The sequence below is a fragment of the Streptomyces sp. CA-243310 genome (assembly GCF_050936775.1).
GTDB lineage: Bacteria > Actinomycetota > Actinomycetes > Streptomycetales > Streptomycetaceae > Streptomyces.
This window is the reverse complement of sequence record NZ_JBNJMF010000001.1, coordinates 1071960-1181681: the sequence shown is the minus strand read 5'-3', so window position 1 is coordinate 1181681 and position 109722 is coordinate 1071960. Positions and strand designations below refer to the sequence as shown.

At 71.9% G+C, this 109722-nt stretch carries 112 protein-coding genes, 1 pseudogene and 1 riboswitch (2 of these 114 running past the window's edge); of the genes and pseudogenes, 50 read left to right on the top strand and 63 right to left on the bottom strand.

Annotated elements, in window-relative coordinates; genetic code table 11:
* Both ACQEVM_RS05655 and ACQEVM_RS05650 read left to right on the top strand, forming a co-directional pair.
* A protein-coding gene (locus ACQEVM_RS05655) for a pyridoxal phosphate-dependent aminotransferase (protein ID WP_433075684.1) crosses the window boundary here: on the top strand, window positions 1–71 show its final stretch. It extends 1141 nt beyond the left edge of the window; 71 of the gene's 1212 nt are visible here — the last part of the coding sequence; its start codon lies beyond the left edge, outside the window; it ends in the stop codon at window positions 69–71.
* A 113-nt stretch (window positions 72–184) separates the two neighbouring features.
* Window positions 185–580: a hypothetical protein gene (locus tag ACQEVM_RS05650; protein WP_433075682.1), complete on the top strand. Its 396-nt coding sequence runs from the start codon at window positions 185–187 to the stop codon at window positions 578–580.
* A gap of 84 nt (window positions 581–664) precedes the next feature.
* Here ACQEVM_RS05650 and ACQEVM_RS05645 read toward each other — a convergent pair whose 3' ends face one another.
* Together ACQEVM_RS05645 and ACQEVM_RS05640 are read right to left on the bottom strand one after the other, a co-directional pair.
* The gene (locus ACQEVM_RS05645; RefSeq protein ID WP_433075680.1) at window positions 665–1111 is read right to left on the bottom strand and encodes a hypothetical protein; all 447 of its coding nucleotides are present in this window, start codon (window positions 1109–1111) and stop codon (window positions 665–667) included.
* A 286-nt stretch (window positions 1112–1397) separates the two neighbouring features.
* Complete coding sequence (locus ACQEVM_RS05640) at window positions 1398–3230, bottom strand: phosphoenolpyruvate carboxykinase (GTP) (protein ID WP_053682158.1); 1833 nt, start codon at window positions 3228–3230, stop codon at window positions 1398–1400.
* 218 nt (window positions 3231–3448) lie between these two features.
* Between ACQEVM_RS05640 and trhA the strand changes: the two genes are divergently transcribed.
* Complete coding sequence (gene trhA, locus ACQEVM_RS05635; protein ID WP_351384017.1) at window positions 3449–4180, top strand: PAQR family membrane homeostasis protein TrhA; 732 nt, start codon at window positions 3449–3451, stop codon at window positions 4178–4180.
* A 70-nt stretch (window positions 4181–4250) separates the two neighbouring features.
* Here the strand turns inward: trhA and ACQEVM_RS05630 are convergent, their stop codons facing one another.
* From ACQEVM_RS05630 to ACQEVM_RS05615, 4 genes are all read right to left on the bottom strand, one after another.
* The gene (locus ACQEVM_RS05630) at window positions 4251–6308 is read right to left on the bottom strand and encodes a thioredoxin domain-containing protein (RefSeq protein WP_433075677.1); all 2058 of its coding nucleotides are present in this window, start codon (window positions 6306–6308) and stop codon (window positions 4251–4253) included.
* Between the two features lie 69 nt (window positions 6309–6377).
* The gene (locus tag ACQEVM_RS05625) at window positions 6378–6773 is read right to left on the bottom strand and encodes a hypothetical protein (protein ID WP_433075675.1); all 396 of its coding nucleotides are present in this window, start codon (window positions 6771–6773) and stop codon (window positions 6378–6380) included.
* On the bottom strand, window positions 6742–6912 hold the full coding sequence (locus ACQEVM_RS05620; RefSeq protein WP_433075673.1) for a hypothetical protein: 171 nt from the start codon (window positions 6910–6912) through the stop codon (window positions 6742–6744). The genes ACQEVM_RS05625 and ACQEVM_RS05620 overlap by 32 nt, the downstream gene beginning before the upstream one ends.
* Window positions 6913–7080: 168 nt before the next feature.
* A complete protein-coding gene (locus tag ACQEVM_RS05615) occupies window positions 7081–7950 on the bottom strand; it encodes a DUF4344 domain-containing metallopeptidase (RefSeq protein ID WP_433075671.1) in 870 nt (289 codons plus the stop codon).
* 220 nt (window positions 7951–8170) lie between these two features.
* On the opposite strand from ACQEVM_RS05615, the gene ACQEVM_RS05610 reads away from it, so the two are divergent.
* Window positions 8171–11446 (top strand): tetratricopeptide repeat protein, encoded by a 3276-nt coding sequence (locus tag ACQEVM_RS05610; protein WP_433075669.1) that lies wholly within the window; start codon window positions 8171–8173, stop codon window positions 11444–11446.
* 171 nt (window positions 11447–11617) lie between these two features.
* On the opposite strand, the gene ACQEVM_RS05605 is transcribed toward ACQEVM_RS05610, so the two are convergent.
* The gene (locus ACQEVM_RS05605) at window positions 11618–11848 is read right to left on the bottom strand and encodes a hypothetical protein (RefSeq protein ID WP_433075667.1); all 231 of its coding nucleotides are present in this window, start codon (window positions 11846–11848) and stop codon (window positions 11618–11620) included.
* A gap of 2 nt (window positions 11849–11850) precedes the next feature.
* Window positions 11851–12732, bottom strand: coding sequence for a mycothiol conjugate amidase Mca (mca, locus tag ACQEVM_RS05600; protein ID WP_433075665.1), 882 nt, complete (start codon window positions 12730–12732; stop codon window positions 11851–11853).
* Between the two features lie 324 nt (window positions 12733–13056).
* Here mca and ACQEVM_RS05595 point away from each other — a divergent pair, with 324 nt between their 5' ends.
* From ACQEVM_RS05595 to ACQEVM_RS05585, 3 genes are all read left to right on the top strand, one after another.
* The gene (locus ACQEVM_RS05595; RefSeq protein ID WP_433075663.1) at window positions 13057–13470 is read left to right on the top strand and encodes a DUF4307 domain-containing protein; all 414 of its coding nucleotides are present in this window, start codon (window positions 13057–13059) and stop codon (window positions 13468–13470) included.
* A gap of 314 nt (window positions 13471–13784) precedes the next feature.
* The gene (greA, locus tag ACQEVM_RS05590) at window positions 13785–14282 is read left to right on the top strand and encodes a transcription elongation factor GreA (protein WP_053682166.1); all 498 of its coding nucleotides are present in this window, start codon (window positions 13785–13787) and stop codon (window positions 14280–14282) included.
* A gap of 350 nt (window positions 14283–14632) precedes the next feature.
* Window positions 14633–15028 carry a hypothetical protein gene (locus tag ACQEVM_RS05585; RefSeq protein WP_433075661.1) on the top strand — a complete coding sequence of 132 codons (396 nt, stop codon included), beginning with the start codon at window positions 14633–14635 and terminating at the stop codon, window positions 15026–15028.
* A gap of 21 nt (window positions 15029–15049) precedes the next feature.
* On the opposite strand, the gene ACQEVM_RS05580 is transcribed toward ACQEVM_RS05585, so the two are convergent.
* The 3 genes from ACQEVM_RS05580 to ilvA form a co-directional block, all read right to left on the bottom strand.
* Window positions 15050–15862, bottom strand: coding sequence for an ABC transporter permease (locus ACQEVM_RS05580; RefSeq protein WP_433075659.1), 813 nt, complete (start codon window positions 15860–15862; stop codon window positions 15050–15052).
* Window positions 15859–16890: an ATP-binding cassette domain-containing protein gene (locus tag ACQEVM_RS05575; RefSeq protein WP_433075657.1), complete on the bottom strand. Its 1032-nt coding sequence runs from the start codon at window positions 16888–16890 to the stop codon at window positions 15859–15861. The genes ACQEVM_RS05580 and ACQEVM_RS05575 overlap by 4 nt, the downstream gene beginning before the upstream one ends.
* A 270-nt stretch (window positions 16891–17160) precedes the next feature.
* Window positions 17161–18393: a threonine ammonia-lyase gene (gene ilvA, locus ACQEVM_RS05570; protein WP_433075655.1), complete on the bottom strand. Its 1233-nt coding sequence runs from the start codon at window positions 18391–18393 to the stop codon at window positions 17161–17163.
* Window positions 18394–18683: 290 nt separating this feature from the next.
* Between ilvA and ACQEVM_RS05565 the strand changes: the two genes are divergently transcribed.
* From ACQEVM_RS05565 to ACQEVM_RS05555, 3 genes are all read left to right on the top strand, one after another.
* Entirely contained in the window at window positions 18684–19205 is a 522-nt protein-coding gene (locus tag ACQEVM_RS05565) for a MarR family winged helix-turn-helix transcriptional regulator (protein ID WP_267802403.1), read from the top strand.
* 104 nt (window positions 19206–19309) lie between these two features.
* Entirely contained in the window at window positions 19310–19762 is a 453-nt protein-coding gene (locus tag ACQEVM_RS05560; protein WP_433075652.1) for a sigma factor-like helix-turn-helix DNA-binding protein, read from the top strand.
* Window positions 19759–20013 (top strand): hypothetical protein, encoded by a 255-nt coding sequence (locus ACQEVM_RS05555; RefSeq protein WP_234350237.1) that lies wholly within the window; start codon window positions 19759–19761, stop codon window positions 20011–20013. Before ACQEVM_RS05560 ends, ACQEVM_RS05555 begins: the two co-directional genes overlap by 4 nt.
* 36 nt (window positions 20014–20049) lie before the next feature.
* Here the strand turns inward: ACQEVM_RS05555 and ACQEVM_RS05550 are convergent, their stop codons facing one another.
* A complete protein-coding gene (locus ACQEVM_RS05550; protein ID WP_433075650.1) occupies window positions 20050–21204 on the bottom strand; it encodes a cystathionine gamma-synthase in 1155 nt (384 codons plus the stop codon).
* 109 nt (window positions 21205–21313) lie between these two features.
* Here ACQEVM_RS05550 and ACQEVM_RS05545 point away from each other — a divergent pair, with 109 nt between their 5' ends.
* Together ACQEVM_RS05545 and msrA are read left to right on the top strand one after the other, a co-directional pair.
* Complete coding sequence (locus tag ACQEVM_RS05545; RefSeq protein ID WP_433075648.1) at window positions 21314–22420, top strand: hypothetical protein; 1107 nt, start codon at window positions 21314–21316, stop codon at window positions 22418–22420.
* Window positions 22421–22515: 95 nt separating this feature from the next.
* Entirely contained in the window at window positions 22516–23190 is a 675-nt protein-coding gene (msrA, locus tag ACQEVM_RS05540; RefSeq protein WP_433075646.1) for a peptide-methionine (S)-S-oxide reductase MsrA, read from the top strand.
* Between the two features lie 111 nt (window positions 23191–23301).
* On the opposite strand, the gene ACQEVM_RS05535 is transcribed toward msrA, so the two are convergent.
* Window positions 23302–24348, bottom strand: a complete 1047-nt coding sequence (locus ACQEVM_RS05535) for an NAD(P)-dependent alcohol dehydrogenase (RefSeq protein ID WP_433075644.1) — start codon at window positions 24346–24348, stop codon at window positions 23302–23304.
* A 149-nt stretch (window positions 24349–24497) separates the two neighbouring features.
* On the opposite strand from ACQEVM_RS05535, the gene ACQEVM_RS05530 reads away from it, so the two are divergent.
* Entirely contained in the window at window positions 24498–25379 is an 882-nt protein-coding gene (locus ACQEVM_RS05530; protein WP_433075642.1) for a helix-turn-helix domain-containing protein, read from the top strand.
* Between the two features lie 46 nt (window positions 25380–25425).
* Here the strand turns inward: ACQEVM_RS05530 and ACQEVM_RS05525 are convergent, their stop codons facing one another.
* The 3 genes from ACQEVM_RS05525 to ACQEVM_RS05515 all read right to left on the bottom strand — a co-directional run bounded on the left by ACQEVM_RS05525 (window position 25426) and on the right by ACQEVM_RS05515 (window position 28378).
* Complete coding sequence (locus ACQEVM_RS05525) at window positions 25426–26379, bottom strand: GNAT family N-acetyltransferase (protein ID WP_433075640.1); 954 nt, start codon at window positions 26377–26379, stop codon at window positions 25426–25428.
* A 233-nt stretch (window positions 26380–26612) separates the two neighbouring features.
* Window positions 26613–27887, bottom strand: coding sequence for a L,D-transpeptidase (locus ACQEVM_RS05520; protein WP_433075638.1), 1275 nt, complete (start codon window positions 27885–27887; stop codon window positions 26613–26615).
* A gap of 146 nt (window positions 27888–28033) precedes the next feature.
* Complete coding sequence (locus ACQEVM_RS05515) at window positions 28034–28378, bottom strand: hypothetical protein (protein WP_433075636.1); 345 nt, start codon at window positions 28376–28378, stop codon at window positions 28034–28036.
* A 107-nt stretch (window positions 28379–28485) separates the two neighbouring features.
* On the opposite strand from ACQEVM_RS05515, the gene ACQEVM_RS05510 reads away from it, so the two are divergent.
* Window positions 28486–28800, top strand: a complete 315-nt coding sequence (locus ACQEVM_RS05510; protein ID WP_433075634.1) for a hypothetical protein — start codon at window positions 28486–28488, stop codon at window positions 28798–28800.
* Between the two features lie 182 nt (window positions 28801–28982).
* Here the strand turns inward: ACQEVM_RS05510 and hutH are convergent, their stop codons facing one another.
* The 5 genes from hutH to ACQEVM_RS05485 form a co-directional block, all read right to left on the bottom strand.
* A complete protein-coding gene (gene hutH / locus ACQEVM_RS05505; protein ID WP_433079826.1) occupies window positions 28983–30524 on the bottom strand; it encodes a histidine ammonia-lyase in 1542 nt (513 codons plus the stop codon).
* Between the two features lie 118 nt (window positions 30525–30642).
* The gene (locus tag ACQEVM_RS05500; RefSeq protein WP_433075632.1) at window positions 30643–31755 is read right to left on the bottom strand and encodes a diguanylate cyclase domain-containing protein; all 1113 of its coding nucleotides are present in this window, start codon (window positions 31753–31755) and stop codon (window positions 30643–30645) included.
* 293 nt (window positions 31756–32048) lie between these two features.
* Window positions 32049–32837 carry an enoyl-CoA hydratase/isomerase family protein gene (locus ACQEVM_RS05495; RefSeq protein WP_433075630.1) on the bottom strand — a complete coding sequence of 263 codons (789 nt, stop codon included), beginning with the start codon at window positions 32835–32837 and terminating at the stop codon, window positions 32049–32051.
* 25 nt (window positions 32838–32862) lie between these two features.
* On the bottom strand, window positions 32863–34029 hold the full coding sequence (locus ACQEVM_RS05490; protein ID WP_433075628.1) for an adenylate/guanylate cyclase domain-containing protein: 1167 nt from the start codon (window positions 34027–34029) through the stop codon (window positions 32863–32865).
* Between the two features lie 206 nt (window positions 34030–34235).
* A complete protein-coding gene (locus tag ACQEVM_RS05485) occupies window positions 34236–35114 on the bottom strand; it encodes a biotin--[acetyl-CoA-carboxylase] ligase (protein ID WP_433075625.1) in 879 nt (292 codons plus the stop codon).
* A gap of 131 nt (window positions 35115–35245) precedes the next feature.
* Between ACQEVM_RS05485 and ACQEVM_RS05480 the strand changes: the two genes are divergently transcribed.
* From ACQEVM_RS05480 to ACQEVM_RS05465, 4 genes are all read left to right on the top strand, one after another.
* Window positions 35246–36838: an acyl-CoA carboxylase subunit beta gene (locus tag ACQEVM_RS05480; protein ID WP_433075622.1), complete on the top strand. Its 1593-nt coding sequence runs from the start codon at window positions 35246–35248 to the stop codon at window positions 36836–36838.
* Between the two features lie 17 nt (window positions 36839–36855).
* Window positions 36856–37065 carry an acyl-CoA carboxylase subunit epsilon gene (locus ACQEVM_RS05475; RefSeq protein WP_053682188.1) on the top strand — a complete coding sequence of 70 codons (210 nt, stop codon included), beginning with the start codon at window positions 36856–36858 and terminating at the stop codon, window positions 37063–37065.
* Between the two features lie 108 nt (window positions 37066–37173).
* Window positions 37174–37308 (top strand): morphogenic membrane protein MmpB, encoded by a 135-nt coding sequence (mmpB, locus tag ACQEVM_RS05470; RefSeq protein WP_267802421.1) that lies wholly within the window; start codon window positions 37174–37176, stop codon window positions 37306–37308.
* Window positions 37309–37341: 33 nt separating this feature from the next.
* A complete protein-coding gene (locus ACQEVM_RS05465) occupies window positions 37342–37959 on the top strand; it encodes a Maf family protein (RefSeq protein ID WP_433075617.1) in 618 nt (205 codons plus the stop codon).
* On the opposite strand, the gene ACQEVM_RS05460 is transcribed toward ACQEVM_RS05465, so the two are convergent.
* Window positions 37940–38422, bottom strand: a complete 483-nt coding sequence (locus tag ACQEVM_RS05460) for a hypothetical protein (protein ID WP_433075615.1) — start codon at window positions 38420–38422, stop codon at window positions 37940–37942. The two genes, ACQEVM_RS05465 and ACQEVM_RS05460, sit on opposite strands and share 20 nt — an antisense overlap.
* A 378-nt stretch (window positions 38423–38800) precedes the next feature.
* Here ACQEVM_RS05460 and ACQEVM_RS05455 point away from each other — a divergent pair, with 378 nt between their 5' ends.
* The gene (locus ACQEVM_RS05455; RefSeq protein WP_433075612.1) at window positions 38801–40561 is read left to right on the top strand and encodes an acetyl/propionyl/methylcrotonyl-CoA carboxylase subunit alpha; all 1761 of its coding nucleotides are present in this window, start codon (window positions 38801–38803) and stop codon (window positions 40559–40561) included.
* Window positions 40562–40670: 109 nt separating this feature from the next.
* On the opposite strand, the gene ACQEVM_RS05450 is transcribed toward ACQEVM_RS05455, so the two are convergent.
* On the bottom strand, window positions 40671–41585 hold the full coding sequence (locus ACQEVM_RS05450; protein ID WP_433079824.1) for a DeoR/GlpR family DNA-binding transcription regulator: 915 nt from the start codon (window positions 41583–41585) through the stop codon (window positions 40671–40673).
* Window positions 41586–41796: 211 nt separating this feature from the next.
* Window positions 41797–43236, bottom strand: coding sequence for an NAD(P)H-quinone dehydrogenase (locus ACQEVM_RS05445; protein ID WP_266949450.1), 1440 nt, complete (start codon window positions 43234–43236; stop codon window positions 41797–41799).
* Window positions 43237–43411: 175 nt separating this feature from the next.
* Here ACQEVM_RS05445 and ACQEVM_RS05440 point away from each other — a divergent pair, with 175 nt between their 5' ends.
* The 3 genes from ACQEVM_RS05440 to ACQEVM_RS05430 all read left to right on the top strand — a co-directional run bounded on the left by ACQEVM_RS05440 (window position 43412) and on the right by ACQEVM_RS05430 (window position 46456).
* Window positions 43412–43849 carry a gamma-glutamylcyclotransferase gene (locus ACQEVM_RS05440; protein ID WP_433075608.1) on the top strand — a complete coding sequence of 146 codons (438 nt, stop codon included), beginning with the start codon at window positions 43412–43414 and terminating at the stop codon, window positions 43847–43849.
* A gap of 106 nt (window positions 43850–43955) precedes the next feature.
* The gene (locus ACQEVM_RS05435) at window positions 43956–44762 is read left to right on the top strand and encodes a purine-nucleoside phosphorylase (RefSeq protein ID WP_266949447.1); all 807 of its coding nucleotides are present in this window, start codon (window positions 43956–43958) and stop codon (window positions 44760–44762) included.
* A gap of 44 nt (window positions 44763–44806) precedes the next feature.
* The gene (locus tag ACQEVM_RS05430) at window positions 44807–46456 is read left to right on the top strand and encodes a phospho-sugar mutase (RefSeq protein WP_433075605.1); all 1650 of its coding nucleotides are present in this window, start codon (window positions 44807–44809) and stop codon (window positions 46454–46456) included.
* 109 nt (window positions 46457–46565) lie between these two features.
* Here ACQEVM_RS05430 and ACQEVM_RS05425 read toward each other — a convergent pair whose 3' ends face one another.
* The 3 genes from ACQEVM_RS05425 to afsQ1 are packed head-to-tail and all read right to left on the bottom strand — an operon-like array spanning window position 46566 to window position 49352.
* Window positions 46566–47207: a hypothetical protein gene (locus tag ACQEVM_RS05425; protein WP_433075602.1), complete on the bottom strand. Its 642-nt coding sequence runs from the start codon at window positions 47205–47207 to the stop codon at window positions 46566–46568.
* Window positions 47191–48621, bottom strand: coding sequence for an ATP-binding protein (locus tag ACQEVM_RS05420; protein WP_433079822.1), 1431 nt, complete (start codon window positions 48619–48621; stop codon window positions 47191–47193). The genes ACQEVM_RS05425 and ACQEVM_RS05420 overlap by 17 nt, the downstream gene beginning before the upstream one ends.
* A gap of 53 nt (window positions 48622–48674) precedes the next feature.
* The gene (gene afsQ1, locus ACQEVM_RS05415) at window positions 48675–49352 is read right to left on the bottom strand and encodes a two-component system response regulator AfsQ1 (RefSeq protein ID WP_180291024.1); all 678 of its coding nucleotides are present in this window, start codon (window positions 49350–49352) and stop codon (window positions 48675–48677) included.
* 171 nt (window positions 49353–49523) lie between these two features.
* Here afsQ1 and ACQEVM_RS05410 point away from each other — a divergent pair, with 171 nt between their 5' ends.
* A complete protein-coding gene (locus tag ACQEVM_RS05410) occupies window positions 49524–50216 on the top strand; it encodes a SigE family RNA polymerase sigma factor (RefSeq protein ID WP_267802793.1) in 693 nt (230 codons plus the stop codon).
* 158 nt (window positions 50217–50374) lie between these two features.
* On the opposite strand, the gene ACQEVM_RS05405 is transcribed toward ACQEVM_RS05410, so the two are convergent.
* On the bottom strand, window positions 50375–51007 hold the full coding sequence (locus tag ACQEVM_RS05405; RefSeq protein WP_433075597.1) for a uridine kinase family protein: 633 nt from the start codon (window positions 51005–51007) through the stop codon (window positions 50375–50377).
* A gap of 150 nt (window positions 51008–51157) precedes the next feature.
* Between ACQEVM_RS05405 and ACQEVM_RS05400 the strand changes: the two genes are divergently transcribed.
* Window positions 51158–51523: a hypothetical protein gene (locus ACQEVM_RS05400; RefSeq protein ID WP_053682717.1), complete on the top strand. Its 366-nt coding sequence runs from the start codon at window positions 51158–51160 to the stop codon at window positions 51521–51523.
* A 62-nt stretch (window positions 51524–51585) separates the two neighbouring features.
* On the opposite strand, the gene ACQEVM_RS05395 is transcribed toward ACQEVM_RS05400, so the two are convergent.
* The 3 genes from ACQEVM_RS05395 to deoC are packed head-to-tail and all read right to left on the bottom strand — an operon-like array spanning window position 51586 to window position 54894.
* Window positions 51586–52497, bottom strand: coding sequence for an aldehyde dehydrogenase family protein (locus ACQEVM_RS05395; protein ID WP_433075593.1), 912 nt, complete (start codon window positions 52495–52497; stop codon window positions 51586–51588).
* Window positions 52490–53926: an aldehyde dehydrogenase family protein gene (locus ACQEVM_RS05390; RefSeq protein WP_433075590.1), complete on the bottom strand. Its 1437-nt coding sequence runs from the start codon at window positions 53924–53926 to the stop codon at window positions 52490–52492. The genes ACQEVM_RS05395 and ACQEVM_RS05390 overlap by 8 nt, the downstream gene beginning before the upstream one ends.
* 5 nt (window positions 53927–53931) lie before the next feature.
* Window positions 53932–54894, bottom strand: a complete 963-nt coding sequence (gene deoC / locus ACQEVM_RS05385) for a deoxyribose-phosphate aldolase (protein ID WP_267802810.1) — start codon at window positions 54892–54894, stop codon at window positions 53932–53934.
* 255 nt (window positions 54895–55149) lie between these two features.
* On the opposite strand from deoC, the gene ACQEVM_RS05380 reads away from it, so the two are divergent.
* The 5 genes from ACQEVM_RS05380 (at window position 55150) to ACQEVM_RS05360 (ending at window position 58169) form a co-directional block, all read left to right on the top strand.
* On the top strand, window positions 55150–55881 hold the full coding sequence (locus tag ACQEVM_RS05380) for a hypothetical protein (protein ID WP_433075587.1): 732 nt from the start codon (window positions 55150–55152) through the stop codon (window positions 55879–55881).
* Between the two features lie 114 nt (window positions 55882–55995).
* Entirely contained in the window at window positions 55996–56637 is a 642-nt protein-coding gene (locus ACQEVM_RS05375; protein ID WP_433075584.1) for a class F sortase, read from the top strand.
* Between the two features lie 25 nt (window positions 56638–56662).
* Window positions 56663–57298 (top strand): PH domain-containing protein, encoded by a 636-nt coding sequence (locus ACQEVM_RS05370; RefSeq protein WP_433075581.1) that lies wholly within the window; start codon window positions 56663–56665, stop codon window positions 57296–57298.
* A 64-nt stretch (window positions 57299–57362) separates the two neighbouring features.
* Window positions 57363–57917 carry a VanZ family protein gene (locus tag ACQEVM_RS05365; protein WP_433075578.1) on the top strand — a complete coding sequence of 185 codons (555 nt, stop codon included), beginning with the start codon at window positions 57363–57365 and terminating at the stop codon, window positions 57915–57917.
* 39 nt (window positions 57918–57956) lie between these two features.
* Complete coding sequence (locus ACQEVM_RS05360; protein WP_433075575.1) at window positions 57957–58169, top strand: PspC domain-containing protein; 213 nt, start codon at window positions 57957–57959, stop codon at window positions 58167–58169.
* A gap of 18 nt (window positions 58170–58187) precedes the next feature.
* Here the strand turns inward: ACQEVM_RS05360 and ACQEVM_RS05355 are convergent, their stop codons facing one another.
* From ACQEVM_RS05355 to ACQEVM_RS05345, 3 genes are all read right to left on the bottom strand, one after another.
* A complete protein-coding gene (locus ACQEVM_RS05355) occupies window positions 58188–58958 on the bottom strand; it encodes a hypothetical protein (RefSeq protein WP_433075572.1) in 771 nt (256 codons plus the stop codon).
* A gap of 128 nt (window positions 58959–59086) precedes the next feature.
* Window positions 59087–59362 (bottom strand): hypothetical protein, encoded by a 276-nt coding sequence (locus ACQEVM_RS05350; RefSeq protein ID WP_433075569.1) that lies wholly within the window; start codon window positions 59360–59362, stop codon window positions 59087–59089.
* 139 nt (window positions 59363–59501) lie between these two features.
* Entirely contained in the window at window positions 59502–60650 is a 1149-nt protein-coding gene (locus ACQEVM_RS05345; RefSeq protein ID WP_433075566.1) for an adenosine deaminase, read from the bottom strand.
* 114 nt (window positions 60651–60764) lie between these two features.
* Here ACQEVM_RS05345 and ACQEVM_RS05340 point away from each other — a divergent pair, with 114 nt between their 5' ends.
* A complete protein-coding gene (locus ACQEVM_RS05340; RefSeq protein WP_433075563.1) occupies window positions 60765–61484 on the top strand; it encodes an alpha/beta hydrolase in 720 nt (239 codons plus the stop codon).
* A 45-nt stretch (window positions 61485–61529) separates the two neighbouring features.
* On the opposite strand, the gene ACQEVM_RS05335 is transcribed toward ACQEVM_RS05340, so the two are convergent.
* Window positions 61530–62324, bottom strand: a complete 795-nt coding sequence (locus tag ACQEVM_RS05335) for an ATP-grasp domain-containing protein (protein ID WP_433079819.1) — start codon at window positions 62322–62324, stop codon at window positions 61530–61532.
* Window positions 62325–62411: 87 nt separating this feature from the next.
* Window positions 62412–62768 carry a hypothetical protein gene (locus ACQEVM_RS05330; RefSeq protein ID WP_433075560.1) on the bottom strand — a complete coding sequence of 119 codons (357 nt, stop codon included), beginning with the start codon at window positions 62766–62768 and terminating at the stop codon, window positions 62412–62414.
* A gap of 161 nt (window positions 62769–62929) precedes the next feature.
* On the opposite strand from ACQEVM_RS05330, the gene ACQEVM_RS05325 reads away from it, so the two are divergent.
* Entirely contained in the window at window positions 62930–63928 is a 999-nt protein-coding gene (locus ACQEVM_RS05325; RefSeq protein WP_433075557.1) for a LuxR C-terminal-related transcriptional regulator, read from the top strand.
* A gap of 63 nt (window positions 63929–63991) precedes the next feature.
* Here ACQEVM_RS05325 and ACQEVM_RS05320 read toward each other — a convergent pair whose 3' ends face one another.
* On the bottom strand, window positions 63992–64930 hold the full coding sequence (locus ACQEVM_RS05320; protein ID WP_433075554.1) for a LysR family transcriptional regulator: 939 nt from the start codon (window positions 64928–64930) through the stop codon (window positions 63992–63994).
* Window positions 64931–65028: 98 nt separating this feature from the next.
* On the opposite strand from ACQEVM_RS05320, the gene ACQEVM_RS05315 reads away from it, so the two are divergent.
* On the top strand, window positions 65029–66318 hold the full coding sequence (locus ACQEVM_RS05315; protein ID WP_433075551.1) for an MFS transporter: 1290 nt from the start codon (window positions 65029–65031) through the stop codon (window positions 66316–66318).
* A 166-nt stretch (window positions 66319–66484) separates the two neighbouring features.
* Entirely contained in the window at window positions 66485–67483 is a 999-nt protein-coding gene (locus tag ACQEVM_RS05310) for a sigma-70 family RNA polymerase sigma factor (RefSeq protein ID WP_433075548.1), read from the top strand.
* Here ACQEVM_RS05310 and ACQEVM_RS05305 read toward each other — a convergent pair.
* The 12 genes and pseudogenes from ACQEVM_RS05305 to ACQEVM_RS05250 form a co-directional block, all read right to left on the bottom strand.
* On the bottom strand, window positions 67379–67729 hold the full coding sequence (locus ACQEVM_RS05305; protein ID WP_433075545.1) for an STAS domain-containing protein: 351 nt from the start codon (window positions 67727–67729) through the stop codon (window positions 67379–67381). The genes ACQEVM_RS05310 and ACQEVM_RS05305 overlap by 105 nt on opposite strands.
* Window positions 67730–67869: 140 nt before the next feature.
* Window positions 67870–69147: a thymidine phosphorylase gene (locus ACQEVM_RS05300; RefSeq protein WP_351379916.1), complete on the bottom strand. Its 1278-nt coding sequence runs from the start codon at window positions 69145–69147 to the stop codon at window positions 67870–67872.
* 132 nt (window positions 69148–69279) lie between these two features.
* Window positions 69280–69678, bottom strand: coding sequence for a cytidine deaminase (locus ACQEVM_RS05295; protein WP_078999525.1), 399 nt, complete (start codon window positions 69676–69678; stop codon window positions 69280–69282).
* Window positions 69675–70940, bottom strand: coding sequence for an ABC transporter permease (locus ACQEVM_RS05290; protein ID WP_433075540.1), 1266 nt, complete (start codon window positions 70938–70940; stop codon window positions 69675–69677). Before ACQEVM_RS05290 ends, ACQEVM_RS05295 begins: the two co-directional genes overlap by 4 nt.
* Window positions 70937–72052, bottom strand: a complete 1116-nt coding sequence (locus ACQEVM_RS05285) for an ABC transporter permease (RefSeq protein ID WP_433075537.1) — start codon at window positions 72050–72052, stop codon at window positions 70937–70939. The genes ACQEVM_RS05290 and ACQEVM_RS05285 overlap by 4 nt, the downstream gene beginning before the upstream one ends.
* On the bottom strand, window positions 72049–73788 hold the full coding sequence (locus ACQEVM_RS05280; RefSeq protein ID WP_433075534.1) for an ABC transporter ATP-binding protein: 1740 nt from the start codon (window positions 73786–73788) through the stop codon (window positions 72049–72051). The genes ACQEVM_RS05285 and ACQEVM_RS05280 overlap by 4 nt, the downstream gene beginning before the upstream one ends.
* Before the next feature lie 143 nt (window positions 73789–73931).
* On the bottom strand, window positions 73932–74999 hold the full coding sequence (locus tag ACQEVM_RS05275; protein ID WP_433075531.1) for a BMP family lipoprotein: 1068 nt from the start codon (window positions 74997–74999) through the stop codon (window positions 73932–73934).
* Window positions 75000–75282: 283 nt separating this feature from the next.
* A complete protein-coding gene (locus ACQEVM_RS05270; protein ID WP_433079817.1) occupies window positions 75283–76551 on the bottom strand; it encodes an amidohydrolase in 1269 nt (422 codons plus the stop codon).
* A gap of 137 nt (window positions 76552–76688) precedes the next feature.
* Complete coding sequence (locus ACQEVM_RS05265) at window positions 76689–77912, bottom strand: hypothetical protein (RefSeq protein WP_433075528.1); 1224 nt, start codon at window positions 77910–77912, stop codon at window positions 76689–76691.
* A gap of 73 nt (window positions 77913–77985) precedes the next feature.
* The gene (locus ACQEVM_RS05260) at window positions 77986–78894 is read right to left on the bottom strand and encodes an N-acetylneuraminate synthase family protein (protein ID WP_433079815.1); all 909 of its coding nucleotides are present in this window, start codon (window positions 78892–78894) and stop codon (window positions 77986–77988) included.
* A 432-nt stretch (window positions 78895–79326) separates the two neighbouring features.
* A pseudogene (locus tag ACQEVM_RS05255) lies at window positions 79327–79686 on the bottom strand (cytidylyltransferase domain-containing protein); the annotation flags it as partial.
* Between the two features lie 56 nt (window positions 79687–79742).
* Complete coding sequence (locus tag ACQEVM_RS05250) at window positions 79743–81161, bottom strand: DUF6716 putative glycosyltransferase (RefSeq protein ID WP_433075525.1); 1419 nt, start codon at window positions 81159–81161, stop codon at window positions 79743–79745.
* Between the two features lie 155 nt (window positions 81162–81316).
* Here ACQEVM_RS05250 and ACQEVM_RS05245 point away from each other — a divergent pair, with 155 nt between their 5' ends.
* Entirely contained in the window at window positions 81317–82291 is a 975-nt protein-coding gene (locus tag ACQEVM_RS05245; protein ID WP_433075522.1) for a glycosyltransferase family 2 protein, read from the top strand.
* Complete coding sequence (locus ACQEVM_RS05240) at window positions 82288–83616, top strand: polysialyltransferase family glycosyltransferase (RefSeq protein WP_433075519.1); 1329 nt, start codon at window positions 82288–82290, stop codon at window positions 83614–83616. Before ACQEVM_RS05245 ends, ACQEVM_RS05240 begins: the two co-directional genes overlap by 4 nt.
* A gap of 39 nt (window positions 83617–83655) precedes the next feature.
* Here the strand turns inward: ACQEVM_RS05240 and leuE are convergent, their stop codons facing one another.
* The gene (gene leuE / locus ACQEVM_RS05235) at window positions 83656–84300 is read right to left on the bottom strand and encodes a leucine efflux protein LeuE (RefSeq protein WP_351379930.1); all 645 of its coding nucleotides are present in this window, start codon (window positions 84298–84300) and stop codon (window positions 83656–83658) included.
* 281 nt (window positions 84301–84581) lie between these two features.
* Window positions 84582–84848: a hypothetical protein gene (locus ACQEVM_RS05230; protein ID WP_433075516.1), complete on the bottom strand. Its 267-nt coding sequence runs from the start codon at window positions 84846–84848 to the stop codon at window positions 84582–84584.
* On the opposite strand from ACQEVM_RS05230, the gene ACQEVM_RS05225 reads away from it, so the two are divergent.
* Window positions 84847–85467 (top strand): L,D-transpeptidase family protein, encoded by a 621-nt coding sequence (locus ACQEVM_RS05225; protein WP_433075513.1) that lies wholly within the window; start codon window positions 84847–84849, stop codon window positions 85465–85467. The genes ACQEVM_RS05230 and ACQEVM_RS05225 overlap by 2 nt on opposite strands.
* A 200-nt stretch (window positions 85468–85667) precedes the next feature.
* Here the strand turns inward: ACQEVM_RS05225 and ACQEVM_RS05220 are convergent, their stop codons facing one another.
* Both ACQEVM_RS05220 and ACQEVM_RS05215 read right to left on the bottom strand, forming a co-directional pair.
* The gene (locus ACQEVM_RS05220; RefSeq protein WP_433075510.1) at window positions 85668–86687 is read right to left on the bottom strand and encodes a hypothetical protein; all 1020 of its coding nucleotides are present in this window, start codon (window positions 86685–86687) and stop codon (window positions 85668–85670) included.
* Window positions 86687–87442 (bottom strand): RNA polymerase sigma factor, encoded by a 756-nt coding sequence (locus ACQEVM_RS05215; protein ID WP_433079813.1) that lies wholly within the window; start codon window positions 87440–87442, stop codon window positions 86687–86689. The genes ACQEVM_RS05220 and ACQEVM_RS05215 overlap by 1 nt, the downstream gene beginning before the upstream one ends.
* Before the next feature lie 329 nt (window positions 87443–87771).
* On the opposite strand from ACQEVM_RS05215, the gene ACQEVM_RS05210 reads away from it, so the two are divergent.
* The 10 genes from ACQEVM_RS05210 (at window position 87772) to ACQEVM_RS05165 (ending at window position 95151) form a co-directional block, all read left to right on the top strand.
* Window positions 87772–88398, top strand: coding sequence for a 2-oxo-4-hydroxy-4-carboxy-5-ureidoimidazoline decarboxylase (locus tag ACQEVM_RS05210; protein WP_433075508.1), 627 nt, complete (start codon window positions 87772–87774; stop codon window positions 88396–88398).
* Window positions 88399–88550: 152 nt separating this feature from the next.
* A complete protein-coding gene (gene sdhC / locus ACQEVM_RS05205) occupies window positions 88551–88931 on the top strand; it encodes a succinate dehydrogenase, cytochrome b556 subunit (protein ID WP_433075505.1) in 381 nt (126 codons plus the stop codon).
* A gap of 5 nt (window positions 88932–88936) precedes the next feature.
* Window positions 88937–89419, top strand: coding sequence for a succinate dehydrogenase hydrophobic membrane anchor subunit (locus tag ACQEVM_RS05200; protein ID WP_433075502.1), 483 nt, complete (start codon window positions 88937–88939; stop codon window positions 89417–89419).
* Between the two features lie 23 nt (window positions 89420–89442).
* Window positions 89443–91197, top strand: a complete 1755-nt coding sequence (gene sdhA, locus ACQEVM_RS05195) for a succinate dehydrogenase flavoprotein subunit (protein ID WP_433075499.1) — start codon at window positions 89443–89445, stop codon at window positions 91195–91197.
* On the top strand, window positions 91197–91964 hold the full coding sequence (locus ACQEVM_RS05190; RefSeq protein WP_053682828.1) for a succinate dehydrogenase iron-sulfur subunit: 768 nt from the start codon (window positions 91197–91199) through the stop codon (window positions 91962–91964). Before sdhA ends, ACQEVM_RS05190 begins: the two co-directional genes overlap by 1 nt.
* A gap of 124 nt (window positions 91965–92088) precedes the next feature.
* The gene (locus tag ACQEVM_RS05185; RefSeq protein WP_433075495.1) at window positions 92089–92604 is read left to right on the top strand and encodes a hypothetical protein; all 516 of its coding nucleotides are present in this window, start codon (window positions 92089–92091) and stop codon (window positions 92602–92604) included.
* 94 nt (window positions 92605–92698) lie between these two features.
* Window positions 92699–93460 (top strand): alpha/beta fold hydrolase, encoded by a 762-nt coding sequence (locus tag ACQEVM_RS05180; protein ID WP_433075492.1) that lies wholly within the window; start codon window positions 92699–92701, stop codon window positions 93458–93460.
* A gap of 103 nt (window positions 93461–93563) precedes the next feature.
* Window positions 93564–93968 (top strand): hypothetical protein, encoded by a 405-nt coding sequence (locus ACQEVM_RS05175; protein ID WP_433075489.1) that lies wholly within the window; start codon window positions 93564–93566, stop codon window positions 93966–93968.
* Between the two features lie 5 nt (window positions 93969–93973).
* Entirely contained in the window at window positions 93974–94399 is a 426-nt protein-coding gene (locus ACQEVM_RS05170) for a thiol-disulfide oxidoreductase DCC family protein (protein WP_433075485.1), read from the top strand.
* Window positions 94400–94410: 11 nt separating this feature from the next.
* A complete protein-coding gene (locus ACQEVM_RS05165) occupies window positions 94411–95151 on the top strand; it encodes a TetR family transcriptional regulator (protein ID WP_433075482.1) in 741 nt (246 codons plus the stop codon).
* A 48-nt stretch (window positions 95152–95199) separates the two neighbouring features.
* On the opposite strand, the gene ACQEVM_RS05160 is transcribed toward ACQEVM_RS05165, so the two are convergent.
* From ACQEVM_RS05160 to ACQEVM_RS05150, 3 genes are all read right to left on the bottom strand, one after another.
* Window positions 95200–96762 (bottom strand): ABC transporter substrate-binding protein, encoded by a 1563-nt coding sequence (locus ACQEVM_RS05160; protein ID WP_433075479.1) that lies wholly within the window; start codon window positions 96760–96762, stop codon window positions 95200–95202.
* A gap of 88 nt (window positions 96763–96850) precedes the next feature.
* Window positions 96851–98173, bottom strand: coding sequence for a metallophosphoesterase (locus ACQEVM_RS05155; protein ID WP_433075476.1), 1323 nt, complete (start codon window positions 98171–98173; stop codon window positions 96851–96853).
* Entirely contained in the window at window positions 98170–98415 is a 246-nt protein-coding gene (locus ACQEVM_RS05150; RefSeq protein ID WP_351379957.1) for an SCO4848 family membrane protein, read from the bottom strand. Before ACQEVM_RS05150 ends, ACQEVM_RS05155 begins: the two co-directional genes overlap by 4 nt.
* Window positions 98416–98536: 121 nt before the next feature.
* On the opposite strand from ACQEVM_RS05150, the gene ACQEVM_RS05145 reads away from it, so the two are divergent.
* On the top strand, window positions 98537–99772 hold the full coding sequence (locus tag ACQEVM_RS05145) for a D-alanyl-D-alanine carboxypeptidase family protein (RefSeq protein ID WP_433075472.1): 1236 nt from the start codon (window positions 98537–98539) through the stop codon (window positions 99770–99772).
* Window positions 99773–99786: 14 nt separating this feature from the next.
* Here the strand turns inward: ACQEVM_RS05145 and ACQEVM_RS05140 are convergent, their stop codons facing one another.
* The 4 genes from ACQEVM_RS05140 to glyA all read right to left on the bottom strand — a co-directional run bounded on the left by ACQEVM_RS05140 (window position 99787) and on the right by glyA (window position 104137).
* Complete coding sequence (locus tag ACQEVM_RS05140; RefSeq protein ID WP_433075470.1) at window positions 99787–100761, bottom strand: YihY/virulence factor BrkB family protein; 975 nt, start codon at window positions 100759–100761, stop codon at window positions 99787–99789.
* Window positions 100762–100918: 157 nt separating this feature from the next.
* The gene (locus ACQEVM_RS05135; RefSeq protein ID WP_433075468.1) at window positions 100919–101515 is read right to left on the bottom strand and encodes a 2'-5' RNA ligase family protein; all 597 of its coding nucleotides are present in this window, start codon (window positions 101513–101515) and stop codon (window positions 100919–100921) included.
* A 99-nt stretch (window positions 101516–101614) separates the two neighbouring features.
* The gene (gene trpS, locus ACQEVM_RS05130; RefSeq protein ID WP_433075465.1) at window positions 101615–102628 is read right to left on the bottom strand and encodes a tryptophan--tRNA ligase; all 1014 of its coding nucleotides are present in this window, start codon (window positions 102626–102628) and stop codon (window positions 101615–101617) included.
* A 240-nt stretch (window positions 102629–102868) separates the two neighbouring features.
* Window positions 102869–104137: a serine hydroxymethyltransferase gene (gene glyA, locus ACQEVM_RS05125; protein WP_433075462.1), complete on the bottom strand. Its 1269-nt coding sequence runs from the start codon at window positions 104135–104137 to the stop codon at window positions 102869–102871.
* A gap of 35 nt (window positions 104138–104172) precedes the next feature.
* Window positions 104173–104263: riboswitch (ZMP/ZTP riboswitch) on the bottom strand.
* A gap of 109 nt (window positions 104264–104372) precedes the next feature.
* Here glyA and rocD point away from each other — a divergent pair.
* On the top strand, window positions 104373–105578 hold the full coding sequence (rocD, locus tag ACQEVM_RS05120; RefSeq protein WP_433075459.1) for an ornithine--oxo-acid transaminase: 1206 nt from the start codon (window positions 104373–104375) through the stop codon (window positions 105576–105578).
* Window positions 105579–105608: 30 nt separating this feature from the next.
* On the opposite strand, the gene ACQEVM_RS05115 is transcribed toward rocD, so the two are convergent.
* Entirely contained in the window at window positions 105609–106805 is a 1197-nt protein-coding gene (locus tag ACQEVM_RS05115) for a glutathionylspermidine synthase family protein (protein WP_433075456.1), read from the bottom strand.
* 6 nt (window positions 106806–106811) lie between these two features.
* On the bottom strand, window positions 106812–107111 hold the full coding sequence (locus ACQEVM_RS05110) for a hypothetical protein (RefSeq protein WP_433075453.1): 300 nt from the start codon (window positions 107109–107111) through the stop codon (window positions 106812–106814).
* 125 nt (window positions 107112–107236) lie between these two features.
* Between ACQEVM_RS05110 and ACQEVM_RS05105 the strand changes: the two genes are divergently transcribed.
* Window positions 107237–108103: a hypothetical protein gene (locus ACQEVM_RS05105; protein ID WP_433075450.1), complete on the top strand. Its 867-nt coding sequence runs from the start codon at window positions 107237–107239 to the stop codon at window positions 108101–108103.
* A gap of 16 nt (window positions 108104–108119) precedes the next feature.
* Here the strand turns inward: ACQEVM_RS05105 and ACQEVM_RS05100 are convergent, their stop codons facing one another.
* Window positions 108120–109520 (bottom strand): PLP-dependent aminotransferase family protein, encoded by a 1401-nt coding sequence (locus ACQEVM_RS05100; RefSeq protein ID WP_433075447.1) that lies wholly within the window; start codon window positions 109518–109520, stop codon window positions 108120–108122.
* 46 nt (window positions 109521–109566) lie between these two features.
* On the opposite strand from ACQEVM_RS05100, the gene ACQEVM_RS05095 reads away from it, so the two are divergent.
* Window positions 109567–109722 carry the 5' portion of a carboxymuconolactone decarboxylase family protein gene (locus tag ACQEVM_RS05095; RefSeq protein WP_433075444.1) on the top strand. The gene runs 345 nt beyond the window's last position, so the window shows 156 of its 501 coding nt (coding positions 1–156); it begins with the start codon at window positions 109567–109569; its stop codon lies off the right edge, out of view.

Sequence of the window (109722 nt, the reverse complement as noted above, 5' to 3'; positions counted from 1 at the left end):
CGAACGCCAAGGACCTGGCGGACGCGGTGACGCGGATCGGCACCTTCCTCGACGGCTACAGCCAGCCGTAGGCGCCGGGCGGCCGGCCGGCGCCCACCGATCGACCGGATCGAGACCGGATCGAGCACAACTTTAGAACCAATCCAATGTAGGATGGCTTCCTGACCACGCAGGAGGCCTCCTCATGTACGAGCCGATCCGCACCAAGTCGGTCGTCCACCGCATGGACGGCGGCCGGGACTACCCGCACAGCAGCCGCGGCGAAGCGCTGGACATCCAGCTCGCCGGGCACCTCTCGGCGCTGCTCGCCGTCACCGACGACCTCGGACTCGACGGGGCCGGCGACCGCATCGCCGAGCAGGTCACCCGGCTGCGCGGCGCCCGCCCCGCCCGACTGCGCCGGCCGCGGGCGGAGAACACCGCCGCGCTCCACCAACGCGCGCACGACCTCGCCGCCCGCGCCCTGCTCGTCGCCGCGTCCCGCGCCGACACCACCGCCGCGATCCTCGCCGCCGAGCGGATGGACGCGCACGCCGCCGCCCTGCGCTCCGCCGACGCGGACCTGGCCGGCGCCCACTGACGGCCCCGGTCCGGGGCCGCGGAGGCTCCGGACCGGGTGCCATGTACCCGCGCGATCAGAGCGCCGGGGCGCGCGGCGGACCACTCACGGCGTGCCCGCCGAGGGCGTGGGGCCGAACTCCGCCCCCGCCACCCCGCACCACGGCACCTTCGCCGCCGGCCACACCGGGCCCACCACCTCGGCGTGTTCCGTCGCCCCCGAAGCCACCCCGGGAATCCTGGCCAGCGCCTGGGCCGCACGACCGCCCGGCTCCGGCTCGGCGCTCTCGCGGAACTCCACCGTGACCAGGTACGCGCTCACGCCCGGGACCCGGCCCGTGACGTCGACCCCGGCCACCACCCGGCGGCCCACCGGATCGACGCGGCACGAGGTGACCCGCACGTCGTCGACCGCCGCCCCCGGCGGGACCTCCGGCGGCTCGGCCGACCCCTCGCCGCTGGCCCACACGTACAGGCCCAGCGGAGCGAACACCAGCATCCCGGCCAGCACCACCAGACCGACCAGCCAGCCCTGCCACTTCAACGCGCTCACGCCCATGGCACGATCCTCCCGGCAGCCCGCCCCTCCCACCAGCACCCACGGGCCCACACAGCATTTCGAAGCGGGACCGCACGGACGTCGGCCGTTCACTCGACGCGGTCGCCCGACGGGCCGAAACGCGTGACGGCGGACCTCCGTTTGCAGGAGGTCCGCCGTCAGCAGACGCACACGACATGCCTCGGGGAGCGCGAACGCTCCTGACGACGGTCACGTGCTGCGGTGGGAACCGCTTGGTCGGGGGCTCCCACGTTCTCGGGCCCCGGACGGGGCGGGCGGGTCAGCCCAGGCGCTCGACGAGCGCGTGGTACTGGTCCCACAGTTCCTTCGGCGTGTGGTCGCCGTAGGTGTTCAGGTGCTCGGGGACCAGCGCGGCCTCGTCGCGCCAGATCTCCTTGTCGACCGTGAGGAGGAAGTCCAGGTCGGCGGCCGGCAGGTCCAGGCCGTCGGTGTCGAGGGAGGCCACGGTCGGCAGGACGCCGATCGGGGTCTCGACGCCCTCGGCGGTGCCGTCGAGGCGCTCGACGATCCACTTCAGGACACGGCTGTTCTCGCCGAAGCCCGGCCACACGAACTTGCCCGCGTCGTTCTTGCGGAACCAGTTCACGTAGTAGATCTTCGGGAGCTTCGCCTGGTCCTTGCCCTTGGCCACGTCGACCCAGTGGCCCATGTAGTCGCCCATGTTGTAGCCGCAGAACGGCAGCATGGCGAAGGGGTCGCGGCGCAGCTCGCCGACCTTGCCCTCGGCGGCGGCGGTCTTCTCGGAGGCGATGTTCGAGCCGATGAAGACGCCGTGGTTCCAGTCGAAGGACTCGGTGACCAGCGGCACGGCGGAGGCGCGGCGGCCACCGAACAGGATCGCGGAGATCGGGACGCCCTTGGGGTCCTCCCACTCGGGGGCGATCGTCGGGCACTGGGAGGCGGGAACGGCGAACCGGGCGTTGGGGTGGGCCGCCGGGGTCTCGCTGTCCGGGGTCCAGTCGTTGCCCTTCCAGTCGATCAGGTGGGCGGGCGACGTCTCGGTCATGCCCTCCCACCAGACGTCGCCGTCGTCGGTGAGCGCGACGTTGGTGAAGACGGTGTTGGCGTACATCGTCTTCATGGCGTTGGCGTTGGTGTGCTCGCCGGTGCCGGGCGCGACGCCGAAGAAGCCTGCCTCGGGGTTGATCGCGTACAGGCGACCGTCCTCGCCGAAGCGCATCCAGGCGATGTCGTCGCCGACGGTCTCGACGGTCCAGCCGGGGATCGTGGGCTCCAGCATCGCGAGGTTCGTCTTGCCGCAGGCGGACGGGAAGGCGGCGGCGATGTACTTGGCCTCGCCCTGCGGCGGGGTGAGCTTGAGGATCAGCATGTGCTCGGCCAGCCAGCCCTCGTCGCGGGCCATGACGGACGCGATGCGCAGGGCGTAGCACTTCTTGCCGAGCAGGGCGTTGCCGCCGTAGCCCGAGCCGTAGGACCAGATCTCGCGGGTCTCCGGGAAGTGCGAGATGTACTTGGTGGTGTTGCAGGGCCACGGCACGTCGGCCTGGCCCTCGGCGAGCGGAGCGCCGAGGGTGTGGACGGCCTTGACGAAGAATCCGTCGGTGCCGAGCTCGTCGAGGACGGGCTGTCCCATGCGGGTCATGGTGCGCATGGCGACCGCGACGTAGGCGGAGTCGGTGATCTCGACGCCGATCGCGGAGAGTTCGGAGCCGAGGGGGCCCATGCAGAACGGGACGACGTACATCGTCCGGCCCTTCATGGAGCCGCGGAAGATGCCCTGCCCACCGTCCGTGCCGGTGAATAGGGCCTTCATCTCGGCCGGGGCCTTCCAGTGGTTGGTCGGGCCCGCGTCCTCCTCCTTCTCGGAGCAGATGAAGGTCCGGTCCTCGACGCGCGCGACGTCGGAGGGGTCGGAGGCGGCGTAGTACGAGTTCGGGCGCTTGGCCGGGTCGAGCTTCTTGAACGTGCCCTGGGCGACGAGCTCCTCGCACAGGCGCTCGTACTCGGCCTCGGATCCGTCACACCAGACGATCCGGTCCGGCTCGGTCAGGGCGGCGATCTCGTCGACCCAGGAGGTCAACGCCTTGTGCTGCGTCGGGTTGGAAGTGGGAGCCGCGTTGTCGCGCGCCACGATCGCTCCTTGTTGAGGGGTTTGTTGGTGTTTGCCCCGTGGGGGCTGCGACCCGGACGCTTCGCGCTCCGCTCATCCGGTGCCGACCGCACTCATCTGATCATCCGGTGCATGTGCGCATATGTCCAGGGGGCTTCTCACGTGAGCATCGCCACTCGCGTCAATCTTCCGTAAAGAGGACTGACGGAAACCTACGGACCCGTAGGTAGCATGTGGCCATGACTTCTGACGCCGCCGCCGCTCCGGCATCCGAGGCCGCCCCGGCCGATCCGGCCCACCCGGTCGTCGAGGCCGTAGAGGCCGTAGAGTCCGCCCTGGAACACAAGCCGCTGCTGCGCGGCTGGCTGCACCTGGGAATGTTCCCCGCCGTGATCGTCGCCGGCCTGGTGCTGATGGCCTTCACCGACTCGACCGAGGCGCGCGTCGCCTGCGGGGTCTACATCCTCACGGCCTGCCTGCTCTTCGGCGTCAGCGCGGTCTACCACCGCGGCACGTGGGGCCCCCGAGGCGAGGCGATCCTGCGACGGCTCGACCACGCCAACATCTTCCTGATCATCGCGGGCACCTACACCCCGCTGACCGTCCTGCTGCTCCCGCCCTCCACGGGGCGGACCCTGCTGTGGGCGGTGTGGATCGCCGCCGGCGCCGGCATCGCCTTCCGCGTGTTCTGGGTCGGCGCCCCGCGCTGGCTCTACACGCCCTGCTACATCGCGATGGGCTGGGCGGCCGTCTTCTTCCTCCCCGACTTCATGCGCACCGGCGGCATCGCCGTCCTCGTGCTGGTGATCGTCGGAGGGCTGCTCTACAGCGTGGGAGGGGTCATCTACGGCATGAAGCGCCCCAACCCCTCCCCCCGCTTCTTCGGGTTCCACGAGGTGTTCCACTCGCTGACGCTCGCGGCCTTCGTCGCCCACTACGTGGGCATCTCCCTCGCCGCCTACCAGCACTGACGGCTCCGGGCGGTCGGTCCGGTGGCGATGCCACCGGACACGACGCGGGACGCCACCGCGCCCCTCGGACTCAGGGGCGCGCGCCCGCCACCTGCTCGGCCAGTTCGGCCGGCTCGGTCGTGGGACGGGCGCAGACAAAATGCCGGCAGACGTACGCCGTCGGGAGGTCGTCCGTCAACGCGCGGTCGGCCAGCAGGGGGAACTCCGCCGGCCCGCCGTCCGCCGCCCGCGGCAGCCCGACCGCCACCACCGCGCCGGGAGCCGTCCCCAGCAACGCCGTCCGATGCAGCGCCGCCGTCGCCGGATCCTCCGGATGGCCCACCACGGCCACCTCGCGCGGGCCGTCCATCAGCGCCTCCGCGACCGCCAACCCGTGCCCGATGAAGCGCGGCACCCGCGGCCCGAGCGCCTGGACCACCCCGAGCGCCCGCTCGGCGGCCGTGCGGTGCGCCCGGGAACCCGACTGCGCGGCGTACGAGAGCAGCGCGCCGGCGGCGGCGGTCCAACCCGAGGGCGCCGCCGTGTCCGTCGGGTCCTGGGGACGGCGGATCAGCTTCTCGGCGTCGTGCGCGGTGTCGTACAACGAGCCGTCCTCGGCGGTGAACCGGTCCAGCACCAGGTCCACGAGGAAGCCCGCGAACTCCAGCCAGACCCCCTCGCCGGTCACCGAGGCCAGGGCCAGGAAGCCCTCCGCGACATCGCCGTAGTCCTCCAGGACCCCGGCGTTGGGGCCGACGATCCCGTCCTTGCTCGTACGGGCCAGGCGGGGCCCGGCCGTCGCGTCGAAGTGGACCCGCACCAGCAGGTCGGCCGCCTCGGTGGCGCGCTCGACGAGGTCGGGCCGCTCGAAGTACGCCCCGCACTCGGCGAGCGCCGCGATGGCCAGCCCGTTCCAGGCGGCCACCACCTTGTCGTCCCGGCCGGGCGCGGGCCGGCCGGACCGCGCCGCGAGCAGCCGGGCCTTGATGTCGGCGACCTTCGCCGCGTCCAGGGTCGGCCCGTCCTGCGGGAGTTGCAGCACGGACGTGCCGTGCTCGAAGGTCCCCTCCTCGGTCACCCCGAAGCAGGAGGCGGCCGCCTCCCCGTCCTCCTCGCCGAGCACCTCGCGCAACTGCGCGGGCGTCCAGGCGTAGTACGCGCCCTCCACGTGCCGGCCGGTCAGCGGGTCCTCGCTGTCGGCGTCGAGGGCGGAGGCGAAACCACCCTCGCGGGTACGCAGCTCCCGGACCATGAAGTCCGCGGTCTCCAACGCCACCCGGCGGGCGAGCTCCGACCCGGTGGAGCGCCACAGGTGGGCGTAGACCCGGCACAGCAGCGCGTTGTCGTAGAGCATCTTCTCGAAGTGCGGAACGACCCACTCCCGGTCGACCGAGTACCGGGCGAACCCGCCGCCCAACTGGTCGTAGATGCCGCCGCGGGCCATCGCCTCACAGGTGTCGGCGGCCATCTGCAGGGCCCCCTCGGACCCGGTCCGGGCGTGGTGGCGCAGCAGGAACTCCAGCACCATGGACGGCGGGAACTTCGGGGCGCCGCCGAACCCGCCGCGCGTGGCGTCGTACTCACGCGTCAGCGCGAGCAGCGCACGCGCGGCCTCCTCGGGGCCGGGAGCCTCGGCCTTGCCGTAGTCCAACTGCCTCTCGGACAGGTCCCGCGTGATGCGCGACGCGACCTCGGCGACCTCTTCGGGCCGGCCGACCCACGCGGTGCGCACGCCTTCGAGCACCTGGGTGAAGGACGGCATGCCGTGCCGGGGCTCGGGCGGGAAGTAGGTGCCGAAGTAGAACGGTTCGGCGTCGGCGTTGAGGAACACCGTCATGGGCCAGCCGCCCTGTCCCGTCGCGGCCTGTACGGCCTCCATGTAGACGGCGTCGATGTCGGGCCGCTCCTCGCGGTCCACCTTGACGTTGACGAAGTGCTCGTTCATGTAGGCGGCGGTCAGCTCGTCCTCGAAGGACTCGTGAGCCATGACATGACACCAGTGACACGCGGAATAACCGACCGAGAGCAGAACGGGCACATCGCGCCGCCGCGCCTCCTCGAAAGCCTCCGGCGCCCAGGGCCACCAATCGACCGGATTATCGGCGTGCTGAAGCAGATAGGGCGAGGTCACACCAGCCAACCGGTTCATGCGGCCCAGCCTCTCACAGCGGCCCGACCCCGCCGGTGAAGCCTGCGTGGGGCTTCCCCTCCCGGCCCATCAGCGCACGATGCTCTGTTCGGCCGGTCGACGCCACCATTCGGTGGACTTGAAGCATCCCATCAGCCAGTGCGCCTCGGCGGTGTCAAGAATGAGGGGGCCGATCGACGGGACGAGATCGAGGCGGAGCATCCGCTCCTGGATGCGTACAGGGTCCCAATCGAAGTCGTGATGAAGCAACACCGCGAACGGCTCCCCGCGCTTCTGCCAGAAGACCATGGGCTCGCCGCAGTCGTTCTCGAACGGTTTGACGATGTCGTTCGGCCCGAACTCCACGTCCGCCATGTCCGCCCACCTGCCGACGCCCTCTCGCTCCCAAGCAAGGTAGGTTCGCATCGCCTGCACGAAGGCTTCAGAGGTGGAATCATCCAGCACCGACGCCCGGCAGACGATCACGGACTTCATCGTCTTGCGCAGCGCCCTGGCTCGACGGAGCCGGCACGTGCAAGTCCTCTCCGTGATCATTCGCGCCGTCGATCTCTTGCACGATATGGCCGTGCCGCTCCAGCAGTGAGCGCACCTCGTTGACCGCCATGCGCCCAACACGCCGACTCTCAAGAACCTTTGGCATCTCGCCCCCCTCTGCACACGCGCTCAAGGTTAGGGCGGGGCACCGACACGTCATCAGAGAGGTCCCGGACCGCGGGCCCGTTCGGTCCGCCCCCGGTCCTCGGAGCGGCGGGACGGCCCCACCCCCGGCCGATCACCTGAGCAGCGGGGCCAGGGCGTGTTCCCAGGTGGCGCGGGTGGTGGGCCAGGTGGGGGTGCAGTCGCGGGTGCGGGCGGCGAGGTCGGGGTGGCGGTCGGGGGCCGCGCCGTGCAGGAGGCAGAGGTAGGCGGCGGCGCGGTCGGCCGGCGGGGCGTGTTCGTCCTCGTCGGGGTCGGTGTCCGGCTCCCGCGCCGCGAGGAGTTCGTACTCCTCGGCGGCGGTCCGCAGGGCGCGCTCCCCGTCCGGGCCCTCGCGGAGCAGCATCAGGGCCGCGAAGCGGTCGGCGGTGTTCTCCTCGTCGGGGTCGGGTCCGACGGGGAGTTCGAGGGCGTCGACGAGGGCGTGGGCCGCCTCGTGGTACACGCTCTCGGCGACGATGGCGCCGACCTTCTCGTCCGTCGTGAGGAGTTCCCGGTCCTCCGCCATGTCGTCGTAGCAGAGGTCGATGCGGTGCGCGGCGGGCTCGTAGGCGGTGCCCTCGCCCGCGCAGGAGCGGGCGAGGACGGTGACCCGGTCGGGGAGGTCGAGGTAGGCGTTCAGTCGGGTGACGGCCCGTTCGGCGTGTTTCCCGTCGCGCAGGAAGGCGGCCTCGCGTTCGTCGCCGGCGGCGGGGGCCTCGTACCGTACGGCGAATCCGCGCGGTGCGGGTGCGCAGCCGCCCGACAGCAGGGCCGTCGCGAGGGCGGCGCAGAGCGAGGCGGACAGTGCGGCGGGCAGGACACGGTGCCTTTCGGCGCGGCGGCTTTCGGCGCGGCGGCTTTCGGCGCGGCGGCTTTCGGCGCGGCGGCTTTCGGCGCGGCGGCTTTCGGCGCGGCGGCTTTCGGCGCGGCGGCTTTCGGCGGCGCGCGTCGGTGTCCCCGCCATCGTGCCGCCCCCCACCACACTGTCGGATGTTCGGATCAGCCTACTGATCTGTCCGGGAGGCGCGGCCGGGCGGCTCGCCCTATGCCCGGCCGTACATATATGCACGCCGTCGACCGAAGACGCGCCAACTCCCTCTGAACCGGTTCGGATTCCCTCGCGCTCGCGACCGTCCCGCAGGACACTTGGGGCACGTTGCCGGAGCGCTCTGAGGGGGATGCCGATGCGGGACAGTCATCGTGTGGAGGCCGAACGGCTTCTGGTGCGAGCCGTGGACGAGGAGGGGCGCCGGGCCGCTCCGGGGGCGCCGGTCGACAAGGCGGCCCTGCTGGCGCGCGGCCGGGAGTCCCTGGACACGCTCGCCGCGAGCGCCTCCGAGGAGTACGAGGCGTACGTGCGCGCCGTGGACGAGGCGGCGGCCGGGGACCAGTCGCTGGGCGAGGCGTTCCGGCGCGCGAACAGTTCGACGGCGTTGCTGGTCACGGCGGTCGGGGCGGTCGCGGCCGTCGGGGCGGACCTGGCCTTCGGCGTGGCGGCCGGTACGGCCTTCAGTACGGGTGTGGTCGTGGGCGTCGCGGGGGCGGCCACGACGGCGGTCAAGGTGACGGCGCTCCACCTGCCGGCGGCGAACCGGCGGGCCGGGGAGGCGGGCAGGCCGGGCGGTCCGGAGCAGTTGCGGCTGCAGTGGCTGTCGGCGCTGGAGGTGCGCGGGATCCGGCCCTTCCTGGAGCAGCAGCGTCTGGTGGCGACGGCGGTGCGCAATCCGCCGCGCGGCCGGTCGGGCGTCAATGGTGGCGCGGTCGGTCTCGTCAAGCAGACGACGGGCTCCGGTCCGGCGCTGCGCGGCACGGATCGCAGCGCGGAGGCGCGGCGGCGCAGTGTGCTGGAGCAGTCGTTCAATCAACTCCCGCGCACGGACGCGGGGTTCACCGGGCGCCGGGCGGAACTGACGCGTATCGCGCAGTGGGTGCAGGCGGCGCGGGCCAGTACCGAGACCCGGCCGGTGGTCGTGGTGGTGCACGGCGAGCCCGGTTCGGGGCGTACCGCGTTGGCGTTGCGGGCGGCGCACGCGCTGCGGGACCAGTTCCGCGGCGCGTGCGTGGTGGACCTGCGGGGCGGTTCCCCGCACAGCGATGCCGCGGAGGCCCCGCTGTCGACGCGGGAGGCGCTGTTGCACCTGCTGAACCGGCTGGGCGCCCCGCGCGAGCAGTTGTTGTTCCGTGAGGGCGCCTCGGCGGAGCAACAGGTGCGGCGGCTCGGGGAGTTGTACCACCAGCACCTCCAGGGGCTGCCGGTGACGGTCGTGGTGGACGACGCGGTGGACGCGGCGCAGGTCCGGATGCTGGTTCCGGAGCGGTCCGACAGTCTGGTGCTGGTGACGGCCCCCGGTCCGCTGGAGTTGCCCGCGGACCTGGCGGCGTGGGTGCACCAGCTTCCGCTGGGCCGCCTGTCGGAGCCGGAGGCGGCCGAGGTGCTGCGCGCCGGCGCGGAGGCGGCGGGCGGGCCCGCGTACGGGGAGGAGGCCGGGCGGGCGTTGTCGGGGCTGGGCGCGGGGCTGCCGTTGGCGCTGCGCGTGCTGGCTCCCCTGGGGGAGGTCGAGGCGGCCGGGGGCTCCGGCGGCACCCTGGAGCACGCGCTGGACCTGGCGTACGTAAGGCTGCCGGAGGAGCGGCGCCGGCTGTTGCGGCGTCTGACGCTGGCCGGGCGGGCCTCGCTCGGGCCGTCCGCGGCGGCGGCGCTGATCGACGCTGACCAGGTGGAGGCGGGGCGGCTGCTGCGCGAGCTGGCGCGGGCGGGCCTGCTGGACCCGGTGCGCGGGGAGCGGTACCGGATGCACGACGCGGTGCGCGCGTACGCGGCGGCGCGGTTGACGGCCGACGAGGACCGGGCGGAGGCGGCGGCGGCCCACGAGCGGCTGATCCGCAACTACGCGCAGCTCGCGGACTCGGTGATCCGGATGGTCGACGGAAAGATGTCCACCCGCGCCAACCACTTCGGCGGGCACGGCTTCGCCTCGTTGGACGCGGCGCTGCGCTGGCTGGACGACGAGTCGAGCTTCATCACGGCGGCGCTGCGGCACTCGCAGGACGTGGACCAGCAGGCGGTGCTGGACCTGCTGGGCGCGCTGTGCGACTTCTGTCTGCTGCGCGGGGACCTGTACCGCTTGGGCGAGATCAACGAGCTGACCCAGGCCGTGGAGGCGGGACAGCGGGGGGAACCGGGGCGGGGCGGTCGGATGGCCCGCTCGGTGCAGTGGCGCACGGGCATCGCCGCGCGCCAGCTCGGTGACCTGGACAAGGCCCGCACCACGTTGACCTCGGTCGTCGACCAGTACATGGAGGCCGAGCAGGAGGCGGGTGCGGCGATGGCCCTGGTGTCGCTGGGCATCACCCTGCACCACCAGGGCAACCTTCCGGAGGCCGCGTCCCGGCTGCGCGAGGCCCTGGCCCTCCAGGAGTCGCCGGAGCTGGCGGGTGACCGGGCGTGGGGGTTGCACGCGCTGGCGGCGGTGCAGCGGGACCGGGCGGAGCTCGGGGAGGCGCTGACGCTGCTGGAGCGGTCCATCGCCCTGCACCGGGAGAGCGAGAGCGTGCACGGGGAGGCGTGGGCGCACTTCCAGCTGGGGCAGGTGTACCTGCGGATGGGCGCCCCGGAGCGGGCGGAGCCGGAGCTGCGGCTGGCCCTGGAGATGTACGGGCGTACCCGCGACGACCGCGGCCAGGCCTGGGCGCTGACCCAGTTGGGGCGGGCGCGGGTCGTGGACGGGGATCCGGGTCCGGCGTTGGAGCGGTTGCGGGACGCGCTGGCCCGGCACCGGCTGGCGGAGGACGCGCGCGGTGAGGCGTGGACGCTGTACTACCTCGGGCAGGCGTTGGAGGAGGACGGCGAGCGGGACAAGGCGGTGCGGGAGCTGGAGCGGGCCCGGACGATGTTCTCCCGGATGCGGGACGTGTACGGGCTGGCGCACGCCCGCCACCACTCGGGCCGGGTGACGCGCGACCAGCGGGCGGCGCAGACGGGGAACCTGCGGAACTCCGGTTTCGCCCGCCAGCTGCTGGTGGACGCGCGGGCGGACTTCCGGCGGATCGGGCTGGCCCACGGGGAGGGCTGGACCTGCCTGGAGCTGGCGATCGTGGACGCGGGCAACGCGCGGGTCCCGCAGGCGCTGGGGCTGTGCGAGGAGGCGGCCCGGCTGTTCGCCTCGTACGGGGACCTGCGCGGCGAGGACTGGGCGCGTTTCCTGCGCTGCACGATGCTGCCGTACGCGGTCCCGTCGGTCCCGGGCGCCTCGGACGAGGCGCGGGCGGAGCTGGTGCGGCTGACGACCGCCCCGCACCCGTTGCGTGACCGGCGGCTGGAGGACTGCCTGGAGACGTACGGGGTGATCCTGGGGCGGGGCGTGGATCCGGCGGAGGGCTGGCAGGCGTGGCGGCTGGGCATGGTCCCGAACCTGCGGTCGCGCGAGGTCATGGGGGTGCCGGTGGTGCCGGTCTCCTGACGGCCCGGGGCGGGGCCCGCCGGATCCCGGCGCCCGCCGTGATCGTGCACGCGTGCGTACCGCCGCTCCACCCCGTCGGACGGGGTGGGGCGGCGGTCTCGCGTGTGCGTCCGACGCCCGCGCCGGGCCTCGGGCGGGCCCGGCAGGTTCGGGACGAGGTGGCCCGGGGGCCTACGGGGCCCGCGTGCCGTCCGTCGTCGTGCCCTTGGCCGCCGGCTCGGGGGCTTCCTTGAAGTCCACCCGGCCCATGTGCCTGCTCATCGACTTCATCAGGCCCCACACCCCGAGGGCGAGGGCCGCGAACACGATGAAACCGAGGATTCCCGGAGTCACCTTGTTCTTGTCGAAGGTGTCGCCGGCCAGCGGGAGGAGCTGGACGATTGCTTCCTGCGTAGCGCTCATGACTACGCATTCTCCCGGATGCCCGCGAAGAGGTCGGACTCGGGGAGGGAAGTGTCCACCGTCGACTTCGCCAGCTCGTACTCCTCGGTCGGCCAGACCTCCTTCTGGATCTCCATCGGAACGCGGAACCAGCCGCCGTCCGGGTCGATCTGCGTGGCGTGCGCGATCAGCGCCTTGTCGCGGATCTCGAAGAAGTCCGCGCAGGGAACGTGCGTGGTCAGCGTGCGTTCGGTGCGCTCGAACTCCTTCCAGCGCTCCAGCCACTCCCCGTAGGGGGACTCCAGGCCGCGGGCGAGCAGCGCCTCGTGCAGGGCGACGGTGCGCGGCTTGTTGAAGCCCTGGTTGTAGTAGAGCTTCTGCGGCTGGTAGGCCGGGCCGAACTCGGCCTCCGGGTACTTCTCGGTGTCCGCCGCGCCCTCGAAGGCCACCATGGAGATCTGGTGGGTCATGATGTGGTCGGGGTGCGGGTACCCGCCGTTCTCGTCGTACGTGGTGACGACCTGCGGCCGGAAGGCGCGGATCTTCTTCACCAGGCGGCCGGCGGCCTCGTCGACGTCGGCGAGCGCGAAGCAGCCCTCGGGCAGGGGCGGCAGCGGGTCGCCCTCGGGCAGGCCGGAGTCGACGTAGCCGAGCCACTCCTGCTCGACGCCGAGGATCTCGCGCGCCTCGTCCATCTCCTTGGCGCGGACCTCGTGGATGTGCTCCTCGATGTACTTGTCCCCCTGGAGCTTGGGGTTCAGGACGGAGCCGCGCTCACCACCGGTGCAGGTCACCACCAGCACGGGCACCCCTTCGGACACGTACTTGGCCATGGTGGCCGCGCCCTTGCTCGACTCGTCGTCGGGGTGGGCGTGGACGGCCATCAGTCGAAGCTGCTCGGTCAAGACAGGATCCTCTGGTACTCGTCTGGCAAAAGGGAGGGGGCGGTGGGCGCCTTCCATAGTCACTCCTCCCCTCAACAAACGGAGACGAGGGAGATTCCCGGCACACTCGTCCCGGGGGGCGAGGCTCCGCACGCGGTGCCCGTGTACATGCGGTCCGACCAAGGTAATGCGTGCCCGGCCCGCCCTTCGCCGTTTTTCCGGGCCCTCGGATTCCGCTTCGACCGGCCCCTGATTCCGCCCCGGGGCGGGGGGCGTGACATCCTCCGGTTACGGTGACCGGACCGGAGGAGCGCGGCTTCCCGGCCCTCGCGAAAGGAACGATCGATGAGCACGGTGCGCGAAGGACTGCCCGAGGGTCGCTACGGCCGGTCGGCGGACGAGCGCGCGGACCGGAAGCTCAAGATCGTCGGGTCCGTGCTCGGGGTCGGTCTGCTGGGCGTGGTCGGCTGGATCGGCTGGGACTACGTCGGCGGGCAGACCGTCAGCGCCGAGGTGATCAAGTTCCAGATCGTGTCGGCCGGCGAGGTCAAGGTGCATCTGGAGGTCCGCAAGGACGCCGGGGTCACCGGGGTCTGCACCCTCAGTTCCCAGGACGAGGGGCACGGCGAGGTGGGCCGCGCCGACTTCACGTTCGGGCAGCGGGACGCGCGCGTGGACGAGGTCGTCTCGCTGAAGACCACCGGGCGCGCGACGACGGTCGAGCTGGTCGGCTGCCAGGCCGCCGGCGCCACCTCGTAGGCCGTCCCTTCCGGATCCTGCCTTCCGGGATCGCGCGGGGTCGCGCACCCCGGGGCAACGGTCCCCGCCACCGACCGGTACTGACCGTTCCCGACCGGTGGCGCCCATTACGGATCGGTAGCGCGCCACGCCCGGGAAGATTGCCCTCGCATCCCGCACCAGGCGTGTGACCTGCGACTCCACCCGGCCCGGCGACGCGCGATGACACACTTCATACACAGGGTGTCCTCCCCCTTTTCTTCCCGAATTGTTAGGCTCGTGGTTTCGTCCGCCGCTGGCGGCTTTGAAGTCCCCTGTACCGACGAGGAGCACCCGTGACCCAGACGAGCGAGAGCGTCACCTGGCTGACCCAGGCGGCGTACGACCAGCTGAAGGCAGAGCTGGACTACCTCTCTGGTCCCGCACGCACGGAGATCGCGACGAAGATCGCAGCTGCCCGTGAAGAGGGCGACCTGCGTGAGAACGGCGGTTACCACGCGGCCAAGGAGGAGCAGGGCAAGCAGGAGCTCCGGGTCCGCCAGCTGACCCAGCTCCTGGAGAACGCGAAGGTCGGCACCGCCCCCGCCTCCGACGGCGTGGTCGCCCCCGGCACCCTCGTCAAGATCGCCTTCGACGGCGACGAGGACGACACCATGGAGTTCCTGCTGGCCTCGCGCGAGTACGCGTCCTCGGACTTCGAGACCTACTCCCCGCAGTCCCCGCTGGGCACCGGCGTGATGGGCAAGAAGATCGGCGAGGACGCCTCGTACGAGCTGCCGAACGGCAAGACGGCGGCCGTCAAGATCCTCGACGTCAAGCCCTTCACCGGCTGAGCACCCGCGCACGTCGAGAGCCCCCGCCCGGATCCGATCCGGGCGGGGGCTCTCGCGTGACCGGACTCCTCCCGCACGGGTTCTCGCCGGCGGATCGGGGTCGGCCGCCCGGCCTCGCGCCCGACGACGGGCCCCGGGGTGGGATCGCACCAGAACGCGAACGGCCTGCCCCGCCGCCTTTTCCCAGGGCGCCGAACCACCACGTGTGGCGACGCAGACCGGAAGCCGGGCCGCGCCCTTCACTGTCGGAATCAGGCCCGAAACGTGGCCGGATTCGCATCACGAACGTCCGCACATGGCGAGTAGCTTCTCTCGTGCTCGACCGAACGAGGCGAACACCCCCACCGCGAATGAGCGAGGAGCGAATTGTGAAGGGCGTATTCCGATTGGCGGGAACCGCAGCCGCGGCCGTCGCGCTTGTTCTCACCAGTGCGCTGACGGCCCAGGCGGACGCGCAGGCATCGGGCACGGTGAAGGCCCCCTACGCGAGCGGCGGGAAAGTCGTCGGCTCGGCCAACCTCAACGGCCCCAACGCCCCGACCAAATTCTGCGTCACCCTACTGGCGGCGCACCCTTACACCCCCGACGTCGCGATCTCCACGACCTGCAAGACGATCTCCGCCGGAAAAGTGACGACGAAGGCGGCGATTCCGCCGTGCGGCAAGTACGCCACCTTGGCGAGCGCGACGGTGAACGGACGCATCACCTTCTACAAGAAGTCCGGGTACACGCTCTTCTGCTCGTGAGAACGCGCGGGCGGCGGCGGGTCAGGCGTCCACCCGGCGGTACTTGCGGACCGCCAGCGTGCGGAAAACGGCGATGATCACCACTGACCAGATGATCGAGGCCCACACGGGATGCTGCATCGGCCAGGCGCCGGTCACCGACAGCGGAACCCCGTCGATCGTGTTGCCGAACAGCCCGCGCGACGCCGCCACCGTGGCACTGAACGGGTTCCACTCGGCGACGTACTGGAGGAACCTCGGCATGCCGTTGACCGGGACGAACGCGATGGAGATGAAGGTCAGCGGGAACAGCCAGATCAGACCGCCCGAGGTCGCCGCCTCCGGCGTCCGCACGGTCAGGCCGATGAGGGCGCCGATCCAGGTGAACGCGTAGCCGAGCAGCAGGAGCAGGGCGAACCCTCCCAGCACCTTGCCGATGTTCTCGTGCGTACGCCAGCCGACGATCAGGGCCACGCCCGCCAGCACGGTCAGCGTCACCGCCGTCTGCACGAGGTCGGCGAGGGTGCGGCCCGTGAGCACGGCGCCGCGTGCCATCGGCAACGAGCGGAACCGGTCGATGAGCCCCTTGTGCATGTCGTCGGCGATGCCGGCGCCCGCGCCCGCCGTGGCGAAGGTGACGGTCTGCGCGAAGATGCCGGCCATGAGGAATTCCTTGTAGGCACTCGCGCTGCCCGCGGGCGCCCCCGGAACGTTGATGGACCCGCCGAAGACGTACGTGAAGAGGACCACGAACATCACCGGCTGGATGAGCCCGAACAGGATCATCTCGGGAATCCTGCTCATCCGCAGAAGGTTGCGATGCGCGATGACCAGGGAGTCGGTCGTGCCGCTCACTGCACCTGCTCCTTCCGCGCCGTGTCGCCCTCGGGCTCGGCGTCGGCCGTGGCCGCGGCGCCGTCCGGGGCGCCGCTCCCCCGGTCCCGCTCCGCCGCGTGGCCGGTCAGCGAGATGAACACGTCGTCGAGCGTGGGCCGGCGCAGCCCGATGTCGTCGATCTCGATGCCCCGGCCGTCGAGTTCGCGGATGATCTCGGCGAGCAGCTTGGCCCCGCCGGACACCGGAACGGTGAGCCTGCGGGTGTGTTCCTCGACGGTGGCCTCGCCCTTGCCGAAACCGGCGAGCACCCCGCGCGCCGTGGCGAGGTGGTCCCTCTCGTGGACGACGACCTCCACCCGCTCGCCGCCGGTACGGGCCTTGAGCTGGTCGGAGGTGCCGCGCGCGATGACCCTGCCCCGGTCGACGACGCAGATGTCGTGGGCGAGGTGATCGGCCTCCTCCAGGTACTGGGTGGTGAGCAGCAGGGTGGTGCCCCCCGCCACGAGTTCCCGGATGATGCCCCACAGTTGCTGCCGGTTGCGGGGGTCGAGTCCGGTGGTCGGCTCGTCCATGAACATCACGGGCGGGCTGACGACGAGCGCCGCCGCGAGGTCGAGGCGCCTGCGCATGCCGCCGGAGTAGGTCTTGGCCGTCCGGTCGGCGGCCTCGGCGAGGTTGAAGCGCTCCAGCAGTTCGGCCGCGCGGGCCTTCGCCGCCTTGGAGTTCATCTGGTGGAGCCGGCCGACCATGTGGAGGTTCTCGCGGCCGGTGAGGTACTCGTCCACCGCCGCGAACTGGCCCGAGAGACCGATGGAGCGGCGGACCTGGTCGGGGTTCTCGAGTACGTCGAATCCCGCGACGAGGGCTCTGCCGCTGTCGGGCCGCAGGAGGGTGGTCAGAACGCGCACGGCCGTGGTCTTCCCCGCGCCGTTCGGGCCGAGGAGGCCCAGGACGGTCCCTTCGGGAACATCGAGGTCCACGCCGTCCAGAGCCCTTACGTCACCGAAGGTCTTCACCAGGCCTTCGGCGTAGATGGCGCCCGGCATAAGGATTCTCCCAGAGCGAATCGGGTGTTTCCCAGGCAAATCTTATGGGCGGGACACGCGCTCCGCCCGGCTTCGCGAAGACTCGAACCGCCCGGTTCCGGGTGCGCGCGAGCCGAGCCGATACGGTATCGCGTCATATCGCGTACCGCCATGGGGCGGGGGTTCCGTTCGGATGTGCGAGGCCCCGCGCGTCCCGCCCCGATCGGGGACCCGCCGCGGCTGCCGACTCGACGACGCCCCGCCCCGCCCTCGGCCCGTGCCCCACCGCCCTCAGCTCATGACCGTGTACCCCGCGGCGTGCAACGACCGCGCGACCTGGGCGCAGTGCTCGGGCCCCTTGGTCTCCAGGTGCAGTTCCACCTCCACCTCGGTGAGTCCCAGCCGAGGGTCGGTCCGGACGTGGCTGACGTCCAACACGTTCGCGTCCACCGTCGACAACACCCCGAGCAGACCGGCCAGCGCTCCGGGCCGGTCGCTCACGCGCAACCGCAGCGAGAGGTAGCGGCCGGCCGCCGCCATGCCGTGCCGCAGGATCCGCTGGAGGAGCAGCGGATCGACGTTCCCGCCGGACAGGACGGCCACGACCGGGCCGCCGCCGTACAGTTCGGGCTCGCTCAGCAGTGCGGCGACCGGACTGCACCCGGCCGGCTCGACCACGAGCTTGGCCCGCTCCAGACAGAGCAGCAGGGCGCTGGAGAGCGCGTCCTCCGACACCGTGCGGACGTCGTCGAGGAGTTCACCGATGATCTTGAAGGGAACGTCGCCGGGGCGACCGACCTTGATGCCGTCCGCCATCGTGTTCGGATGGTCGATCGAGACCGGGTGCCCGACCTTGAGCGAGGGCGGGTACGCGGCGGCGCCCGCCGCCTGCACGCCGATGACCTTCACGTCGGGCCGCAGCGCCTTCACCGCGACGGCGACGCCGGCGGCGAGCCCGCCCCCGCCGATGCCGACGAGGATCGTGCGCACCTCGGGGCACTGTTCCAGGATCTCCAGGCCGACCGTGCCCTGACCCGCGATGATGTCGCGGTGGTCGAAGGGGTGGATGAACACCGCCCCGGTGCGGTCGGCGTGTTCCTGGGCGGCGGCGAGGGTCTCGTCGACCACCTGCCCGTGCATGATCACCTCGGCGCCGTACTCCTGGGTCGCCGCCACCTTCGGCAGCGGCGCCCCCACCGGCATGAACACCGTGGAACGCACGCCCAGGAGCGACGAGGCCAGCGCGACGCCCTGCGCGTGGTTGCCGGCGCTGGCCGCGACCACACCGGCGGCGCGCTGCTCGGGGCGCAGGCCAGCGATGCGCACGTACGCCCCGCGCAGCTTGAAGGAACCGGTCCGCTGGAGGTTCTCGCACTTGAGGTGGACCGGCGATCCGGTCAGCGCGGAGAGGTGCCGACTGCCTTCCATCGCGGTGACCCGCGAGACGCCCGACAGCATCTTCTGGGCCCCCCGGACGTCGTCGAGGATGACCTGGGGGACGGGCGTGGGCACGCGGTAGTTCATGTGGCCAGTCTCGCAGCCCGCACGGATCGGGGCGCAGGACGTCGAACCCGTGAGACGGGGCTCGCGCAAGGGGGGCCGGCCGCCGGTGCGAGGGGCTCTCCGACCTCGGCCGGCCGGCGGTGCGAGCCGCACGCCGTCCGACCAGGGGCGGGATCACGCCAATCGCGACGGCGCCCGCATTCCGTCCGGCGATGGTCGTATGAGTTCTCGTACGAGGCGTACGAGCCGCCGCACGGCCGCGTACTCTGTCCCCCATCCTTGTCGGACCCACGCGAAGAGAGCCCACGGCCATGCCCTCCATCCCGGCCAGTTCCGACCTGCCCACGGTGGCCGAAACGCCCGCCGAAGCCGGTCTCCTCGACGCGCTCCAGCACCAGGTGGCGGTCTTCGCCCGCCGGGCGGAGCAGACCCGCCTCGGCGGAGTCGGTCAGGCCCGCAACTCGATGGACCGAGCCGCCTACCTGCTGCTGAACCGACTCGACCTGGAAGGCCCGATGGGCGTGAAGGCGCTCGCCGGCGGCATGGGCATCGACTCGTCGACCGTGACCCGCCAGGTGGCCCCGCTCGTCGACGGCGGCCTGGTCAAGCGGACCTCGCACCCCGAGGACGGCCGGGCCGTGGTGCTCGCGCTGTCCCCGCGCGGGCTGGCACGGCTGGAGGAGGTCCGGTCCTCGCGGCGCGAGCTGATGGCCCGGGTGACCGACGGCTGGACGGAGGAGGAGCGCGAGTCCTTCACCGGGCTGCTGACGCGTTTCAACCTGTCGCTGTCGGAGCTGATGGCCTCCGTCGCCGACGCGGGCCCCGCTTCCTGAACCCCGCCGCCGCCCGGTCCCCGGGCCCGCCCGGCGCACCGTACGGATCCGGCCGTGTCCGACCCCTTGACCAAGGCGGTGCCCCCGACCGCACTATGTGAGCCATGGGGGTTGTGGACCACCGGGCAAGGCCCTACGCGGAGTTCGAGGCCTTCGTCGCGGGTGCGGCGGGCCGGCTCCTGCACGTCGCGATCCTGCTGACCGCGGAGCCCGAGGACGACCCGGCCGTCGCGCGCCGGCTCCTCGCGGGCGCCCTGGCCCGTACGTACGCGGACTGGCGCCGGCTGCGCGGCGACGACCCGTACGACCACACGCGGCAGGAACTGTGCGCCGCGTACGCCCGCACCGCCCGGCGCCGGCCCTCCGGTACCGGGCCGCTCGCGCGGCTGGTCCCGCTGGAACGGCTCGTCCTGGTGCTGCGGGTGTACGAGGGCGTCGCGGAGGAGGTCACCGCGGCGCAGCTCGGGCTGCCGGCCGAGCGGGTGCACGCCCTGTGCAACCGGGCCGTCGCGGCCCTGCGGGACGTCGTGCCCGCCCCCGGTCGGGAGGCGGCGTGAGCGCCTTCCCCGACCGCAAGGCGGCCCGGGTGCGGGAGCTGATGGAAGGTCCCCACCCGACGGTGCCGGTCGGGTTGGCGGCTGCCGCCGCGGCCCGCGGGGACCGGCTCCTGCGCCGCCGCCGGGCGCTGCGCCGGTTCGGTTGGACGGTGCTGTGCGCGGCGGCGCTCGCGTTCACGGTGTGGGCGGCGCTGACCCGGCCGTGGGCGACGCCGCCGAGCGATGTCTCCCCGCCCCTGGAGGGCTGGTGACGTCCGCCCGGCGGCGGCATCGGGCGAAGAGGGGACTCAGCCCAGCGCGCGGGTGAGGTCCGCGATGAGGTCGTCGGCGTTCTCGATGCCGACCGAGAGGCGGATCAGGTCCGCCGGGACCTCCAGGGCCGAGCCGGCCACCGAGGCGTGGGTCATCCGGCCCGGGTGCTCGATGAGGGACTCGACGCCGCCGAGGGACTCGGCGAGGGTGAAGATCTTCGTACGGCCGCAGACCGCGACGGCCTCCTCCTCGCCACCGGCGACCTGGAAGGAGATCATGCCGCCGAAGTTGCGCATCTGCTTGGCGGCGACCTCGTGGCCCGGGTGCTCGGGCAGGCCCGGGTAGAGGACCTTGGTGACCTTCGGGTGGCGCGCGAGCACCTCGACGATCTTGGCCGCGTTCTCCGCGTGCCGGTCCATGCGGACGGCGAGGGTCTTGATGCCGCGCAGCACGACCCACGAGTCGAAGGGGCCGGCCACCGCGCCCATGGCGTTCTGGTGGTAGGCCAGCTCCTCGCCGAGCGCCTCGTCCGCAGTGACGAGGGCGCCGCCGACGACGTCGGAGTGACCGCCCATGTACTTGGTCAGCGAGTGCACGACCACGTCGGCGCCGAGCGCCAGGGGCTGCTGGAGGTAGGGGGACGCGAAGGTGTTGTCCACGACCAGCTTGGCGCCGGCGGACCGCGCGATGTCGGCGACCACGGCGATGTCCGTGATGCCGAGCAGCGGGTTGGAGGGGGTCTCGACCCAGATCACCTTGGTCTTCGGCGTCAGGGCCGCCCGCACGGAGTCCGCGTCGGAGGTGTCGGCCACCGACCACTCGACGCCCCAGCGGGAGACGACCTTCGCGAAGAGGCGGAACGTGCCGCCGTAGGCGTCGTTCGGGATGACCACGTGGTCGCCCGGGGAGAGCAGCGTGCGCAGCAGGCAGTCCTCGGCGGCGAGCCCGGACGCGAAGGCGAGACCGCGTCGGCCGCCCTCCAGCGCCGCGAGGTTCTCCTCCAGGGCGGTGCGCGTCGGGTTGCCGCTGCGGCTGTACTCGTAGCCCTCGCGCAGTCCGCCGACGCCGTCCTGCTTGTACGTGGACACCTGGTAGATCGGGGGCACGACCGCGCCGGTCCGCGGGTCCGCCGTATTGCCCGCGTGGATCGCGCGGGTCTCGAAGCTCTGGTGCTCGTGGCTGTCGCTCATGGGCAGATGCTATGCCCCGTACGGCGGTGGTTCCTCTCGTGCCCCGACCGTCGGGCCTGGCCAGTGAGGCATTGGCCTTGGCCCGGGTGCGTCTGGTTCGCTTGGAGGCATGGAGATTCTGTGGTTCCTCTTCGCGATGGGCCTGCTCGTGGCCATCGCCGCCCCCTACATCCGGCGCCGGCGGGGCGGTGCCCGGCTGGTCGCGCCCGGCAGCCCGGACGCCGCCGACCCTGCGAACTACGGGTTCGACCGGGAAGAGGAGCTGGACATCCGCGTTCCCGGGCCCGACCAGGACCTGATGGACGCCCTCGACAACGTCGAGCGGACCGGCCGGTGGCAGGCCGCCTCGCAACTGCTGGCCGGGACCCCGACGGAGGGCGAGCAGCGCTGGCAGCGCGTCCAGGCCTTCGGCGGTGCGGCGGCGCTGGACCTGGTGCGCCGGCCCGGGGAGGGCGCGCAGTGGTTGAAGGCGTGGCGGCTGGAGGCGCCGAAGGACGCGGGCGGCGCGCAGGTGCACGCCGAACTGTTGGTGCAGCAGGCCTGGCGGCACTCGGGCGGCGTCGGCTCCGAGGACCACCGGATCATCCTGGAGGAGGCCCTGGAGGCCTGCCGGCGGGCGGCCCTGCTCGCGCCGGGGGACCCGGTCCCGTACATCACGGAGCTGGCGATCGGCCGGGCGCTGGGCTACTCCGAGGCGGAGTACGACGCGCTGTGGGCGAAGGTCATCGACCGGGCCCCGCAGCACATGGGCGCGCACCTGGCGGCCCTGAACTACTGGTGCGAGAAGTGGCACGGCTCGCGGGAGAAGGCCGACGCGTTCACGCACGCGGCGGCGGCCCGCGCCCCGCAGGGTTCGCTGCTGGCGGCCCTGCCGCTGTTCGCGGTGTACGAGCACCTGCCCGAGGTGAACTTCGTGTCGACGTTCTGGCAGAGCGCGGTCGTCACCCGGGCCGTGGAGGGCGCGCTGTACGCGGTCCGCACGGCCCGCGCGGACGACCCGATGCTCGCCCACGTCCGGCACCTGCTGCTGATGTTCCTGGTGAGCATGGAGCGCTGGGCGGAGGCGATGGAACAGGTGCGGCACGTGGACGGGTACGTCGGCGCGCTGCCCTGGTCGGCCTCGCCGGACCCGGCGGCGGCGTACGCGGTGTACCGGGCGCTGGCGGTGGCGGGCTACGAGGCCAACGGCGGTTCGCCGGCGACGCTGCCGCACTGACGCGGGGGTCGGCGGCGCGCGGGCTCCCGCGCGCGGGACGGTTCGGGAATCCCGGACCGTCCTTGTCCGTTGTTCCCACTACCAAGGAGGCGACCATGTTCTCGTACCGCCGCACGCCCGAGCTCCCGACCCGCGAAGAGGCCCTGCGGGGCCGCTCGGAACCGCTCTTCTCGCTGCCGTCCGCGCACACCGTGCTCGGCAACCCGCTTGCGGGGCCCTACCCCGCGCACCTGGCGGTGGCGGACTTCGGCCTGGGCTGTTTCTGGGGCGCGGAGCGCAAGTTCTGGCAGACCCCCGGGGTGTGGACCACCCTGGTCGGCTACCAGGGCGGGTTCACGGAGAACCCGACGTACGAGGAGGCCTGCTCGGGGCAGACCGGCCACACCGAGGTCGTGCGGGTGGTCTTCGACCCGGCGCTCGTCTCGTACGCGACGCTGCTGAAGCTGTTCTGGGAGTCCCACGACCCCACGCAGGGCTTCCGCCAGGGCAATGACGTCGGCACCCAGTACCGCTCGGCGATCTACACCCACTCCCCCGCGCACCAGGCCGAGGCCGAGGCCTCCCGGGAGGCCTACCAGCGGGTCCTGACGGCCGCGGGCCACGGCGACGTCACCACCGCCGTCCTCCCGGCGTCGGAGCGCCCGTTCTGGCCGGCGGAGGCCTACCACCAGCAGTACCTGGACAAGAACCCCGGCGGCTACTGCGGCATCGGCGGCACGGGCGTCAGCTGCCCGATCGGCGTGGCCCAGGCCCCGACGGCAGGCGCCTGAGCCGTCCGGCGCGCACGCCCCGGCCGGCCGCCGCACCCGCGGCGGCCGGCCGGGGCGTCGTCATGCCCGGGCGCTCGTGGCCCAGGTACCCGGCCGCGCCGAGGGGTCGGGTCAGATGGTCGCGGTGTCGATGACGAAGCGGTAGCGGACGTCGCTCGACTGGACACGGTCGTAGGCCTCGTTGATCCGGTCGGCACCGATCAGCTCGATCTCGGCGCCCAGGCCGTGCTCGGCGCAGAAGTCCAGCATCTCCTGGGTTTCGGCGATCCCGCCGATGGAGGAGCCCGCGAGGGTCTTGCGGCCGGCGATGACGGAGAACAGGTTCAGCGAGACCGGGTCCTCCGGCGCGCCGACGTTCACGAACGCGCCGTCGACCTTGAGCAGCCGCAGGTACGTGTCGAGGGGAAGCGGCGCGGACACCGTGGAGACGATCAGGTCGAAGCTGCCGGCCAGCTTCTCGAAGGTGGTCTCGTCACTGGTGGCGTGGTACTCCGAGGCACCCAGCCGCAGGCCGTCGTCCTTCTTGCGCAGGCTCTGCGACAGGACGGTGACGTCCGCGCCCAGCGCGGAGGCGATCTTGACGCCCATGTGGCCGAGGCCGCCGAGGCCGACGATGGCGACCTTCTTGCCGGGGCCCGCGTTCCAGTGCTTGAGCGGGGAGTACAGGGTGATGCCGGCGCACAGCAGCGGGGCGGCGACGTCGAGGTCGATGCCCTCGGGGATGCGCACGGTGTAGTTCTCGTCGACGACGATGTGGGTGGAGTAGCCGCCGTAGGTGGGCTCGCCGTTCTTGTCCATCGCGTTGTACGTGCCGGTCATGCCCTTGAGGCAGTACTGCTCGAAGCCGGCCAGGCACTGCTCGCACTCGCGGCAGGAGTCGACGAAGCATCCGACGCCGACCCGGTCGCCGACCGCGAACTTCGTGACGCCGGGGCCGACCTCGGTGACCACACCGGCGATCTCGTGGCCGGGGACCATGGGGAAGATGCCCTCGCCCCAGCCGTCGGTGGCCTGGTGGATGTCGGAGTGGCAGATGCCGGCGAACTTGATGTCGATGAGGACGTCGTGCTCGCCGACCGGGCGGCGCGGGATCGTCGTGCGCTCCAGCGGGGCCTTCGCGGCGGGAGCGGCGTAGGCGGCGACCTGGGTGACGGACATGGTGAAGCTCCTCGGACGGGGATTTCCAGCGGTATCTCCACGATGCCCCCGTTCCCTCGTGTCACCCAGTCCCCTGTTGTGCCTACGTCCCGTGGACCTACCACTGGCGGGGTCAGGCACACGGTTCGCGACCCGGACATACTGGCTGTATGGACCAGCTTGATCAGCGAGCCGAACTGGGCGAGTTCCTGCGGAGCCGGCGGGCCCGGCTGCGCCCCGGGGACGTGGGACTGCCGGACTACGGCCGCCACCGCCGGGTGCCCGGCCTGCGCCGGGAGGAGCTGGCGCAGTTGGCCGGGGTGTCGGTGGCCTACTACACGCGGCTGGAGCAGGGACACGGACAGAACGTGTCGGCGGAGGTGCTGGACGCCATCGCGCGGGCACTGCGGCTGGACGACACGGAGTCGGCGCACCTGACGCACCTGGCGAGCCCGCGCACCCTCAAGCGGCGGCAGTCCCGGCGGCCCCAACAGGTCCGGCCGGAGCTGCGGACGCTGCTGGACGCGATGGAGGGCGTACCGGCCTACCTGGTGGGACGGCGGCAGGACGTCATCGGCTGGAACCGGCTGGCCGTGGCGGTCTTCGGGGACTTCGGGGCGCTGCCGGTCGGTGAGCGGAACCTGGTGCGGCTGGTGTTCCTGGACGACGCGACGGCGGAGCTGTACGCGGACTGGGAGTGCCGGGCCTGCGAGGTGGTCAGCAATCTGCGGATGTACGCGGGCCAGCACCCCGAGGACGAGCAGTTGTCGGCGCTGGTCGGGGAGCTGTCGGTGAAGAACGAGGAGTTCCGGCGGTTGTGGGCGGCGCACACGGTCGCCGACAAGACGCACGGCGTGAAGCGGCTGCGGCACCCGGTGGTGGGTGAGATGGACCTGCACTTCGAGACGCTGACCCTGCGGGACGACCCGGAGCAGTCGCTGGTCACCTTCCACGCCACCCCGGGCTCCCCGTCGGCGGACGCCCTGCGTCTGCTGTCGTCCTGGGCGGCGCCGACCCACTCCTCCCCCGTGGACGCCCCGTCGCAGAACTGAGGCGCGCCCGGCCGGCCCCGCGGGCCCCCGCCGGCGCGCCCCGGGGTCACAGGGTGCGCTGGAAGATTCCCGCGCCGCGTTCCCACCGGTAGCCCAGGGACTCGTTGACCGCACGCATGGGGCCGTTCTCGTCCGCCACGGTCGTGCCGATCTGCCGCAGGTCCGGGTGGCGCTCGCCCATTTCCGCGAGCATGCGGAGCTTGACGGCCCGGCCGAGGCCGTGGCCGCGGTGGGCGGAGACGACCACCGTGTCGTACTGGAGGGCGCGCGGCCCCGTCGGGTCCGTCCGGACGAGCACCGTGTACGCGGCCACCTCCCCGGCGGGCGTCACCGCCGCGACCATGGTCAGGTCGCCGCCCCGCTCCAGGACCAGCCGCTGGACGGCCCGTACCCGTTCGGCCGTCCACCTCGTCGTCTGCTCTTCCATGTCCCCGCTCGGCGCGTCCTCCATCGCCGCGTGGGCCACGGCCACCGCCGGCGCCCACGCGTCGGGGACGATCCCGGGCCAGCACAGCAGCTCATAGCCCGGGGTGGCCGGTATCGCGGCGGGCATCGCCACGTCCTGGACGTACCAGGACATCCGCAGCACGTTCTCGAAGCCGAGGGACTCGGCGAACGCCCGGCCCGGGCCTTCGAGGTCCACGAGCGCGGAGACCGAGGTGCGCCCGCTCGCGAGGAGCTCGGCCCGGACCCGCTCCCACAGCGCCGTGCCCACGCGCCGCCGGCGCGCCTCGGGGCGCACCGCCAGCACGTCCAGGAACGCGGTGTGCGTGTTGCCCTCGTCGGTGAACAGGAGCAGTCCGGCGACGCCGGCCCCGTCGTCCGTCCTCCAGAACGCGTTCCGGCCCCGGACCGGCGGCACCCGGAGCCGGCCGGCCACCTCCACGCGGGAGGGTGCCGGCAGCCCCGGCAGGTCGGTGGTCGTGGCGGCGGTCAGGACCGCGAGCCAGGTGTCCACCTCGGTGTCGGACGGGGGTGGGGCAACGGGTCGGATCGTCATGACCGGGACCCTAGCCGGGGCGTCCGCCGCGCGCTCAGGGGTTTTCCGTCACCGTCACCCGCGGGCGGAAGCCGGACGAGAAGGCGCCGGGAGAAGGGGCCCACGAACGGCGGACGGCGACGACGGACGGACGGACGACGGACGGCGGGAAACCCGTGTGGGTTTCCCGCCGTCCGTGGTGTCCGCGTCTCAGTTCAGGCCGTACGCGGCGTCAGTTCGGGTCGTACGCGGCGTCAGGAGGCCGCGCCCGCCTTCCACTCCGCCCAGCTCATGTTCCAGCCGTTGAGGCCGTTGTCCGGCTTGATGGTCTTGTCCGGGGAGTTGACCACCTCGACCACGTCGCCGATCAGCGAGTTGTCGAAGAACCACGAGCCGGGGGTGTTCGGGTCGTTGGCGCCCTGGGCGTCGTTGAGACCGACACAGCCGTGACTGGTGTTGACCTTGCCGAAGATCGAGTCGGCACCCCAGTAGTTGCCGTGGATGAAGGTGCCCGAGGTGGACAGCCGCATCGCGTGCGGGACGTCCTTGATGTCGTACTCGCCCTTGCCGTCGCCGTCCTTGAAGCCGACGGTGGCGCCGTCCATCCGGGTCTCCTTGAACTTCTCGGAGATCACCATCTTGCCGTTGTACGTCGGGTTGTCCGGGGACCCCGCCGAGATCGGGATGGTCTTGAGGACCGCGCCGTCCCGGGTGACCGTCATCTGCTTGGTCTTCGCGTCGACCTTGGCTACCTGGCTGCGGCCGACCTTGAAGGAGACGGTCTTGTTCTGGACGCCCTGGACGCCGGGCGCCCCCTTCACGCCCTCCAGCGCCAGCTTCAGCGTGACGGTGGAGTTCGCCTTCCAGTACTCCTCCGGGCGGAAGTCCAGCCGCTGCGAACCGAACCAGTGGCCGACGATCTCCTGGCCGCTGCTGGAGGTGACGTTGATGGCCGCCTGGACGGCCTTCTGGTCCTTGATCGGCTTGTTGAAGGTGATCGAGACCGGCATGCCCACGCCGACGGTCTGGCCGTCGTCCGGGATGAACGAGCCGACGAAGCTGTTCTCAGGGGAGACGGTGGTGAAGGACGCGTTCTCGTGCGCCTCCTTGCCGGCCTCGTCCTTGGCGGTCGCCGACAGGGCGTACTTGGTGGAGCGCTTGAGCGCACCGTCCGGCTTCCAGCTCTTGCCGTCGTCGGCGATCTTGCCGGGGACGACCGTGCCCTCGGTGGTCTTCAGCTCGACCTTGGTGAGCGTGCCGTCACTGACGGCGACCTTGGTCGCGTCGTTCAGGCCGATGTTGGTGGCGCCGTCCTTGGGCGTGATGGCTATTCGGGCCTTGGAGCTGTCCTTGGCCGCCGCGGCGTCCACGTCCGCCTGCGACTTGCCGCTCTCCGTGCCGCCCGCCTTCGGATCGCCGTCTCCGCCTCCGTTGCAGGCCGAGAGCATCAATACGCCGCCGAGCACGGCGGAAACGGCCACCAGGGACCTCTTCCTCCGCATGCTGTCCGTCCTCACACGCCACTCCATCGTTGCCGGAACCCCCGAGCTCCACCCGGCTACCGCCGGGCGGTATCCCTACCGGACAGGGGGGCACGCCCCCCTGCCACGGATCAACAACGCTCAATCGACCCTGTTCGGTTCCACATCCGGTCGGAATGTGTGCAACCCCACGGTCACGCGTTGTCGGTCGGCTCTTCGTCGTGTTCCCCATCTTCCTCGTCCAGGTCCCACTCCATGGACTCGGGGTCGTATTCGGCGGGCTCGCTGCTCCAGGAGGCCTGGGCCAGTTCCACTCCGGGGATGTCCGTGACCAGGTCGGTGGGGTCGACGAGGTAGGCCAGGGCCTCCGACTCGTCGTCGCGAACAGCCGCCTCCGCGTGGCCGCGCTCCTCGTCCGGCATGAACTCGTCGGCCTTGATGTGGGCGTGCGCCGCTCCGGTCAGTGCCGTGGTGTCGGTCACTTCGAGGACCAAATCCACCCGAAGTCGTACGTACCGTGATGTCTCAGAAGGGTTCATACGACGGAGAGTAAGCCCGTGGCCGCCCCGACTTTCCCACGACCCGCCCCTTTCACTAGCATCGGCGCACACGGCCAATTCGCTGCTGCCACAAGGGGGATCGCACCGTGTCCGCACGTCGACCGCTGCTCACCGCTCTCGGAGCGACCACCCTCCTCGCCGCCCTCTGGTTCGTGCCGTCGGCCAATGCCACGGCACCAGGACAGGCGTCGGGATCCTCCGGGGCGCCCGTCCCCGCCAACACGGGCACGATCACGTCCTCCGACATGGTCGTGAATCAAGCGGAACCCCAGGAGGCCGTTCTCGCCCTCGCCGACACCGGCAGTATCGACACGACCCCGTACCTGATGGGCGGCACCGTCTTCCTGGGGCTCGGCGCGGGGTTCGTGACCTTCTCCGTGCGCCGCTCCCGCGCCGAGTAGCGCCCGCTCGGCCCTCCGGGGCCGACGGCGCACGCCGGACGCGACACACGCCGGACCCGGCGCCCGATCCACGCGGCGCCCGATCAAAGACGTGGGAGAACGCGAGAAGGGCCGCGCACCGGGGGATCTCCCCGGGCGCGGCCCTTCGTCGCACTGTCGCCGGTCGGCAGAGCCGTGACGGGTCAGGCGAGCGGACCGGTCACTGTTTCGACCGCCTCGACGAGGGCGCCCGATCGGACGAACGCGTCGGCGGCGGCCAGGTCGGGGGCGAGGAAACGATCCGGCCCGGGGCCCTGGACGCCCGCCGCCCGGGCGGCCTCGATGGCGGCCCGGCTCGCCGGGGCCGCGGTGAGCCCGTGGCGCAGCTCGATCGCCCGGGTGGCCGCGTACATCTCGATCGCGACGATCCGCGTGAGGTTGTCGACGGCCGTACGGAGCTTGCGCGCCGCCGACCAGCCCATGGAGACGTGGTCCTCCTGCATGGCGGAGGAGGGGATCGAGTCGGCGGACGCGGGCACCGCGAGCCGCTTCATCTCGCTGACCAGGGCGGCCTGCGTGTACTGGGCGATCATCAGGCCCGAGTCCACGCCGGCGTCGTCCGCGAGGAACGGCGGCAGGCCGTGCGAGCGGTTCTTGTCGAGCAGCCGGTCGGTGCGCCGTTCGGCGATGGAGCCGAGGTCGGCGGCGGCGATGGCCAGGAAGTCGAGGACGTACGCGACGGGGGCGCCGTGGAAGTTGCCGTTGGACTCCACGCGACCGTCGGGCAGCACCACCGGGTTGTCGACGGCGGCGGCCAGTTCCCGGGAGGCGACCAGGGCGGCGTGCGCCATGGTGTCGCGGCCCGCGCCGGCGACCTGCGGGGCGCAGCGCACCGAGTAGGCGTCCTGGACGCGCGGGGCGGACTCCTCCTGGAAGTGCCCGGTGAGCCCGGAGCCCTTCAGCACGGCGGCCATGTTGGCGGCGGCGGCGCCCTGGCCCGGGTGCGGGCGGATCGCGTGCAGCTCGGGGGCGAGGACCTTCTCGGAACCGAGCAGCGCCTCCAGCGTCAGCGCGGCCGTGATGTCGGCGGACGTGTAGAGCTTGGCGAGGTCCGCGAGGGCCATGACCAGCATGCCGAGCATGCCGTCGGTGCCGTTGAGGAGGGCGAGCCCTTCCTTCTCGCGGAGCTCGACCGGCTCGATCCCGGCCTCGGCGAGCAGCTCGCCGGCGGGCCGGACGGACCCGTCGGGGCCCTCGGCGTCGCCCTCGCCCATGAGCGCGAGCGCGCAGTGGGACAGCGGTGCGAGGTCGCCGGAGCAGCCGAGGGAGCCGTACTCGTGGACGACGGGGGTGATCCCGGCGTTGAGCACGTCCACCATGGTCTGGGCGACGGAGGGGCGTACGCCGGTGTGTCCGGAGGCGACGGTCTTCAGCCGCAGGAACATCAGGGCGCGCACGACCTCCCGCTCGACGCGCGGGCCCATGCCTGCGGCGTGCGAGCGGACGATGTTGCGCTGGAGCTGCGCGCGCAGCTCGGGGCTGATGTGCCGGGAGGCGAGGGCGCCGAACCCGGTGGACACCCCGTAGACGGGCTCGGGCTTGGCGGCGAGCGCGTCGACGATCTCGCGGGCGCGGGCCAGGGCGTCGAGTGCCTCGCCGGACAGCTCGACGCGCGCGTTGCCGCGGGCGACGGCGATGACGTCCTCGGCGGTGGTCCCGGACGTCCCCACCACGACAGTGTGCATATCCATATTCAGCACCCTACGGACTGAATCCTTCTCTGTCACTAGCCAGTTCGATGAGGTCCCCTCACGCGCCGTCACCGCCCCCGTCGCCGCCCCCGTCGGGCCCGGGAGCGGACGCTCAGGCCCGGCCGCGGAACCGCCGCCGCTCCCCCGCCGCCTCCTGCGCGGCGTCCGCGAGCCGCACCACGGCCGTGTCCCGCCCGGCCACCACGGGCCGGGGCGACCGCGCGGCCTTGGCCTTGTACTGGGCGGCGTCCGCGAGCCGGAAGAGCCGCCGGGAGGACTTCACCACGCCGATGGGGTCCCCGGTCGAGGCGACCCCGCAGGCCACCCCCTCGCCGAGTTCCAGCTCGGCGGCCCGCAGGCACAGTTCCTCGGCCACCCGCACCACCTCGTCCGCCGACGGCCCCAGGCTCACCAGGCAGAACTCGTCGCCGCCGAGGCGGGCCACCAGCGCGCCCGGCAGCATGGCCCCGCACAGGCTCAGCACGGACCCGAACCGTTCCAGGAGCCGGTCGCCCATGGCGTGCCCGAGGGTGTCGTTGACCTTCTTGAGGCCGTTCAGGTCACAGACGGCCAGGCTCACGACAGCCCCGGAGCGCCGGTGCTCCTCCAGGGCCTCGTCCAGCCGCATGTCCACGGCCCGCCGGTTGGCGAGTCCGGTCAGCGGGTCGGTGAAGGCCAGCCGCCGGGCCTCTTCGAGCCGCTCGTTCTGCGCGAGACCCGCCGCCACGACGGCGGCCAGGACCGTCGCGAACTCCGCGTCGTCCTCGTCGAAGTCCGGCAGCCCCTCGTCCCGGGCCACGTACAGCTCGCCCCAGGCCCGCCCGCTGAGCACGATGGGCGCGACGACGCAGGTGCCGCGGCCGCGCAGGCGCAGGGCCTCGCCGCGCCGTCCGGGCCGGTCGCCGACCGCGCTCTCGACCCAGGCGTGCGGGCCGCCGCCGCCCGCCCAGCGTTCGTGCAGGAACTCGGTGATCTCCGGGAAGTCGTGGACGGGATAGGACTCGTCCTCGGGAAACTCCTCCTCCCCGGCCCGCCGCTCGCCCTCGTTGACGAGCACCCGCAGCCGTCCCCGCTCGCGCTCCCACGCGGAGATGGCGGCGAACGATCCGTCCAGGGCCAGCCGCGCACCCCGCGCGGCGGCCCGCACGCTGTCCCGCGGCAGGCAGGCGGCCGCCATGGCCTGCGCGAGGCCCACGACGGCTCTCAGCCGCCCGTCAACTCCCATCACCCCAGACTAGGGAGTTTTGTCCAACTTCGTACCTTCCCACCCTGCCGCGCGAATCGACCCGGCCGCACAAATCCCACCCTGCCGCGCGAATCGACCCGGCCACACAAATCCAGCCCCGCCGCGCGAATCGACCCGGCCGCACCAATCCAGCCCTGCCGGCGTTTGAGGCGCGGGGGCCCGGGGGCAGCGCCCCCGCAACGGCGCCGCACGAAACCCCGCACCCGCACCCCCGGCTTCAGGGGCCGGGCGGGGCCCCGGGCCCCGCCCACCCACCCACCGGCCGGCCAGGCCTACGCCCAGCGCGGCTTCCGCTTCTCGTTGAACGCCGCCACGCCCTCCGCCCGGTCCCCGGAGAAGGCCACCGTCCGCCAGGCCGCGTCCTCGATCTCCAGGCCGGCCGTCAGGTCCATGCCGTGCCCCAGCCGCAGCGCCCGCTTGGCCGCGCGCAGCCCGACCGGCGAGTTCGCCGCCATCCGCCCGGCCAGCGCCAGCGCCTCCTCGCGGTCGGAGCCCGCCGCGACCACCGAGTCCACCAGGCCCAGGTCCAGCGCCTCGGCCGCCTCGACGCGGCGGGCCGTGAAGATCAGTTCCGCCGCGCGGGCCGCGCCCACCCGTCGGGGCAGCAGTTGGGTGCCGCCGCCGCCCGGGATCACGCCGACCGACACCTCGGGCAGGCCGACCACGGCCGTCTCGTCCGCCACGATCACGTCGCAGGCCAGGGCCAGCTCGAAGCCGCCGCCCAGCGCGAACCCGTGTACCGCGGCGATCGTCGGCATCGGCAGTTCCAGCACGCCCCCGTACGCCCCGCGCGTGGTCGGCCGCTGCCGCAGCAGCTCGGCGTCCGACAGCGAGTTGCGCTCCTTGAGGTCGGCCCCGACACAGAAGGCCCGCTCCGCGGTGGAGGTCAGCACGACCACCCGCACCGAGGCGTCCGCGGCCAGCGAGGCGCACGCGGCGCCGATGGCCCGGGCCATCTCCGTCGACACCGCGTTCATGGCCTTGGGGCGGTCCAGGACCAACTCGACGACCCCGTCGTCTCCGTGCCGACGTACCGCTACGAACTCCGACTCCACAGGCACTGGGGACCCTCCCGGTTAACGAACGTTACCCGGGGATCTTAGGTGCCCTCCGCGTCAGCGACCAGGGTTCGACGACCCCGAGCCCACGCACCGGCCGCTGCCACATCGGCTGGAGCGCGAAGCGGTAGGTGCCGCCGCCCAGCTCCGACGCGGCCTCCTTCTCCGACAGCGGCGCGGCCCCGGTCCGGCCCAGCTCCTCGGCCATCGCGCCGTCCACGAGCACCGCGTCCTTGGGCGCTATGGACGTCAACCGGCTCGCCAGGTTCACCGTGGTGCCGAAGACGTCGCCCATCCGGGTCGTCACCGTGCCGAAGGCGATCCCGACCCGCAGTTCGGGCATCTGCGGATCGGCTTCCATGGTCTCGATCAGCCGCAGCGCGATCTCCGCCGCCGTCGCCGCGTCGTCGGCGCAGTACAGCACCTCGTCGCCCAGGGTCTTGATCAGTCGCCCGCCGTGCGCGGCGACCAGGTCGGCGGCCGTGGTCTCGAAGGCCTCGACGAGTTCGCCGAGCTCCTCCTCCTCCAGCCGCCGGGTGAGGCGGGTGAAGCCCACCAGGTCCGCGAAGCCCACCGCGAGCCGGCGGTCGACCATCTCCTCGTCGTCGGCGACCTGCACCACGCGCCCGGTCGCGGCCGCCAGCTGGCGGCGCCACACGTAGACGAGGAACTCCTCCAGCTCCGGCAGCAGCAGCTCGACCAGCGGGTACGTGACCTCCGTGCGGGTCATCCCGGGCTCCGGCGGCTCCGTCAGCCCCTCCAGGAAGGAGTCGATCTGCCATTCGGCCAGACGGGCGGTGGTCTGGCCCGTGGACCGCGCCACCTGCACCGCCATGGGCTCGCTGAGCAGGCCGGCCTCCACCAGGCCGGCGAGTCGGCGCAGCGCCAGTACGTCGGCTTCGGTCAGGGCCTTGGCCTGGCCGATGTCCGCGAAGCCCATGGCCCGCCAGAAGCGGGAGGCCAGCTCCATCGAGACCCCGGCGCTGCGGGCCGCCTGGAAGGGCGTGTACCGGCGCTCGGCGCCAAGGATCAGCTGTTCCAGGCGGATGGCGAGCGGGTCGGCCGTCGGCTGGGCCGTGTGGTCGACCTCGTGGTGGGGCGTGTGCTGGTCGCGCCCGATCGGGGTGCCCGCGCCGGCGGACGAACCGGACGCACCGGACGCGGGCGCACTGGACGTTGAGTCGTCGACGGTCAAGGGCCGCCTCCTGTCCATTCCGTGCGCAATTCCGACTTCCGAACCGATTGATCACCGGGAGGACCGGGATCGCCTAAACCATACGGCAGGTGTGCCGTAGCTCACTCCCCACTCCGTCGGCCGCGCCCCGAGCGTGATCCGCACCCGCAGGCCCCGTCGGGCGGGCCGTCTCCGGGTGCCCGCCCGGGCGGGCACCCGGAGACGGCCTAATGGGTCGACCGCAGGTGGACGACGTCGCCGGCGCCCACGGCCTCGTGCTCGTCGGCGGCCGTCCGGATGACGAGCCGACCGTCCGCGTCGACCGCTTCGGCCGTCCCGGTGAGCGTGCGCCCGCCGGGCAGCTCCGCGCGCACGTGCTTGCCCAGCGTCGCGCACCCCGCCGCGTACGTCTCCTGGAGCCCGCTGGCCGCCGGGTCGCCGCCGGCCGCTCGCCAGTTCCCGTACCACTGCTCCAGGGACCGCAGCACGGCCCTGAGCAGCGGGTCCCGGTCGGTGACGGTCGCCTTGGCCAGGGCCAGGGAACCGGCGGTGTCCACCGGCAGCTCGTCCTCGCTCAGGGTGACGTTGAGCCCGATCCCGACGACCACGCCGTCGCCGACGCGCTCGGCGAGGATCCCGCCGGTCTTGCGCTCCTCGCCGTCCACGGTGACCAGCAGGTCGTTGGGCCACTTGAGGGCGGTGTCCACGCCCGCCGCCCGGGACAACCCCGTCGCGGTGGCCACGCCGGCCAGCAGGGTCAGCCAGCCCCACCGCTCCTGCGGTACGTCCGGCCCGGGCTTGAGCAGCACGGAGAAGAACAGCCCGGACCGCGCGGGCGCCGTCCAGGTCCGGTCGAGGCGCCCGCGCCCGGCGGTCTGCTCCTCGGCGACGAGCACGGCCCCCTCGGGCAGCGTCGCGGCCCGGGCGGCGAGATCGGTGTTGGTGGACCCGGTGGCGGGCACGACCTCCAGCGAGGTCCACAGCCCGTCCTCGACGACGAGCGCCCGGCGCAGGGCTGCGACGTTCAACGGCGGCCGGTCGAGGCTGGACCAGCGGCCCGCGGAACCTCCGGTCGGAGTTCCGGCTGATGCATCTGATGGCGTCATGCAAGCCACAGTAGGTGTGTCAAACGCCGCACTGCCGAGCGCCATGCCCGCCGATACGCTACGCACCAGTAGCCAGCAGTAGTCAATCAATTGACCAGGCAGTTGACACCACACAGGGAGCCGCGACCCCGATGTCACAACCCTCACAGCCGATCGACACGCACACGACCGCGGGCAAGATCGCGGACCTGCGGCGACGCATCGACGAAGCCACGCACGCAGGGTCCGCGCGGGCCGTGGAGAAGCAGCACGCCAAGGGAAAGCTGACGGCGCGTGAGCGGGTCGCCCTGCTGCTGGACGAGGGGTCGTTCGTCGAACTCGACGAGTTCGCCCGGCACCGGTCGACCAACTTCGGTCTGGAGAACACCCGCCCCTACGGCGACGGCGTCGTCACCGGCTACGGCACGGTGGACGGCCGCCCGGTGGCCGTGTTCTCGCAGGACTTCACGGTCTTCGGCGGAGCCCTCGGCGAGGTCTACGGCCAGAAGATCATGAAGGTCATGGACTTCGCGCTGAAGACCGGATGTCCGCTCGTCGGCATCAACGACTCCGGCGGCGCCCGCATCCAGGAGGGCGTCAGCGCCCTGGGCATGTACGGCGAGATCTTCCGCCGCAACGTGCACGCCTCGGGCGTGATCCCGCAGATCAGCCTGATCGTGGGACCGTGCGCCGGCGGCGCCGTCTACTCGCCCGCCATCACCGACTTCACGGTGATGGTCGACCAGACCTCGCACATGTTCATCACCGGCCCGGACGTCATCAAGACGGTCACCGGCGAGGACGTGGGCTTCGAGGAACTGGGCGGCGCCCGTACCCACAACTCCACCTCGGGCGTGGCCCACCACATGGCCGGCGACGAGAAGGACGCCATCGAGTACGTCAAGTCGCTCCTCGCGTACCTGCCGTCGAACAACCTCTCCGAGCCGCCCGCCTTCCCGGAGGACGCGGACACCGAGGTCACCGACACCGACCGCGAACTCGACGTGCTGATCCCGGACAGCGCGAACCAGCCGTACGACATGCACACCGTGATCGAGCACGTGCTCGACGACGCGGAGTTCCTGGAGACGCAGTCGCTGTTCGCGCCGAACATCCTCACCGGCTTCGGCCGCGTCGAGGGCCACCCGGTGGGCATCGTCGCGAACCAGCCGATGCAGTTCGCCGGCTGCCTGGACATCAACGCCTCGGAGAAGGCCGCCCGCTTCGTGCGGACCTGCGACGCCTTCAACGTCCCGGTGCTGACCTTCGTCGACGTCCCGGGCTTCCTTCCGGGCACGGACCAGGAGTACAACGGAATCATCCGGCGCGGCGCGAAGCTGATCTACGCGTACGCCGAGGCCACCGTCCCCCTGATCACCGTCATCACCCGCAAGGCCTTCGGCGGCGCCTACGACGTGATGGGCTCCAAGCACCTCGGCGCGGACCTGAACCTGGCCTGGCCGACCGCGCAGATCGCCGTCATGGGCGCCCAGGGCGCGGTGAACATCCTGCACCGCCGCACCCTCGCCGAAACCGCCCCGGAGGAGGTGGAGGAGACGCGCGCACGCCTGATCACCGAGTACGAGGACGCGCTGCTCAACCCGTACACCGCCGCCGAGCGCGGGTACATCGACGCGGTGACCATGCCGTCCGAGACCCGGGCGCACGTGGTGAAGGGGCTGCGCCAGTTGCGGACCAAGCGGGAGTCCCTGCCCCCGAAGAAGCACGGAAACATCCCCCTCTAGGCCCCGAGGAGTTCACAGTGGTGATCAAGGTCGTCAAGGGGAACCCGACCCCGGAGGAGTTGGCCGCCGCACTGGCGGTGGTCCAGGCGCGCGCGGCGGCACTGGCCTCCGTGCCGCCGGGCGCCTCCCGGGTCAAGGACGAGTGGGCCTCGCCGGCCCGGACGGCCCGCCGGCGCCTGCCGCAGCCGGGGCCGCACGCGTGGGGCCGCACGTACTGGCCCGGCTAGACCCCGTCTTCGGGCCCGATACCGGGACCGAAGATGACGCGAACGGACGGTGGCGCCTGAGTACGAGTACTCAGGCGCCACCGGCGTCCCTCGGGACAGGATCGACGCATGCTCTGGTCAGACCCGAAGGACGAGCCCCCGAAGGACATGCGCGACGTCCAGGCCATGGTCCGGAGAATGATCGTGGTGCTCGCGCTCGCCATGATCGTGGTGGTGTACGTCCTCGGCGTGGACCACTTCTAGCGCCCTCCTGCGCCGCCCGCCGCCGGCCCTACGATGGCGGGCATGACTGCTGCTGAACCGCGCGCGCTCGTCCTCGCCTCCGCCTCCCCCGCCCGGCTGAACCTGCTGCGACAGGCCGGGCTCGCCCCGCACGTGATCGTCAGCGGCTTCGACGAGGACACGCTGAGCGCCGACAGCCCCTCCGAACTGGCCCTGGCCCTGGCCGAGGCCAAGGCCGCCGTGGTGGCCGCCCTGGACGAGACCGCGGGCGCCCTGGTGATCGGCTGCGATTCGGTGCTGGAGCTGGACGGCGAGGCGCTGGGCAAGCCCGCGGACGCCGAGGAGGCCACGGCCCGCTGGAAGTCGATGCGCGGGCGGGCGGGCGTCCTGCGCACCGGTCACTGCGTCATCGACACCGCGAGCGGCCGTCGGGTCTCGGCCACCGCGTCCACGACGGTCCGCTTCGGCGAGCCCTCGGACGCGGAGGTCGCGGCGTACGTGGCCAGCGGGGAGCCGCTGCACGTGGCCGGGGCCTTCACCCTGGACGGGCTGTCGGCGCCCTTCATCGACGGAATCGACGGCGATCACGGCAATGTGATCGGGATCTCCCTGCCGCTGCTGCGCTCGCTGCTCGGCGAACTGGGCGTGTCCATCACGGATTTGTGGGCTTGAGTTCCGTGTGCGGCGGGGGCGGCGGGACGTCCCGGGGCAGCGTGTCCCGGGGTCCGGCGGCAGGCGCCGCGCCACCGGGCGCGGGGAGCGTCAGGACCAGCACGATCAGGCACAGGATCAGCATGGTCGCCGCGAAGGCGGACCAGCCGATCAGCGCCACGGCCAGCGCGCCGAGCACCACGTGGGTGACGGCCGCGCTGACGAGGACGATGCGGGCGAAGCGGCCCGGAGCCCGGTCCCGTACGGCGACGATGCCCAGCAGGACGGCGCACAGCAGCAGGAACGCACCGATGCCGGCGCCCATCACGTAGGTCGCCTTGGACATGACGTCCGGATCGGCGCCCGCGATCGACATCGACTGGTTCGCGGTCGTCTTTCCCAACACGACGTGGACGAGGACGAGCAACGCCGCTTCCGCGACGAGCACGACCGCAGCCACGCCGGCCACGATTCTGCGCAGCACGACGCTCCCCTCCCCACAAGCCACAAGCCTGTTCGACGCCCTGGAGGCTACTAACGGGTAATCCCCGGGACAAGGGGTGCGGGCAGGTTCGTTGCGCGAATCGGGTCCGTGCAGCGATCAAGCAAAGAAAGCCTGGTCCGTTCGTAGGGACTCGACAAAGAATCACCCGGGGCCGCTGACCCGCCGGACAGAGACCTCGGATGCGTGACGGGGTTACTGTGCAGTCGGGGATCCCCCTTGCCTGGGGCGCCACAAGGGCTTTCCGGACCCGAGGCGGGCTCGCATCACACTCTGTGTGGGCAAGCTCACCTCTGGATAAGGGTCGAAAGGCCGTGTGGGCTGTCCCTAAACTCAGGTTGTTTCAAGGAGGGAGCCATCGTGCGCAAGGTGCTCATCGCCAACCGTGGCGAAATCGCTGTCCGCGTTGCTCGGGCCTGCCGGGATGCCGGGATCGCGAGCGTAGCCGTCTACGCCGACCCGGACCGGGACGCTCTGCACGTCCGCGCGGCCGACGAAGCTTTCGCGTTGGGCGGTGACACCCCGGCCGCCAGCTACCTCGACATCGCGAAGGTCCTGCAGGCGGCGGCGGACTCCGGCGCGGACGCGATCCATCCCGGATACGGTTTCCTGTCGGAGAACGCCGAGTTCGCGCAGGCCGTCCTCGACGCCGGTCTGACGTGGATCGGGCCGCCGCCCCAGGCCATCCGTGACCTGGGCGACAAGGTCGCCGCCCGGCACATCGCCCAACGCGCCGGCGCCCCGCTGGTCGCCGGCACCCCCGACCCGGTCTCCGGATCCGACGAGGTCGTGGCGTTCGCGAAGGAACACGGCCTGCCCATCGCGATCAAGGCCGCGTTCGGTGGCGGCGGTCGCGGCCTGAAGGTCGCCCGGACCCTCGAAGAGGTCCCCGAGCTGTACGACTCCGCCGTCCGCGAGGCCGTCGCCGCGTTCGGACGCGGTGAGTGCTTCGTCGAGCGTTACCTCGACAAGCCCCGCCACGTGGAGACGCAGTGCCTGGCCGACACACACGGCAACGTCGTGGTCGTCTCCACCCGCGACTGCTCGCTCCAGCGCCGCCACCAGAAGCTGGTCGAGGAGGCCCCGGCCCCGTTCCTGACGGACGCCCAGAACGCCGAGCTGTACGCCGCGTCCAAGGCCATCCTGAAGGAAGCCGGCTACGTCGGCGCGGGCACGGTGGAGTTCCTGGTCTCCGCGGACGGTCTGATCTCCTTCCTGGAGGTCAACACCCGCCTCCAGGTCGAACACCCCGTCACCGAGGAGGTCACCGGCCTCGACCTGGTCCGGGAGATGTTCCGCATCGCCGACGGCGAGGAACTGGGTTACGGGGATCCGGTACTGCGCGGACACTCCTTCGAGTTCCGCATCAACGGCGAGGACCCGGGCCGGGGCTTCCTGCCCGCCCCCGGCACCGTCACCCGCTTCGCTCCCCCCTCCGGCCCCGGCGTCCGCCTCGACGCGGGCGTGGAGTCCGGCTCCGTCATCGGCCCGGCCTGGGACTCCCTCCTGGCCAAGCTGATCGTCACCGGCGCCACCCGCGAACAGGCCCTCCAACGCGCCGCCCGCGCACTCGCCGAGTTCGAGATCGAGGGCATGGCCACCGCCCTCCCCTTCCACCGCGCCGTCGTCACCGACCCCGCCTTCGCCCCCGCGGAAGGACCCTTCACGGTCCACACCCGCTGGATCGAAACCGAGTTCGTCAACGACATCAAGGCGTTCGTGGCCCCCGCCGCCGAGGACACCGAGGACGAGCCCGGCCGCGAGACCGTCGTCGTCGAGGTCGGCGGCAAGCGACTGGAGGTCTCCCTCCCGTCCTCGCTGGGCATGACCCTGGCCCGCACCGCCGCCGCCGGCGGCGCCAAGCCCAAGCGCCGCGCCGCCAAGAAGTCCGGCCCGGCCGCCTCCGGCGACACCCTCGCCTCCCCGATGCAGGGAACCATCGTCAAGATCGCCGTCGAGGAAGGCCAGCAGGTCAACGAAGGCGACCTGATCGTCGTCCTCGAGGCCATGAAGATGGAACAACCCCTCAACGCACACCGCTCCGGCACCATCGTCGGCCTCAAGGCCGAAGTCGGCGCCTCCCTCACCTCCGGCGCCACCATCTGCGAGATCAAGGACTGACCACCGTCCCGTTCTCACGTCGAAAGGCCCCGCCCGGTGACCCGGGCGGGGCCTTTCGACTACAGGGCCCGACGACAGCGGCCCAATGACAGCGGCCCGAGGACCGGGCCTAGCGACGCCGCATGTCCGCGACCCGCGCCCGCTCCCCGGCCTGCTGTTCCAGCAGCCCGGCGGGCGCGCTGCGCAGCTGGGCGGTCGGACCGCCCCGCCGCTGGACCGGAAGGGGGGAATCCCGCCGGGGTCGACGCCCCTGCATCCCCTCACCACCGCCGGAGGCGGCGGCCCCGGCCACCGTGATCTGCACGCCCTGATCGGCCAGCGCCTGCAGTTCCGTACCCGCCCGTTCGTCGTGCGGCGGTGGCTCGTCGGTCACCAACCGTGTCATCACGTCCGTGGGCACGGTCTGGAACATGGTGTCCGTACCGAGCTTGGTGTGGTCGGCGAGTACGACGACCTCCGCGGCGGCCTGCACCAGTGCCCGGTCCACGCTCGCGGAGAGCATGTTGGACGTGGACAGCCCGCGCTCGGCGGTCAGTCCGCTCCCGGACAGGAAGGCCCGGGAGACCCGCAGCCCTTGGAGGGACTGCTCGGCACCGCTGCCGACGAGCGCGTAGTTGGATCCGCGCAGCGTTCCGCCGGTCATCACCACTTCCACCCGGTTGGCATGGGCCAGCGCCTGGGCGACGAGCAGCGAGTTGGTGACGACGGTCAGTCCGGGTACCCGGGCGAGCCGGCGGGCCAGCTCCTGCGTCGTGGTGCCGGCGCCGACGACGATGGCTTCGCCCTCTTCGACGAGGCCGGCCGCGACATCGGCAATGGCGGTCTTCTCCGCCGTCGCGAGATGGGACTTTTGCGGAAAGCCGGACTCTCGCGTGAATCCGCCCGGCAAGACCGCACCGCCGTGCCGGCGGTCGAGGAGTCCTTCTGCCTCCAGTGCCCGCACGTCCCGCCGTACGGTCACTTCGGAGGTCTGGACGACGCGGGCGAGCTCACGAAGCGATACCGCTCCGTTGGCCCGCACCATTTCGAGGATCAATTGGCGACGTTCTGCAGCGAACACGAAACTGACAGTAACCCCAACGACCGTCTGCTTTCAGCTCCTTACGCCGGAATACCGAAGTTGTCCGTAAGGTGGGGTGACTAGTGGTATACGCGGTCGGACAGTTTCGTGAACAGTCCGCCACTCCACTCCCGGCCACCCCAACCTCCCTGCGGGCAAAGGCGATTGACGGCGCCTACGCCTCGCCGGCGGCCTTCCGGTTGTGCAACTGGCGTGCCGCCTCGGCGATCGAACCGGACAGCGAGGGGTACACGGTGAACGTGTTTGCGATCTGCTCGACCGTCAGGTTGTTGTCGACGGCGATCGAGATCGGGTGGATCAATTCGCTCGCGCGCGGCGCGACGACCACGCCACCGACGACGATGCCGGTGCCCGGGCGGCAGAACAGCTTCACGAAACCGTCCCGGATGCCCTGCATCTTGGCGCGCGGGTTGCGCAGCAGCGGGAGCTTCACCACGCGGGCGTCGATCTTCCCGGAGTCCACGTCGGCCTGGGTGTAGCCGACGGTGGCGATCTCGGGGTCGGTGAAGACGTTCGAGGAGACCGTCTTGAGGTTCAGCGGGGTCACCGCGTCGCCGAGGAAGTGGTACATCGCGATGCGGCCCTGCATGGCGGCGACGGAGGCGAGCGCGAAGATCCCGGTCACGTCACCGGCGGCGTAGACGCCCGGCGAGGAGGTGCGGGAGACCTTGTCGGTCCAGATGTGCCCGGACTCCTTGAGCCGGACCCCGGACTCCTCCAGGTTCATGTTCGCCGTGTTCGGGATCGCGCCGACCGCCATCAGGCAGTGCGTGCCGGTGATGACGCGCCCGTCGGACAGCGTGACCTCGACCCGGTCGCCGACCCGCTTGGCGGACTCGGCGCGGGAGCGGCCGATGACGTTCATGCCGCGGCGCCGGAACACGTCCTCCAGGACGGCGGCGGCGTCCGGGTCCTCGCCCGGCAGCACCCGGTCGCGCGAGGACACCAGGGTCACCCGGGAGCCGAGCGCCTGGTACGCGCCGGCGAACTCCGCGCCGGTGACGCCCGAGCCGACCACGATGAGTTCCTCGGGGAGCTCCTCCAGGTCGTAGACCTGGGTCCAGTTCAGGATCCGCTCGCCGTCGGGCATCGCGTCCGGGATCTCCCGGGGGGTGCCGCCGGTCGCGATCAGCACGGCGTCCGTGGTGAGGATCGTCTCCGTGCCGTCGGCCGCGGTGACGATCACGTCCCGGGTGCCGTCGATGCCCTGCGGGCCGCCGAGCTTGGCGCGCCCGCGCATGACACGGGCGCCGGCGCGGGTGACGGAGGCGGTGATGTCGTGGGACTGGGCCAGCGCGAGGCGCTTGACGCGGCGGTTGACCTTGCCGAGGTCGACGCCGACGACGCGCGCCGCCTGCTCGATGTGCGGGGTGTCGTCCGCGACGACGATCCCCAGCTCCTCGTACGAGGAATCGAAGGTCGTCATGACCTCGGCGGTCGCGATGAGGGTCTTCGAGGGCACGCAGTCGGTGAGCACCGACGCACCGCCCAGACCGTCGCAGTCGACGACGGTCACCTCCGCGCCGAGCTGGGCGCCCACGAGGGCCGCCTCATATCCGCCGGGTCCGCCGCCGATGATCACGATCCGGGTCACGAAAACTCCGCCTCACGTCTACCCGGCCGGTTGCCGCCCCCGGCCGGGGGGTCCGGGGGGTCTCCCCGGGGGATGCATTCCGTGCCCCATTGTCCCGCACGCATCAAGGTGCTTCACGCCCGGTCCCGCCATCCGGGCACGCGTCGATCCCCGCCCCTCCCGTACCCTCGACCACATGTCGCTCTACGCCGCGTACGCCGGCAACCTCGACCCGCGGCTGATGACGCGCCGCGCTCCCCATTCGCCGCTGCGCGGCACGGGCTGGATCAACGACTGGCGGCTGACCTTCGGCGGCGAGCAGATGGGCTGGGAGGGCGCACTGGCCACGATCGTCGAGGCCCCGCGTCACCAGGTCTTCGTGGCGCTGTACGACGTGGCCCCCCTGGACGAGGACTCCCTGGACCGGTGGGAGGGGGTCGGGCTCGACATCTACCGCCGCATGCGCGTGCGGGTGCACACCCTGGACGGCGAGGAAGCCGCCTGGATCTACGTCCTGAACGGCTACGAGGGCGGTCTGCCCTCCGCGCGCTACCTCGGCGAGATCGCCGACGCGGCCGAATCCGCGGGCGCCCCGCACGACTACGTGATGGAACTCCGCAAGCGCCCCTGCTGAGGCCCACCGGCTCCGGGACGATTCGGCGGAAACGACAAAGCAACGATCCGAACACCGTGAGCTGCGCCATCTACGCGCGTAGGCCATCAGCGGTTACGCTCGTCCGGTGAACGCATCTGTTACCGACCCCTTCGCCGACGCCACCGCCGCAGCCGCCCGCCTGCGTGAGCTGACCGGCGCCGAAACCCACGATGTCGCCCTCGTCATGGGCTCCGGCTGGGCCCCCGCCGCAGAGGCGCTCGGTGCGCCCGAGGCCGAATTCCCCGTCACCGAGCTGCCCGGCTTCCCGCCGCCCGCGGTCGAGGGCCACGGCGGCAAGATCCGCTCGTACAAGATCGGCGACAAGCGCGCGCTGCTCTTCCTCGGCCGGACCCACTACTACGAGGGCCGCGGCGTCGCCGCCGTCGCCCACGGCGTCCGTACCGCCGTCGCCGCCGGTTGCAAGACCGTCGTCCTGACCAACGGCTGCGGCGGTCTGCGCGAGGGCATGAAGCCCGGCCAGCCCGTCCTGATCAGCGACCACCTGAACCTCACCGCCACCTCGCCGATCGTCGGCGCCAACTTCGTGGACCTCACCGACCTCTACTCGCCTCGCCTGCGCGCGATGTGCAAGGAGATCGACGAGACCCTCGAAGAGGGCGTCTACGTCCAGTTCCCCGGCCCGCACTACGAGACCCCGGCCGAGATCAACATGATCCGCGTCATGGGTGCCGACCTGGTCGGCATGTCCACCGTGCTGGAGGCCATCGCCGCCCGTGAGGCCGGCGCCGAGGTGCTCGGGATCTCCCTGGTCACCAACCTGGCCGCGGGCATCTCCGGCGAGCCCCTCAACCACGAAGAGGTGCTCCAGGCCGGTCGTGACTCGGCCGCGCGCATGGGCAAGCTGCTGACCCAGGTCCTCGCCCGCATCTGAGCGGGGACAGCCACCGGCACCGTACGAGAGGTAGGGCGGAAGTAGTGCAGGAACAGGACGACCTGATCACCCGGGCGCAGGCCTGGCTGGCGGAGGACCCGGACCCGGAGACCGCGGCCGAGCTGCGCGCGCTCCTCGAGGCCGGGGACACCGCGGAGCTCGCGGACCGGTTCTCCGGCATGCTCCAGTTCGGCACCGCCGGACTGCGCGGCGAGCTGGGCGCGGGTCCGATGCGGATGAACCGCAACGTGGTCATCCGGGCCGCGGCGGGTCTGGCGGCGTACCTGAAGGCCCAGGGGCACGACGGCGGCCTGGTCGTCGTCGGCTACGACGCGCGGTACAAGTCCGCGGACTTCGCCCGCGACACCGCCGCCGTCATGGTCGGTGCCGGGCTGCGCGCGGCCGTCCTGCCGCGTCCGCTGCCGACGCCCGTCCTCGCCTTCGCCATACGGCACCTGGGCGCCGTCGCCGGCGTCGAGGTGACCGCGAGCCACAACCCCCCGCGGGACAACGGTTACAAGGTCTACCTCGGCGACGGTTCCCAGATCGTCTCGCCGGCGGACACCGGGATCGCCGCGGAGATCGACGCCGTCGTCGCGCTCGCGGACGTGCCCCGTCCGGAGTCCGGCTGGGAGGACCTCGGCGACGAGGTCCTGGAGGCCTACCTGGCCCGTACGGACGAGGTCCTGACCCCCGGGTCCCCCCGGGGCGTGCGGACCGTCTACACGGCCATGCACGGTGTCGGCAAGGACGTCGTGCTGGCGGCCTTCGCCCGGCACGGCTTCCCGACGCCGGTGCTCGTCGCCGAGCAGGCGGAGCCGGACCCGGCCTTCCCGACGGTCGCCTTCCCGAACCCGGAGGAGCCCGGCGCGATGGACCTGTCCTTCGCGACGGCCGCCGAGGCGAACCCGGACATCGTGATCGCCAACGACCCCGACGCGGACCGTCTCGCGGTGGCCGTCCCCACCGACGACGCCGGCTGGCGGATGCTGCGCGGCGACGAGGTCGGCGCGCTGCTGGCGGCCCACCTCGTCCACAAGGGCGCCCGGGGCGTCTTCGCCGAGTCGATCGTCTCGTCCAGCCTGCTGGGCCGGATCGCGGAGGCGGCGGGCGTCGGTCACGAGGAGACCCTGACGGGCTTCAAGTGGATCGCCCGCGTGGAGGGCCTGCGCTACGGCTACGAGGAGGCGCTCGGCTACTGCGTGGACCCCGAGGGCGTCCGCGACAAGGACGGCGTCACGGCCGCCCTGTTGGTGGCGGAGCTGGCCTCGGAGCTGAAGGAGCAGGGTCGCACCCTGTCCGACCTGCTGGACGACCTGGCGATGGCCCACGGCCTGCACGCCACCGACCAGCTGTCGGTCCGCGTCTCGGACCTGTCGGTCATCGCCTCGGCGATGGCGCGGCTGCGCGCGGAGCCGCCGACGTCCCTGGCGGGCCTGCGCGTCGTCACGGCGGAGGACCTGAGCCGGGGCACGGAGTCCCTCCCGCCGACGGACGGCCTGCGGTACCACCTCGACGGTGACCACAAGGCCCGGGTGATCGTCCGCCCGTCGGGCACGGAGCCGAAGCTGAAGTGCTACCTGGAGGTCGTGGTCCCGGTGGCGGAAGCCTCGGACCTGGCTCCGGCCCGCGCCCGCGGGCAGGAGATCCTGGACGCGATCAAGAAGGACTTCTCGGTGGCGGCGGGCATCTAGGCCCGGTCGTCGACGTCGCGCCCGACCCGTCCTCGTACGGACCGGCCCCCGGAGTTCGCGCTCCGGGGGCCGTCGTGTCGTCCGGGCCGGGCCGGTCCGTTCGGATCGCCTACGGGGTCGGGGACGCCTTCGGGGTCGTCGACGGGCGGACCACGTCCCCCAGCGTCGCCACCGATTCCGGGCGCGAGCGCACGGCCTCGCCGCACTCCCAGGCGCGCGGCGGATCAGCGTCCGGCCCGCCCAGCACCACCGGGCCGGGCCCCGCCGACACCGCGTCGCTGTCGGCGAGCGTGCACACCAGCTGGGACAGCGCCACCGGTGGCAGGTCCTCCGGCCTGCGGCTCAACCGCACCGTGCCCGCCGGGTCGCCCGCGCGCGCCGGCGCCGCCTGGAGCCCCTCCGGCACCCCGGTCGTGAAACCGGCGTCCCGTTCCGCCGCGGACGGTTCCTTCTCCAACGCCTCCAGCAGGGCCTGCGCGGCCGGGAGCAGCGGGTCGCGCACCGGCTTCTCGGGCACCGGGATCACCCGCTCGACGTTCACCAGCTGCGATCCGCACACCAGCGCCACCGTGGCGCGGACCCCCTGCACGCCGCTCTGCCCGCCCGCCTGATCGGGGGTGTCGCAGGACACCCGCGAGGGCGCGGCACCGACGTCCACGGGCACGGTCGTGGCCCGGATCCCGCACCCGCAGGCGCCGGTCAGCAACACGCCGAGGGCGATGCCCGCGAGGGCCCTACGCGTCCGCGTCACGGATGACCGCCTTCCCCACGTCCACCGGCAGCCGCAGCGTGAACTGCGCCCCGCCGTCGGCCCCGTTGGCCGCGCTGATGTCGCCGCCGTGAATGTGCGCGTTCTCCATCGCGATCGACAGCCCCAACCCGCTGCCGTCGGACTTGGGACGGGACGCGCTCGCCTTGTAGAACCGGTCGAAGACGTGCGGGAGGACCTCCTCGGGAATGCCCGGCCCGTTGTCCTTGACCACGATCACCAGCCACTCCCCCTCGACGGCCAGCGACACCCGCACCGGCGAACCGCCGTGCTTGAGCGCGTTGCCGATCAGGTTGGCCAGGATCACGTCGAGCCGCCGAGGGTCGAGGCGCGCCACGATGCCGCGCTCCGCGTCGAGTTCGACGGCGTCGAGCCAGGCCCGGGCGTCGATGCACGCCGTGACCTGGTCGGCGACGTTCACGTCGTCCAGCACCAGGCGGGCCGTCCCCGCGTCGAAGCGGGTGACCTCCATGAGGTTCTCGACCAGGACGTTGAGCCGCCGGGTCTCGCTGACCACCAGGGCCACCGCCGGCGCGATCATCGGATCGAGGTCGTCGACCTCCTCCTCCAGCACCTCCGCGACCGCCGTCAAGGCCGTCAGCGGAGTACGCAGCTCGTGGGACATGTCCGCGACGAACCGTCGGCTGGACTCCTCCCGCGCGCTCATGTCCGCCACCTTCTTCTCCAGCGCCTCCGCCGTCTTGTTGAAGGTGTGCGCCAGGTCGGCGAGTTCGTCGGTCCCGGACACGTCCAGCCGGTGGTCCAGCTCCCCTTCGCCCAGCCGTCGCGCCGCGTCCCCCAGCCGCTGCACGGGCCTCAGGACGGTGCGCGCCGCGGCCTGGGCGAGCAGCGCGGAGCAGAGCAGCGCCAGTCCCGTCGCGATCGTCAGCGACCAGCCCAGCGCGTTCAGGTCGTCCCGTTCCTGCGCCAGCGACTTGTACATGTAGCCCGTCGGGCCGCCGCCCACGATCCGCGTCCCGCCGACCAGGTACGGATTGCCGCGCGGCTTCGTCCGCTGCCAGTACATGTGGTAGTCGGCGTCGTTGGCGGCCGTCGCCTTCTGCCGGTCGTTCACCGCGCTCTGCAGGGACTTCGGCACGTCGTTCAGCCCGAAGGTGTCCGGGCCCGCCGCGCCGAACACCTTGCGGCCGTCCTTGCGTTCGTCCACCAGCAGCACGCTGTAACCGGGGCTGCTCCCCGCCATCAACTCGGCGGTGCGCTGCATCTCTGCGGGCGTCGGATCGCCGGGGAGCGCGGCGGCACGGTTCTGCATCTCCTGGCGGAAGTCCCCCAGGGCCGCGTCCTGGGTGCGCGTGAGCACCGCCTCGCGGTTCAGCCAGTACGCGATGCCGGAGGCCGAGACGGCGGCCGTCAGCGCCACCAGCGAGAACACCATCAGGAGCCGCAGCCGCAGGCTGGTCCAGCGCCGGCCCGCGAACAGGGCTCTGATCACTGCGGGGAGTCCAACCGGTAGCCGACGCCCCGAACGGTACGGATCAGCGTCGGTGAGGACGGCACTTCCTCCACCTTGGCGCGCAACCGCTGTACGCAGGCGTCGACGAGGCGCGAGTCACCGAGGTAGTCGTGCTCCCAGACCAGCCGCAGCAACTGCTGCCGGGACAGGGCCTGACCGGGCCGGCGGCTGAGTTCCAGCAGCAGCCGCAGTTCGGTCGGCGTCAGCTGGAGGTCCTCGCCGTTCTTCGTCACCGTCATCGCCGCCCGGTCGATGACCAGGGACCCGAAGACCGCGGAGTCGCTCGCCTCCCGCTCGCCACGGCGCAACACGGCCCGGATGCGGGCGTCGAGCACCCGGCCCTGGACGGGCTTGACCACGTAGTCGTCGGCACCCGACTCCAGGCCCACCACGACATCGATGTCGTCGCTGCGGGCGGTGAGCAGGATGATCGGCAGCTGGTCGGTGCGGCGGATCCGCCGGCACACCTCGAAGCCGTCGATGCCGGGCAGCATCACATCCAGCACGATCAGGTCCGGCCGCTGCTCGCGCAGCAGTTTCAGGCCGTCCTCGCCCGTCGCCGCGGTGGCCACTCGGTGGCCCTGGCGTGACAGGGAAAGTTCGAGGGCCGTGCGGATGGCGTCGTCGTCCTCGATCAGCAACAGGAAAGGCACGGGCTCATTCTGTCCCATCAGCCGTTGGGACTTCGACAGTCCTGAGGTGGAGATCGCTCACAGGTCCCTGTGACAGGCCTGTGACAGTCGAAGGACAACCCGGTTATCTCCGCCGGGCAGTCTTCATACCAACGAACGGACCGAAGCAGACTCCACGACGGGGGGCGCGAGATGAACACGCTGCACAGCACCACGACCAGCGCGGTTGTCACGCGGCTGCACGATGTGAACCGCCGGGCGGGTGTCCGTACGGCGACGGTCGCCCGTCCGCGACCGACGCACCCTGTAGCCATCGACGCGAACACGTACCAGGCGGTTCCCGCCGCACGGATCCCGTCCTCCTCGGAGGCCGAGTTCACGGCGTACGTCCAGGAGCGGCGGGCCGCCCTCTACGCGACGGCCTTCCACCTCACCGGTGACCGTCACGAGGCCGAGGACCTGCTCCAGAGCGCGTTGTTCTCCACCTACCGCGCCTGGGACCGGATCAGCGACAAGGCCGCCGTCGGCGGATACCTGCGGCGCACGATGACGAACCTGCACATCAGCGCGTGGCGTCGGCGGAAGCTGAACGAGTACCCGACCGAGGAACTGCCGGAGACGGCCTCCGACACGGACGCGATGCGCGGCACGGAACTGCGCACGGTGCTGTGGCAGGCCTTGACCCGCATCCCGGAGCCGCAGCGCACGATGCTGGTGCTTCGGTACTACGAGGGCCGCACGGACCCGGAGATCGCCGAGATCCTGGGCATCAGCGTCGGCACGGTGAAGTCGAGCATCTGGCGGTCGCTGCGGCGCCTGCGGGACGACGAGGCGCTGAGCTTCGGCCGCGACGAGTCGGACTCCTTCGGCGAGCTCGTCGCCTGACAGAGACCAACGGGGGTTGGACCACGGGGCCGGGGGGCCCGTCCTGCGGGGGTGGGGCGGGGGTCGCGGGGGGAGAGAAGGCGGGATCAAGCGGCCGGGGGTCCGCGTGATCCCGCCTTTTCGCATGCGCGCGCAACGGGTGCCCGAGCCGGGCGGGGTCAGGCCGGGGCGGCTGCGCGGTGGCGGCCGGCGGCGCAGGCGGCCAGCCGGCCCAACGCCTCGTCACGGCCGCAGGCATGGGCGCCGAGAGCGGTGTGCCGGGCGACGATGCCCCGCTCGGCCCGCATCAACCGCCAACCCCTGCGCAGCAGGAACGGCAGGGACTTGCGGCCCTCCCGCAGGTCCCGCGCGAGGCGCCGCCGGAAGGTCGTCGAGGGTCGTCCCCGCAGGCAGATCGCGTCGGCGAGCAGCCCCAGTTCCTGGCAGCGCGCCACGATGTCCGCCGCGAAGATGCCCTCGGCGATGAACAGCGGGGTCCGCGCTATGTCCAGGATCTCGGTCCCGGTCCGCGAGGAGGTGGCGATGGAGTACGTCGGGACCTCGGTCCGGCCCACCGCGCAGAGTCGGGAGATGGCGGCGACCGCCGACTCCGCGTCCCACGACAGCGGGGAGTCCCAGTCGATGTCGGAGCTGCCCTCGACCAGGGGGAGGGTCGGGTCGTCCGCCTCCTTGTAGAAGTCGTCCAGGCGCAGCACGGGCAACCCGGAACGGGCCGCGAGCGAGGACTTGCCGGAGCCAGAGGGTCCGGTCAGCAGCACGACACGCGTTGGCAGAGGAGAGGAACAGCTCACGGGACACCAGTGTGAACCATGAACCGCGGTATCGACACATCCGCGACGTGCCCTGCGAGCACTCTCACACCCGCGCGGCCCGTTGGTGCCGACACCCGCACCTCCACTACGCTGCGTGCGCACGCGACCACGACCACAGGCGGGATCCTCATGGCACGTCACGCAGCCCCCGGCAACGGCGCCGGTACGCGCGCCCTTCGCGGCGCGGGCCTCACCCTGACCATGGCCGGCGCGGCCCTGGCGATGGCGGCGGGAGGCGCCCAGGCCGGCGAACTCTCGGTACCGGCGGCCCTGGCGGGCGTCGCCGACCCCATCTCCAACCTCAAGGTGAACCCGCTGGCCCACACCGGTGTAGATCCGCTCGACAACGGCGTGGCCACCAAGATCGCGGACTTCCCGTCGGTCGGCACGGGCATGGTCACGGGAGTGCTGACCCAGGGCCCCTCGGTCGGTGAACTCCCCACCGCGGCGGCGTCCTCGCTGCTCGGGCCGCTGCTCCCGGCGGCGGGCAAGTAGGCAACGCGGGTACGGGAAGGCCCCGGCAGCACGGGGGTCGCTGCCGGGGCCGGTCCGAGGGCCTAGTAGGACGAGCCGCCCGAGCCGAGCGAACCCGTGGGGTGCCAGACCGTCTTGGTCTCCAGGAACGCCGTCAGGCGGGAGGTGCCCGGGTCGGCCGTCCAGTCGTCCACAGGCTGTGGACGCAGGACGCGCTTGAGGTTGTCGGCCGCCGCGATCTCCAGCTCCTTGGCCAGCGCCACGTCGGCGCCCGCCAGGTCGATCGCGTTGACGTCCTGGTGGGACGCCAGGTGCGGGCCCATCTCGCCGGCCTTGCCGGACAGGATGTTGACCACGCCGCCGGGCAGGTCGGAGGTGGCCAGCACCTCGCCCAGGGACAGTGCGGGCAGCGGGGACTTCTCGCTCGCGATGACGACCGCGGTGTTGCCCGTGGCGATCACCGGGGCGATCACCGAGATCAGGCCCAGGAACGAGGAGTCCTGCGGGGCGACGACCGTGACCACGCCGGTCGGCTCCGGGGTGGACAGGTTGAGGAACGGGCCCGCGACCGGGTTGGCCCCGCCCACGATCTGGCCGATCTTGTCGGTCCAGCCCGCGTACCAGACCCAGCGGTCGATCGCCGCGTCCACGACGGCCGCGGCCTTGGACTTCGAGAGCCCCTCGGCCTCGCCGACCTCGCGGACGAACTGCTCGCGGCGGCCCTCCAGCATCTCTGCGACGCGGTAGAGGACCTGGCCGCGGTTGTACGCGGTCGCGCCGGCCCATCCGCCGAAGGCCTTGCGGGCGGCGACGACCGCGTCACGGGCGTCCTTGCGGGAGGACAACGGCGCGTTGGCCAGCCACTTGCCCTTGCCACTCGACGATGCTTTCGCCGTCACTTCGTACACCCGGCCGCTCTCGGAGCGGGGGAACTTCCCCCCGACGTACAGCTTGTAGGTCTTGAAGACACTGAGGCGGTTCTGCTGCTCAGACATCGAGGTAGCCCTCCAGGCCGTGACGGCCGCCTTCGCGCCCGAAGCCCGACTCCTTGTAGCCGCCGAAGGGCGAGGTCGGGTCGAACTTGTTGAACGTGTTGGCCCAGACGACGCCCGCGCGGAGCTTGTTCGCGACCGCGAGGATCCGCGAGCCCTTCTCCGTCCAGATGCCGGCGGACAGGCCGTACTGGGTGTTGTTGGCCTTGGCGACGGCCTCGTCGGGCGTGCGGAACGTCAGCACGGACAGCACCGGGCCGAAGATCTCGTCGCGGGCGACGGTGTGCGCCTGGGTGACGTTCGTGAAGAGCGTCGGGGCGAACCAGTAGCCGGCGGACGGGAGTTCACAGGCCGGGGACCAGCGCTCGGCGCCCTCGGCCTCGCCGGTCTCGGCGAGCGCGGTGATCCGGGCGAGCTGCTCGGCGGAGTTGATCGCGCCGATGTCCGTGTTCTTGTCGAGCGGGTCGCCCAGGCGCAGCGTGGACAGCCGGCGCTTGAGCGAGTCGAGCAGCTCGTCGTGGATCGACTCCTGGACCAGCAGGCGCGAGCCCGCGCAGCAGACCTGGCCCTGGTTGAAGAAGATCCCGGTGACGATGCCCTCGACGGCCTGGTCGATCGGGGCGTCGTCGAAGACGATGTTCGCGCCCTTGCCACCCAGCTCCAGGGTGACCTTCTTGTCCGTGCCGGCGACGTGGCGGGCGATCTTCTTGCCGACCGCGGTCGAGCCGGTGAAGGCGACCTTGTTGACGTCCGGGTGCTCGACGAGGGCCGCGCCCGCGTCGCCGTACCCGGTGAGGATGTTGACGACGCCCTTGGGCAGGCCCGCCTGGCGGCAGATGTCCGCGAAGAAGAGCGCGGACAGCGGGGTGGTCTCGGCGGGCTTCAGCACGACCGTGTTGCCGGTGGCGAGCGCCGGGGCGATCTTCCAGGCGAGCATCAGCAGCGGGAAGTTCCACGGGATGACCTGGCCGGCCACACCGAGGGGGCGCGGGTTCGCGCCGTAGCCGGCGTGGTCGAGCTTGTCGGCCCAGCCCGCGTAGTAGAAGAAGTGCGCGGCGACCAGCGGGAGGTCCGCGTCGCGGGTCTCCCGGATCGGCTTGCCGTTGTCCAGGGTCTCCAGGACGGCCAGCTCGCGGCTGCGCTCCTGGATGATCCGGGCGATGCGGAAGAGGTACTTGGCGCGCTCGGAGCCGGGCAGCGCGGACCACTTCTCGAAGGCCTTGCGGGCGGCCTTGACGGCGCGGTCCACGTCGGCGGCGCCGGCCTGGGCGACCTCGGCCAGGACCTCCTCGGAGGACGGCGAGACGGTCTTGAAGACCTTGCCGTCGGCGGCCTCGGTGAACTCGCCGTCGATGAAGAGCCCGTAGGACGGGGCGATGTCGACGACCGAGCGGGACTCGGGGGCGGGTGCGTACTCGAAAAGGGATGCCATGGTGATCAGTCCACCGTCACGTAGTCGGGACCGGAGTAACGGCCGGTGCTCAGCTTCTGGCGCTGCATCAGCAGGTCGTTGAGCAGGCTGGAGGCGCCGAAGCGGAACCAGTGGTTGCTCAGCCAGTCCTCGCCCGCGGTCTCGTTGACCAGGACCAGGAACTTGATCGCGTCCTTGGTCGTGCGGATGCCGCCGGCCGGCTTCACGCCGATCTGGATCCCGGTCTGCGCCTTGAAGTCGCGGACGGCTTCGAGCATGAGCAGGGTGTTCGCGGGGGTGGCGTTCACCCCGACCTTGCCGGTGGACGTCTTGATGAAGTCGGCGCCGGCCATCATGCCGATCCAGGAGGCCCGGCGGATGTTGTCGTAGGTCGACAGCTCGCCGGTCTCGAAGATGACCTTGAGGCGCGCGGCGGTGCCGTCGGGGCGGACGCAGGCCTCCTTGACGGAGCGGATCAGCTCGTACGTGTCCAGGTAGCGGCCGGCGAGGAAGGCGCCACGGTCGATGACCATGTCGATCTCGTCGGCACCTGCGGCGACGGCGTCGGCCGTGTCCGCGAGCTTCACGGGCAGGGCGGCGCGGCCGGCGGGGAACGCCGTGGCGACGGACGCCACCTTGACGTCGGCTCCGTTCAGCGCCGCCTTGGCGGTGGCCACCATGTCGGGATAGACGCAGACCGCGGCGGTCATGGGCGTCGTACGGTCGGTCGGATCGGGGTTGACGGCCTTGTGGGACAGCGCCCGGACCTTGCCCGGGGTGTCCGCACCCTCGAGCGTCGTCAGGTCGATCATCGAGATGGCCAGGTCGATGGCATAAGCCTTGGCCGTCGTCTTGATCGAGCGGGTGCCGAGGGAGGCCGCGCGGGCCTCCAGTCCGACTGCGTCTACGCCGGGCAGCCCGTGCAGGAAGCGGCGCAGCGCACTGTCGGACGTCGTCACGTCAGCGAATGCGGTGAGGGTGGTGGGCATGGTCACCACATGAGCATATCTACGCGCGTAGCGGCCTGTCACCCCCCTCCCCCGAATCAACCGAAAACGCATGCGCCTGCCGAACGACCGCGCGTCGTGACGATCCGGTGACAGGAACAGGATCGTCCGACCGCAGAAGATCCATAGATTTCTCTTCAGCAGCCCGCCACACCTGACCCGGTGAACCAGACCGACCAGACTCAACGCGGCATGCGACTCTCCTCCACTTTCCTCACCCACGCTTCAGGAGTCGTTATGCGTACCGCCCTCCGCACCTCGATCGTCACCGCCGCCCTCGCCGGCGCCCTCCTCGCTCCCGCCGCAGGCGCGTTCGCCGCACCCGCTCCCCAGGCCGTCACCACGGTGTCCGGGACCACTTCGGGCAGCGACCGCCACGCCGGGGAGCTGGTCCTGGTGGCCGAGGGCGTGCTGGCGGTGCTGCGGAACGAGTCCGAGGGTCCCGAGGTGTGGCTGCGCGCCGTCGGCCCGGACTGGAAGCCCTCCGACGGCTGGGCGGGGCACGTGTACGACGTGCTGAACCGCACGCACCCCGCCGCCACGGTCAACGGGTACGCGTTCACGCTCGTCAAGGCGGACACCGCGGCCCCCTCGCTGACCGTCCGCGGGCCGGCGGGCACGAGCAGCCACCCGCTGCCGAAGGGCAAGCCGTCCACCGAGCCGTCCACGAAGCCTTCCGCCGAGCCCTCCGCGAAGCCGTCCGCCAAGCCCTCGACCGCCGCCCCCGCGAAGCCGACCGTCGTGTCGTCCGCGAAGCCCTCGGCCGCTGCGGGCGTCACCACGAAGACCGACGTGAAGGCGCAGACGGCGGTCGTCCCCCGGGGCGCGGTCGCCGCGGGCGCGGAGATCGCCGTCGAGGACACGGACGACAGCAGCACGGTCGCGGCCGGCGCCGGCCTCGTGGCGATCTTCGCCGCGCTCGGCGCGGCGGCGATGCACCTCTCCCGCCGTTCCCGCGGCCGCGCCTGATCGCCGCCGATCCCCTTGTCACACACGCCGTCCGGCGGGTCACCTTCGCGGTGGCCCGCCGGACGGCGTTCCCTCACCGCCCGCGCCACACCGGCCCGTTCCCGGAGCACTTCCATGGCCCATCGCGTCCGCCCCCTGCTCGCCGCCGCCCTCCTCGCACCCGTCGCGCTGGCCGCCCTGACCGCGTGCGGCGCTTCCGCACGCCCCGCCGGGGAGGCCGCCGCACCGGCGCCGCACATCGCGGCGACGCCCGCGCGGGACGCCTCGACGTCGTCCGCCGCGCCGCCGGCGGCCGTCACGCCGCTGCCCGCCTCGGAGCCGGTCCGGGTACGGATCCCCGCGGCCGGTGTCGACACCTCTCCCGTGCTCCGCCTGGGGCTGGAGCGCGACGGCACCGTCCAGGTGCCCTCCGTCGCCGACGGGGACAAGATCGGCTGGTACACCAAGGGCGTCACCCCGGGTCAGACCGGTCCCGCCGTGCTGATCGGCCACTTCGACACCGCGCGCGGCCCGGCCGTGCTCAAGGACGTCTCCAAGGTCCACGTCGGCGACGAGATCACCGTGTCCCGCGCGGACGGCGGCTCCGCCGTCTTCCGGGTGCGCGAGTTGGAGCAGGTCGACAAGAAGAGCTTCCCCACCGCCAAGGTGTACGGGAACACCACCCGCCCGGAGCTGCGCGTCGTCACCTGCGGCGGCGAGATCACCGACGGCCACCGCCCCGACAACATCATCCTGTACGCCGATCTCGTGGGGTGAGACGGCGTGAGGCACAATCGGGCGCATGAGCAGCCAGCAGCCCCCTGACGAGCCGGTGTACGACGACCGGGTCTACCGCTCGCCCATGGCCATCGTCACGGGCGTGCTGATGCTCGGGTTGGTCGCCTGGCTCTGCGGGGACGCGGTCCTGCGCGGGCAGGGATCGACGCGGTGGGTGGCGCTGGCCATCGCCGTGTGCGCCGTTCCGCTCATCGTGGCGTTCACCTTCCGGCCCGCCGTCTTCGCCAACGACGACCGCATGCGGGTGCGCAATCCCTTCCGCGTGATCGAACTGCCCTGGGCGGCCGTGGACACGGTGCGCGCCGGCTACTCGGCCGAGGTGCTGGCGGAGGGTTCCACCTACCAGCTGTGGTCCGTGCCGGTCTCGCTGCGCGAGCGGAAGAAGGCGCAGCGACCCCACAGTCGGCGCGGTGGTCTGACCGGCACGGGGCTGTCCCCGGAGCAGGGGGCCGGCGCGGAGGTCGACGGGCCGCAGCGGGCGGGCGCCGACAAGATCGTGGACGAGCTGCGGGAGCTGGCCGAGCGCGGGGCCACGCGCGCGGGGGCGAAGGGCGACGTGAGCGTCCGGTGGTCGTTCGAGATCATCGCGCCCGCCGTGATCGGCGCGGTCGCGCTGATCGTGCTGCTCGCCACCGGCTGAAACGTGGCGCAGTCGCTTGCGAACCGCCGGAACCACCGCCACCGGGGCCTGCGTCCTCGCTGGTGTGCAGCGTCATGAGGGCGGCGGCAGCGCCGCCATAGATCTTCGGCTCCGGCTCCTGGGCGGGGCCCTGCTGGCCGCCCATCTCCTCGTCGTCGGCTGGCTGAGCCTGCGGCCACTGGACGTGCCCTGGGCGGCGGCCGCGAACCTGTCCCCGCTGGAGGGGATCCGGGCGGACCTCGCGTACGGACCGCTGGAGGCGGCCCGTCGGATCGGCAAGGGGTTGGCCCTGCTCGCTCCGCTCGGGGTGCTGTTGCCGCTGATCGGCGGTCGGCTCGCGCCGTCGCCGCTGGCCGCGTGGTCCTCGCTGGCCCGGACGGCGGCCGCAGGGGCGTTGGTGTCGCTGAGCATCCTGATGTTGCAGACGGCGGTCCCGGGTCGGGTGGTCGACGTGGACTCGCTGTTGTTGAACACCGCCGGGGTGCTGATCGCGCACGCGACGGTGGTGCCGGCCCTGAGGGCACGCCTGAGGCGTTCTCAGGGGCACACCCCGAGAATCACCAGGGTCGACCTCGGCCCCTGGACCGAGGTGTTGTCGGCGGTTCCCCGCGAGTATTGAGGCATCGCAGGAAAGCGATCCCATACGAAGGAGAATCCCATGAGCGCGATTACCCGCCCCCGTGACGGACGGATGATCGGTGGCGTCTGTGCCGGTCTCGCGCAGCGTTTCGGAATCAAGGCGAAGACGATGCGGATCATTTTCGTCCTGTCGTGCCTGCTGCCGGGTCCGCAGTTCCTGATCTACCTGGCGCTGTGGGTGCTCCTGCCGAACCAGAAGCACGCCGCCGGTTCCGCCCACACCGCCTGGTAGTCCGTTCCGCCGGTTCGATCAGGCCGCCCGCCGGACCTTTTCCAGCTGCTTGTCCGCCACTTCCCGGGGGACCTGCGCCTTCTTCTCGGCGGCGGCCACGTTGAGGGCCATGAGCCGTACGACGGTGTCTCCCTCGCGCACGACCACCAGGTGGACCTGGGCGGAGACGCCCTGGGCGGCGGCGGTCGTGGTCCAGCTGACGCTCTCGTCCCCGCCGGTCTCGTACGCGATCGGCTTCACGTCGCGGTAGCTGCCGGTCTGCTTCTGCACGGTGGCCGCGAAGCCGGAACCGCATGCGGCGACGGCGTCGCGCAGGCGGGACATGAGCCGCTTGGCGTCCTTCTCCGCGTAGGAGCTGACGGAGGCGGACACGGCGAGGCCGACCTGCTTCTGGGAGCCGACGCCCCGGTTGACGGTTTCCCGTGCGGCCGGGTCGGGCTTGTCGCCCATGATGTCGGCGAGCGGCTGGCAGGGCTTCCTGTCGGCTTGCGGCTGGCCGTCGGGGGCGTTCGGGTTCTTGCCCTGGGCGGAGATCTGGTAGCCGGCGAGGTCGCCCTGTTCGAGGGCCGACCGTTCCAGTCTGTTGCCGCCCTTCTTCGGCGCGGCCGAACCGGCGGGGGCTCCGGGGGCGCCCGAGGACGGGTTCGGGGCCGAGGCGGAGCCCTTGGGGTCCGGGGCCTTGTCGGCCTCGGGGGTGCCCGTACCGCTGCAACCCACCGCTCCGAGGAGGAGGGCGGGGAGCAGTGCGGCCGTGGCCGCTCCGAGCTTGACTGGTGCCTTCAGGCGCATGACCGATGACCTCATACCGCGTGCGTTGGCGGGCAGTTGACGGCGATCGTGGCACACGACGCGACGTGGCGCACACCTGCTCGAAGCGGTGTGCGCCATGCGTACTCGCGTGCGTGTTCCGGCGTGGGTCAGCCGCCGAGCGCGCCACCGACGGGCAGACCGCCGAGGGTGGGGCCGAGGGAGTCGGTGAGCTGGCCGAGCGGGGCCGCGGGGTCGCTCGAATGACCGTCCGCGCCCTTCACCTGCTGCTGGCTGGTGGCGCTCTGGAGGGCGCCCGTGACGGGACCCAGGGCGTCCGTGAGGCCGACGGCGGGCACGGCGGCGGCGGAACCGGCGGCGGCGGCAACGGCGGCGACTGCACCGAGAGCGGCGAGGCCGAAGGTCTTGGCAGCTGACTGCTTCATGAAGGATCGTCCTTGCGACGGGGAATTGAGCGGCTCCGCAAACTAGTCACTTCAAACCCCGGCCCGCAAACATCTGTAAATACGAGAAAGCGCCCGGGAATTGCTCGCCCCGGGCGCCTTCGGTCCGTCAGGTCGTGGCCTAGGCCGAGACGGAACCGCTGGTCGAAGCGGTCTGCCGGAACAGCCATTCCGACTTCAGCTCCGCATAACCGGGCTTGATGACCTCGTTGATCATGGCCAGTCGTTCATCGAAAGGAATGAACGCGGACTTCATCGCATTGACGGTGAACCACTGCATGTCGTCCAACGAGTAGCCGAAGGTGTCGACCAGGTGCTCGAACTCCCGGCTCATGCTCGTACCGCTCATCAGCCGGTTGTCGGTGTTGACGGTCAACCGGAAGTGCAGCTTGCGCAGCAGACCGATCGGGTGCTCGGCGTACGAGGCGGCCGCGGCCGTCTGGAGGTTCGACGTCGGGCACATCTCCAGGGGGATGCGCTTGTCGCGCACGTAGGAGGCCAGGCGCCCCAGCGTCACGGAGCCGTCGGCGGCGACCTCGATGTCGTCGATGATCTTCACGCCGTGGCCCAGGCGGTCGGCGCCGCACCACTGCAGGGCCTGCCAGATCGACGGGAGGCCGAAGGCCTCGCCCGCGTGGATGGTGAAGTGGTTGTTCTCGCGCTTGAGGTACTCGAAGGCGTCGAGGTGGCGGGTGGGAGGGAACCCCGCCTCGGCGCCGGCGATGTCGAAGCCGACCACGCCGTTGTCGCGGTACCGGTTCGCCAGCTCGGCGATCTCCAGGGCGCGGGCCGCGTGGCGCATCGCGGTGAGTAGCGCCCCGACGCGGATGCGGTGGCCGTTCGCCTTGGCGCGGCGCTCGCCCTCGCGGAAGCCGTCGTTGACCGCCTCGACGACCTCTTCGAGGGTCAGGCCGGCCTCCAGGTGCTGCTCGGGGGCGTAGCGGATCTCGGCGTACACGACGCCGTCCTCGGCCAGGTCCTCGGCGCACTCCGCGGCGACCCGGAACAGGGCGGCCTTCGTCTGCATGACGGCGCAGGTGTGCGCGAACGTCTCCAGGTAGCGCGGGAGGGAGCCGGAGTCGGCGGCTTCCCGGAACCAGATGCCCAGCTTGTCGGCATCGGTCTCGGGAAGGTTCTCGTAGCCGGCCTCCTGCGCCAGCTCGATGATGGTCCCGGGGCGCAGTCCACCGTCGAGGTGGTCGTGCAGGAGCACCTTCGGGGAGCGGCGGATCTGATCCGGGGTGGGCACGTTGAGGGTCTCGCTCGTCATCTGGGCACTCTAGCTCCTACGCGCGTAGAGCAGGGTGCCCGCGACGGCCGTCGATACGTAACAGTGACCGTGCGGACGGGTGGCGTACACCTGTCGGTCTGAGACTGTTCCGCCATGGCACAGCATGCGCCGCCGGCGCGCGGGGCCCGCCTGGGGCGGGCGGCCGGCGCGAACGGCCCGGTCACGACGGTCAGTGGTGTGGTGCTCCTCCTCCCCGGAGCGTCCAGATGGTCCCCCGGGCCGCTGCGTCCGCTCGCGCGGGCGCTGGCGCGCTCGGGCGCGGCGCACGGGTTGGTCACGCACCCCGTCCTGCACGGGGCCGGGGCCCGGGAGGAGGACGCGCAGTGGGCGGCGGACGAGGTGGTGCGCCGGTACGGGGACGTGCCGGTCTGCCTGGTCGGCTACGACGCCGGGGGTCGGGCGGTGCTGCGCGCGGGGGGCCACGCGGCGGTCAACTCGGTTCTCGCGCTCGCCCCCTGTCTGGGCGGGCCGAGCCGGGAGGATCCCCCCGAACCGGTGAAACAGCTCTCGGGACGACAGGTGCTGATCGTGCACGGGACCAACGACGCCCGCAGCGACCCGGAGTCCTCCTTCCTGCTGGCGACACGGGCGAAGAAGGCGAACCGTTCGACCTGCCGCTTCGAGGTGCATTCGGACGGGCACGGGCTGCGCGAGCACCAGGCGGAAGTGGTGGCGCTGGCCGTGGACTTCGTACTCGGAGCGGTGTTCTCGGGCCGGTACTCGCGGCCCGTCACGGACGCGCTCGCGGCGCCGCCGCCGCTGGGCCTGCGGATGCCGCTCGCCTCCGGGTTCGGTCGGTCCCTGCGGGGCTGACGCGCCGGCCCGTCCCGGTGGACCGTCCGGGACGGGCCGCCGGGGTCAGCGCACCACGTGGACCCCGGGCGTGTCGTGCCGGCCGCCCAGCAGGCCCGTGGCCCGGTCCAGGGCGGCGCCCAGCGAGCCCGCGGTGGGCGCTGCGGCGAGTACGTACGCGTGGTGCCGCGCGCCGGTCGGCGGGCGGCGGACGACCGCTCCGCGCGGGACGTCCAGGTGGACCCGGACGACGCCGGGCACGGCCCGGGCCGCCGCGACGCCCGGACCGGCCCCGTCGGTGCGCCAGCCGGGCGGGAAGTCCACGTACCGCAGCCCGGCGTGGGCGGCGCGCGGCCGGCGCGGTGGTTCGGGGAGGCCGAGTCCGGCGGCCGGCGCCAGTCCGAGCACGTCGGTGCCGTGGGCGAGCCGGAGCAGGTGGGTCAGCTCGTCGGCGCCGGGTCGGGCGTGGGCCTCGATCAGCCGGGGGCCGCGTGGGGTGAGCACGACCTCGGTGTGGGACGGGCCGTCGCGGTGCCCGGCGAGGTCGAGGACCGCGCGTACGAGGGTCCTGACGGCCTCGGCCGCCGTCGCGTCCAGGGCGATCGGCAGCCGGTGGCCGGTCGCGGTGAGGTCGGGGCCGGCGGCGGGGGTCCGCCGTGACCAGCCGAGGACGCGGTGGCGGCCTTCCCGGGAGAGGGCCGCGACGGCCAACTCGGGTCCTTCGAGGTACTCCTCGACGAGCAGGTCGGTGACGGCCGGGTAGCCGCGGGCGGCGGAGCGGGCCCCGGCCGGGTCGGCGACCAGTCGTACGCCCTCTCCGTCGACGCCCCAGCGGGGCTTGATGACGCAGGGGTAGCCGATGAGGGTGGTGATGAAGGGGATGAGGTCGGCGCGGCCGCAGCGGGCGAAGGAGACGGGGTGGGCGGCGTGGAGAGCGTTGGCGCGGGCTCACAGGCCGGCTTTGTCCATGAGGGCGGTGACGGCGGCGGTGGGGGTGCCGGGCAGGCCGAGTTCCTCGTTGGCGCGGGCGGCGGCGAGGGAGCCCGCGGGGTCGAAGCCGAAGACGGCGGCCCGGCCGCGGCGGACCTCCTCCAGCCGGCCGACCGCCCCCACGAGGCGCGGGTGGTCGCGCCAGTCCGTCCGTACCCGCCGCTCCGCCCCCTCACGGTCGGATGGCACCGATGGATCCGGCGCGACCACCACGGTGCGCGCGCCCGCACGGCGGGCGGCCGCGACCACGGCGGGGCGAGGACTCAGCAGGACTGCCACGGGCCGGTGCCGTTGGTCGGCCGTCCGCTGCCGCATACCGCGCTCCCCCTTCACGCCGTGGCTCCACTGTGCCGGTTCGGCATATGCCGCAGGCGGTCGGCCGGGGGTCGTCTTGCCGCCTTGCGGGAACACGAGGGGTTTACAAACATTCACAGGCCGGGACGAATATGCATATGCCAGCCGATGAGGTCCGAGACATGGGCGAACTGAGCCCCGCGGCGCGGCGCCTCTACGCGTTCGCGGTGGAGCGGCACGCCTTCACGCCCCCGGAGGCGACGGCGGCGCTGGGCGTGCGTGCGGCGGCGGCGATCACCGAACTGTCGGCGGCGCACCTGCTCCAGCGGTCTCCCGAGGCCGGACCGGAGCGGTGGAGCGCGGTGGCCCCCCGGGCGGCGGCGGCCCGGGCGTTGGCCCCGCTGGCGCTGCTCGTGCGCGAGACCCACGACGAGATGGACCGGCTGCGGGGGCGGCTGGAGGGGCTCGTGCCGGCGTACGAGGCGGGGGCCGCGCACCGGGACCTGAGCGGGGCCGGCCGGCTGGAGCTGGTGACCGACCTGGGGGCGGTACGGGGGCTGATCGCCGAGCTGGCCGCGTCCGCCGAGGAGGAGATGCTGACCTCGCAGCCGGGCGGCGGGCGGCCCCTGGAGGTGCTGGAGGAGTCGATCGGGCGGGACGAGGCGTTGTTGGCTCGCGGGGTCCGGATGCGGACGATCTACCAGCACACGGCCCGGTACTCGCGTCCGACCGCGGCCTACGTGGAGCGGGTGACGGCGCTGGGCGCGCAGGTGCGGACGCTGGGCGACGGGCTGATGCGGATGTTGGTCTTCGACCGGCGCACGGGCCTGATGGCGGTGCCGGACCGGGGCGGTGCCGCCCTGGTGGTGCGGGAGCCGAGCGTCGTGCACTTCATGACGTCGGCGTTCGACCGCTCCTGGTTGGACGCGGAACCGTTCCCGGTGACGGTGAGTCCGGAGGCGGCCCGGACACTGTCGGACGAACTGCGGCAGACCATCGTGCGGCTGCTGTCGGAGGGGCTGGAGGACAAGGTGATCGCGCGCCGGCTCGGGATGTCGGAGCGGACCTGTCAGCGGCACATCGCGGAGATCATGCGGGCCGTCGGGGCGAAGTCCCGCTTCCAGGCCGGGTACTTGCTGTCCACGGCGGCGGCCCTGGAGCCGGCCGCACCGCGGGAGTAGGCACGCGGCCGGCCCGGGGCCGCGGCCCGGCACGGCACGGCCCGGCCCGGCCCGGCCCGGCCGTCAGATCGGGCCCTGCAGCTCCGGGATCAGGCGGCCTCGCCGGGACAGCAGGAAGCGCTTGAACTCCGCGACCGGAGGCGTGTCGGGATGCCCGTCGAGCCAGGCGACGCCGATCTCGCGGACCGCGCGGGGCGCCGTCACCGTCAGTTCGACCACCCCCGGCCGGGCCACGGCGGGCGGCGGCAGCAGGGCGACGCCGAGGCCGGCCGCGACGAGGCCGCGCAGGGTCTCGGCCTCCTCCCCCTCGAAGGCGACCTTGGGGGTGAACCCGGCCTCCGCGCACAGGTCGTCGGTGATGCGGCGCAGACCGTAGCCGGGCTCCAGGGTGACGAAGGTTTCCTCGGCCGCCTCGGCCAGCCGGATGCGTTTGCGGCCGGCGAGGCGGTGGTCGTCCGGCACGACCAGGCGCAGCCGTTGTTCGTCGAGGCGGCGGGCCACCAGGTCGGGGGCGTCGGGCAGCGGTGAGGTGAGGCAGAGGTCGAGTTCGCCGGCGCGCAGCCGCTCCAGCATGGCCTCGCCGTAGTTCTGGACGAGGGAGAAGCGGATGCGCGGGTGGTCGGCGCGGAAGGCGCGGATCAGGCCGGGGACGGTCTCGGACCCCAGGGTGTGCAGGAAGCCGAAGGCGACCTTGCCGGCGGTGGGGTCGGCGTCCTGCTGTACGGACTCGGCCGCGCGGGCGATCTCCGCGAGGGCGCCCTCGGCCGAGGCGAGGAAGGTGCGCCCGGCGGTGGTGAGGGCGACGGTACGTCCCTTGCGGGCGAACAGCGTGACGCCCAGGTCCTGTTCGAGGCGGACCACGGCCCGGGACAGGGTGGACTGCGGCACGCCCAGTTCGTGGGCGGCGCGCGTGACGTGCTCGTGCCGGGCCACGGCGACGAACCACGCCAGCCGAGGGGCCAGCAGGCTTGTCACCGCCATGTCTTCTTCGTAACGGTTCATTGACATGCGCCCCTGTGACCTGTGGTGATGCAGCAGTGGATCGATTATCGCGAATCCATGCATTGGACGCATCAAAAACGCGGGCCTACGGTTTTGGCATGCCTCCCGCTCATACCGGGGCACCCGTCATCCCGGGTGCCTCCCCCTTGTCGTTTCCCGCACCGGAGCCCCGACCGGAGCCCCACTCCCCCGGCCGCCCCGGCTACCGCCGGATGAGCCTCGCGCTCTTCGCCGCCGGGCTCGCCACCTTCGCCCTCCTCTACTCCACCCAGGCACTGCTGCCCGCGGTCTCCGCCGGCTTCGGCGTGACGGCGGGGCAGGCCAGTTGGACGGTGTCCGCGGCCACCGGCGCGCTCGCGCTGTTCGTCCTGCCGCTCAGCGCGCTGTCCGAGCGGTTCGGGCGGACCCGGATGATGACCTGGTCGATGGTGATCGCCGTCGGTCTCGGACTCCTCGTCCCCTTCGCGCCGAACCTGGAGTGGCTGATCGTGCTCCGCGCGGTGCAGGGCGCGGCCATCGCCGGCATCCCGGCCTCCGCCATGGCGTACCTGGCCGAGGAGGTCAAGCCGAAGGCACTGGTCGGGGCGATCGGCCTGTTCGTCGCGGGCAACTCCATCGGGGGCATGAGCGGACGCATCGTCACCGGCTGGGCGGCGCAGGCGTGGGGCTGGCGGGCCGGTCTGCTGACCGTCGGGCTGATGTCCCTGGCCTGCGCGGTGGCCTTCCTGGTGCTGCTGCCCCGGGCCCGGTTCTTCCGGCCGGCGTCGCTGAACCCGCGCGCCGTGGGCCGCACGGTCGCCGGTCACCTGAGGGATCCGCTGCTGCTGCGGCTGTACGGGATCGGCGCGCTGTTCATGACCGTCTTCGGGGCGGTGTACACGGTCGTCGGGTTCCGCCTGGTCGACGAGTTCTCGCTCGGACAGGGCGTGGTCGGCTCGGTCTTCCTGGTGTACCTGGTCGGCACGGTCTCCTCCGCGGCAGCCGGCCGGCTGGTGGCGCGGGCCGGGCGGCGCGGCGCGCTGTACCTGGCCGTGACCACGACGGCTCTGGGGCTGCTGCTGTCGCTGGCGGACTCGCTCGCCGCGATCCTGGCCGGGCTGGTGCTGATCACCGCGGGCTTCTTCGCGGGGCACGCGGTGGCCTCGGCGGCGGTGAGCCGGACGGCGAAGACGGGTCGGGCGCAGGCCTCGGCGCTGTACCAGTCCGCGTACTACCTGGGCTCCAGCGCGGGCGGCACCCTGGGCGCGCTCGCCTACCACGCCTCGGGTTGGGCGGCCACGGTCGGGATCGCGCTGCTGGCGGTGCTGGGCGTCGTGTCGATCACCCTGTACGGGTCGCACGCGGCCCGTACCGAGCGTCGACCGATGGCCGCTGCGGCCGCCCGGTGACGCGTACCCGCTGAACGCGGCGCGGGCGGGGACGTGCCCGAGGGTGCGTCCCCGCCGGCGTACCCGGCCCGGTGGGGCGTTCGGCCTGGTCGGGGCGTTGCGGAGGCGATTGTCAGAGCCCTCCGGTAGCTTCCCGGGTATCGGACCGACCAGGGGGATCGACGCCATGAGTGACCTTGCGACCAGCCCGGAGCTGGATGCGGCCATGGACCGCTACCGGGTCGAACTGACCGGCTACTGCTACCGCATGCTCGGCTCCTCCTTCGACGCCGAGGACGCGGTGCAGGACACGTACATCCGTGCCTGGCGGGCCCACGGGAAGTTCGAGGGGCGCTCCTCGCTGCGCTCCTGGCTGTACCGGATCGCGACCAACGTCTGCCTGGACCTGCTGAACGCGGGGAAGAAGCGGGCCCGCCCGATGGACCTCGGGGCCCCGCAGCACCAGGCCTCCGCCGTGCTGAACGAACGGGCCGAGGTGACGTGGCTGGAGCCGGTCCCCGACGGGCGGGTGCTGCCGCAGACCGCCGACCCGGCGGAGATGGCGCTGGCGAAGGAGTCGGTCCGGCTGGCCTTCGTGGCGGCGCTCCAGCACCTGCCGGCGAAGCAGCGGGCGGTGCTGATCCTGCGCGAGGTGCTGGCCTGGAAGGCGGACGAGGTCGCCACCCTCCTGGAGACCACGGTGGCCTCGGTGAACAGCGCGCTCCAGCGGGCGCGGGCGACGCTGGCGGGTCAGGGGATCCGCGAGAGCGACCCGGCGGATCCGTTGGACGCGGACCAGGCGCGACTGCTGGAGCAGTACCTGAGCGCCTTCGAGGCGTACGACATCACCCGCCTCACCACCCTGCTGCACGAGGACGCCGTGCTGTCGATGCCGCCGTTCGACCTGTGGCTCCGGGGCCACGAGGACATCGCGGCCTGGCACCTGAACCAGGGCATCGGCTGCAAGGGCTCCCGATTGATCGCGACCACGGCGAACGGCATGCCGGCCTTCGGCCAGTACCGGCCGCGCGGGGACGGACTGCCGGGGCACGAGCCGTGGGCGCTCCAGGTGTTGGAGATCTCAGACGGGAAGATCGTCGGGCTCAACGCCTTCCTGGACACCGCCCGGTGGTTCCCGCTCTTCGGGCTCCCCCAGCAACTCGGCGAGACCGACGAGGCCCAGTAGCGCGCGCAGGGACGGGCCGGCGCCGGTGAGTCGGAGCCGGATGCCGGCCCGGCGGGCCGCGAGGGCCAGTCGGGCCACCGCGTCCACGGCGCCGAGGCCGGGCCGGGTCAGCGCGCTGACGTCGCACGTCACCTCGCGGGGGCCGTCCCGGGCGAGCCGGCCGATGCGTGCGCAGAGCGCGGCGACGTCCCGGGGCAGCGGAGCGGGCCCGGGGACGGTCAGGGGTTCGGGTTCCGTCGTGTCCACACCAGGGTGGACCTCCGGGGGGCCCGTAACTCATCGGTCATGGGGCTCGGCCCTCTGCCGGGGCGTGGCCCGGCGCCCGGTACGACGAACGGGACCGGTGGGGGGTCCACCGGTCCCGTTCACCCGAAGGCGGCCGCAGGTCAGGCGATGCGGTCCAGGACGATCGGAGTGGCGGTGAACGAGGTTCCCGCCGCGGCGATGTCGAAGGTGCCGTCCAGCGCGGACAGCGCGTAGTCGAACTTCTCCGGGGTGTCGGTGTGCAGGGTCATCAGCGGCTGGCCCGCCACCACGGTGTCGCCCGGCTTGGCGTGCATCTCGATGCCCGCGCCGGCCTGCACCGGGTCCTCCTTGCGCGCGCGGCCGGCGCCCAGGCGCCAGGCGCCGACGCCCACGCCGTAGGCGTCCAGGCGGGTCAGCACGCCGGACTCGGGGGCGGTGACCACGTGCTGCTCGCGGGCCACCGGCAGGGCCGCGTCCGGGTCTCCGCCCTGGGCGGAGATCATCCGGCGCCAGACGTCCATCGCGGAGCCGTCGGCCAGGGCCTTCTCCGGGTCGGCGTCCTTGATGCCCGCCGCGTCCAGCATCTCGCGGGCCAGGGCCAGGGTCAGCTCGACCACGTCGGAGGGGCCGCCGCCGGCGAGGACCTCGACGGACTCGCGGATCTCCAGCGCGTTGCCGGCGGTCAGACCGAGGGGGGTGGACATGTCGGTGAGCAGGGCGATGGTCTTGACGCCGCTGTCGGTGCCGAGGGCGACCATCGTCGAGGCCAGCTCGCGCGCGTCCTCGATGTTCTTCATGAAGGCGCCGCTGCCGACCTTGACGTCCAGGACCAGCGAGCCGGTGCCTTCGGCGATCTTCTTCGACATGATCGAGGAGGCGATGAGCGGGATGGCCTCGACGGTGCCGGTGACGTCGCGCAGCGCGTACAGCTTCTTGTCGGCCGGGGCCAGGCCGTCGCCCGCCGCGCAGATGACGGCGCCGGTGGTGTCGAGGACGTGCAGCATCTCCTCGTTGGAGAGCAGGGCGCGCCAGCCGGGGATGGACTCCAGCTTGTCCAGGGTGCCGCCGGTGTGGCCGAGGCCGCGGCCGGAGAGCTGCGGGACGGCCGCGCCGCAGGCGGCGACGAGCGGGGCGAGCGGCAGGGTGATCTTGTCGCCGACGCCGCCGGTGGAGTGCTTGTCGGCGGTGGGGCGGGAGAGGGAGTCGAAGTTCATCCGCTCGCCGGAGGCGATCATCGCGGCGGTCCAGCGGGCGATCTCGGCACGGTTCATGCCGTTGAGCAGGATGGCCATCGCCAGCGAGGACATCTGCTCGTCGGCGACCACGCCGCGCGTGTACGCGTCGATGACCCAGTCGATCTGCTCGGGGCTGAGTTCGCCGCGGTCGCGCTTGGTGCGGATGACGGAGATGACGTCCATGAGGGTGACTTCCTTCCGGCGGTGCGTACGTTCGAAAACTCTACGCGCATAGAGGCATGCGGGGTGGCATGGGAGGGGTGAAGGGGAACGGCCCTTCCGCACGCGGGCGGAAGGGCCGTCACAGGAACGCGGCTATCTGAGGTGGTCGGGCCCGAAGGCCTGCGGGAGCATCGCGGAGAGCGGCAGGATGCCCTCCGGCGTCTCCACCTGGAGTTCGGGACCGCCGAACTCGAACAGCAGTTGGCGACAACGGCCGCACGGGACCAGGATGTCGCCCTTGCCGTCCACGCACGTGAAGTGCGTCAGTCGGCCGCCGCCCGTGGCCTGGAGGGAGGACACCAGACCGCATTCGGCGCACAGGCCGAGGCCGTAGCTGGCGTTCTCCACGTTGCAGCCGACGATGGTGCGGCCGTCGTCGACCAGCGCCGCCACCCCGACCGGGAAGCCCGAGTAGGGGGCGTACGCCCGGGACATCGCGTCCCGGGCCGCCTTGCGCAGGCCGTCCCAGTCCGGGGCGTCGGCCGTCGTCACTTGCCCTGGCCCTTGCGGTACGGCATGCCGTCCGCCTTCGGCATCCTCAGGCGCTGCGCGGAGAGCGCGAGCACCAGCAGGGTGGTGACGTACGGGGCGGCGTCCACGAACTGGCTCGGGACCGAGTCGGTCACGGCGTACCAGAGGTAGATCAGCACGGCGAAGACCGCGGAGACGGCCGCCGGGACGTACTTCTTCTTGTAGCCCTGCCAGAGCGCGGCGAGCAGCAGCACGATCGCGACGAGCAGCAGCAGCGCGTGGACGTTCTCGGCGCCACCGCGCAGCTTGAGGCTGTCGATGAAGCCGAACAGGCCCGCGCCGAGCGCCATGCCGCCGGGCATCCAGTTACCGAAGATCATCGCGGCGAGACCGATGTAACCGCGACCGCCGGTCTGCCCCTCCTGGTAGATCGAGCTGGCGACGATCGACAGGAACGCGCCGCCGAGGCCGGCCAGGCCGCCCGAGACGATCACGGCGATGTACTTGTACTTGTACACGTTGACGCCGAGGGACTCGGCGGCCACCGGGTTCTCGCCACAGGACCGCAGTCGCAGGCCGAAGGTGGTGCGCCACAGCACCCACCAGGTGCCCGGGATCAGCAGCAGCGCGACGACGGTCAGCAGCGACAGCTCGGTCACCAGACCGCCGATGACGCCGGCCAGGTCCGAGATGAAGAACCAGTGCTTGCCCTGGAGGTCGGACATCCAGTCGGACAACCCCGGCACGGTGATCTTGTAGATCGGTTCGATCGACGGGGACTGCTTGGAGGAGCCGCCCGGCGCGTCCGCGAAGGTGAAGTTCGACAGGTACTGGGTGAAGCCCAGGGCGAGGATGTTCACGGCCACACCGGAGACGATGTGGTTGACGTTGAAGGTGATCGTGATGATCGCGTGCAGCAGGCCGCCGATGGCGCCACCGATGATGCCGGCCATCACACCGGTCCAGGGGCCCCACTGGTAACCGGCCCAGGCACCGAACCAGGTGCCGAGGATCATCATGCCTTCGAGGCCGATGTTGACGACGCCCGCGCGCTCGGCCCACAGACCGCCGAGACCGGCGAGGCCGATCGGCACGGCGAGGGACAGGGCGCCCGACACCTGACCGACCGAGGTCAGGTCGTTGGCGCCGCTGATGACGCGGACCAGGGAGATCAGCGCGAGACCACCCGCGATGATCAGCATGATCCAGGGCAGGCTGAGCTTCTGGCGGCCGCCGGACTTCTTCGGGGCGGCGGCCGTCGCGGAAACGGTGCTGGTGCTCACGCCGCGACCTCCTTGTCGGTCTTGATGGCGTGGCCCGCGGCCAGTTCCTCGCCGACCTTCTGCTGCTGGCGGCGGATGCCGTAACGGCGGACGAGCTCGTACGAGACGACGACCGCGATCACGATGAGGCCCTTCATGATCGTGCCGATCTCCTTCGCGTACCCGGCCGTGTCGAGCGAGGCCGAGGCCTTGTCGATGAAGGCCATCAGGAACGCGGCGAGGAGGATGCCGACCGGGCTGTTGCGGCCGAGCAGCGCGATGGTGATGCCGGTGAAGCCGACACCGACCGGGAAGGAGAGGTTGTACGTGTGGGTCTCGCCCAGCAGCTGCGGCATGCCGGACAGACCGGCGACGGCGCCCGAGATCAGCATCGAGGTGATGATCATCTTCTTGGCGTCCACACCGGACGCCTGGGCGGCGGACTCGCTGGCGCCGGTGGCGCGCAGGTCGAAGCCGAAGCGGGTGCGGTTGAGCACGAACCAGTAGACGATGCCGAGGGCGAAGGCCACGAAGGTGAAGCCGTAGATCTCCAGGCCGTCACCGATGGTCAGCGCCGGGAACCAGCCGGACTCGGCGATGTCGCCCGTCGTCAGGTCGTTGGAGCCCTCCGGCTGGATGCCGAGGTTCTTCGGCAGGATCAGCCAGGCGATCAGGCTGGTCGCGATGGCGTTCAGCATGATCGTGGAGACGACCTCGCTGACCCCGCGCTTGGCCTTCAGGACACCCGCGATGCCGGCCCAGAAGGCACCGGTCAGCATGGCGACGACCACGATCAGCAGGATGTGCAGCGGGCCCGGCAGGGTGACGGCGGTGCCGACCACGGCCGAGACCATCGCGGCGAGGCGGTACTGGCCGTCGACGCCGATGTTGAAGAGGTTCATCCGGAAGCCGATGGCCACGGCCAGGGCCGCCAGGTAGTACGTACCGGCCTGGTTCACGATGAGGACCTGCACGTCCTCATAGGAGGCGTTCTCGACCATGAGGCGCATGGGCTCGATCGGGTCCACGCCCGTCGCCGCCAGCACGGCCATGGTCAGCAGGAACGCGCTGACCAGCGCGAGCGCGGGGCCGGCGAAGCCGAGGAGCAGCCGGTCCTTGTCGAATTTCTTCATCGGGCCTCGTCCTCCGGGGCATCGGCACCAGCGTCGGTACCGGCGGAGTGGTTGTCGGTGGCTTCCAGGTGCCCGGAGGCGGCGCCCGTCATGGCGGTGCCGAGTTCCTCGGGGGTGACGGTCGCGGGGTTCGCGTCCGCGACCAGGCGGCCGCGGTAGATCACGCGCAGGGTGTCGGACAGGCCGATCAGCTCGTCCAGGTCCGCGGAGATCAGGAGCACGGCCAGACCCTCGCGGCGGGCCTCGCGGATGGCGTCCCAGATCTGCGCCTGCGCGCCGACGTCCACACCGCGGGTGGGGTGGGCGGCGATGAGGAACTTCGGGTTGTGGCTCATCTCGCGGCCGACGATCAGCTTCTGCTGGTTGCCGCCGGAGAGCGAGGCCGCCGTCACCTCGATGCCGGGCGTGCGGACGTCGTACTCGCGCACGATCCGCTCGGTGTCCTTGCGGGCGGCCTTCGGGTCGAGGATGCCGCGCTTGGAGTTCGGCGACTCGGTGACGTGGCCCAGGATGCGGTTCTCCCACAGCGGGGATTCCAGCAACAGGCCGTGCCGGTGGCGGTCCTCGGGGATGTACCCGATGCCGCCCTCGCGGCGCTTGCGGACCGACGCCTTGGTGATCTCGGTTCCGTCGAGGGTGATGACGCCGGCGTCCGGGGTCGTCATGCCCATCAGGGCTTCGATCAACTCCGTCTGGCCGTTGCCCTCGACGCCCGCGATGCCGAGGACCTCGCCCTTGTGGATCGTGAAGGCGATGTCGTCCAGGAGCAGGCGGCCGACGCCGGCCGGCTCGTGGACGAAGGCGTCGGGCAGGCCCGGCGTGCGCGCGGTGTCCTCGGTGTTGACGGGGGGAACGCCGCCCTCGGCGACGGTCAGGCCCGCCACCTTCAGCATCGGGACGTCCGTCACGGTCGACTCGCGGGTCTCCGGGGAAGGGAGTTCGGAGCCGACCATCAGCTCGGCGAGCTGCTTGGTGGTGGTGTTGCGCGGGTCGGCGGTGCCGACCGTGGTGCCTCGACGGATGACGGTGATGTCGTCCGCGACCTTCAGGACCTCGCCCAGCTTGTGCGAGATGAAGATGACGGTCAGGCCTTCGGCCTTGAGCTCGCGCAGGTTGTCGAAGAGCGCGTCCACTTCCTGCGGCACGAGCACGGCGGTCGGCTCGTCGAGGATGAGGATCTTCGCGCCGCGGTAGAGGACCTTGAGGATCTCCACGCGCTGGCGGTCGGCGACCCCGAGGTCCTCGACCAGGGCGTCGGGGCGCACGCCGAGGCCGTACGCGTCCGAGATCTCCCTGATCTTCTTGCGGGCCTTGGCGCCGATGCCGTAGAGCTTCTCGCCGCCGAGAACCACGTTCTCCAGGACGGTGAGGTTGTCGGCCAGCATGAAGTGCTGGTGCACCATGCCGATGCCGCGGGCGATGGCGTCGCCGGGGCTGGAGAAGGTGACCTGCTCCCCGTCGATGGCGATGGTGCCCTCGTCCGGCTTCTGCATGCCGTAGAGGATCTTCATCAGGGTCGACTTGCCGGCGCCGTTCTCACCGACGAGGGCGTGGACCGTGCCCTTGCGGACGGTGATCGCGATGTCCTTGTTGGCGACGACGCCGGGGAAACGCTTGGTGATGCCGTGCAGTTCTACGGCGAGAGGGGGGCTGGACGCGTTGATGACGCACTCTCCTTGGCGCGGAAGGAGCTGGAGGCAGGAGGACAGGGCGGGGAGAGAAGGTATCGCGTCCACGATGCCTCTACGCGCGTAGCACTGTCGAAAGTGAAAACTTGCGGCCAACTGACCACAAGGAACACCGAACACGGCTCGGGGCCCGGGAGCGATAGAGACCGCTTCCCGGACCCCGGAGACCATTACCGCATGTCGGACGGCCCTTACGGGGCGGTCTTGACGGTGATCTTCTTGGCGATGATGTCGGCCTTGGCCTTCTCCACCGCGGCGAGGACTTCAGCCATCTTCTTGTACTCGGGGTTGGAGGCGGCCAGGCCGACGCCGTCCTTGTCCAGGCCGTAACGGATCTCGCCGTTCTCCGGCTTGCCGTCCTTGACCGACTTGATCAGGTTGTAGACCGAGTCGGAGACGTCCTTGGTGACCGAGGTCAGGATGTGCTCCTTGTACTTCGACAGACCGGCCTGGTTGTACTGGTCGGAGTCGACGCCGATGGCCCACTTGCCCTTGGCCGAGGCGGCCTCGATGGCACCGGAGCCCGCGAGACCGGCGGCGGCGTAGACCACGTCGGCGCCGCCCGCGTCCATCTGGCCGTTGGCGGCGGCCTTGCCCAGGTCGGGCTTGGAGAAGCCACCGAAGTCCGGGGGCTGCGTCAGGTAGGCCGACAGCACCTTGGCGTTCGGGTTGGTGTCCTTGACGCCCTGGGTGAAGCCCGCCTCGAACTTCTTGATCAGCGGAACCTCGACACCGCCGATGAAGCCGACCGTGCCGGTCTTCGAGACCTTGGCGGCGGCGACGCCGGCCAGGTAGGAGCCCTGCTCCTCGTTGAAGACCAGGTTGGCGATGTTCTTGCCGGTCACCGAGGTGTCGTCGATGATGCCGAACGTGGTGTTCGGGAACTTCGGCGCGACCTTCTTGATGGCCGGGGCATAGGCGAAACCGACGCCGATGACCGGGTTGTTGCCCTTGCGGGCCAGCTCGGTGAGGCGCTGGACCTTGTCGGCCTCGCCCTCGCCGTCCGTGGGCTCCGCCTCGGCGGTGGTGATCTTCAGCTCCGACTTGGCCTTCTCGAGGCCCGCGAAGGCGGCGTCGTTGAACGACTGGTCGCCGCGGCCACCGATGTCGTACGCGATGGCGGCGCCGGCGGCGGCCTTCGTCTCCGAGGAGGAGGACGAGGGGCTGTCAGACGACTTCTTACCGCCACAGGCGGTGGCCGAGAGGGCCAGCGCGGCGGACGCGAGGCCCACGGTGGCGATCCTGGTGATCCGGCGCAAGGGGAGGCTCCTTCAAAACCTGACCGAAGCGCCACGACCGGCGCTGGTTTCGCGGCGATCGTAACGCGCGTAGATGTCAGTTAAAGGCCCGTTCATGAGTCGTTATCGGATCGTCGCGAACCGGACAGTGACCGATCGGTGACTCCTCTTGCGCCCAGCCCTTGTGTACCAAGGGCTGGACACGTATACCCACCGACCGCCGGATGATGTAGGGACTTTGCCGGGGCTTGACCGCGACCTCGACCGCGACCCTGTTGCCGGGGTCGGCGCCGGGCGGGCGGCGTTATCCGGCCGACCGCCCCCGGTGGGCGTCGAGTCGGACCTCGCCCCGCCCGTCGAGCAGGGCCGCGGCGGTGAAGAACTCCACGCCGACCCCGATCGCGGACTCGTCCACGTCGAAGTCGCCCCGGTGCAGGTCCTTCTTGGTCGTGTCCCCGGGCTTGCGGACGCCCAGGCGGGCCATGGCGCCGGGCATGTGCTCCAGGTACCAGGAGAAGTCCTCCCCGCCCAGGCTCTGCTCGGTGTCCTCGATCGACTCCACGCCGAGGCGGGCCGCCATGGACTCGCGGAGCAGTTCGGTGACCGCCGGGTCGTTGACCACCGGCGGGACGCCCCGGACGTAGGTGATCTCCGACTTGGCCCCGTGCAGGGTCGCGATCTCGTCGATGGCCGCGTGGATCTGGTCGGGGGCCTCGTGCCAGGCGTTGATGTCCAGGCAGCGAACGGTTCCGGACAGTTCCGCGTGCATCGGGATGACGTTGCAGGCATGCCCGGACTCGATCCGGCCCCAGGTGACGGACATGCCCGAGCGGGCGTCCATCCGGCGGGCCAGCACGGCCGGAACGTCCACGGCGACCCGGGCGGCGGCCGTCACCAGGTCGGTGGTCAGGTGCGGGCGGGCGGTGTGCCCGCCCGGGCCGGCCAGGGTGACCTCCAGGCGGTCACAGGCCGAGGTGATGGGGCCGGACCGCAGTCCGATCCGCCCCGAGTCCACGCGGGGGTCGCAGTGCACCGCGATGATCTTGCCGACGCCGTCGAGCACCCCGGATTCGATGGCGTCGCTCGCGCCGCCGGGCAGGACCTCCTCGGCGGGCTGGAAGAGCAGGCGCACCGGGTGCGGGAGCAGCCCCTGCCGGTCGAGTTCGGCGAGCACCAGGCCGGCGCCGAGCACGACCGAGGTGTGGACGTCGTGTCCGCAGGCGTGCGCGCGGTCCGGGATGGTGGACCGGTACTCGACGTGCACCTTGGCGTCCGGGATGGGCAGGGCGTCGATGTCCGCGCGCAGGGCAAGCATCGGACGGCCGCCGTCCCACGTCCCCACGTCACAGATGAGGCCGGTGCCGGACTTCAGCACCCGTGGTCGCAGGCCGGCCTGCTCCAACCGGGCCTTGATCGCAGCCGTGGTGCGGACCTCCTGGTGTCCCAACTCGGGATGCATGTGCAAGTCCCGGCGGAAGGCGATCAGTTCGGCACGCAGGTGGTCCGGAAGCTTGCCGGGCAGCTCGGGCCGGTCGGGCTTGCCGGGCAGGGCGGTCTGGGACTCGCGGGACATCAACTGGTTCACCCGTTTAAGGGTAGGCCCACCGACGGGTCAACTGGCTGGAGATCACAAAAAGTTCATGCCGTTAGGGGAAAGAAACCCGACCTCTGGACGCATGACCGTATGCGTGCGCGGGTAAACTCGCGCGCTCATCCGGTCGCCTGAGCGGTCTGAGCGGGGAGTCTGCGCACATCACGGGCGGTGTCGGTGACCCCGGCCAGGAAGCCGCGGGCCCGCGGCGAGGCGCCGGCGGTGAGCCAGTCGGGATCGACCTCGCACACGGCCACGGTGACGCCGGCGCCGATCAGGGCGTACGGCAGGGTGTGGACGACCGTGGACGGGAAGCTGACGATGGTGCGGCCCACCGGGCCCCGCCGGGCGATCAGCTCCAGCGGCAGGTCCGGGCGGACGATCTCCAGCCCGGTCGCCTCGCTCAGCGCGCGCAGCTTCTCCGGGGACTCGCGGCGGTGCGCGAAGTAGCGGGTCGCGCCGTGTTCCCTGGTCAGGGCCAGGACGGCGGCCCGATAGCGGGCCGGGTCCACCACGCCCGTCTCCACGAGCGAGGTGCCGACCAGGTCCGTTCCCCTGGTCAGGCGGGGCGGGCCGAAACGGGACCGGGTCCAGGCGAAGTCGTTGAGCCGGACGTCCATCCCGGGCAGCGGGGTGACCGGCATCGAGGTGAACACCTCCACCCGGCGACGGTCACCGCCCGGGGTCAGCCGGCGGCGCGCGGTCCCCGACACCGGGGCGTACGCGAGTTCGCGCACCCGGGCCCCGGCGCCGGCCCCCGTGCGGTGCCAGCGGCGCAGCCGCTCCCCGCGCCCGAGCTGCGCGACGAACTCCATGGTGGCGGTGCCGTCGTCGACGACGACCAGTTCGGCGGCCCGTGCCGGGGCCAGCAGGAGCTGGACGAAGCGCGAGAAGGGGTCGCCCACCACGATCCGCTCGGCCCTGCGGACGTCGGCGGCGAGCGCGGCCAGTGCCTTGAACGGGGCGCCGGCGCCCCCGCGCGCCTCCTGCCAGTGGACGGTGTACCCCTCGTCGCGGGCGAGTCCCGCGACCCGGCGCAGTTGTCCCCGGGACATCGGGTCGGTGGGCGGGAGGACCACGATCGTCGGTGCCTGCGGGCCGGGCGCCCCGGAGCCGGACGGGGTGCGCGGGCCGGCGGCCCGATCCCCGGCGGTCGCCCGTGGGGTGGATCGCCCGGGCTGGCGCGGGACGCCGTCCAGCAGCCGGCCCGCGGTCTCGCGGGCGGCCGCGTCGTCGGTTCGGGCGGGCCCGTCGGCGGCTCGGCGCGCGTGGGCCCACTCCAGGACGTTCAGCAGCTGGACCGGGCTTTCCACGAAGGCCAGGGTGGATGCGGAAGGGATCACCACGTTCTCCTCGTCAGGTGCGGGGTACCGCGCGCGCCGGGACCGCGGGCCGCGCCGGGGCGGAGCGGGACGGTCAGACCGCGGTGAGGTCGCCCTGGAAGCGGCGGAGCTTCTTCATGGGGGCCAGCTCGGACTCGTAGACGCGCTTGACGCCGTCGCCGAGGGCGGTCTCGATGGTGCGGATGTCGCGGACCAGGCGGGTCAGGCCGCCCGGCTCGACGGAGGCGGCCTGGTCGGAGCCCCACATCGCCCGGTCGAGGGTGATGTGGCGCTCGACGAAGGTGGCGCCGAGGGCGACGGCGGCCAGGGTGGTCTGCAGGCCGGTCTCGTGGCCGGAGTAGCCGATGGGCACGTTGGGGTACTCCTCCCGAAGGGTTTCGATCACCTTCAGGTTGAGCTCCTCGGCCTTGGCGGGGTAGGTCGAAGTGGCGTGGCAGAGCAGGATGTTGTCGCTACCGAGCACCTCGACGGCGTGCCGGATCTGCCGGGGGGTGGACATGCCGGTGGACAGGACGACGGTGCGTCCGGTGGCGCGCAGCGCGCGCAGCAGTTCGTCGTCGGTGAGGGAGGCGGAGGCCACCTTGTGGGCGGGGACGTCGAACTTCTCCAGGAAGGCGACGGCCTCGGTGTCCCACGGGGAGGCGAACCAGTCGATGCCGCGCTTGGCGCAGTGCTCGTTTATGGCCAGGTAGTCGGCCTCGTCGAACTCGACGCGGTGGCGGTAGTCGATGTAGGTCATCCGGCCCCAGGGGGTGTCGCGTTCGATGTCCCACTGGTCGCGCGGGGTGCAGATCTCGGGGGTGCGCTTCTGGAACTTGACGGCGTCGCAGCCGGCTTCGGCGGCGGCGTCGATGAGCGCGAAGGCGTTGCCGAGGTCACCGTTGTGGTTGATGCCGATCTCGCCGACGACGTAGACGGGGTGACCGGGACCGGCGGTGCGCGAACCGAAGTTGCGGAGGCGGGAGTTGGTGGTGGAGCTCATGTCAGGTGACGTCCTTCGAACGGTGCGTGCGGGTACGGGGTTCGGGTCGGGGCGTACGAGAAGGCCTGGTTCGGGGTGGAGTTCGGGTCCGGGGTGGGCTTCGGGTCCGGGGTGGGGCTCGGGTCCGGGTTCGAACAGCGGGGCGACGAGGCGGGCCCGGGCCAGGTCGTGCGGGTCGTCGATCTCCAGCACCCGCGCCGGGTCGGTGGCGACGGGGAGGGTGCGGCCGAAGAAGCGGTGCCGGGCGGCACGGAACCCGGCGGCGGCCATCGCGTAGGCGGCGCCGGTCTCCAGCAGGTCCTGCGGGCGGTCCTGGCGGCGGGGGCGGTGGGTCGTCTCGTGGTTGACCCCGAGGCCCGAGCCGTCGGCGTCCGTCCGCCAGAGGAAGCCGTGGAAGGGGGCCACGGTCAGGGCGGAGTCGGCGGCGCCGGAGGCGACGGCGGCGGCCACGGACTCGACGTCGGAGGGGGTGAGGAAGGGGCTCGTGCACTGGACCAGGAGGACCACGTCGACGGTGACGGAGTGGAGTTCCTCGAACGAGTCCAGCGCGTGCAGCAGTGCGGCCTCGCTGCTCGCGGTGTCCCCGGAGAGCGCGGCGGGGCGGCGCACCGCGTGGGCCCCGGCGGCCCGGGCCGCCCGTGCGATGGCCTCGGAGTCGGTGGAGACGAGCACGTCGGTGACGGTCGGCGCGGCCAGGCAGGCGCGTACGGCCCGTGACACGAGCGGGGTTCCGCCGACGAGGGCGAGGTTCTTGCCGGGGACGCCCTTGGAGCCGCCGCGGGCGGGGATCACCGCGAGCACCCTCGGCCCGGAACCCGCGACGCGGGTCAGGGGTGCGCGGCGGGTGCTCACAGCTCCCCCAGGCGTCGGATCACGGGGGCCACCCGCTGGACGCCGTGCCGGTAGGCGCCCCGCGCGGCCTCGCGCAGGTGCGCGCGGAGCCAGCGGCGGGCCGGGGATCGCCCCGCGTCCCGTTCGGCGGCGCCGGGCAGCGGGGTCCCGTCGGGGGCGAGGTGGTGGCGGGCGAGGATGCCCGGGAGGTATCCGGGGGCGGTGACCGGGGTGTAGTACGGCGCCACGGGCGGGAGTTGGGGCCTTCCCAGGAGGTCGGCGAGTCGTGCGCGGGCGGCACCGAAGGGGTCGGCGGATCCGGGCGCGGCCGTGTCGGCGTTCCGTGCGGGGGCGCCCGGCCCGGCGATCGGGGCCACGCCCTGGTCGGCCAGCCAGTCCGGGTCCGCGCGCGGCAGCAACCCCTCGTCCAGTTGGTCCCAGGAGGCCAGGCAGCCGGAGCCGAGGAAGTGGTGGTTGCCGAGCGCCTCGCGGATGCCGAGGTCGGTCAGGACGGCGGTCGGAATGCCCCGGTGCAGGGATTCCAGGGCGGCGGTGGAGGACACCGTGACCAGGAGGTCGGCGGCGTCCAGCACCTCGCCCATGTTCCCGTACACCAGACGGCAGTTGGCGGGCATCCCGCCCGGCAGGCGGTCGGCGAGGCGTTGGTAGGGGTGCTCCTCCAGGTGGGTGGTGTGCTCTCCGGGCCGGCTGCGGAGTTTGACCGACACCTGTCGGTCGGGGTGGCGTCGGGCGTGCCCGGCGGCTCGCGCGAGGAGGTACGCGCGGTCCGCGCGGCTCTCCGGCACGGAGGGCTGGACGGCGAAGACGACCGTCCGGGCGCGGCCCGCGTCGGGCACGTGGGGGGCGCCTCCCAGGAAGGGCAGCGCGGTCTCGGTGACGGCGTCCGGGTCGGCGCCCACACCTTCGTATACGGCGCGGAACCGGCCCGTGTCGTGACGGGAGTTGGCGAGGACGAGGTCGGCGCCGTGCCGCAGCAACAGACCGTCGGCGAGTTTCTCGTAGACGACCCCGACGTAGCCGGTGACGAACACGGGGCGCGCGGCCGGGTCGGGCCACAGGGCGCGAGCCCCGTGCAGGACGGCCTGGACGGCGCCGCCGACGAGGGCGAGGACGACCACGTCGTGGCGCTCGCGTCCGGGGGCGATCTCCGCGAGGAACTCGGCGCAGGTCACCTCGGTCGGCCCGGGGGCGCCGTCAGCCGTTCCCGCGGCCGTCTCCACGCCGACCTCGCCGAGTTGGCGCGCCGTGGGGGTCGCCCGACCGCGCAGCAGGTATCCGGTGGGGGGGTGGTCGGGTGCGAGGCGGCGCGCGGTGAGGGCACCCCATTTCCACCGCGTGTCGGAATCTGCGAGTACGGCGATGCGTCGATCGCCACGACTGCTACTGGCTGGCACCCGGCCGAAGTTATTCCGCATTTCCGGTGATCGGCCCAACGAGCGCACAACAGCTGGTTAACAACCCGTCGACGAAACGCGAAAGCGGACCGGTTAACGCGCCCGCCCCACGTCGTTCACATGGAATACGCGCCCGGGTCACGGTGAATGCCGGACGGCGCCCTAATGTCTCGCTGGTGGTGAAGCTCTCTGTCGTCGTGCCGTTCTTCAACATGCAGACATATGCCCCGGATGCCCTGAAAAGCCTCGCACTCAATGCTCGGGAGGACTTCGAGTTCCTGCTGGTCGACGACCGGTCGACGGACGGGACGCCCGAACTGTTGGAGCGGGCCGCCGCCGAGCTGCCCGGCGCGGTGTTCCTCGGACGGGACGAGAACGGCGGCCTGGCCACCGCCCGCAACACCGGGTTGGACGCGGCGCGCGGCGAGTACCTCGCCTTCCTCGACGGGGACGATTGGCTGGCGCCCGGTCACCTGGCCCGCACGGTGGCCGCCATCGAGGCCCTGAGCTGCGATTTCGTCCGTACGGACCATGTCCAGGTCACAGGGCGGGCGCGCAGTGTGCAGCGTGTCCCGTACGGGCCGCAGGGGGTGGTGGCCGATCCGCGGGCCGGGATCCTGCCGGCCGGGCGGGCCACGGCGGTGGACTATCCGTTCGCCTGGGCGGGGATGTACCACCGGCGGCTGCTGGACCGGGGCCTGCTGCACTTCACCGACGGGCTGCGGACGGCGGAGGACCGGCCGTGGATCTGGCGGCTGCACCGGGAGGCGAGGTCCTTCGCGCCGGTCGGATTGCCGGGGGTTTTCTATCGGCGCGGCATTTCCACCTCACTGACCCAGATCGGCGACGAGCGCCAGCTCGATTTCATTCGAGCATTCGATCAAGTCCTTTCGGAGGCGGCGGCCGACCGGGAATCCGATCTGCTGCTGCCGAAAGCCGTCCGCACCTATTGCGCCATCATCGCGCACCACATCGGATCCATCGAAAGGTTCGAACCGGCCGTGGCCAGAAAACTCCGCGCGATGAGCGCGGCAGCCCTCGCGCGCATGCCCCGCGCGGTGTTGGAGCAGGCCTTGGACTCGATGGACGCCGAGCGCTCCACGCGGCTGCGCAGGCTGCGCCGCCGCGGCCCGGCGGGAGCCGCCGCGTGAACGTCACCCAGATCTTCCTCGCCTCCACCCCGTACGGCGCGGCGACGCTCGCGGCCGGCGTCGACGCGGGCGTCTTCCCGCCCGCCGGCCGGCGGATCCTGCTGACGAGCAACCACTCCGTCACCCCCGAGATCACCCCCGGGCTCACCGCGATGCCGGGGTTCGACGCGCTGCGCCGACGCTTCGACGAGGTGCGCGACTGGAACGCGTTCATCGCGCCGCAGCACCCGGGCACCTGGACCCCGCGCGCCGAGGACGTCCCCTTGTGGGAAAGGCAGTTGAGGGAGTCGTGGGGGCTCGGGGAGGACCGGGTCGAACTGGTCGTGGAGTCCCTTCAGGTACCGCCGGCGCAGGGCCTGTGCCAGGTGTTCCCGGGCGCGGCCGTCGACGTGTACGCCGACGGGCTGATGAGTTACGGCCCCACCCGCGTCCGGCTCGACCCGCGGATCGGGATGCGCGTGCGGCGGGTCCTGCACCTGGACCTGGTACCGGGATTGGAGCCGTTGCTGCTGACCGAGTTCGCCGTGCCGGCGGAACCGGTGCCCGCGGCGGACTTCCTGAAGGTGCTGGCGGAGCTGACCTCGTACGGGGAGCCGCCGGCGCACGTCGGTGAATCCCCGGCGATCCTGTTGGGCCAGTACCTCGCCGCGCTGGAGCTGCTGTCCGCGGCCGAGGAGGAGGACCTGCACGCGGAGATGGTGCGCGGCGCGTACGCCCGGGGCCATCGCGAGCTGGTCTTCAAACCGCACCCGAGCGCGCCGGTGGCGTACTCGCGGCGGGCCGAGGAGGAGGCGCGGCGGTTGGGGGCGCGGCTGACGGTGATCACGGAGCCGGTGTTGGCGGAGACCCTGTACGAGCGGCTGCGGCCGGCGCTGGTGGTGGGCTGCTTCTCGACGGGCCTGTTGACGGCGTCGACGCTGTACGGGATTCCGGTCGCCCGGACCGGTACGGGAGCGATGCTGGAGCGGTTGACCCCGTACGAGAACAGCAACCGGATCCCGCTGGTCCTGGTGGACGCGCTGGTGCCGGACCTCGCGGGGGCGGGCGAACCCCCGCGCGTCGTCGACCTGCCCGCCTTGGTGGCGGCGGTGGGCTTCACGATGCAGCCGCGCGTGCTCACGGAGCGACGGGCGGACGCGGAGCGCTACCTGGCCGCGAACCCGGCGGCGGACACCGCCCGGTACTTCAGGCGCCGCCGGCTGACGGCGCTGGCGCTGCCGGGCGGGGTCCCGGCGCGGCTGTCGTTCCTTCCGCGCAACCGGCTCGTGCGCCGGGCGGGCCGTCGGCTGCTGCGCCGGTTCCCGGTGCTGCGCCGGCTGCGCTGACGCCCGGCGGGGGCCGGTCCGGCTCCCCCGCCCGGCCGGTCAGCCCGTGGCGAGTTTGGCGGCGAAGCCGAGGAAGAGCACGCCCGCGGCGGACGTCGCGCCGGCGGACAGCCGCTTGCGGCGGCGGAAGGCAGCCGACAGTCGGGTGCCGGTGAAGATCAGGGTGGACAGGTACAGGAAGCTGGCGAGCTGGGACAACGTGCCGAGGAGCAGGAAGGACAGGGCGGGGTAGGCGTACCCCGGGTCCACGAACTGCACGAAGAAGGACAGCAGGAACAGGATGGCCTTGGGGTTGAACAGGCTGACCACCAGCGCCCGCCGGTAGGGCCGCTCGTCCGGCACGGCGGGTTCGGCCAGCGCCTCCTCCTGGCGCAGCGCCCGGTCGCGCCACATCCCCCACGCGGCCCGCATCATGCCCACGGCGAGCCACGCCAGGTAGCCGGCCCCGAGCAGTTTCACCACCGTGAACACCACCGGGCTGGCCTGGAGCAGCGCGCCCGCGCCGGCGGCGGTGAGCACCATGAGGACGGTGTCCCCGGTGAACACGCCGCAGGCGGCCTTGTACCCCTCCCGCACTCCCTTGCGCGCCGCGACGGACAGCACGTACAGCGAGTTCGGTCCGGGGAGGAGGACGATCAGGACAAGGCCCGCGAGATACGTCGGCAGATCGGTGACACCCAGCATTCCGCGAGTGTCCCACGCCGGTCGGAACGTCCGACAGTCATTTCACCGCCGCCCGCCGGAGGGCCTCCCCGTCCGTCCGGTACGCGCCACGCGCCGCGGTCCTTCGTGGAACCGACCGGTCCGGGACTGATACAACCTTCCCCGGCCGATGCCCGGGTTGTCCGCGCCGTGACGGTCGCCGGTCACAATGGCGCAACATCCCGCCGGCGTCCGCAACTCTCCTCGGCCGTGAGACATCACCTAGTTACACAACGCTGAAATCGGGGGAACACCATGCCACGTCAGAGACTCATGATCCGCACGCTCGGGTTGGCCACCGCCGTCGCGCTCGCCGCGACCGCCTGTGGGCCGCAGAAGTCGGAATCCAAGGGTTCCGCCTCCTCGGCTCCGTCGGCGTCCACGGCGGCGCCGTCCCCTTCCGCCTCGCCCTCCGGCTCGGACGACAAGCCCGGCGGCGCCTCGCCGTCGGCGTCGCCGTCGTCCTCGTCCTCGGCGTCGGATTCCCCGTCGGCCTCCGCCTCGCAGTCGCCCGCCGTCAAGCCGATCATGGCGAACGGGGACGAGAGCGAGCAGATCCGGGAACTCCAGGCACGACTCAAGCAGCTCAAGCTGATGTCGGTGGCGCCCACCGGCTTCTACGGTTCGAAGACGACCGCCGCGGTGAAGACCTTCCAGTCGGGTCACGGCCTGCCCGCGACCGGTTCGGTGGACGCCGCGACCTGGAAGAGCGTCCAGGGGGGCAGCCGGAAGCCGACCGAGGCGGAACTGCGTCCGCCGACCACCATCGAGGTCGACACCCCGGACCCGCGGTGCATGCAGGGCCGGGTGATGTGCATCAGCAAGGAGAGCCGGACCCTCGCCTGGATGATCGACGGCAAGATCGTCTCGTCGTTCGACGTGCGCTTCGGGTCGGAGAACACCCCGACCCGCGAGGGCGAGTTCAAGGTCGAGTGGAAGGCCAAGGACTGGACGTCGACGATCTACCACACGCCGATGCCCTACTCGATGTTCTTCAGCCAGGGCCAGGCGGTGCACTACTCGTCTGACTTCGCGGCCCGCGGGTACTCCGGCGCCTCCCACGGATGCGTGAACGTCCGGGACAAGGGGAAGCTGGCGGCGCTGTTCGACCAGGTGACAGTGGGCGACAAGGTCGTCGTCTACTGGTGATCCGCGAGCGCGGCGGGGTCCGGGAGCACGTCCCGGGGTCCGGAAGCAAAGGGCGCGGGCAGGGCCGGGGGAACGTGCCCCGCCCGCGCCGGTTGCGCAGAGCCCAGAGGTACGGGGGGAACCCCGGCTCATGCGCGGCCGATGACCAGTCGGCTCGATATGTACTGCGCCGGCGATTCGAAAAGTGTTACAGCGACGGTTCAGCTCTTCGTGCGGAAGCCGAGCGCGCCACTCGGATTCAGGGTGGGCGACTGCGGGACGGTGCCACCGTCGTTGCTTCCGGGACCGTTCCTGGTGGCTTCGGTGCCGTCGAGAAGGGCCTCGCAGAAGCGCGCGATGTTGGCCCGGTTCTTGGCGAGGCGGATCAGGTTGTCGCGCCGCTCGCCGACGATGTGCCCCATTCGGTACTCCTCGCACAGGTCGCGGGCCGCCCGCACCCTGCCCTCGCGCTCACGCTCCTTGCCGCCGCCGCTCGGGGTGGAGGTGCCGAAGCCCTTCTCGTCGGGCCGCTCCGCCGCGGTGTCGTCCGTGCCGACGGGGTCGGAGCCCGTGGCGATGGGGCCCGCGGTCGGTCCCCCCACGGTCTCGGGGGTCATGCGGGACCCGGCGTCCGGGGTCGGCGAAACCCCCGGGGTGCCGGCGGTGGCCCCGCCGGCGTCCCTCATCGGGGTGGTGGGACGCGGCTGCGGGGCGGTGGGCGACGGGCCCACGAGGTCGGCGGACGCCGTGGGGTCCGAGTCCGCGCCGACCGAGACGCTCGGCAACGGACCCGCGGCCTCGTGCGTGGGTCGGTCCAGCAGCCCGGTGCCCACGGTGGCCGCCAGCCCGCCGACGGCGACGCTCGCCAGGGCTGCCGCCAACCCCAGTCGCACGGGCGCGGCGCGTCGTCGCGGCGCGGGTACGCGGACGCGCACGGGCGGTGCGGGGGCCAGGTCCACCAGGACGTCGCGTTCGGCCGTCGGGTCGGCGTCGGCGCGCTCCGTCGGGCTCGTCCCGGGCCGGTCCGCGCCGTGGGCCGCGCGGAACGCGGCCAGTGCGGCGGCCTCGCCGGGCAGTTCCCGCCCGGGGGCGAGCGGTGGGGTCAGCGCGTCGAGCGCCGTGCGCAGTCGGGCCGCGGCGGCCCGGTCGCGCGGGTCGGCGTCGGGACCCAGCGCTGGTTCTCCGCGCAGCAGTCGGTCCGCCGCGGCTCTGTCCAGCCACCTGTCGCGCTCGTCGGCCATCACATGTCCTTCTGCGTCCGCCAACGTGAATGCGTCACACCGGTTTGTTCTACGAGGCCCCCGCCGCGGCCGCGCTGCGCCGGGACCGCGTCGAGATCTCGTACGCCTCCACCGCCCCTGGCCTGGCCATCGGCATTATGACCGAAGTGGAGGGCGGTCCCCGCGTCCGGATCGGACAGCACGAGGGCGTCGGGGTCGACGCCGGCCTCGGCGCCCAGCAGTTCGGCGAGCTTCTTCAGGCCCCGGTGCGCGGCGGTGCGCACCGCGCCCGGGCGCTTGCCGAGGGTCTCGGCGGCGCTCTTGGCGTCCAGGCCCACGACCACGCGCAGGACGACGGCCTCGGCCTGGTCCTGCGGGAGCTGGGCTATGAGCGCCATGGTGAGGCCGGTGGAGAGCGACTCCATGGCCGCGCCCGCCGTGTCGCAGTCCGCGGCGTGTCCGGTCAGTTCGCTCTCGTCGCCGCCGATGGCGGGACGCCGTCCGCGCATGCGGATGTGGTCGAGGGCCCGGTTGCGGGCGATGCGGGCGGCCCAACCGCGGAAGCGGTCGGCGTCGCCGGTGAAGGAGGCAAGGTCGCGGGCGATCTGCAGCCAGGCCTCGGAGGTGACGTCTTCCGCGTCGCCGTCACCGACGAGCGTGCGTACGTATCCGAGCAGGCGTGGGTGCGCGGCGCGGTACACAGCACGGAACGCGTTCTCGTCGCCGTCCTGTGCCGCGAGCACCGCGGCGGTCAGCTCCGCGTCGTCCCCCAGCAAAGTCCCCAACCCGTTCACTGTCCTGTACGTGTGGCGCAAATCCGCACGTTACGGCTTTCAAGTACCTCTCGTCCACGAGTTCTACAGCCGGCGACCAAGCCTGTGCGGAGCGGGGTGTGACACAAAACGCATCCGAGGCGCTGACAGGGATACGGGCTTGTCGCACGAGTCCGTGTCGGACGGCGACCGGGGCCTCTCCTGTGGGGGGTGGCGGCCTCGGTCGCCTTCCCCTCTTCGGGCTGGTCATACACGCCAGACGTCATCCTTTCGGCTCACTTACGGGTGAAATCCCCGAATGGGTACGACATGCCCCGCCCTGCGTCGCTAGCGTGGCGACACACCCACGCCGCGCCCCGAGGAGCCCCCCGCTGTCCAGCCACCTTCCGGCACAGCTTCGTGGCGGCTCCGACCCTTCCCTCGGATCCGGGCTGACGCGGTTCAACGCCCTCTCGCCCGAAGCGGCCCACGCGGCCCTGTCGTTCTGCTGCGGCAGCCGACGCTGGGCGCACCGGATGACCGCGCACCGACCGTATCCGGACATCGCGTCGCTGTTGGCGGCGGCCGACGAGGCCTCGTACGACCTCTCCCAGGCCGATCTGACGGAGGCCCTGGCCGGGGAGGCCTCGGCGGAACTCGGACACGGGGCCTCGTACGCCGCCCGGCTCGCCCTCGACGCGGCCCGGGCGGAGTACGAACGAACCTTCGGGCACGCCTTCGTGATCTGCCTGGACGGACACCCCCCGGAGGAGCAGGCGGACCAGCTGCTGGCGGCGATCCGCCGCAGGATGGCTCACGAGGTGGACGAGGAACGCTCGATCTCCGCGGACGAGCTGCGCCGCCTCTCCCAGGCCCGACTCGCCGGTCTGTTGGACCGACTGCCCGCCCTCTTGGACCGACTGACCTCGCCACATGGGCTGTCCGCGGCCGATTTCGGGCTATTCGCCCCTGTGGGATAGTCCGTCCGTGCCTGTTTGATCACACCGATGGACCCGGCGCAAGGGAACCGACAAAGCGTCGCTACGATGTCCGGGGCCGGAGGACCGTACCCGGCCGGGCCCGACCGACAAAGAAGCCGGCTGGCCCCCGCCCCGCTTCCGGAGGGTTTTCCGTGCCGGCTGGAACGTTGTACCGCGGCCGGGAAGGAATGTGGTCCTGGGTGGCTCATCGAGTCACCGGCGTCCTCATCTTCTTCTTCCTGTTCGTACACGTCCTCGACACCGCTCTCGTCCGCGTCTCCCCCGAGGCGTACGACGATGTCGTGGCTACCTACAAGACTCCGATCGTCGCGCTGCTGGAGTACGGCCTCGTCGCCGCAATCCTGTTCCACGCGCTCAACGGTCTCCGCGTGATCGCCGTGGACTTCTGGGCCAAGGGCCCGCGCTACCAGAAGCAGATGCTCTGGTCCGTCATGATCGTCTGGATCATCCTGATGTTCGGGGCCCTGTACCCCGTCCTGGGTCACGCCGCAGCCGAACTGTTCGGGAAGTGACGCGCATGTCTTCTGACACTTCTTCGCCCAAGGTCATCGGCGACGTGGAGGGCGTGTCCCTCTACGACACCGACAACCCGGCGCCGTACATCGAGGCCCCGCGCAAGCGCACCGGCAAGACGCCGCGCTCGACCCGCGGCAACTTCGAGATGGTCGCGTGGCTCTTCATGCGCCTCTCGGGCATCGTCCTGGTCGTGCTCGTCATCGGCCACCTGCTCATCCAGCTGGTGCTGGACGGCGGCGTCTCCAAGATCGGCTTCGCCTTCGTGGCGGGCCGCTGGGCGTCTCCGTTCTGGCAGGTCTGGGACCTGCTGATGCTGTGGCTGGCCATGCTGCACGGCTCCAACGGCCTGCGCACGGTCATCAACGACTACGCGGAGCGTGCCAACACGCGGCTGTGGCTGAAGGGCCTGCTCTACACCGCCACGGTGTTCACCATCCTTCTGGGCACGCTGGTGATCTTCACCTTCGACCCGAACATCCGCTAGGCAACGGGGCTGAGGCGAAACCAATGAAGATCCACAAGTACGACACCGTCATCGTCGGCGCAGGTGGTGCCGGCATGCGCGCCGCCATCGAGTCGACGAAGCGCAGCCGCACGGCCGTGCTGACGAAGCTCTACCCCACCCGCTCCCACACGGGTGCCGCGCAGGGCGGCATGGCCGCCGCGCTGGCCAACGTGGAGGACGACAACTGGGAGTGGCACACCTTCGACACGGTCAAGGGTGGTGACTACCTGGTCGACCAGGACGCCGCCGAGATCCTGGCGAAGGAGGCCATCGACGCGGTCCTCGACCTGGAGAAGATGGGCCTGCCGTTCAACCGCACCCCGGACGGCACCATCGACCAGCGCCGCTTCGGCGGCCACTCGCGCAACCACGGCGAGGCGCCGGTCCGCCGGTCCTGCTACGCCGCGGACCGCACCGGCCACATGATCCTCCAGACGCTCTACCAGAACTGCGTCAAGGAGGGCGTGGAGTTCTTCAACGAGTTCTACGTCCTGGACCAGCTCCTGGTCGAGGAGGACGGCGTCACGAAGTCGGCCGGCGTGGTCGCGTACGAGCTCGCCACCGGCGAGATCCACGTGTTCCAGGCGAAGTCCGTCATCTACGCCTCCGGCGGCACCGGCAAGTTCTTCAAGGTGACCTCCAACGCGCACACCCTCACGGGTGACGGCCAGGCGGCCTGCTACCGCCGGGGCCTTCCGCTGGAGGACATGGAGTTCTTCCAGTTCCACCCGACGGGCATCTGGCGCATGGGCATCCTGCTGACGGAGGGCGCCCGCGGTGAGGGCGGCATCCTCCGCAACAAGGACGGCGAGCGCTTCATGGAGAAGTACGCGCCGGTCATGAAGGACCTCGCGTCCCGTGACGTCGTCTCGCGCTCCATCTACACGGAGATCCGCGAGGGCCGCGGCTGCGGTCCCGCCGGGGACCACGTGTACCTGGACCTGACGCACCTCCCGCCGGAGCAGCTCGACGCGAAGCTCCCGGACATCACGGAGTTCGCGCGCACCTACCTGGGCATCGAGCCGTACACGGACCCGATCCCGATCCAGCCCACCGCGCACTACGCCATGGGCGGCATCCCGACCAACGTCGAGGGTGAGGTCCTGCGCGACAACACCACCGTCGTGCCGGGCCTGTACGCGGCCGGCGAGGTCGCCTGCGTCTCCGTGCACGGCGCGAACCGCCTGGGCACCAACTCGCTGCTGGACATCAACGTCTTCGGCAAGCGCTCGGGCATCGCGGCGGCCGAGTACGCCCACGCGCACGACTACGTCGAGCTGCCGGAGAACCCGGCGCGGCAGGTCGTCGAGATGGTCGAGCAGCTGCGCAACTCCACGGGCCACGAGCGGGTCGCCGACCTGCGTCTGGAGCTCCAGGAGACGATGGACGCCTGCGTGATGGTGTTCCGCACGGAGCAGACCATCAAGACCGCGGTCGACAAGATCGCCGAGCTGCGCGAGCGCTACAGGAACGTGTCCGTGCAGGACAAGGGCAAGCGCTTCAACACGGACCTGCTGGAGGCCATCGAGCTGGGCAACCTGCTCGACCTGGCCGAGGTCATGGCCGTGTCCGCGCTCGCGCGCAAGGAGTCCCGCGGCGGTCACTACCGCGAGGACTACCCGAACCGCGACGACGTCAACTTCATGCGCCACACCATGGCGTACCGCGAGGTCGACGACAACGGCACGGACTCGGTCCGTCTCGACTACAAGCCCGTCGTCGTCACCCGCTACCAGCCGATGGAGCGTAAGTACTGATGGCCACCCCCACCCTGTCCAAGACGGACGAGATGGAGGCGGCGGCCGCCGCCTCGCCGTTCATCACGGTCACCTTCCGGATCCGCCGCTTCAACCCCGAGATCTCGGACGAGTCTCAGTGGCAGGACTTCCAGATCGAGATCGACCCGAAGGAGCGCGTGCTCGACGGTCTCCACAAGATCAAGTGGGACCTCGACGGCACGCTGACCTTCCGTCGCTCGTGCGCGCACGGCATCTGCGGCTCCGACGCGATGCGGATCAACGGCAAGAACAGGCTCGCCTGCAAGACGCTGATCAAGGACATCAACCCGGAGAAGCCCATCACGGTCGAGGCCATCAAGGGCCTCACCGTGATGAAGGACCTCATCGTCGACATGGAGCCCTTCTTCCAGGCGTACCGGGACGTCATGCCGTTCCTGGTCACCAAGGGCAACGAGCCGACGCGCGAGCGCCTGCAGTCCGCCGAGGACCGCGAGCGCTTCGACGACACCACCAAGTGCATCCTGTGCGCCGCGTGCACGTCCTCGTGCCCGGTGTTCTGGAACGACGGCCAGTACTTCGGCCCGGCGGCGATCGTCAACGCGCACCGCTTCATCTTCGACTCGCGCGACGAGGCCGGTGAGCAGCGGCTGGAGATCCTGAACGACAAGGACGGCGTGTGGCGTTGCCGCACGACGTTCAACTGCACCGACGCGTGCCCGCGTGGCATCGAGGTCACGAAGGCGATCCAGGAAGTCAAGCGTGCCCTGATCACGCGCCGCTTCTGATCCGACGCCCGGCCGCCGCGGGCCCGCACCCTCCCTTCCGGGGGGTGCGGGCCCGCGGCGTTTCCCGGATCGTTTCGCGGCCGAGGGGCGCGGGCCGCCGACGCGCTGTGGAAGGATCGTGCGCATGAGCGAGCAGCAGCCGAACCCGTATTCCGGCGACCCGGGCGCCGGCGGCCCGCAGGACGACTACAGGTGGGGCCCGGGGAACCCCGGTTACGGCTACCCGCAGCCCTACCCGGCCTACCAGCCCACCCTCGGGGGCGGGATGCCCATGGACGTCCCCGGCCACGGTCAGGGCGGCGGGACCCTCTCCCTCGGCGACATCACCGTCTCCGGCGACCAGATCATCACCCCGGCGGGCACGATGCCGCTCAGGGGCGCGGTGTGGAACGCCATGGACATGTCCCGCACCGAGGAGAAGATCCCGACGCACGCGATCGTGCTGGCGATCGTCTTCGCGCTGTTCTGCCTGGTCGGCCTGCTGTTCCTGCTGATGAAGGAGAAGGTGACCACGGGCTACGTCCAGGTCACCGTCACCAGCGGTGGCCGCCACCACTCCACGATGATCCCGGCGGCGGACGCGTACACCTTCCAGTGGGTCATGGGCCAGCTCAACTACGCGCGCTCGCTCAGCATGTGACAGGCCGCCCGGGGCCTCTCGCCCCGGGCGGTCCGGTCGCCCGGCGCCCCGTTATCCGGTGGTGGCGTCGAGGGCCGGACGCGAGGATCAGCGCATGATCCTTTCTCATGACGTGGCCGGGCCCCAGGACGGGCCGGCCCTGGTGTTGTTGCACTCCTCCGTCTGTGACCGACGCATGTGGGACGGCCAGTGGACGGCCCTGGTCGAGGCCGGGTTCCGGGTGGTCCGGCCCGACTTCCGCACCTGTGGCGGGTCCCCCGCCGCGACGGCCCCGTACAGCGACGACGGCGACGTGCTCGCCCTGTTGGACGCGCTCGGCATCCGGCGGGCCGCCTTCGTCGGCTCCTCGTACGGCGGACGGGTCGCCCTGCGCCTCGCCGCGCACGCGCCGGAGCGGGTCCGCGCCCTGGCCCTGCTCTGCCCGGCCCGGCCGGCGCACCGGCGAGGACCGGCCCTGACGGCCTTCAACGCCGCCGAGGCGGCCCTGTTGGAGGCCGGGGACCTGGCGGGCGCGGCCGAGCTGAACGCCCGCCAGTGGCTCGGCCCGGACGCCGACGGGGCGGCACACGCCCTGGTGCGGGACATGCAGCTCGCCATCTTCCGTGCCGGGCTGTCCGCCGACGGGGAACTCGAACTCCCCGAGCCGCCCGTCGATCTCGCCGGCATCGCGACCCCCGTGCTCGCCGTGGGCGGCGCCCACGACATCCCCGACTTCCGCGACTTCCCCGCCGAACTGCCGTCCCTGGTCCCGAACGCCGAGCACGTGGAGCTGCCCTGGGCGGGTCATCTGCCGTCGCTGGAGCGGCCCGAGGAGACGGCGGCGCTGCTGCTGGGGTGGGCGGCTCTCCGGTCCTGACGCACGGCCGGGGGCAGGCCCGACCGAAGGCTTGAACCTGTTCAAAAATGGGTCTACAGTCGTGGACGTCAGCAGTTGAACACGTTCAAGGGGGCTGAGGGCAATGGACCTCACCGTGGTCGCGTACGTCATCTACCTGGTCATCAGCATCGGGCTCACCATCTGGGTCGCCCGCACGCTCACCCGCAACGGCCGGATCTTCATCGCCGACGTCCTCCAGGGCAACGAGAAGCTCGCGGACGCCGTGAACCATCTCCTGGTGGTCGGCTTCTACCTCGTGAACATCGGTTTCGTGACGCTCTACCTCCGCTCGGCCGAGACCATCACCGAGGCCCGCGGCCTCTTCGAGGCCCTGTCGGTGAAGCTCGGCGTGGTCCTGCTCGTCCTCGGCGTGATGCACCTGGGCAACGTGTGGGTCCTCAACAAGATGCGCCGCCGGGGCATCATGGAGCGTCAGCAGACCCCGCCCGTCGCCCCCCAGGGCTGGACCGCACCCGCCCGGGCCTGATCCCGATGACCGACACGACCGTGCCGACCAGGCACCTGACGGTGCTGTACGACGCCGGCTGCCCGCTCTGCGTCCACATCCGGCACTGGCTGCTGGGGCAGCGGTGGCTCACGCCCCTGTGGCTGGTCCCGGCCGGGTCGTACGAGGCCCGGCGCCTCTTCCCCGGCCTCGACCACGAGGAGACGCTCCGCCGGATCACGGTGATCGGAGACCGGGGCCAGGTGTGGACCGACACCGACGCCTTCATCGTGTGCCTGTGGGCCCTGGCGGAGCACCGGCCCAAGGCGAACTGGCTGGCCACCCCGGCCGGCCGGCCCTTCGCCCGGGCGGCGATGCACACCGCGTCCGCCTGGCGGTCCGCGGTCCGTACCAACGGCGAAGCGGAGTCCGGGGATGTGGCCTGTGACGAACGATGCGCCGTACCCCGATAAGGTCGGACACCGTGACTGATCAGAAGGCTCCCAAGAGCGAGCAGACCCGCACGCTCATCCTCGAAACCGCGCTCCGGCTCTTCCAGGAGCGCGGCTTCGACAAGACGACCATGCGGGTCATCGCCAAGGAGGCAGGGGTCTCGGTCGGCAACGCGTACTACTACTTCGCCTCGAAGGAACACCTGGTCCAGGGGTTCTACGACCGGATCGGCGCCGCACACCAGGCGGCGGTCCGGCCCATCCTGGACAACGAGAGCGACTTGCAGAAGCGGCTCGCGGGCGTACTGACGAGCTGGCTGGACATCGCCGCGCCGTACCACGAGTTCGCTTCGCAGTTCTTCAAGAACGCGGCCGACCCGGAGAGCCCCCTCAGCCCCTTCTCGCCCGAGTCGGAACCGGCGCGCAAGGCCGCGATCGACATGCACCGCGAGGTGCTGGCGGGCGCGAAGACGAAGGTGCCGGACGAACTGGCCGACGTGCTGCCGGAGCTGATGTGGCTCTCGCAGATGGGACTGGTCCTGTACTGGGTCTTCGACCGCTCGCCGGACAGCGAGAAGACCCGCCGGCTCGCCGAGCGCGGCGCGCAGTTGACGACGCGCGGCATCATCCTGGCGCGGTTCCGGGTGCTGCGACCGCTGGTGCGCGAGGTGCACGAGCTGTTCGCGGACTTCCTGCCCGGCATGGCCCAGACGGCGGTGTCCCGCAAGCGCGCCTCGGACCCCGACCCCGCTCCCGGCCCCGGGAAGGGGTAGGGGTCCGACGGCGTCCGGGCGTCCGGGCATCGGACCCGGGCCGCGGCGCTACAGCCAGTCGAGGTCCCACAGGCGCCAGACGCCGGTGCCGTCGGAGAGGTACTGCGCGCCGGTGACGGCCTCGCGGGACATCACGTAGTCCTTCTTCTGCCAGATCGGCAGCATCGGGACCTGCTGCGCGACGATCCGCTGGAGTGCGCGGAAGTCCTCCGCCGCCTCCCCCCGGTCGGAGTGCGCCTGCGTACGGGCGATCAGCGCGTCCACGGCCTTGTCGGAGAAGCCGTTGTTCATCGTGGACCCGGCGCCGACGAGGGGGGCGAGGAAGTTGTCCGCGTCGGGGAAGTCGGCGATCCAACCGACGGTGTACGCGTCGAAGCCCCCGGCCGCGTACTGCTTCTGGAAGTCCTCCCACTTGGCGACCCCCTTGACGTCCACCCGGAAGAGACCGGTGGCCGTGAGCTGCTTGGCGATCGCCTCGGCCTCCGCGAGGTTCGCGCCGCGCTCGTTGGCTCCCAGGCTGATCGGGACGGGGGTCGCGACGCCCGCCGCCTTGAGGATCTTCCTGGCCGTCGCCGTGTTCGGAGCCGGCCAGGTGTCGAAGAACGGCGTGCTGTGCGCGGCGACACCGGCCGGGACCAGGGAGTACAGCGGGGTCACCGTGCCGTGGTGGACCTCGCTCGCCAACTGCGAGCGGTCGAGGACCGCGGCCACGGCCTGCCGGACGGCCGGCTTCGCCGTGGTGGACCCGCGGCGGACGTTGAAGACGAGGTTGCGGGTCTCGGTGCCCCCGGAGGCCTGGTACCGGGTGTCCTCCAGGCCCGGGTCGAGGGCCGCGAGCACCTCGGGCGGCATGTCCCGGTGGGCGACCTCGATCCGGTGGTCGCGCCACGCCCGGTCGAGACCGGCGGAGTCCGCGAAGTACTTCACCGTGACGGGCGCGCGGGCCGGTTTCGCCTGGCCCGTGTAGGCCGGGTTCGGCTTCAGTTCGGCGCTCTCGCCGGCCGTGTACGCACCGAGCACGTACGGGCCCGAGCCGTCCACCTTGCCGTCGTGGCGCAGCGCCCCGGCCGGATACTTCTCCCGGTCGACGATCGACGCGGCACCCGTGGCGATCTTGAACGGGAACGTGGCGTCGCGACCGGAGAGGTTGAAGGTGACCGTCCGCCCCTCGGCCTTGACCGACTCCAGGGTGTTGAAGAGCGGCGCCGGACCCTGCTCGGAGTTGATCTTCTTGATCCGGTCGAAGGAGTGCTTGACGTCCTCCGCCGTGATCGCGCGACCGCCCGAGAACTTCGCGTCCGGACGCAACTCGCACTGGTACGTGGTCAGCTTGCCGCCGATGAACCCGCAGGCGGAGGCCGCGTCCGGGACGGGGGCCTCCGAGCCGGGCTTGACGGTCAGCAGCGACTGGTAGACGTTGCCGAACAGGGCCCAGGAACCGGCGTCGTAGGCACCGGCGGGGTCCAGGTCGGAGACGACGTCGCTCGTCCCGACCCGGATGGCGGTGCCCCGCCCGTTGCCCTCGGCGGGGAGCAGCTGCCAGGCGGCGACACCGCCGCCCGCCGCGAGGACCAGCGTGGCCGCGATCACCTTCGAGCGGACTGACCGCATCCCCTGCACCCCGATATTCGAACTCAGTATCCGACTATCGGTCACCCAATCATGGAAGATCAACCACGGGAAGACCTGTTATGCCTGGTCAGGCCTGATATGAGGCGAGTTCGACCACGGTGATGTCGGACGGTGCACCCACTCGAACAGGCGGCCCCCAGGCGCCCGCGCCGCGGGACACGTACAGCTGTGTGTCGCCGTACCGTTCCAGGCCTGCGACGGTCGGATTGGCAAGCTCGGCGAGGTAGTTGCCGGGCCAGAGCTGGCCGCCGTGGGTGTGCCCGGACAGCTGGAGGTCGACCCCGTGCCGGACGGCGTCGTGGATGACGATCGGCTGGTGCGCGAGGAGGACGGCGGTCCGGGACCGGTCACGGTCACCGAGGGCCGCCCGGAAGTCGGGGCCGTGGCCCTCGCTCTCGCCCGCGACGTCGTTGACCCCGGCGAGGTCGAAGTACGGCAGGGCGCGGCGCGCGTTCTCCAGGGGCTGCATCCCCAGTTCCCGGACGTGGTCGACCCACTGCTCGGCGCCCGAGAAGTACTCGTGGTTGCCGGTGACGAAGAACGATCCGTGCCGGGCCCGGAGGTCGCGCAGCGGTTCGGCGGCCCGCCCCAGGTCGGGCACGCTCCCGTCGACCAGGTCGCCGACGACGGCGATCAGGTCGGGCTGGGTGCCGTTGACGGCGTCGACGACGCGCCGGGTGTGGGCGCTGCCGAGGATCGGCCCGAGGTGGACGTCGCTGACGACGGCGATCCGGAAGCCGTGGGCGGCGCGGGGCAGCTTGGCGAGCGGCACGCGCACCCGCTTCACGCGCGGGCCGCGCAGCACCCCGTACGTCCCGTACCCGACCGTCGCGAGAGCCGCCGCTGCCGCCGCCCCGCCGACGGTCCGCGCGACGAACCGGCGCCGGGTGAGGACGGCGGCGTCGAAGGCGGGTTCGCGGGCGGGCGCGGGGTCGGCGGCCGGGTCGGGGTCGGCGGCCGGGGCCCGGTCCGCCGGGGCGGCCGGGTCGGGCTCCACGGTCGGATCCACCGTCGGATCCACGGGCGGGGAAGCCGGGGCGGAGACCGGGACGGGGACCCGCGCGGCCCGCGGCGTGACCCGGCGGAGCCAGACGGCCCGGACCGCTTCCCCGACGAGCATCGCCAGGGTCAGGTACAGCAGCACGGCCAGCCACATGAACCCCGGCCACGCCACCGCCTGCTGGAGCGGGAACGGCGCCCCGGCGCGCCCGGCGACCAGGGCCGCGACGGCCGTGAGCGGCAGGACGAAGGCCAGGGCGGTCCCGATCCGGCGCGCCGGACCACCCGACCGGGTGGTGTCCCGGACCAGGCGGACCCACAGCCAGCGGTGGACCAGGGCCAACAGGCCCAGTACGGCGAGCGCGACGAGCGCGACCACGATTACGGTCATCGTGATTCACGCCGCAGCGCGCGCAGGGAACGCAACCCGATCACACCAACGGCCGTCCCCAGGAGAAAGGACGCCACCGCCAGTCCACAGTGGACCCAGAAGTAGGCCGTAGGGTCACCGGCGGTGTCGAAGGCCAGACCGCTGCCGTTCTTCCACAGGTTCCGGACGAAGGACACCCAGATGATCCAGCTCCACACTCCGAAGGCGAGCAGGAACCAGGAGGCGGTGCGGCTGAGTTTCATGTCCCCAGTATCGGATTCGCCCCCGGGGCGGACGCGCCAGGGTGGGCTAGACCGGCGGTGGTTCCGGCGGGTTGGCCGGTCAGCGACGGTGGACAGCCCATCGGGATGTACTTTCACCTGCGTGTATGCCAAGAAGACCGCGCTGACGGTCCTGTCCGCCGCGCTGCTGGTCCCCACGATGTTCACCGCCCCCGCGCACGCCGCACCGGCCCCGCCCGCCGACGGGAAGGGCCGCCCGCCGATGGACGGCGGCCCGCCGGCGTCGATGTCCACCGTCGGCGGCACGACGCTCGGCCAACCGGGCACCCAGGTGAACCTGCTGCCGGGCGCGCCCGCGCTGCCCACCAACCTCACGGGGCGGTCGTGGATCGTCGCGGACGCGGAGACGGGCGCGGTACTGGCGGCGCACAACGCGCACTGGCGGCTTCCCCCGGCCTCGACCATGAAGATGCTGTTCGCGGACACCGTGCTGCCGAGCCTGCCCAAGGACCGGGTGCACAAGGTCACCGATCAGGACATGGACGGGGTCGGCGCGGGAAGCAGCCTGGTCGGGGTGAAGGAGGACCACGAGTACACCGTCCACGACCTGTGGCTCGGCGTGTTCCTCCGTTCGGGGAACGACGCCGTGCATGTACTTTCGGCCATGAACGGCGGCATCGAGAAGTCCGTCAAGGACATGCAGGCGCACGCGGAGGAGCTCCAGGCCCTCGACACGCACGTGGTCTCCCCGGACGGGTACGACGCGCCGGGGCAGGTCTCCAGCGCGTACGACCTCACCCTGATCGCCCGCTCCGGGCTGCAGAAGGCCGACTTCCGGGAGTACTGCGGCACGGCGAGCGCGAAGTTCCCGGGCCTCCAGGAGGCGGGCAAGCCCCGCGACTACTTCGAGATCCAGAACACCAACCGGCTGATGACGGGTGCGTACGGGCTCTCCCCCTACAAGGGCATCGCCGGGGTCAAGAACGGCAACACCAGCGAGGCGGGCGCCACCTTCACCGGCGCGGCCCAGCAGGGCAACAAGAAGCTGCTGGTCACGGTGATGAACCCGGGTTCGGACGGGGCCAACTCGGTGTACGAGGAGACCGCCGCGCTCTTCGACTGGGGTTTCTCGGCCGCCGGGAAGGTGAAGCCGGTCGGTGAGCTGGTGCCGCCCAAGAGCGCCGACACCAAGTCGCACGGCGCCCCCGCCCGGTCGCACGAGAGCGAGGCGGCGGGCGGCGACGACTCCGGCAGCAGCGGCGTCGGCACCGCGCTCGGCATCGTGGGCGGCGCGCTGGCCGTACTGGCGGGCGGGGCGTTCGCGGTCAACCGGCGGTGGCCGCGGCGCGGTCGCCGGGGCGACGAGGACCTCGTCTGAGGAGCGTCTTCGGATCAGGCCGTGCGCGCGGGCCCCGCGGAGGGGTCCGCGCCCGCGCCGCCGCCCTCGTCCGGGGTCCGCCCCGGCGCCTCCTGCGGGTCCTGCGAGGGCTGCTGATCCGGTGCGCCGTCGCCGTCCGCGTCGTCGCGGGTCGCCGTCCAGGCCGCGCAGAACAGCAGCAGCTTCGCCGTGAAGTTGATCCAGAGCAGCAGGGCGATCGGCACGCCGAAGGCCCCGTACATGCTCTTCGCGGCGACCTCCCGCATGTAGCCGCTCAGCAGCAGCTTCAGCAGTTCGAACCCGGCGGCGCCGATGAGGGCGGCCTGGATCAGTCGGCCGCGCGGCGGCTGCACCCCGGGCAGCAGCGTCAACAGGTACAGCAGGAGCAGGAAGGCTGCCACCACGCCGACCGCGAAGGCCCCGGACCTCAGGAGCGCGCCGCCCGCGCCCTCGCGCGGGATGCCGAGCCGGCCGCCGAACTCGCCGACGGCGCTGGAGCCGAGGATCGAGGCCGCCGCCGAGCAGAGGGCCGCGCCGCCGAGGCCGAGGAGCACCAGCCCGTCCTTGCCCTTGCGGGCGACCGGGTTGCCGAGGTCCTCGTCGTCCTTGTCCCACACGGCGCGCAGGCAGTCCCGCATGGCGCCCACCCAGCCGATGCCGGTGAAGAGCAGCAGGGCGCCCGCGACGAGCCCGATGGTGCCCGCGTTGGCCACCAGCGCGTTGAGGTCGAGCTGGTCGGAGATGCCGGGCACCTGCTCGGCGAGGCTCTTCTGCAGCCGGTCGAGCTGCTCCTGGCTCAGCAGCGCCGCGCCGACGGCGGCGGCGACGGTGATCAGGGGGAAGAGGGCGAGGAAGCTGATGAAGGTGATCGCGGCGGCGAGTCGGGTCCAGTGCACGCGGTCGAGCCGCTGGTACGACCGCCACGCGTGCGTGCGCATCATCGCGGCCGCCAGGGGTCCGATCACCGGGAGTTTCGTCAGCCAGTCCATGGGGTCACCGTAAATGAGCTGCCGGAAATAGCCGGGATTGTCGGTTTCGAAGGCTACGGTCGTCGATTGTGACTTTTCGCCCGACGGCTCGTCCGTTCCACGCCCTGGTCCTGCGAAGGCTCAGATTCCGTACGTTCCAGGCCTTGCGGCCACTCCGCTACGAGCGGCGCGCGGTCCTGCCGGCCGCCTCATCGGTGGGTGAGCCCAGTTGTGCCGGCACGCCGGTCGGGCCCGTGCCGAAAGGGTATTCACGCAGCTTGCGCCAGACCCCGTCGGAGCCCTGTTCGTAGAGTGCGAAGCCCTCGCACAGCCAGTCGGCGGCGTACCCGGAGAGGGTGGTGAACGCCAGGTCCATCGCCTCTTCGGAGATCCCGTGGGCGACCGTGACGTGCGGGTGGTACGGGAAGGCCAGCTCGCGGTCGATCGGCCCCTCCGGGTCCCGGAGCAGGGCCTGGAGGCGGGTGCAGCCGGCGCCGCCCTCGACGAGCCGGACGAAGACCACCGGCGAGAGGGGGCGGAAGGTGCCGGTGCCCGCCAGCCGCATCGCGAAGGCGCGGAACGTCGCCGCGACCTCGGCCAGGTGGGCCCGGATCGCCGGCAGCCGCTCCGCTTCCACCTCGGTGGGCGGCACCAGGGTGACGTGCGTGGGGATGCCGAGCGCGGCGGCGTCCCCGAAGCCGACCCGCAGCTCTTGAAGGCTGCTGCCGTACGGCTCCGGGACCGCGATCGAAACGCCGAGCGTTACGGTCCCCACGTCTGTCTCCTCCGTCTGTCTCGTCCGTCTGTCCCGTGATCGGGTGCTGCCGCTCAGTGTGATGGCAGCACCCCCCGAACCGCCAGGGTCCTCTGTCGGTCAGTGCTTGGCGGGCAGGAACCCGAGGCGGTCGTACGCCTGCGCCAGGGTCTCGGCGGCGACCGCGCGAGCCTTCTCCGCGCCCTTGGCCAGTACGGCGTCCAGGGTCTCGGGGTCGTCCAGGTACTCCTGGGTGCGCTTCTTGAAGGGTGTGACGAAATCGACCATCACGCCGGCCAGGTCGGTCTTCAGCGCGCCGTACCCCTTGCCCTCGTAGCGGGTCTCCAGCTCGGGGATCGTGTCGCCCGTGAGGGTGGAGTAGATCGTGAGCAGGTTGCTGACGCCGGGCTTCTTCTCCGTGTCGAAGCGGATCTCCGCCTCGGTGTCGGTGACCGCGCTCTTGATCTTCTTCTCGGTGACCTTGGGCTCGTCGAGGAGGTTGACCAGGCCCTTGGGCGAGGAGGCGGACTTCGACATCTTGATCGCCGGGTCCTGGAGGTCGTAGATCTTCGCGACCTCCTTGACGATGTGCGCGGCGGGCAGCGTGAAGGTCCGGCCGAAGCGCGTGTTGAAGCGCTCGGCCAGGTCGCGGGTCAGCTCGATGTGCTGGCGCTGGTCCTCGCCCACGGGGACGGCGTTGGCCTGGTAGAGCAGGATGTCCGCGACCTGGAGGATCGGGTACGTGAACAGGCCGACGGTGGCGTTGTTCGCTCCCTGCTTGGCGGACTTGTCCTTGAACTGGGTCATCCGGCTCGCCTCGCCGAAGCCGGTGATGCAGTTCATGACCCAGCCGAGCTGCGCGTGCTCGGGCACGTGGCTCTGGATGAAGAGCGTGCAGCGCTCGGGGTCCAGACCGGCCGCGAGCAGTTGGGCGGCGGAGAGCCGGGTGTTCGCACGCAGCTCCCTGGGATCCTGCGGCATGGTGATCGCGTGCAGGTCGACGACCATGTAGAAGGCGTCGTGCGTTTCCTGGAGGGCGACGTACTGACGAATGGCCCCGAGGTAGTTCCCGAGGTGGAACGAACCGGAGGTGGGCTGGATACCGGAGAGCGCGCGAGGACGATCAGAAGCCATGGCCCCATTCTCTCAGGTGCGATGGCCGTCTCGGGCCTCGCGCCGGCCGGATCGGGTGCCGGATGAGCGCGGGATCACATCCGGGCCCCGCTCTCGGGGGGCGGTGTCCGGCCGTACTCGCGCGTAGCCGGCCGGCCGGATCCCGCCCGGAGCGAGCGACCGCTTTCCGACCGGCCGGAACCGGAACCGTCGGCGCCGCCCCGGCCCTCGGGGGCCGGGGCGGCGCCGGGGCGACCCCGGTCAGGACAGGGGCAGGCCCGGGGCCGGGTGGGCCGACATGAGGTCGGTGACCTCGGCGCGGATCACGGCCAGGGCCGCCTCGTCGGACGCGGCCGCGGCGTCGACCGCGCGGGAGATCCAGTCCGCCACCACCGGCATGTGGTCCACCGTCAGGCCCCGCGAGGTCAGCGACGGCGTACCGATCCGGATGCCCGACGGGTCGAACGGCTTGCGCGGGTCGAACGGGACCGTGTTGTGGTTCACGACGATGCCCGCCCGGTCCAACGCCTTGGCCGCGATCTTGCCCGGTACCCCGCGCGAGGTCAGGTCCATCAGGATCAGGTGGTTGTCCGTGCCACCCGACACCAGGTCGAAGCCCCGCTCCAGCAGGGCCGTCGCCAGCGCCTTGGCGTTGGCGACGACCGCGTGGGCGTACGTGACGAACGCCGGCTGCGCCGCCTCGTGCAGCGCGACCGCGATGCCGGCCGTCGTCTGGTTGTGCGGGCCGCCCTGGAGGCCGGGGAAGACCGCCTTGTCGATGGCCTTCGCGTGCTCCTCGCGGCACATCAGCATCGCGCCGCGCGGACCGCGCAGGGTCTTGTGGGTGGTCGTGGAGATCACGTCCACGTGCCCGGCCGGCGACGGGTGCGCGCCGCCCGCGATCAGGCCCGCGATGTGGGCGACGTCGGCGACGAGGATCGAGCCCGCCTCCTTGGCGATCGACGCGAAGGCCTCGAAGTCGATCGTGCGGGGCACGGCCGTGCCACCACAGAACATGATCTTCGGGCGTTCGGCCAGGGCCAGGTCCCGCACCGCGTCGTAATCGATGAGGCCGTCGTCGGCGCGGACGCCGTACTGCACGCCCCGGAACCAGGAGCCGGTCGCGGACACGCCCCAGCCGTGGGTGAGGTGGCCGCCCATCGGCAGGGCCATGCCCATCACGGTGTCGCCCGGCTTCGCGAAGGCGAGGTACACGGCGAGGTTGGCCGGGGAGCCGGAGTACGGCTGCACGTTCGCGTGGTCGACGCCGAACAGGCCCTTCGCCCGCTCCACGGCCAGGGCCTCGACGCGGTCGATGTTCTGCTGGCCCTCGTAGTAGCGGCGGCCCGGGTAGCCCTCGCTGTACTTGTTCTGCAGGACGGTGCCGGAGGCTTCCAGCACGGCGGCGGACACGTAGTTCTCGCTGGGGATCAGGCGCAGGGTCTCGGCCTGCAGTTCCTCTTCCGCCTCCACGAACGACGCCAGCTCGGGGTCGGTCGCGAAAAGGGCGGGGTGGCGGCGCGCGGTCATGGCGGCTCCTCCGGGGTCGATGTCGTCTCTCGTCCCCGCGAGGCCCAGGCGAGCGGCCTTGTGTGCGGTCGTGCGCGCACGACTTCCCCGGAGTCCGTTCTCCGTGCGCCAGTCGCCGTGCGTGGGGCCCACCTTAGCGGGCGCGCCACGAGAAAGGTTTCTCCGTCCGTCGTACGAGCGAGGATGGACAGTGACGCCACCCTCGTCACAGGCCTGACGGACGATCGGAGACCCCGTGTCGAATACTGCTGATGCCATCCGCTCCGCCGACGCGCACAGCGCGCACAACTACCACCCCCTGCCCGTCGTCGTCGCATCGGCGGAGGGCGCGTGGATGACCGATGTGGAGGGCCGCAGGTATCTCGACATGCTCGCCGGGTACTCCGCCCTCAACTTCGGTCACGGCAACCGGCGTCTGATCGACGCCGCACGCGCCCAGTTGGAGCGGGTCACCCTCACCTCCCGCGCCTTCCACCACGACCGCTTCGCGGACTTCTGCACCGAACTCGCCGCGCTGTGCGGCAAGGAGATGGTGCTGCCGATGAACACGGGCGCGGAGGCCGTGGAGACGGCGGTGAAGACGGCCCGCAAGTGGGGGTACGAGGTCAAGGGCGTCCCGGACGGCCACGCCAAGATCGTGGTCGCGGCCGACAACTTCCACGGCCGGACCACGACCATCGTGTCGTTCTCCACGGACCACGACGCCCGCGACCACTTCGGCCCCTACACGCCGGGCTTCGAGATCGTCCCGTACGGCGATCTCACCGCGCTCTCCCACGCCGTCACGGAGAACACCGTGGCCGTGCTCCTGGAGCCGATCCAGGGCGAGGCGGGCGTCCTCGTGCCGCCCGCCGGCTACCTCCAGGGCGTACGGGAACTCACCCGCGAACGGAACGTTCTCTTCCTCGCGGACGAGATCCAGTCGGGTCTGGGCCGCACCGGCAAGACCTTCGCCCTGGAGCACGAGGGGGTCGTCCCCGACATGTACATCCTGGGCAAGGCGCTCGGCGGCGGGGTCGTGCCCGTCTCCGCGGTGGTCGCCGACCGGGACGTGCTCGGCGTGTTCCGGCCGGGCGAGCACGGGTCCACCTTCGGCGGGAACCCGCTCGCCTGCGCGGTCGCGCTGGAGGTCATCGCGATGCTTCGCTCCGGCGAGTACCAGCAGCGGGCCACCGAACTCGGCGACCACCTGCACCACGAGCTGAACCTGCTGGTCGGCGGGGGTGCGGTGACCGCGGTGCGGGGTCGCGGGCTGTGGGCGGGCGTCGACATCGACCCGTCGCGCGGCACCGGCCGGGAGATCTCCGAGAAGCTGATGGGGCTCGGGGTGCTGGTGAAGGACACCCACGGATCCACGATCCGGATCGCACCGCCGCTGGTGATCAGCAAGGAGGACCTGGACTGGGGCCTGGACCGGCTGCGGTCGGTGCTGTCGGCCTGACGCGGCCCGCCGGCCTCACGGGCCGACGGGCTAGAGGATGACGTGGGGCAGGAAGCGGGCGTACTCGTCCGTGACCGGCCCCGCCGATTCCCGGATGCCCAGCCCCGCGGCCTCCTCCTCGACGACCCACGCGCCGAGCACGACCCGGTTGCCGTCGAAGTCGGGCAGCGGGGCCAGGGCCTGGAAGACGTACGTCTCGTCGTCCACCGGGGTGAACGGCTCCCCGTCCTCCCCCGCCTCGTGCAGGGTCACCCCGGCACCCTCGCGGCCCAGCAGGGGCTTGGCGACGTAGCCGGTGGTGTCCGCGAGCTCGCGCGGGCCGTCGAGGTAGGCGGGCAGCAGGTTCGGGTGTTCGGGGAACAGCTCCCACAGGACCGCCAGCAGCGCCTTGTTGGAGAGCAGCATCTTCCACAGCGGCTCGATCCAGGCCGTCGTGCCGGAGCCGCCGCCGTGGTCGTACGTGCCCAGCACCTGGGGCCCGAACTCGTCCGAGGCCAGCCACTCCCACGGGTAGAGCTTGAAGATGCCGCGGATGAAGCGGAGCTTCTCGTCGACGAACCGGCCGGAGAGGCTGTCCCAGCCGATCTGCTCGACGGACATGGCGACGGTGTCCAGGCCGGCCTGCTCCGCGGTCTCCTGGAGGTAGGCGACCGTCATCAGGTCCTCGCCGAGCTCGTCGGTCTCGGAGTGCGCGAAGTGCACCGGACCGGGCGGCAGCAGTTCGGCCTGTCGGCGCCACGCGTCGACGAGCCGCTCGTGGAGGGAGTTCCACTGGTCGGCGCCGGGGAACCGCTCCTCCATCCAGAACCACTGCGGGCTCGCCGCCTCCACCAGGGAGGTGGGGGTGTCGGCGTTGTACTCCAGCATCTTGGCCGGGCCGCCGGAGCCGTCGTAGCGCAGGTCGAAGCGGCCGTAGAGGGAGGGCTGCTCGTCGCGCCGGCGCCAGGACTCGGCGATGCGGGCGGCCAGTTTCGGATCGGTGATGCCGAGGTCCGCGAAGCGGTCGTGCTCGACGATGTGGGCCGCCGCGGCGAGGCACATGGCGTGCAGTTCCTCGACGACGTTCTCCAGCGCCTCGACCTCCGGGAGGGAGAACGCGTAGTACGCGCTCTCGTCCCAGTAGGGGCGCAGGCTGTCGTCGGGGTACCGGGTCAGGGGGTAGATCAGTCCCTGCTCCTCGACGGTCCGCTGCCAGTTCGGGCGTGGCTCGATCGTGTGCCGCTCCACCCGGGATCAGCCGCCGCTGGAGCCGGAGTGGCTCTTGCCGATGCCACCGCGGGTGACGGCGGACTTGTCGAAGCTGCCGTCCTTGACCCTGCCGTTGGCGACGCTGCCGCCGTAGTAGTACGCGCCGGTGCCGCCGCTCTTGCATTCCTTGTTGTTCAGGTGGTTCAGCGTGGAACGGGACGCGCACCGCTTGTCGGGCTCGTCGCTGCTGCCGCAGGCGACGAGGGTCGCGGCGAGCAGGCCCATGCCGCCGAGCGCGACGGCGCCCGAGCGCATCCGGCGCCGATTGGTGCTGCTGGTGTCCATGTGAGTTCGCTCCCCCTGGGTGGCGTGCTCCCGACAGACTAGAGCGGGGCGACCGGGGGATGGAATCCAGCCGTCGTCACACCCTTGTCACGACGGTGACCTAGAGTCGGTTCGTGCTTGTTGGGATGATTTGCGCACTCGGTGCGGCGGTCTGTTTCGGTACGGCCTCGGTCCTCCAGGCCATGGCGGCGCGGGCGGCGGAGCCGGGAACCGGGTCCGGCGTGGACGCCGCACTCCTGCTGCGGGCCCTGCGCCAGTGGCGGTACCTGGCGGGGCTCGGCCTCGACGGGGTCGGCTTCGTCCTCCAGATCATCGCCCTGCGACACATCCCGATCTACGCGGTGGGGGCCGCGCTGGCGGCCAGCCTCGCGGTGACGGCGGTGGTCGCGGCCCGATTGCTGCGCGTACGGCTGAACCGGATGGAGTGGGCGGCCGTCGCGGTGGTGAGCGCGGGGCTGCTGATGCTGGGGCTCGCCTCCGGGGAGGAGGGCTCCGGGACCGGCCCGCCCGCCCTGGAGTGGGGGTTGCTCGCGGTGGCGGTCCTGGTCCTGCTGGTGGGCGCGGCGGCCGGCGGCCTGCCGGACCGCTCCCGGCCGCTGGTGCTCGGCTTCGCGGCCGGAACGGGCTTCGGGGTGGTCGAGGTCGCGGTCCGCCTGATCGACGGGATCTCCTGGTCGGTGCTGACCGACCCGGCCCTGTACGCGCTCCTGTTGGGCGGCGGCGCCGCCTTCCTGCTGCTCACCTCGGCCCTGCAGCGCGGCTCGGTGACGGCCGCCACGGCCGGCATGGTGCTGGGCGAGACGATCGGCCCGGCGGCGGTGGGGGTGGTGTGGCTCGGGGACCGCACCCGCGAGGGGCTCGCCTGGTTGGCGGTGCTCGGCTTCGTGGTGGCCGTGGCCGGTTCGCTGGCCCTGGCCCGCTTCGGCGAACCCCCGGCGGACCCGGCGGACCCCGCGGACCCGGCCGGCCCGGCGGCCGATCCGGTCCCCTGACCCCGCCCCGCGCCCACTACGGGAGGGTCGCCTCCAACGCCGCCAGCGCCCCCGACCACGCGCTCTCCGACGGGGTCCCGTACCCGAGCACCAGAGCGTCCCGCGCCGGCATGGCCGAATCCGGGTGCCGGAAGCGGGACAGCCCCTCCAGGGCCAGGTCGTGCCAGGCCGCCGCCTGGATCAGGGGCCGTTCCGTGCCGGCCGGGAGGTCGAGCACCGCGTGCAGTCCCGCCGCGATGCCGGAGACGGTCACCGCCGTCCGCGGGGCCAGCGCCTGCACCAGGGCGTCACGCCGGCGCCGGTAGCGCAGCCGCATGCTCCGGACGTGCCGGTCGTACGCCCCGGACCGGATGAACTCCGCCAGCGTCAACTGGTCCGGCGCGCCCGACATCCAGTCGGTGTGCCCCTTCGCCGCCAGCACCTCGTCCACCAGCCCGGCCGGCACCACCATCCAGCCCGTGCGCAGCCCCGGCGCCAGCGACTTGCTCGCCGTGCCCAGGTACACGACCCGGTCCGGGTCCAGTCCCTGGAGCGCCCCGACGGGCTGGCGGTCGTAGCGGAACTCCCCGTCGTAGTCGTCCTCCAGGATCAGCCCGCCCGTGGTCCTGGCCCAGTCCACGGCCGCCGCCCGCCGTCCCGGGGTCAGCGCGACGCCCGTCGGGAACTGGTGCGCCGGCGTGAGGAGCACCGCCCCCGACGCCGCCGTCAGGTCCTCCGTACGGGCGCCCGCGCCGTCCAGCCACAGGGGGCGGGTCCGCAGCCCGGCCCCGGTGAGCAGGTCCCGGTGCACGTCGAGGCTCCAGCCCTCCACGGCCACCTCGCGGACCCGGCGCGCCCGCAGCACCCGGGCGAGGAGCGTCAGCCCGTGCACGAACCCGGCGCACAGCACGATCCGGTCGGGGTCGGCGTCCACCCCCCGGGCGCGCGCCAGGTAGCCGGCCAGCGCCTCGCGCAGCTCGATCCGGCCGCGCGCGTCCACCGCGTACCCGAAGGCGTCGTTCGGGGCCGCGGCGAGAGCCTTGCGGGCCGCCGCCGACCAGGCGGTGCGCGGGAAGCCGCCCAGGTCCGGGGAGCCCGGTACGAAGCTGTACGCGGGCCCCCTCCGGGCGGGTGGCCGGACCCGGGCGGGACGGGCGGGACGGCGCGGCACGGCACGTTCCGCGACCCGGGTGCCCGAGCCGTGACGGGCGGTCAGCCAGCCCTCGGCGACGAGTTCGCCGTAGGCCTCGGCGACCGTGTTGCGGGCGATGCCGAGGTCGACGGCCAGGGACCTGGACGAAGGCAGTCGGGTTCCCGGGGCGAGTCGACCGCTGCGCGCGGCCTCGCGCAGCGCCTCGGTCAGTCCGGCTCTCAGCCCGCGCCCGGCGGAGAGGTCGAGATGCAGGTCGGCGCCGAAAGTGGCCCAGGGTTCCGTCATGAACATGGACCATATCGGCGGGCCGCCGGGCTCCTACGGTGGAGACATGACGACGAACGAAACCCCCGCCTACGCCCCCGAGCACCCCGCCCGCCTCCAGTGGGCCAAGCTGGTCCCCGACGTGTACAAGGCCCTGGTGTCCCTGGAGGTCGCCGCCCGCAAGGGGCTCGACCCGACGCTGGTCGAGCTGGTCAAGGTGCGC

Excerpts from the sequence above, each read along its gene's own strand:
- ACQEVM_RS05650 (WP_433075682.1), top strand. The coding sequence starts at position 185 with ATGTACGAGCCGATCCGCACCAAGTCGGTCGTCCACCGCATGGACGGC.
- trhA (WP_351384017.1), top strand. The coding sequence starts at position 3,449 with ATGACTTCTGACGCCGCCGCCGCTCCGGCATCCGAGGCCGCCCCGGCC.
- ACQEVM_RS05630 (WP_433075677.1), bottom strand. The coding sequence starts at position 6,308 with ATGAACCGGTTGGCTGGTGTGACCTCGCCCTATCTGCTTCAGCACGCC.
- ACQEVM_RS05620 (WP_433075673.1), bottom strand. The coding sequence starts at position 6,912 with ATGGCGGTCAACGAGGTGCGCTCACTGCTGGAGCGGCACGGCCATATC.
- ACQEVM_RS05615 (WP_433075671.1), bottom strand. The coding sequence starts at position 7,950 with ATGGCGGGGACACCGACGCGCGCCGCCGAAAGCCGCCGCGCCGAAAGC.
- ACQEVM_RS05610 (WP_433075669.1), top strand. The coding sequence starts at position 8,171 with ATGCGGGACAGTCATCGTGTGGAGGCCGAACGGCTTCTGGTGCGAGCC.
- ACQEVM_RS05605 (WP_433075667.1), bottom strand. The coding sequence starts at position 11,848 with ATGAGCGCTACGCAGGAAGCAATCGTCCAGCTCCTCCCGCTGGCCGGC.
- ACQEVM_RS05595 (WP_433075663.1), top strand. The coding sequence starts at position 13,057 with ATGAGCACGGTGCGCGAAGGACTGCCCGAGGGTCGCTACGGCCGGTCG.
- ACQEVM_RS05585 (WP_433075661.1), top strand. The coding sequence starts at position 14,633 with ATGAGCGAGGAGCGAATTGTGAAGGGCGTATTCCGATTGGCGGGAACC.
- ACQEVM_RS05575 (WP_433075657.1), bottom strand. The coding sequence starts at position 16,890 with ATGCCGGGCGCCATCTACGCCGAAGGCCTGGTGAAGACCTTCGGTGAC.
- ilvA (WP_433075655.1), bottom strand. The coding sequence starts at position 18,393 with ATGAACTACCGCGTGCCCACGCCCGTCCCCCAGGTCATCCTCGACGAC.
- ACQEVM_RS05565 (WP_267802403.1), top strand. The coding sequence starts at position 18,684 with ATGCCCTCCATCCCGGCCAGTTCCGACCTGCCCACGGTGGCCGAAACG.
- ACQEVM_RS05560 (WP_433075652.1), top strand. The coding sequence starts at position 19,310 with ATGGGGGTTGTGGACCACCGGGCAAGGCCCTACGCGGAGTTCGAGGCC.
- ACQEVM_RS05550 (WP_433075650.1), bottom strand. The coding sequence starts at position 21,204 with ATGAGCGACAGCCACGAGCACCAGAGCTTCGAGACCCGCGCGATCCAC.
- ACQEVM_RS05545 (WP_433075648.1), top strand. The coding sequence starts at position 21,314 with ATGGAGATTCTGTGGTTCCTCTTCGCGATGGGCCTGCTCGTGGCCATC.
- msrA (WP_433075646.1), top strand. The coding sequence starts at position 22,516 with ATGTTCTCGTACCGCCGCACGCCCGAGCTCCCGACCCGCGAAGAGGCC.
- ACQEVM_RS05535 (WP_433075644.1), bottom strand. The coding sequence starts at position 24,348 with ATGTCCGTCACCCAGGTCGCCGCCTACGCCGCTCCCGCCGCGAAGGCC.
- ACQEVM_RS05530 (WP_433075642.1), top strand. The coding sequence starts at position 24,498 with ATGGACCAGCTTGATCAGCGAGCCGAACTGGGCGAGTTCCTGCGGAGC.
- ACQEVM_RS05525 (WP_433075640.1), bottom strand. The coding sequence starts at position 26,379 with ATGACGATCCGACCCGTTGCCCCACCCCCGTCCGACACCGAGGTGGAC.
- ACQEVM_RS05520 (WP_433075638.1), bottom strand. The coding sequence starts at position 27,887 with ATGGAGTGGCGTGTGAGGACGGACAGCATGCGGAGGAAGAGGTCCCTG.
- ACQEVM_RS05515 (WP_433075636.1), bottom strand. The coding sequence starts at position 28,378 with ATGAACCCTTCTGAGACATCACGGTACGTACGACTTCGGGTGGATTTG.
- hutH (WP_433079826.1), bottom strand. The coding sequence starts at position 30,524 with ATGCACACTGTCGTGGTGGGGACGTCCGGGACCACCGCCGAGGACGTC.
- ACQEVM_RS05500 (WP_433075632.1), bottom strand. The coding sequence starts at position 31,755 with ATGGGAGTTGACGGGCGGCTGAGAGCCGTCGTGGGCCTCGCGCAGGCC.
- ACQEVM_RS05485 (WP_433075625.1), bottom strand. The coding sequence starts at position 35,114 with ATGACGCCATCAGATGCATCAGCCGGAACTCCGACCGGAGGTTCCGCG.
- ACQEVM_RS05480 (WP_433075622.1), top strand. The coding sequence starts at position 35,246 with ATGTCACAACCCTCACAGCCGATCGACACGCACACGACCGCGGGCAAG.
- mmpB (WP_267802421.1), top strand. The coding sequence starts at position 37,174 with ATGCTCTGGTCAGACCCGAAGGACGAGCCCCCGAAGGACATGCGCGAC.
- ACQEVM_RS05465 (WP_433075617.1), top strand. The coding sequence starts at position 37,342 with ATGGCGGGCATGACTGCTGCTGAACCGCGCGCGCTCGTCCTCGCCTCC.
- ACQEVM_RS05450 (WP_433079824.1), bottom strand. The coding sequence starts at position 41,585 with ATGGTGCGGGCCAACGGAGCGGTATCGCTTCGTGAGCTCGCCCGCGTC.
- ACQEVM_RS05440 (WP_433075608.1), top strand. The coding sequence starts at position 43,412 with ATGTCGCTCTACGCCGCGTACGCCGGCAACCTCGACCCGCGGCTGATG.
- ACQEVM_RS05420 (WP_433079822.1), bottom strand. The coding sequence starts at position 48,621 with ATGGTGTTCTCGCTGGTGGCGCTGACGGCCGCCGTCTCGGCCTCCGGC.
- ACQEVM_RS05410 (WP_267802793.1), top strand. The coding sequence starts at position 49,524 with ATGAACACGCTGCACAGCACCACGACCAGCGCGGTTGTCACGCGGCTG.
- ACQEVM_RS05400 (WP_053682717.1), top strand. The coding sequence starts at position 51,158 with ATGGCACGTCACGCAGCCCCCGGCAACGGCGCCGGTACGCGCGCCCTT.
- ACQEVM_RS05395 (WP_433075593.1), bottom strand. The coding sequence starts at position 52,497 with ATGTCTGAGCAGCAGAACCGCCTCAGTGTCTTCAAGACCTACAAGCTG.
- ACQEVM_RS05390 (WP_433075590.1), bottom strand. The coding sequence starts at position 53,926 with ATGGCATCCCTTTTCGAGTACGCACCCGCCCCCGAGTCCCGCTCGGTC.
- deoC (WP_267802810.1), bottom strand. The coding sequence starts at position 54,894 with ATGCCCACCACCCTCACCGCATTCGCTGACGTGACGACGTCCGACAGT.
- ACQEVM_RS05380 (WP_433075587.1), top strand. The coding sequence starts at position 55,150 with ATGCGTACCGCCCTCCGCACCTCGATCGTCACCGCCGCCCTCGCCGGC.
- ACQEVM_RS05375 (WP_433075584.1), top strand. The coding sequence starts at position 55,996 with ATGGCCCATCGCGTCCGCCCCCTGCTCGCCGCCGCCCTCCTCGCACCC.
- ACQEVM_RS05370 (WP_433075581.1), top strand. The coding sequence starts at position 56,663 with ATGAGCAGCCAGCAGCCCCCTGACGAGCCGGTGTACGACGACCGGGTC.
- ACQEVM_RS05360 (WP_433075575.1), top strand. The coding sequence starts at position 57,957 with ATGAGCGCGATTACCCGCCCCCGTGACGGACGGATGATCGGTGGCGTC.
- ACQEVM_RS05355 (WP_433075572.1), bottom strand. The coding sequence starts at position 58,958 with ATGCGCCTGAAGGCACCAGTCAAGCTCGGAGCGGCCACGGCCGCACTG.
- ACQEVM_RS05350 (WP_433075569.1), bottom strand. The coding sequence starts at position 59,362 with ATGAAGCAGTCAGCTGCCAAGACCTTCGGCCTCGCCGCTCTCGGTGCA.
- ACQEVM_RS05345 (WP_433075566.1), bottom strand. The coding sequence starts at position 60,650 with ATGACGAGCGAGACCCTCAACGTGCCCACCCCGGATCAGATCCGCCGC.
- ACQEVM_RS05340 (WP_433075563.1), top strand. The coding sequence starts at position 60,765 with ATGGCACAGCATGCGCCGCCGGCGCGCGGGGCCCGCCTGGGGCGGGCG.
- ACQEVM_RS05330 (WP_433075560.1), bottom strand. The coding sequence starts at position 62,768 with ATGCGGCAGCGGACGGCCGACCAACGGCACCGGCCCGTGGCAGTCCTG.
- ACQEVM_RS05325 (WP_433075557.1), top strand. The coding sequence starts at position 62,930 with ATGGGCGAACTGAGCCCCGCGGCGCGGCGCCTCTACGCGTTCGCGGTG.
- ACQEVM_RS05320 (WP_433075554.1), bottom strand. The coding sequence starts at position 64,930 with ATGAACCGTTACGAAGAAGACATGGCGGTGACAAGCCTGCTGGCCCCT.
- ACQEVM_RS05315 (WP_433075551.1), top strand. The coding sequence starts at position 65,029 with ATGCCTCCCGCTCATACCGGGGCACCCGTCATCCCGGGTGCCTCCCCC.
- ACQEVM_RS05310 (WP_433075548.1), top strand. The coding sequence starts at position 66,485 with ATGAGTGACCTTGCGACCAGCCCGGAGCTGGATGCGGCCATGGACCGC.
- ACQEVM_RS05300 (WP_351379916.1), bottom strand. The coding sequence starts at position 69,147 with ATGGACGTCATCTCCGTCATCCGCACCAAGCGCGACCGCGGCGAACTC.
- ACQEVM_RS05285 (WP_433075537.1), bottom strand. The coding sequence starts at position 72,052 with ATGAAGAAATTCGACAAGGACCGGCTGCTCCTCGGCTTCGCCGGCCCC.
- ACQEVM_RS05270 (WP_433079817.1), bottom strand. The coding sequence starts at position 76,551 with ATGTCCCGCGAGTCCCAGACCGCCCTGCCCGGCAAGCCCGACCGGCCC.
- ACQEVM_RS05260 (WP_433079815.1), bottom strand. The coding sequence starts at position 78,894 with ATGAGCTCCACCACCAACTCCCGCCTCCGCAACTTCGGTTCGCGCACC.
- ACQEVM_RS05250 (WP_433075525.1), bottom strand. The coding sequence starts at position 81,161 with ATGCGGAATAACTTCGGCCGGGTGCCAGCCAGTAGCAGTCGTGGCGAT.
- leuE (WP_351379930.1), bottom strand. The coding sequence starts at position 84,300 with ATGCTGGGTGTCACCGATCTGCCGACGTATCTCGCGGGCCTTGTCCTG.
- ACQEVM_RS05225 (WP_433075513.1), top strand. The coding sequence starts at position 84,847 with ATGGCGAACGGGGACGAGAGCGAGCAGATCCGGGAACTCCAGGCACGA.
- ACQEVM_RS05230 (WP_433075516.1), bottom strand. The coding sequence starts at position 84,848 with ATGATCGGCTTGACGGCGGGCGACTGCGAGGCGGAGGCCGACGGGGAA.
- ACQEVM_RS05220 (WP_433075510.1), bottom strand. The coding sequence starts at position 86,687 with ATGGCCGACGAGCGCGACAGGTGGCTGGACAGAGCCGCGGCGGACCGA.
- ACQEVM_RS05200 (WP_433075502.1), top strand. The coding sequence starts at position 88,937 with ATGTCTTCTGACACTTCTTCGCCCAAGGTCATCGGCGACGTGGAGGGC.
- sdhA (WP_433075499.1), top strand. The coding sequence starts at position 89,443 with ATGAAGATCCACAAGTACGACACCGTCATCGTCGGCGCAGGTGGTGCC.
- ACQEVM_RS05190 (WP_053682828.1), top strand. The coding sequence starts at position 91,197 with ATGGCCACCCCCACCCTGTCCAAGACGGACGAGATGGAGGCGGCGGCC.
- ACQEVM_RS05185 (WP_433075495.1), top strand. The coding sequence starts at position 92,089 with ATGAGCGAGCAGCAGCCGAACCCGTATTCCGGCGACCCGGGCGCCGGC.
- ACQEVM_RS05180 (WP_433075492.1), top strand. The coding sequence starts at position 92,699 with ATGATCCTTTCTCATGACGTGGCCGGGCCCCAGGACGGGCCGGCCCTG.
- ACQEVM_RS05175 (WP_433075489.1), top strand. The coding sequence starts at position 93,564 with ATGGACCTCACCGTGGTCGCGTACGTCATCTACCTGGTCATCAGCATC.
- ACQEVM_RS05170 (WP_433075485.1), top strand. The coding sequence starts at position 93,974 with ATGACCGACACGACCGTGCCGACCAGGCACCTGACGGTGCTGTACGAC.
- ACQEVM_RS05160 (WP_433075479.1), bottom strand. The coding sequence starts at position 96,762 with ATGCGGTCAGTCCGCTCGAAGGTGATCGCGGCCACGCTGGTCCTCGCG.
- ACQEVM_RS05155 (WP_433075476.1), bottom strand. The coding sequence starts at position 98,173 with ATGACCGTAATCGTGGTCGCGCTCGTCGCGCTCGCCGTACTGGGCCTG.
- ACQEVM_RS05150 (WP_351379957.1), bottom strand. The coding sequence starts at position 98,415 with ATGAAACTCAGCCGCACCGCCTCCTGGTTCCTGCTCGCCTTCGGAGTG.
- ACQEVM_RS05140 (WP_433075470.1), bottom strand. The coding sequence starts at position 100,761 with ATGGACTGGCTGACGAAACTCCCGGTGATCGGACCCCTGGCGGCCGCG.
- trpS (WP_433075465.1), bottom strand. The coding sequence starts at position 102,628 with ATGGCTTCTGATCGTCCTCGCGCGCTCTCCGGTATCCAGCCCACCTCC.
- glyA (WP_433075462.1), bottom strand. The coding sequence starts at position 104,137 with ATGACCGCGCGCCGCCACCCCGCCCTTTTCGCGACCGACCCCGAGCTG.
- ACQEVM_RS05110 (WP_433075453.1), bottom strand. The coding sequence starts at position 107,111 with ATGGACACCAGCAGCACCAATCGGCGCCGGATGCGCTCGGGCGCCGTC.
- ACQEVM_RS05105 (WP_433075450.1), top strand. The coding sequence starts at position 107,237 with ATGATTTGCGCACTCGGTGCGGCGGTCTGTTTCGGTACGGCCTCGGTC.
- ACQEVM_RS05100 (WP_433075447.1), bottom strand. The coding sequence starts at position 109,520 with ATGACGGAACCCTGGGCCACTTTCGGCGCCGACCTGCATCTCGACCTC.